This is a genomic window from Streptomyces antnestii, from assembly GCF_004005495.1.
GTDB lineage: Bacteria > Actinomycetota > Actinomycetes > Streptomycetales > Streptomycetaceae > Streptomyces > Streptomyces antnestii.
Map to the genome: position 1 here is coordinate 1 of NZ_RZYA01000021.1, position 114,282 is coordinate 114,282.

General features: G+C 70.1%; 105 protein-coding genes, 2 pseudogenes and 1 riboswitch (1 of these 108 only partly in view). Of the genes and pseudogenes, 48 read left to right on the forward strand and 59 right to left on the reverse strand.

Translation table 11 applies throughout. The features are described 5' to 3' along the window. Positions 1-123: 123 nt before the first annotated feature. Positions 124-750 carry a PH domain-containing protein gene (locus tag EOT10_RS32020; RefSeq protein WP_127831890.1) on the reverse strand — a complete coding sequence of 209 codons (627 nt, stop codon included), beginning with the start codon at positions 748-750 and terminating at the stop codon, positions 124-126. Positions 751-1,091: 341 nt separating this feature from the next. On the opposite strand from EOT10_RS32020, the gene deoC reads away from it, so the two are divergent. The 4 genes from deoC (at position 1,092) to EOT10_RS32040 (ending at position 5,262) form a co-directional block, all read left to right on the forward strand. Further along, positions 1,092-2,042 (forward strand): deoxyribose-phosphate aldolase, encoded by a 951-nt coding sequence (deoC, locus tag EOT10_RS32025; protein ID WP_127832006.1) that lies wholly within the window; start codon positions 1,092-1,094, stop codon positions 2,040-2,042. Positions 2,043-2,048: 6 nt separating this feature from the next. Beyond that, positions 2,049-3,500, forward strand: a complete 1,452-nt coding sequence (locus EOT10_RS32030; RefSeq protein WP_127831891.1) for an aldehyde dehydrogenase family protein — start codon at positions 2,049-2,051, stop codon at positions 3,498-3,500. After that, positions 3,497-4,423 (forward strand): aldehyde dehydrogenase family protein, encoded by a 927-nt coding sequence (locus tag EOT10_RS32035; RefSeq protein ID WP_127831892.1) that lies wholly within the window; start codon positions 3,497-3,499, stop codon positions 4,421-4,423. Before EOT10_RS32030 ends, EOT10_RS32035 begins: the two co-directional genes overlap by 4 nt. A 203-nt stretch (positions 4,424-4,626) precedes the next feature. Further along, complete coding sequence (locus tag EOT10_RS32040; RefSeq protein WP_127831893.1) at positions 4,627-5,262, forward strand: uridine kinase family protein; 636 nt, start codon at positions 4,627-4,629, stop codon at positions 5,260-5,262. Positions 5,263-5,487: 225 nt separating this feature from the next. Here EOT10_RS32040 and EOT10_RS32045 read toward each other — a convergent pair whose 3' ends face one another. Next, positions 5,488-6,267, reverse strand: coding sequence for a SigE family RNA polymerase sigma factor (locus EOT10_RS32045; protein WP_127831894.1), 780 nt, complete (start codon positions 6,265-6,267; stop codon positions 5,488-5,490). Positions 6,268-6,473: 206 nt separating this feature from the next. Here EOT10_RS32045 and afsQ1 point away from each other — a divergent pair, with 206 nt between their 5' ends. The 5 genes from afsQ1 to EOT10_RS32070 all read left to right on the forward strand — a co-directional run bounded on the left by afsQ1 (position 6,474) and on the right by EOT10_RS32070 (position 10,285). Beyond that, the gene (afsQ1, locus tag EOT10_RS32050) at positions 6,474-7,151 is read left to right on the forward strand and encodes a two-component system response regulator AfsQ1 (RefSeq protein ID WP_030682803.1); all 678 of its coding nucleotides are present in this window, start codon (positions 6,474-6,476) and stop codon (positions 7,149-7,151) included. Then, a complete protein-coding gene (locus EOT10_RS32055) occupies positions 7,148-8,740 on the forward strand; it encodes a sensor histidine kinase (RefSeq protein WP_127831895.1) in 1,593 nt (530 codons plus the stop codon). Before afsQ1 ends, EOT10_RS32055 begins: the two co-directional genes overlap by 4 nt. Continuing rightward, positions 8,740-9,387: a hypothetical protein gene (locus tag EOT10_RS32060; RefSeq protein ID WP_127831896.1), complete on the forward strand. Its 648-nt coding sequence runs from the start codon at positions 8,740-8,742 to the stop codon at positions 9,385-9,387. The genes EOT10_RS32055 and EOT10_RS32060 overlap by 1 nt, the downstream gene beginning before the upstream one ends. A 55-nt stretch (positions 9,388-9,442) precedes the next feature. Then, positions 9,443-9,985 carry a VanZ family protein gene (locus EOT10_RS32065; RefSeq protein ID WP_127831897.1) on the forward strand — a complete coding sequence of 181 codons (543 nt, stop codon included), beginning with the start codon at positions 9,443-9,445 and terminating at the stop codon, positions 9,983-9,985. Positions 9,986-10,084: 99 nt separating this feature from the next. After that, the gene (locus EOT10_RS32070) at positions 10,085-10,285 is read left to right on the forward strand and encodes a PspC domain-containing protein (protein WP_127831898.1); all 201 of its coding nucleotides are present in this window, start codon (positions 10,085-10,087) and stop codon (positions 10,283-10,285) included. A gap of 74 nt (positions 10,286-10,359) precedes the next feature. On the opposite strand, the gene EOT10_RS32075 is transcribed toward EOT10_RS32070, so the two are convergent. Further along, complete coding sequence (locus tag EOT10_RS32075; RefSeq protein WP_127831899.1) at positions 10,360-10,698, reverse strand: ATP-binding protein; 339 nt, start codon at positions 10,696-10,698, stop codon at positions 10,360-10,362. Between the two features lie 142 nt (positions 10,699-10,840). After that, positions 10,841-11,998 carry an adenosine deaminase gene (locus EOT10_RS32080; protein WP_127831900.1) on the reverse strand — a complete coding sequence of 386 codons (1,158 nt, stop codon included), beginning with the start codon at positions 11,996-11,998 and terminating at the stop codon, positions 10,841-10,843. Positions 11,999-12,111: 113 nt separating this feature from the next. Between EOT10_RS32080 and EOT10_RS32085 the strand changes: the two genes are divergently transcribed. Beyond that, positions 12,112-12,870, forward strand: coding sequence for a prolyl oligopeptidase family serine peptidase (locus EOT10_RS32085; RefSeq protein WP_127831901.1), 759 nt, complete (start codon positions 12,112-12,114; stop codon positions 12,868-12,870). Between the two features lie 203 nt (positions 12,871-13,073). Here the strand turns inward: EOT10_RS32085 and EOT10_RS32090 are convergent, their stop codons facing one another. Next, positions 13,074-14,027, reverse strand: a complete 954-nt coding sequence (locus EOT10_RS32090) for a LysR family transcriptional regulator (protein ID WP_127831902.1) — start codon at positions 14,025-14,027, stop codon at positions 13,074-13,076. 62 nt (positions 14,028-14,089) lie between these two features. Here EOT10_RS32090 and EOT10_RS32095 point away from each other — a divergent pair, with 62 nt between their 5' ends. Then, positions 14,090-15,376, forward strand: coding sequence for an MFS transporter (locus tag EOT10_RS32095; protein ID WP_127831903.1), 1,287 nt, complete (start codon positions 14,090-14,092; stop codon positions 15,374-15,376). A 161-nt stretch (positions 15,377-15,537) separates the two neighbouring features. Then, positions 15,538-16,530: a sigma-70 family RNA polymerase sigma factor gene (locus EOT10_RS32100; RefSeq protein WP_127831904.1), complete on the forward strand. Its 993-nt coding sequence runs from the start codon at positions 15,538-15,540 to the stop codon at positions 16,528-16,530. On the opposite strand, the gene EOT10_RS32105 is transcribed toward EOT10_RS32100, so the two are convergent. Continuing rightward, entirely contained in the window at positions 16,432-16,803 is a 372-nt protein-coding gene (locus EOT10_RS32105; RefSeq protein WP_223281328.1) for an STAS domain-containing protein, read from the reverse strand. The two genes, EOT10_RS32100 and EOT10_RS32105, sit on opposite strands and share 99 nt — an antisense overlap. Before the next feature lie 368 nt (positions 16,804-17,171). Between EOT10_RS32105 and EOT10_RS32110 the strand changes: the two genes are divergently transcribed. After that, a complete protein-coding gene (locus EOT10_RS32110) occupies positions 17,172-18,095 on the forward strand; it encodes an AEC family transporter (RefSeq protein ID WP_127831906.1) in 924 nt (307 codons plus the stop codon). A gap of 59 nt (positions 18,096-18,154) precedes the next feature. Here EOT10_RS32110 and EOT10_RS32115 read toward each other — a convergent pair whose 3' ends face one another. The 16 genes and pseudogenes from EOT10_RS32115 to EOT10_RS43255 all read right to left on the reverse strand — a co-directional run bounded on the left by EOT10_RS32115 (position 18,155) and on the right by EOT10_RS43255 (position 30,732). Continuing rightward, complete coding sequence (locus EOT10_RS32115) at positions 18,155-19,432, reverse strand: thymidine phosphorylase (RefSeq protein WP_127831907.1); 1,278 nt, start codon at positions 19,430-19,432, stop codon at positions 18,155-18,157. Between the two features lie 41 nt (positions 19,433-19,473). Further along, entirely contained in the window at positions 19,474-19,863 is a 390-nt protein-coding gene (locus EOT10_RS32120; protein WP_127831908.1) for a cytidine deaminase, read from the reverse strand. Then, the gene (locus EOT10_RS32125) at positions 19,860-21,152 is read right to left on the reverse strand and encodes an ABC transporter permease (protein ID WP_127831909.1); all 1,293 of its coding nucleotides are present in this window, start codon (positions 21,150-21,152) and stop codon (positions 19,860-19,862) included. The genes EOT10_RS32120 and EOT10_RS32125 overlap by 4 nt, the downstream gene beginning before the upstream one ends. Further along, on the reverse strand, positions 21,149-22,294 hold the full coding sequence (locus EOT10_RS32130) for an ABC transporter permease (protein ID WP_431313344.1): 1,146 nt from the start codon (positions 22,292-22,294) through the stop codon (positions 21,149-21,151). The genes EOT10_RS32125 and EOT10_RS32130 overlap by 4 nt, the downstream gene beginning before the upstream one ends. Then, positions 22,291-23,829, reverse strand: coding sequence for an ABC transporter ATP-binding protein (locus EOT10_RS32135; RefSeq protein ID WP_189492352.1), 1,539 nt, complete (start codon positions 23,827-23,829; stop codon positions 22,291-22,293). The genes EOT10_RS32130 and EOT10_RS32135 overlap by 4 nt, the downstream gene beginning before the upstream one ends. Positions 23,830-24,060: 231 nt before the next feature. Beyond that, on the reverse strand, positions 24,061-25,119 hold the full coding sequence (locus tag EOT10_RS32140; RefSeq protein WP_127831911.1) for a BMP family lipoprotein: 1,059 nt from the start codon (positions 25,117-25,119) through the stop codon (positions 24,061-24,063). Positions 25,120-25,341: 222 nt separating this feature from the next. After that, complete coding sequence (locus EOT10_RS32145; protein WP_127832008.1) at positions 25,342-26,580, reverse strand: amidohydrolase; 1,239 nt, start codon at positions 26,578-26,580, stop codon at positions 25,342-25,344. A gap of 172 nt (positions 26,581-26,752) precedes the next feature. Then, complete coding sequence (locus EOT10_RS32150; RefSeq protein ID WP_223281329.1) at positions 26,753-27,532, reverse strand: Uma2 family endonuclease; 780 nt, start codon at positions 27,530-27,532, stop codon at positions 26,753-26,755. Further along, positions 27,529-27,927 carry an ATP-binding protein gene (locus EOT10_RS32155; RefSeq protein ID WP_127831912.1) on the reverse strand — a complete coding sequence of 133 codons (399 nt, stop codon included), beginning with the start codon at positions 27,925-27,927 and terminating at the stop codon, positions 27,529-27,531. Before EOT10_RS32155 ends, EOT10_RS32150 begins: the two co-directional genes overlap by 4 nt. Further along, positions 27,887-28,081: a hypothetical protein gene (locus EOT10_RS43245; RefSeq protein WP_431313346.1), complete on the reverse strand. Its 195-nt coding sequence runs from the start codon at positions 28,079-28,081 to the stop codon at positions 27,887-27,889. Before EOT10_RS43245 ends, EOT10_RS32155 begins: the two co-directional genes overlap by 41 nt. Next, entirely contained in the window at positions 28,057-28,392 is a 336-nt protein-coding gene (locus tag EOT10_RS42675) for a hypothetical protein (RefSeq protein ID WP_262985457.1), read from the reverse strand. The genes EOT10_RS43245 and EOT10_RS42675 overlap by 25 nt, the downstream gene beginning before the upstream one ends. 239 nt (positions 28,393-28,631) lie before the next feature. Then, complete coding sequence (locus EOT10_RS43250) at positions 28,632-29,015, reverse strand: DDE-type integrase/transposase/recombinase (protein WP_431313347.1); 384 nt, start codon at positions 29,013-29,015, stop codon at positions 28,632-28,634. Beyond that, a pseudogene (locus EOT10_RS32170) lies at positions 28,930-29,103 on the reverse strand (transposase); the annotation flags it as partial. The gene EOT10_RS43250 and the pseudogene EOT10_RS32170, both read right to left, overlap by 86 nt. 9 nt (positions 29,104-29,112) lie before the next feature. Beyond that, a complete protein-coding gene (locus EOT10_RS32175; RefSeq protein WP_189492337.1) occupies positions 29,113-29,607 on the reverse strand; it encodes a DUF4232 domain-containing protein in 495 nt (164 codons plus the stop codon). Between the two features lie 250 nt (positions 29,608-29,857). Further along, positions 29,858-30,166 carry a hypothetical protein gene (locus tag EOT10_RS41455; protein ID WP_189492340.1) on the reverse strand — a complete coding sequence of 103 codons (309 nt, stop codon included), beginning with the start codon at positions 30,164-30,166 and terminating at the stop codon, positions 29,858-29,860. Between the two features lie 350 nt (positions 30,167-30,516). Next, positions 30,517-30,732 carry a hypothetical protein gene (locus EOT10_RS43255; RefSeq protein ID WP_431313345.1) on the reverse strand — a complete coding sequence of 72 codons (216 nt, stop codon included), beginning with the start codon at positions 30,730-30,732 and terminating at the stop codon, positions 30,517-30,519. 111 nt (positions 30,733-30,843) lie between these two features. Here EOT10_RS43255 and EOT10_RS32195 point away from each other — a divergent pair, with 111 nt between their 5' ends. After that, entirely contained in the window at positions 30,844-31,575 is a 732-nt protein-coding gene (locus EOT10_RS32195; protein ID WP_127831917.1) for an SDR family oxidoreductase, read from the forward strand. Positions 31,576-31,611: 36 nt separating this feature from the next. Here the strand turns inward: EOT10_RS32195 and EOT10_RS32200 are convergent, their stop codons facing one another. The 5 genes from EOT10_RS32200 to EOT10_RS32220 all read right to left on the reverse strand — a co-directional run bounded on the left by EOT10_RS32200 (position 31,612) and on the right by EOT10_RS32220 (position 37,380). Then, positions 31,612-32,442, reverse strand: a complete 831-nt coding sequence (locus EOT10_RS32200; RefSeq protein WP_127831918.1) for a glycoside hydrolase domain-containing protein — start codon at positions 32,440-32,442, stop codon at positions 31,612-31,614. Between the two features lie 142 nt (positions 32,443-32,584). Beyond that, positions 32,585-33,670, reverse strand: coding sequence for a hypothetical protein (locus tag EOT10_RS32205; RefSeq protein WP_127831919.1), 1,086 nt, complete (start codon positions 33,668-33,670; stop codon positions 32,585-32,587). Positions 33,671-33,756: 86 nt separating this feature from the next. Continuing rightward, positions 33,757-34,695, reverse strand: coding sequence for an N-acetylneuraminate synthase family protein (locus tag EOT10_RS32210; RefSeq protein WP_127831920.1), 939 nt, complete (start codon positions 34,693-34,695; stop codon positions 33,757-33,759). Positions 34,696-34,708: 13 nt separating this feature from the next. Next, a complete protein-coding gene (locus tag EOT10_RS32215; RefSeq protein WP_127831921.1) occupies positions 34,709-36,010 on the reverse strand; it encodes an N-acylneuraminate cytidylyltransferase in 1,302 nt (433 codons plus the stop codon). A 53-nt stretch (positions 36,011-36,063) separates the two neighbouring features. Next, the gene (locus EOT10_RS32220) at positions 36,064-37,380 is read right to left on the reverse strand and encodes a DUF6716 putative glycosyltransferase (RefSeq protein ID WP_127831922.1); all 1,317 of its coding nucleotides are present in this window, start codon (positions 37,378-37,380) and stop codon (positions 36,064-36,066) included. Between the two features lie 198 nt (positions 37,381-37,578). On the opposite strand from EOT10_RS32220, the gene EOT10_RS32225 reads away from it, so the two are divergent. The 4 genes from EOT10_RS32225 (at position 37,579) to EOT10_RS32240 (ending at position 42,023) form a co-directional block, all read left to right on the forward strand. Further along, positions 37,579-38,559, forward strand: a complete 981-nt coding sequence (locus EOT10_RS32225) for a glycosyltransferase family 2 protein (RefSeq protein ID WP_127831923.1) — start codon at positions 37,579-37,581, stop codon at positions 38,557-38,559. Beyond that, positions 38,556-39,893, forward strand: coding sequence for a polysialyltransferase family glycosyltransferase (locus EOT10_RS32230; protein WP_127831924.1), 1,338 nt, complete (start codon positions 38,556-38,558; stop codon positions 39,891-39,893). Before EOT10_RS32225 ends, EOT10_RS32230 begins: the two co-directional genes overlap by 4 nt. Positions 39,894-39,976: 83 nt before the next feature. After that, a complete protein-coding gene (locus EOT10_RS32235; protein ID WP_431313348.1) occupies positions 39,977-41,032 on the forward strand; it encodes an acyltransferase family protein in 1,056 nt (351 codons plus the stop codon). 94 nt (positions 41,033-41,126) lie between these two features. Further along, complete coding sequence (locus EOT10_RS32240; protein ID WP_127831926.1) at positions 41,127-42,023, forward strand: class I SAM-dependent methyltransferase; 897 nt, start codon at positions 41,127-41,129, stop codon at positions 42,021-42,023. 7 nt (positions 42,024-42,030) lie between these two features. Here the strand turns inward: EOT10_RS32240 and leuE are convergent, their stop codons facing one another. Beyond that, positions 42,031-42,678, reverse strand: a complete 648-nt coding sequence (gene leuE / locus EOT10_RS32245) for a leucine efflux protein LeuE (protein WP_127831927.1) — start codon at positions 42,676-42,678, stop codon at positions 42,031-42,033. A 76-nt stretch (positions 42,679-42,754) separates the two neighbouring features. Beyond that, positions 42,755-44,335 (reverse strand): acyl-CoA mutase large subunit family protein, encoded by a 1,581-nt coding sequence (locus EOT10_RS32250; RefSeq protein ID WP_127831928.1) that lies wholly within the window; start codon positions 44,333-44,335, stop codon positions 42,755-42,757. Between the two features lie 245 nt (positions 44,336-44,580). On the opposite strand from EOT10_RS32250, the gene EOT10_RS32255 reads away from it, so the two are divergent. Next, on the forward strand, positions 44,581-45,420 hold the full coding sequence (locus EOT10_RS32255) for a L,D-transpeptidase family protein (RefSeq protein WP_127831929.1): 840 nt from the start codon (positions 44,581-44,583) through the stop codon (positions 45,418-45,420). A 549-nt stretch (positions 45,421-45,969) separates the two neighbouring features. On the opposite strand, the gene EOT10_RS32260 is transcribed toward EOT10_RS32255, so the two are convergent. The 11 genes from EOT10_RS32260 to EOT10_RS32310 form a co-directional block, all read right to left on the reverse strand. Then, entirely contained in the window at positions 45,970-47,163 is a 1,194-nt protein-coding gene (locus EOT10_RS32260; protein ID WP_127831930.1) for a hypothetical protein, read from the reverse strand. Further along, positions 47,163-47,858 carry an RNA polymerase sigma factor gene (locus EOT10_RS32265; RefSeq protein WP_127831931.1) on the reverse strand — a complete coding sequence of 232 codons (696 nt, stop codon included), beginning with the start codon at positions 47,856-47,858 and terminating at the stop codon, positions 47,163-47,165. The genes EOT10_RS32260 and EOT10_RS32265 overlap by 1 nt, the downstream gene beginning before the upstream one ends. A 387-nt stretch (positions 47,859-48,245) precedes the next feature. Further along, the gene (locus EOT10_RS32270) at positions 48,246-49,067 is read right to left on the reverse strand and encodes a hypothetical protein (RefSeq protein ID WP_127831932.1); all 822 of its coding nucleotides are present in this window, start codon (positions 49,065-49,067) and stop codon (positions 48,246-48,248) included. Then, positions 49,064-49,681 (reverse strand): RNA polymerase sigma factor, encoded by a 618-nt coding sequence (locus EOT10_RS32275; RefSeq protein ID WP_189492354.1) that lies wholly within the window; start codon positions 49,679-49,681, stop codon positions 49,064-49,066. Before EOT10_RS32275 ends, EOT10_RS32270 begins: the two co-directional genes overlap by 4 nt. A 97-nt stretch (positions 49,682-49,778) precedes the next feature. Continuing rightward, on the reverse strand, positions 49,779-50,228 hold the full coding sequence (locus EOT10_RS32280) for a hypothetical protein (RefSeq protein WP_223281330.1): 450 nt from the start codon (positions 50,226-50,228) through the stop codon (positions 49,779-49,781). 196 nt (positions 50,229-50,424) lie between these two features. Beyond that, positions 50,425-51,342, reverse strand: coding sequence for a L,D-transpeptidase family protein (locus EOT10_RS32285; RefSeq protein WP_127831934.1), 918 nt, complete (start codon positions 51,340-51,342; stop codon positions 50,425-50,427). A gap of 121 nt (positions 51,343-51,463) precedes the next feature. Further along, complete coding sequence (locus tag EOT10_RS32290) at positions 51,464-51,823, reverse strand: hypothetical protein (RefSeq protein ID WP_127831935.1); 360 nt, start codon at positions 51,821-51,823, stop codon at positions 51,464-51,466. A 14-nt stretch (positions 51,824-51,837) separates the two neighbouring features. After that, a complete protein-coding gene (locus EOT10_RS32295; RefSeq protein WP_127831936.1) occupies positions 51,838-52,281 on the reverse strand; it encodes a hypothetical protein in 444 nt (147 codons plus the stop codon). 120 nt (positions 52,282-52,401) lie between these two features. Beyond that, positions 52,402-60,081, reverse strand: a complete 7,680-nt coding sequence (locus EOT10_RS32300) for a DNRLRE domain-containing protein (protein WP_223281342.1) — start codon at positions 60,079-60,081, stop codon at positions 52,402-52,404. Positions 60,082-61,269: 1,188 nt separating this feature from the next. Continuing rightward, the gene (locus EOT10_RS32305) at positions 61,270-62,391 is read right to left on the reverse strand and encodes an SMI1/KNR4 family protein (RefSeq protein ID WP_431313349.1); all 1,122 of its coding nucleotides are present in this window, start codon (positions 62,389-62,391) and stop codon (positions 61,270-61,272) included. 232 nt (positions 62,392-62,623) lie between these two features. Further along, positions 62,624-63,253, reverse strand: a complete 630-nt coding sequence (locus EOT10_RS32310; protein ID WP_223281331.1) for a TetR/AcrR family transcriptional regulator — start codon at positions 63,251-63,253, stop codon at positions 62,624-62,626. Between the two features lie 110 nt (positions 63,254-63,363). Here EOT10_RS32310 and EOT10_RS32315 point away from each other — a divergent pair, with 110 nt between their 5' ends. Together EOT10_RS32315 and EOT10_RS32320 are read left to right on the forward strand one after the other, a co-directional pair. Beyond that, positions 63,364-64,608: a cytochrome P450 family protein gene (locus EOT10_RS32315; protein WP_127831940.1), complete on the forward strand. Its 1,245-nt coding sequence runs from the start codon at positions 63,364-63,366 to the stop codon at positions 64,606-64,608. Between the two features lie 24 nt (positions 64,609-64,632). Next, complete coding sequence (locus tag EOT10_RS32320; RefSeq protein WP_127831941.1) at positions 64,633-65,094, forward strand: pyridoxamine 5'-phosphate oxidase family protein; 462 nt, start codon at positions 64,633-64,635, stop codon at positions 65,092-65,094. Positions 65,095-65,227: 133 nt separating this feature from the next. Here the strand turns inward: EOT10_RS32320 and EOT10_RS32325 are convergent, their stop codons facing one another. Then, on the reverse strand, positions 65,228-65,734 hold the full coding sequence (locus EOT10_RS32325) for a DinB family protein (RefSeq protein ID WP_127831942.1): 507 nt from the start codon (positions 65,732-65,734) through the stop codon (positions 65,228-65,230). A gap of 41 nt (positions 65,735-65,775) precedes the next feature. Continuing rightward, the gene (locus EOT10_RS32330; protein WP_127831943.1) at positions 65,776-66,054 is read right to left on the reverse strand and encodes a hypothetical protein; all 279 of its coding nucleotides are present in this window, start codon (positions 66,052-66,054) and stop codon (positions 65,776-65,778) included. 119 nt (positions 66,055-66,173) lie between these two features. Between EOT10_RS32330 and EOT10_RS32335 the strand changes: the two genes are divergently transcribed. The 5 genes from EOT10_RS32335 to EOT10_RS32355 all read left to right on the forward strand — a co-directional run bounded on the left by EOT10_RS32335 (position 66,174) and on the right by EOT10_RS32355 (position 69,094). Beyond that, complete coding sequence (locus tag EOT10_RS32335) at positions 66,174-66,989, forward strand: helix-turn-helix domain-containing protein (RefSeq protein ID WP_127831944.1); 816 nt, start codon at positions 66,174-66,176, stop codon at positions 66,987-66,989. Continuing rightward, positions 66,986-67,186 carry a DUF397 domain-containing protein gene (locus EOT10_RS32340; protein ID WP_127831945.1) on the forward strand — a complete coding sequence of 67 codons (201 nt, stop codon included), beginning with the start codon at positions 66,986-66,988 and terminating at the stop codon, positions 67,184-67,186. The genes EOT10_RS32335 and EOT10_RS32340 overlap by 4 nt, the downstream gene beginning before the upstream one ends. 269 nt (positions 67,187-67,455) lie before the next feature. Then, entirely contained in the window at positions 67,456-68,211 is a 756-nt protein-coding gene (locus EOT10_RS32345; RefSeq protein WP_127831946.1) for a GntR family transcriptional regulator, read from the forward strand. 40 nt (positions 68,212-68,251) lie between these two features. Next, on the forward strand, positions 68,252-68,632 hold the full coding sequence (locus EOT10_RS32350) for a hypothetical protein (RefSeq protein ID WP_127831947.1): 381 nt from the start codon (positions 68,252-68,254) through the stop codon (positions 68,630-68,632). Between the two features lie 15 nt (positions 68,633-68,647). After that, a complete protein-coding gene (locus tag EOT10_RS32355) occupies positions 68,648-69,094 on the forward strand; it encodes a hypothetical protein (protein WP_127831948.1) in 447 nt (148 codons plus the stop codon). 144 nt (positions 69,095-69,238) lie between these two features. Here EOT10_RS32355 and EOT10_RS32360 read toward each other — a convergent pair whose 3' ends face one another. Continuing rightward, positions 69,239-69,592: a hypothetical protein gene (locus EOT10_RS32360; protein WP_127831949.1), complete on the reverse strand. Its 354-nt coding sequence runs from the start codon at positions 69,590-69,592 to the stop codon at positions 69,239-69,241. 65 nt (positions 69,593-69,657) lie between these two features. Then, positions 69,658-77,592, reverse strand: coding sequence for a DNRLRE domain-containing protein (locus tag EOT10_RS32365; protein WP_431313350.1), 7,935 nt, complete (start codon positions 77,590-77,592; stop codon positions 69,658-69,660). Positions 77,593-78,134: 542 nt separating this feature from the next. Here EOT10_RS32365 and EOT10_RS32370 point away from each other — a divergent pair. The 3 genes from EOT10_RS32370 (at position 78,135) to EOT10_RS32380 (ending at position 83,943) form a co-directional block, all read left to right on the forward strand. Then, positions 78,135-78,647, forward strand: coding sequence for a hypothetical protein (locus tag EOT10_RS32370; protein ID WP_223281332.1), 513 nt, complete (start codon positions 78,135-78,137; stop codon positions 78,645-78,647). Beyond that, the gene (locus EOT10_RS32375) at positions 78,647-81,037 is read left to right on the forward strand and encodes an N-acetylmuramoyl-L-alanine amidase (protein WP_127831951.1); all 2,391 of its coding nucleotides are present in this window, start codon (positions 78,647-78,649) and stop codon (positions 81,035-81,037) included. Before EOT10_RS32370 ends, EOT10_RS32375 begins: the two co-directional genes overlap by 1 nt. A 215-nt stretch (positions 81,038-81,252) precedes the next feature. Continuing rightward, complete coding sequence (locus EOT10_RS32380) at positions 81,253-83,943, forward strand: FG-GAP-like repeat-containing protein (protein WP_127831952.1); 2,691 nt, start codon at positions 81,253-81,255, stop codon at positions 83,941-83,943. A gap of 240 nt (positions 83,944-84,183) precedes the next feature. Here EOT10_RS32380 and EOT10_RS32385 read toward each other — a convergent pair whose 3' ends face one another. From EOT10_RS32385 to EOT10_RS32400, 4 genes are all read right to left on the reverse strand, one after another. Further along, positions 84,184-84,951, reverse strand: coding sequence for a hypothetical protein (locus tag EOT10_RS32385; RefSeq protein ID WP_127831953.1), 768 nt, complete (start codon positions 84,949-84,951; stop codon positions 84,184-84,186). Further along, positions 84,951-85,508, reverse strand: coding sequence for a hypothetical protein (locus EOT10_RS32390; protein WP_127831954.1), 558 nt, complete (start codon positions 85,506-85,508; stop codon positions 84,951-84,953). Before EOT10_RS32390 ends, EOT10_RS32385 begins: the two co-directional genes overlap by 1 nt. A gap of 74 nt (positions 85,509-85,582) precedes the next feature. Next, the gene (locus EOT10_RS32395) at positions 85,583-86,092 is read right to left on the reverse strand and encodes a hypothetical protein (protein ID WP_127831955.1); all 510 of its coding nucleotides are present in this window, start codon (positions 86,090-86,092) and stop codon (positions 85,583-85,585) included. A 125-nt stretch (positions 86,093-86,217) separates the two neighbouring features. After that, positions 86,218-87,816 carry a beta-N-acetylhexosaminidase gene (locus EOT10_RS32400; RefSeq protein WP_127831956.1) on the reverse strand — a complete coding sequence of 533 codons (1,599 nt, stop codon included), beginning with the start codon at positions 87,814-87,816 and terminating at the stop codon, positions 86,218-86,220. Positions 87,817-88,189: 373 nt separating this feature from the next. Here EOT10_RS32400 and EOT10_RS32405 point away from each other — a divergent pair, with 373 nt between their 5' ends. From EOT10_RS32405 to EOT10_RS32460, 12 genes and pseudogenes are all read left to right on the forward strand, one after another. Next, positions 88,190-88,759 carry a 2-oxo-4-hydroxy-4-carboxy-5-ureidoimidazoline decarboxylase gene (locus EOT10_RS32405; RefSeq protein ID WP_223281333.1) on the forward strand — a complete coding sequence of 190 codons (570 nt, stop codon included), beginning with the start codon at positions 88,190-88,192 and terminating at the stop codon, positions 88,757-88,759. A 149-nt stretch (positions 88,760-88,908) separates the two neighbouring features. Next, complete coding sequence (gene sdhC, locus EOT10_RS32410; RefSeq protein ID WP_127831957.1) at positions 88,909-89,289, forward strand: succinate dehydrogenase, cytochrome b556 subunit; 381 nt, start codon at positions 88,909-88,911, stop codon at positions 89,287-89,289. Positions 89,290-89,297: 8 nt separating this feature from the next. Continuing rightward, positions 89,298-89,786, forward strand: coding sequence for a succinate dehydrogenase hydrophobic membrane anchor subunit (locus EOT10_RS32415; protein WP_127831958.1), 489 nt, complete (start codon positions 89,298-89,300; stop codon positions 89,784-89,786). A 23-nt stretch (positions 89,787-89,809) separates the two neighbouring features. Then, positions 89,810-91,564, forward strand: a complete 1,755-nt coding sequence (gene sdhA / locus EOT10_RS32420) for a succinate dehydrogenase flavoprotein subunit (RefSeq protein ID WP_127831959.1) — start codon at positions 89,810-89,812, stop codon at positions 91,562-91,564. Next, positions 91,564-92,328, forward strand: coding sequence for a succinate dehydrogenase iron-sulfur subunit (locus tag EOT10_RS32425; protein ID WP_127831960.1), 765 nt, complete (start codon positions 91,564-91,566; stop codon positions 92,326-92,328). Before sdhA ends, EOT10_RS32425 begins: the two co-directional genes overlap by 1 nt. A gap of 156 nt (positions 92,329-92,484) precedes the next feature. Further along, positions 92,485-93,099 (forward strand): Uma2 family endonuclease, encoded by a 615-nt coding sequence (locus EOT10_RS32430; RefSeq protein WP_127831961.1) that lies wholly within the window; start codon positions 92,485-92,487, stop codon positions 93,097-93,099. A gap of 8 nt (positions 93,100-93,107) precedes the next feature. Further along, a pseudogene (locus EOT10_RS32435) lies at positions 93,108-93,795 on the forward strand (SMP-30/gluconolactonase/LRE family protein); the annotation flags it as partial. A 44-nt stretch (positions 93,796-93,839) separates the two neighbouring features. Next, positions 93,840-94,250, forward strand: coding sequence for a VOC family protein (locus EOT10_RS32440; RefSeq protein WP_127831962.1), 411 nt, complete (start codon positions 93,840-93,842; stop codon positions 94,248-94,250). 98 nt (positions 94,251-94,348) lie between these two features. Then, on the forward strand, positions 94,349-94,759 hold the full coding sequence (locus EOT10_RS32445) for a hypothetical protein (RefSeq protein ID WP_127831963.1): 411 nt from the start codon (positions 94,349-94,351) through the stop codon (positions 94,757-94,759). Positions 94,760-94,764: 5 nt separating this feature from the next. Then, positions 94,765-95,274, forward strand: coding sequence for a thiol-disulfide oxidoreductase DCC family protein (locus tag EOT10_RS32450; RefSeq protein WP_127831964.1), 510 nt, complete (start codon positions 94,765-94,767; stop codon positions 95,272-95,274). Positions 95,275-95,419: 145 nt separating this feature from the next. Next, positions 95,420-96,070: a TetR/AcrR family transcriptional regulator gene (locus EOT10_RS32455; RefSeq protein WP_223281344.1), complete on the forward strand. Its 651-nt coding sequence runs from the start codon at positions 95,420-95,422 to the stop codon at positions 96,068-96,070. Positions 96,071-96,185: 115 nt separating this feature from the next. Beyond that, positions 96,186-97,364: a D-alanyl-D-alanine carboxypeptidase family protein gene (locus EOT10_RS32460; protein WP_127831966.1), complete on the forward strand. Its 1,179-nt coding sequence runs from the start codon at positions 96,186-96,188 to the stop codon at positions 97,362-97,364. Between the two features lie 47 nt (positions 97,365-97,411). On the opposite strand, the gene EOT10_RS32465 is transcribed toward EOT10_RS32460, so the two are convergent. Next, entirely contained in the window at positions 97,412-97,918 is a 507-nt protein-coding gene (locus tag EOT10_RS32465; RefSeq protein WP_127831967.1) for a MarR family winged helix-turn-helix transcriptional regulator, read from the reverse strand. Between the two features lie 125 nt (positions 97,919-98,043). On the opposite strand from EOT10_RS32465, the gene EOT10_RS32470 reads away from it, so the two are divergent. After that, on the forward strand, positions 98,044-99,339 hold the full coding sequence (locus EOT10_RS32470; protein WP_127831968.1) for an MFS transporter: 1,296 nt from the start codon (positions 98,044-98,046) through the stop codon (positions 99,337-99,339). On the opposite strand, the gene EOT10_RS32475 is transcribed toward EOT10_RS32470, so the two are convergent. Together EOT10_RS32475 and EOT10_RS32480 are read right to left on the reverse strand one after the other, a co-directional pair. Next, positions 99,305-100,570 carry a metallophosphoesterase gene (locus EOT10_RS32475; RefSeq protein ID WP_127831969.1) on the reverse strand — a complete coding sequence of 422 codons (1,266 nt, stop codon included), beginning with the start codon at positions 100,568-100,570 and terminating at the stop codon, positions 99,305-99,307. The two genes, EOT10_RS32470 and EOT10_RS32475, sit on opposite strands and share 35 nt — an antisense overlap. 42 nt (positions 100,571-100,612) lie before the next feature. Then, on the reverse strand, positions 100,613-100,852 hold the full coding sequence (locus EOT10_RS32480; RefSeq protein ID WP_127831970.1) for an SCO4848 family membrane protein: 240 nt from the start codon (positions 100,850-100,852) through the stop codon (positions 100,613-100,615). Between EOT10_RS32480 and EOT10_RS32485 the strand changes: the two genes are divergently transcribed. Then, positions 100,791-102,290, forward strand: coding sequence for a D-alanyl-D-alanine carboxypeptidase (locus tag EOT10_RS32485; protein WP_127831971.1), 1,500 nt, complete (start codon positions 100,791-100,793; stop codon positions 102,288-102,290). The two genes, EOT10_RS32480 and EOT10_RS32485, sit on opposite strands and share 62 nt — an antisense overlap. Before the next feature lie 46 nt (positions 102,291-102,336). On the opposite strand, the gene EOT10_RS32490 is transcribed toward EOT10_RS32485, so the two are convergent. The 3 genes from EOT10_RS32490 to EOT10_RS32500 are packed head-to-tail and all read right to left on the reverse strand — an operon-like array spanning position 102,337 to position 104,635. After that, a complete protein-coding gene (locus tag EOT10_RS32490) occupies positions 102,337-103,278 on the reverse strand; it encodes a YihY/virulence factor BrkB family protein (protein WP_127831972.1) in 942 nt (313 codons plus the stop codon). Further along, the gene (locus EOT10_RS32495) at positions 103,266-103,718 is read right to left on the reverse strand and encodes a GtrA family protein (RefSeq protein ID WP_223281335.1); all 453 of its coding nucleotides are present in this window, start codon (positions 103,716-103,718) and stop codon (positions 103,266-103,268) included. The genes EOT10_RS32490 and EOT10_RS32495 overlap by 13 nt, the downstream gene beginning before the upstream one ends. A gap of 41 nt (positions 103,719-103,759) precedes the next feature. Further along, positions 103,760-104,635, reverse strand: coding sequence for a decaprenyl-phosphate phosphoribosyltransferase (locus EOT10_RS32500; RefSeq protein ID WP_223281345.1), 876 nt, complete (start codon positions 104,633-104,635; stop codon positions 103,760-103,762). Between EOT10_RS32500 and EOT10_RS42225 the strand changes: the two genes are divergently transcribed. Then, positions 104,541-104,735 (forward strand): hypothetical protein, encoded by a 195-nt coding sequence (locus EOT10_RS42225; protein ID WP_223281347.1) that lies wholly within the window; start codon positions 104,541-104,543, stop codon positions 104,733-104,735. The two genes, EOT10_RS32500 and EOT10_RS42225, sit on opposite strands and share 95 nt — an antisense overlap. Before the next feature lie 34 nt (positions 104,736-104,769). Here the strand turns inward: EOT10_RS42225 and EOT10_RS32505 are convergent, their stop codons facing one another. Further along, the gene (locus EOT10_RS32505) at positions 104,770-105,288 is read right to left on the reverse strand and encodes a phosphatase PAP2 family protein (RefSeq protein ID WP_189492343.1); all 519 of its coding nucleotides are present in this window, start codon (positions 105,286-105,288) and stop codon (positions 104,770-104,772) included. Positions 105,289-105,420: 132 nt separating this feature from the next. On the opposite strand from EOT10_RS32505, the gene dprE1 reads away from it, so the two are divergent. Continuing rightward, positions 105,421-106,821 (forward strand): decaprenylphosphoryl-beta-D-ribose oxidase, encoded by a 1,401-nt coding sequence (dprE1, locus tag EOT10_RS32510; RefSeq protein WP_127831975.1) that lies wholly within the window; start codon positions 105,421-105,423, stop codon positions 106,819-106,821. A gap of 54 nt (positions 106,822-106,875) precedes the next feature. Beyond that, positions 106,876-107,631, forward strand: a complete 756-nt coding sequence (gene dprE2 / locus EOT10_RS32515; RefSeq protein ID WP_127831976.1) for a decaprenylphospho-beta-D-erythro-pentofuranosid-2-ulose 2-reductase — start codon at positions 106,876-106,878, stop codon at positions 107,629-107,631. Positions 107,632-107,683: 52 nt separating this feature from the next. Here dprE2 and EOT10_RS32520 read toward each other — a convergent pair whose 3' ends face one another. The 3 genes from EOT10_RS32520 to EOT10_RS32530 form a co-directional block, all read right to left on the reverse strand. After that, positions 107,684-108,265 carry a 2'-5' RNA ligase family protein gene (locus EOT10_RS32520; protein WP_127831977.1) on the reverse strand — a complete coding sequence of 194 codons (582 nt, stop codon included), beginning with the start codon at positions 108,263-108,265 and terminating at the stop codon, positions 107,684-107,686. A 64-nt stretch (positions 108,266-108,329) separates the two neighbouring features. After that, entirely contained in the window at positions 108,330-109,343 is a 1,014-nt protein-coding gene (gene trpS / locus EOT10_RS32525; RefSeq protein ID WP_127831978.1) for a tryptophan--tRNA ligase, read from the reverse strand. A 191-nt stretch (positions 109,344-109,534) separates the two neighbouring features. Continuing rightward, on the reverse strand, positions 109,535-110,983 hold the full coding sequence (locus EOT10_RS32530) for a glycine hydroxymethyltransferase (RefSeq protein ID WP_127831979.1): 1,449 nt from the start codon (positions 110,981-110,983) through the stop codon (positions 109,535-109,537). A 64-nt stretch (positions 110,984-111,047) separates the two neighbouring features. Further along, a riboswitch (ZMP/ZTP riboswitch) is annotated at positions 111,048-111,134 on the reverse strand. A 56-nt stretch (positions 111,135-111,190) separates the two neighbouring features. Here EOT10_RS32530 and rocD point away from each other — a divergent pair. Together rocD and EOT10_RS32540 are read left to right on the forward strand one after the other, a co-directional pair. Beyond that, positions 111,191-112,477 (forward strand): ornithine--oxo-acid transaminase, encoded by a 1,287-nt coding sequence (gene rocD / locus EOT10_RS32535; RefSeq protein ID WP_431313351.1) that lies wholly within the window; start codon positions 111,191-111,193, stop codon positions 112,475-112,477. A 58-nt stretch (positions 112,478-112,535) separates the two neighbouring features. Then, positions 112,536-113,381 carry a DMT family protein gene (locus tag EOT10_RS32540; RefSeq protein WP_127832014.1) on the forward strand — a complete coding sequence of 282 codons (846 nt, stop codon included), beginning with the start codon at positions 112,536-112,538 and terminating at the stop codon, positions 113,379-113,381. Between the two features lie 13 nt (positions 113,382-113,394). Here the strand turns inward: EOT10_RS32540 and pdxR are convergent, their stop codons facing one another. Further along, positions 113,395-114,282 carry the 3' portion of a MocR-like pyridoxine biosynthesis transcription factor PdxR gene (pdxR, locus tag EOT10_RS32545; RefSeq protein WP_127831981.1) on the reverse strand. 537 nt of this gene lie beyond the right edge of the window, so the window shows 888 of its 1,425 coding nt (coding positions 538-1,425); the start codon falls outside the window, past its right edge — the gene reads right to left on this strand; the stop codon is at positions 113,395-113,397.

Genomic DNA, 114,282 nt, shown 5'->3' on the forward strand with positions numbered 1-114,282 from the left:
TGCGGCGTTGCCGAAACGTCCGAGTGGCTCCGCCACTAGGACGCTCCGGCGCCTTGCGATCGCACGCACCAGACGCCGCGGGGCCCGCCCTCCGGGCGGACGACGCTACTTTCGAAACACGCCCTAGCCGACAACCAGCACGACACCCACCAAAACGGCCCCCACCACCACGGGCACAACGATCTCCCACGCCCAGCGAACCGAAGGCGCACCCTGAGAAGCGGGCTTGTCGGCCCGCTCCTCGGCCAACGCCCGGATCTCGTCCAGCGACTGATCCCCAGGAGCCTTCCGCACACCGGGCTCCTCCGCCACCGGCCCGAAGACCCCGATCGACTTACGCCCCGAGGGCCGCCGGCTGGCCTTCTTACGGGCCCGGATGGACACGGGGATGGCCCAGAGCTGGTACTTGTCCCCGCCCTCGGTGAAGACCTCGCTGGAGTAGTGGGCCCGCACCCCGGAGACCGAAGCCCAGGGCAGGGTGATCACGCGAAACGGGTTACGCACGCGCAGCCGGTTCTCATCGGCGTACACGGCGGGCCGCAACGTAAAAGCCACCACGAGCGGCACCAGGAACAACAACGCACCGACGGCCAGCCAGCGCGTACGAGCGTCGCCGTTGATCACGGCGTCGGAACCGAGCCAGACGGCCATCACGAGCAGCAGAACGCCGCCCGCGATACCGGCGGGCGAACGGTATGCCCGCTCCGTCACGGGTTCCGCGACAGAGGGCTGAGAGTCCGGGTTCTTCATACCCCGATTCTGCCTGACGCCGAGACAGCAGGGCAGAGAGGCACTGAGAAGCCCCACCGGCGGGGAGCCGCCTACGAGACGGGAGGGGCCGTGGGGGCATGTGCGCGCGGAGCCACCAGCACCACGCGCACGGGACGCGAACCCCACGTAAACCCGTAGAACAGCGAGCACGTACATGCCCCCGCGGCCCCGCACCCAAAAGAACACCGTCCCCCACGCCGCAACAGCAGCCCACAAACCCGAGGCCCCACTCGGCTCCCCAGACCGGCACCCCCAAAACCACCCCCGACCCCCTCCCCCTGTACAGCAGCTACGCGCGTAGATATGCTCCCCTCGTGACCATGCCCACTGCACCCGCACCCGCATTCGCCGACGCGGTCGCCTCGGACCGTTCGCTGCGTCGCTTCCTTCACGGGCTGCCCGGCGTCGACACGGTCGGCCTGGAGGCTCGCGCCGCATCCCTAGGCACGAGGTCGATCAAGACCACGGCCAAGGCGTACGCCATCGACCTGGCGATCTCAATGATCGACCTGACGACGCTAGAAGGCGCAGACACTGCCGGCAAGGTCCGAGCGCTAGGCGCGAAGGCCGTGCACCCGGACCCCACTGACCGTACGACTCCCCGCACGGCCGCCGTCTGCGTCTATCCGGACATGGTGGCGACCGCCAAGGAGGCCGTGGCCGGAAGCGACGTGAAGGTCGCCTCCGTGGCCACCGCGTTCCCGGCGGGCCGCGCCGCCCTGGAGGTGAAGCTGGGGGACGTCCGCGAGGCGGTGGCCGCCGGCGCCGACGAGATCGACATGGTCATCGACCGAGGCGCGTTCCTCGCGGGCCACTACCTGAAGGTGTACGAGGAGATCGTCGCCGTGAAGGAGGCCTCGGGCGCCGCACGCCTCAAGGTCATCTTCGAGACGGGCGAGCTGTCCACGTACGACAACATCCGGCGGGCGAGCTGGCTGGGCATGATGGCGGGGGCGGACTTCATCAAGACGTCCACCGGCAAGGTCGGGGTGAACGCCACACCGGCGAACACGCTGCTCATGCTGGAGGCGGTGCGAGACTTCCGCACCCAGACGGGCATCCAGATCGGCGTGAAGCCGGCCGGAGGCATCCGCTCCACGAAGGACGCGCTCAAGTTCCTCGTGCTGGTCAACGAGACGGCCGGCAGCGACTGGCTGGACAACCACTGGTTCCGCTTCGGCGCGTCGAGCCTGCTCAACGACCTGCTGATGCAGCGTCAGAAGCTGAGCACCGGCCGCTACTCCGGCCCCGACTACGTGACGGTGGACTGATCGATCATGACTTTTGAGTACGCACCCGCGCCCGAGTCGCGGTCGGTCGTCGACATCGCCCCGAGCTACGGCCTGTTCATCGACGGCGAGTTCGCCGAGGCGGCCGACGGCAAGGTGTTCAAAACGATCAGCCCGGCCACGGAGGAGGTCCTCTCCGAGGTCGCCCAGGCGGGCGAGGCGGACGTGGACCGCGCGGTGAAGGCCGCGCGCAAGGCGTTCGAGAAGTGGTCGGCGCTGCCGGGCTCCGAACGCGCGAAGTACCTCTTCCGCATCGCCCGGATCATCCAGGAACGATCCCGCGAACTGGCCGTCCTGGAGACGCTGGACAACGGCAAGCCGATCAGGGAGACGCGGGACGCGGACCTCCCCCTGGTCGCCGCGCACTTCTTCTACTACGCGGGCTGGGCGGACAAACTCGACCACGCGGGCTACGGCCCGAACCCCGAACCCCTGGGCGTGGCCGGCCAGGTCATCCCCTGGAACTTCCCGCTCCTGATGCTGGCGTGGAAGATCGCCCCGGCGCTCGCGACGGGCAACACGGTGGTGCTGAAGCCCGCCGAGACGACCCCGCTCTCGGCGCTGTTCTTCGCGGACATCTGCCGCCAGGCGGGTCTCCCCAAGGGCGTGGTGAACATCCTCCCGGGCTACGGCGACACGGGCGCGGCGCTCACGGCGCACCCGGACGTGAACAAGGTGGCGTTCACGGGCTCGACGGCGGTGGGCAAGGCGATCGCACGCCAGGTGGCCGGCACGGACAAGAAGGTCACCCTGGAGCTGGGCGGCAAGGGCGCGAACATCGTGTTCGACGACGCCCCCATCGACCAGGCGGTCGAGGGCATCGTGACGGGCATCTTCTTCAACCAGGGCCAGGTCTGTTGCGCGGGCTCCCGACTCCTGGTCCAGGAGTCGATCCAGGACGAACTGCTCGACAGCCTGAAGCGCAGGCTTTCCACCCTGCGCCTGGGCGACCCGCTGGACAAGAACACGGACATCGGCGCGATCAACTCGGCCGAGCAGCTGGCCCGCATCACGGCGCTGGCCGAGACGGGCGAGGCGGAGGGCGCGGAGCGCTGGTCGCCGCAGTGCGAACTGCCCTCCACCGGCTACTGGTTCGCCCCGACCCTGTTCACGAACGTCACGCAGGCGCACACCATCGCGCGCGACGAGATCTTCGGCCCGGTGCTGTCGGTCCTGAGCTTCCGTACCCCGGAAGAGGCCGTGGCCAAGGCGAACAACACGCAGTACGGCCTGTCGGCCGGCATCTGGACGGAGAAGGGCTCGCGCATCCTCGCGGTGGCGAACAAGCTCCGGGCGGGCGTCGTCTGGGCCAATACGTTCAACAAGTTCGACCCGACCTCGCCGTTCGGCGGCTACAAGGAGTCGGGCTTCGGCCGCGAAGGCGGCCGCCACGGCCTGGAGGCGTACCTCGCCCCGTCGAGCGAAGCGAGCGTCAAATGAGCACAGTTGAGCGACTCACGGTCTTCAAGACCTACAAGCTTTACGTCGGGGGCAAGTTCCCCCGCTCCGAGAGCGGCCGGGTGTACGAGGTGAAGAAGGCGACATCAGCCGCTGGCGCGGCGGGCAAGGCCAACTGGCTCGCGAACGCCCCCCTGTCCTCCCGCAAGGACGCGCGGGACGCGGTGGTGGCGGCCCGTAAGGCGCAGGCCGGCTGGGCGGGCGCGACGGCGTACAACCGCGGTCAGGTGCTCTACCGCGTGGCGGAGATGCTGGAGGGCCGCAGGGACCAGTTCGTCCGCGAGGTGGCGGACGCGGAGGGCATCTCCAAGTCGAAGGCCGCCGCCCAGGTGGACGCGGCGATCGACCGCTGGGTCTGGTACGCGGGCTGGACGGACAAGATCGCCCAGGTCGTGGGCGGGGCGAACCCGGTCGCGGGCCCGTACTTCAACCTGTCGACGCCCGAGCCGACGGGAGTGGTCGCCGTACTGGCCCCGCAGAAGTCGTCGTTCCTGGGTCTGGTCTCGGTGATCGCGCCGGTGATCGCGACGGGCAACACGGCGGTGGTGATCGCGAGCGAGGAGCGCCCGCTCCCGGCACTGTCGCTGGGCGAGGTGCTGGCCACGTCCGACGTGCCCGGCGGAGTGGTGAACATCCTGTCCGGCAGGACGTCGGAGATCGCGACGCCGCTGGCCGCACACCAGGACGTGAACGCGATCGATCTGACGGGCGCGGACGGGGACGCGGACCTGGCGCGTGACCTGGAGATCGCGGCGGCGGACAACCTGAAGCGCGTGCGCCGTCCACAGGCTGTGGACACGGACTGGACGACGGACCCGGGCACGGACAGGCTCACGTCGTTCCTGGAGACGAAGACTGTGTGGCACCCCACGGGTTCCCTGGGAGCGACGGGCTCGGCCTACTAAAAGACGGCACCGACCCAAAACTCCTCCCCCAAACCCGAAGCCCCGGGCCTCCTCCGTCCAGGAGGCCCGGGGCTTCGTCATACCTGGGCGAAATACATGCGCGAAATACATGGGCAAAACGGCGCCTTCACGGCGTTGGCTGTGCCACAAAGGCCGACCCGCGGGGTCCACCGGGGCACGGGGATGCCCCACACTGGACTCTCGTGAGTTCCCATCCCCCCATACCGACCCGGGTCGTCCTGCTGGCAGGACCGTCCGGCTCAGGCAAGTCGTCGTTCGCCACCCGCTCCGGGCTCCCCGTGCTGAGCCTGGACGACTTCTACAAGGAGGCCGGCGACCCGACGCTGCCGCAGGTGCCGGGCAGCTCGGACATCGACTGGGACTCGCCGCTGTCCTGGGACACGGAGACGGCGGTGGCGGCGATCGTGGAGCTGTGCCGCACGGGCCGGACCCGCGTTCCCGTGTACGACATCGCGACGAGCGCGCGTACGGGCGAGGAGTCGCTCGACATCGGGCGGACGCCGCTGTTCATCGCGGAGGGCATCTTCGCCGCGGACATCGTGGAGCGCTGCCGTGAGCTCGGGGTGCTGGCCGACGCGCTGTGTCTGCGCGGCCGCCCGTCGACGACGTTCCGCCGCCGACTGCTGCGGGATCTCAGGGAGGGCCGCAAGTCGGTGCCGTTCCTGCTGCGGCGCGGCTGGCGTCTGATGCGCGCGGAACGGTCCATCGTGGCGCGCCAGACGGCGCTCGGCGCGCACGCGTGCGGCAAGGAAGAGGCGCTGGGCCGCGTGGCGGCAGCCGCCGCGGGCCGCCGGGTGAAGGCCCGAGCCGAAGCCTGACCCCCCGGTCGCCCCCCGTAAACAACGCAGCCACCGTAACAACGCACCCACCAAAAACCAGGCACACAAAAAGCGGGACCGGAAGGACCCCCCGGCCCTCCGGTCCCGCTTCATTCCCCCACGAGGATCCCCGTGATCCCCCGTGATCCCCCGTCTTCCCCCGTCTTCCCCCGTAATGCGACCGCCGCGTCCCCCGGAGCGACGGCCCGCCCCCTCCCCTTCGCCTCAGGCCACCAGCTCGCCGAAGGACTCTTCCAGGTCACGGCCGAAGCTGAGGACCTCGTCCTCGCGCAGCCGGCGCAGGGAGCGCCAGATGCTGGACTTCACCGTGCCGACACTGATGTCGAGGATGTCCGCGATCTCGGGGTCCGTACGGCCCTCGTAGTAGCGGAGCACCAGCATCGTGCGCTGCAGTTCGGGAAGGCGGGCGAGCGCCTGCCAGAGAACCGCGCGCAGCTCCGTGCCGCGCATCGCGTCCGTGTCGCCCGCCGTCTCCGGCAGCTCCTCGGTCGGGTACTCGTTCAGCTTGCGGCGGCGCCACGCGCTGATGTGCAGATTGGTCATGGTGCGGCGGAGGTAGCCCCCGACCGCCGCCTTGTCGCTGATCCTGTCCCAGGCCCGGTACGTCGAGAAGAGGGCGCTCTGGAGCAGGTCCTCGGCCTCGAACCGGTCACCGGTCAGGTGGTAGGCGGTCGCGTACAGGGAGGCGCGGCGCTCCTGGACGTAGGCCGTGAACGCCGCTTCGGCCTCCGCGGTCTCCGCCAGGGACTTCTGCCGCTCCCCCGATTCCTCCCCGTACGCGGTTCCCCCGTCGGACACCGCCTGGTTCGCGTCAACCACCGTCATGTACGTGGTGTGCTGACGCCCGGCGCCGCGAGCGCACCCCCGCCCGCTCACGGCACCGGACAACTCGTGCTTCCCGGAACCGGAACCGGAACCCCGCACGACTGCGTCATGAAGACGTGTGACAACTGCGCCAGTGGTGGTGCTGTGCAGCGTGTTCATCTCGCGCCCCCCGTCGTGGAGTCTCGGTTTCCCGTGGCCGTCAAGGACTTGCGTCCTTGCGATGTCCAAAAGCTTGCCCGGGTCACTTCTCGACGGTGTCCCCCGACTGTCACAGACCTGTCACAGCCGCCCGGCCCCGTGCGAGTCGCGGACGGGAGCGCTTCAACAGTCGAACTCGGGCCGCGCCATGGGACAGAATGGCTCCCGTGCCTTCCCTGTTGCTGATCGAGGACGACGACGCCATCCGAACGGCCCTGGAGCTGTCCCTGACGCGCCAGGGCCACCGGGTCGCCACTGCTGCCACCGGCGAGGACGGTCTGAAGCTGTTGCGCGAGCAGCGGCCCGATCTGATCGTTCTCGATGTGATGCTGCCCGGCATCGACGGGTTCGAGGTGTGCCGGCGCATCCGGCGCACGGACCAGTTGCCGATCATCCTGCTGACCGCGCGCAGCGACGACATCGACGTGGTGGTCGGCCTGGAGTCCGGCGCCGACGACTACGTGGTGAAGCCGGTGCAGGGGCGGGTGCTCGACGCCCGGATCCGTGCCGTGCTGCGCCGGGGCGAGCGGGAGGCCAACGACGCGGCGTCGTTCGGCAGCCTGGTCATCGACCGGGCCGCGATGACGGTGACGAAGAACGGCGAGGACCTTCAACTGACGCCCACGGAGCTGCGGTTGCTGCTCGAACTGAGCCGCAGGCCGGGGCAGGCGCTGTCCCGGCAGCAGCTGTTGCGCCTGGTGTGGGAGCACGACTACCTCGGTGACTCGCGGCTCGTCGACGCGTGTGTGCAGCGGCTGCGGGCGAAGGTCGAGGACGTGCCGTCGTCGCCGACGCTGATCCGCACGGTGCGCGGGGTGGGCTACCGGCTGGACACGCCTCAGTGAGCGACGCGCACGACCGGCTGCGGGGGTGGGCCGCGGCGAGGAAGGCGATACTCGCGGGGCTCCGTTTCACGAGCCTGCGGCTGCGGCTCGTCGTCGTGTTCGCGCTGGTGGCGCTGACGGCGGCGGTGTCGGCGTCAGGGATCGCGTACTGGCTGAACCGTGAGGCGGTGCTTACGCGGGCGCAGGACGCGGCGCTCAGCGACTTCCAGCAGGAGATGCAGAACCGGGCGGCGGCGCTGCCCCAGCATCCGACGCAGGGTGAGCTGCAGCACGCCGCGAACCTGATGGCGAGCAGCAGCCAGCACTTCAGCGTGCTGTTGATCAGTGACACCAAGGACGGCCGGCGGATCGCGGGGAACTCCGACCTGGACGCGATCACGCTGGCCGAGGTGCCGCGGTCGCTGCGGGACGCGGTGAACCGGGAGCAGCCCCTCACGGACGGCAACAAGCACCCGTACCACCTGTACTGGCAGCGGATCGTCAGTCATGACACCCCGTATCTGGTCGGTGGTGCGCGGGTGATCGGCGGGGGGCCGACGGGCTACATGCTCAAGTCGCTCGAGCCGGAGGCGAAGGATCTCAACTCGCTCGCCTGGTCGCTCGGGATCGCGACGGGTCTGGCGCTGATCGGTTCGGCGCTGCTCGCGCAGGCCGCCGCGACGACGGTGCTGAAGCCGGTGCACCGGCTGGGGATCGCGGCGCGGCGCCTCGGGGAGGGGAAGCTGGACACGCGTCTGCGGGTGTCGGGTACGGACGAACTCGCCGATCTCTCCCGGACGTTCAACAAGACGGCGGAGAACCTGGAGAAGAAGGTCGCGGACATGAGTGCGCGCGAGGAGGCGTCGCGGCGCTTCGTCGCCGACATGTCGCACGAGCTGCGGACGCCGCTGACCGCGATCACCGCGGTGACCGAGGTCCTGGAGGAGGAGCTGGACGCGGAGACCGGTTCCGTCGATCCCATGATCGAGCCGGCGGTTCGGCTCGTGGTGAGCGAGACGCGGCGCCTGAACGACCTGGTGGAGAACCTGATGGAGGTCACCCGCTTCGACGCGGGCACCGCCCGGCTCGTCCTCGACCACGTCGACATCGCCGACCAGATCACGGCCTGCATCGACGCGCGCGCCTGGCTCGACGCGGTGGAGCTCGACGCGGAGCGCGGCATCATGGCCCGCATCGACCCGCGCCGCCTCGACGTCATCATGGCGAACCTGATCGGGAACGCGCTCAAGCACGGCGGCTCGCCGGTGCGGGTGTCCGTGCGGCTCGCGGACGCGGCCCTGGTGATCGAGGTGCGCGACCACGGTCCCGGCATCCCCGAGGACGTGCTGCCGCACGTGTTCGACCGGTTCTACAAGGCGAGCGCGTCGCGGCCTCGTTCGGAGGGCAGCGGGCTCGGTCTGTCCATCGCCCTGGAGAACGCGCACATCCACGGCGGCGAGATCACGGCCGCCAACTCCCCTGAGGGCGGTGCCGTGTTCACGTTCCGGCTGCCGCTCGACGCGTCGCCGCTGACGCTGCCGCCGGACGAAGAGGGCTCGGGCTCCGGCGGGACCGAGGGTGACCGTTCCGGTGAGGAGGGCGGCGCGTGATGACCGTACGCAGGACACGACGCACGACACGAAGCACGACACGACGCAGCACACGACTCCGGTACGCGGCGCTGGGCGCGGCGGTGCTGGCCGCGCTGCTCGCCGGGTGCGGGATCCGGCCGACGGAGGTGCCGACGGACTTCGGGGCGGCCCCGTCGCGGGTGCCGTGCGCCCTGTCGGGGCCGGATCTGGGGTCGCGGTCGAGCGGGGAGTTCTCCGTGCAGGTGTATCTGGTCTGTACGTCGCAGCTGGTGAGCGTCGACCGGTCGCTGTCCCTGCCGAAGGGGCCCGCCGCGTCCGACCGGGTGCGGCTCGCGCAGGCGCTCCTCGACGAGCTGGAGCAGTCTCCCGCCGGCGACGAGCGGCAGGCGGGCTACACGACGGACGTGCGGCGCGGGACCACCGTCTCGGGGCCCGCCGACGGTGACCCCGACAACGCCCTGCGGCTGAGCGTCCCGCCGGACGACCTCTCCCCGTACGCGCTGGCGCAGATCGTGTGTACGTATGCGAACAGCGGGGCCTCCGCGAAGCACGAGAAGGTCGTCCTGGGCGGGCCGGCGGGAGACGCTCTGCGCGCCTACGAGTGCTCCCCGGAGATGCGGACGCGGCCGGGACTCGTGCCGGCGCCGGCGGAGACGGTGGGCTGACACCCCCTGGTGGCGGGGCGGAACCGATCGTCCCGCACTCCGCGTCTTGGGGGGCGTGCAGCGCCATCGCCCGGGCGGTTACAAGGCCGCCATCCGTTTCCGTACGGCAGGGGTACTCCTCCTAGCCGCGCATCTCCTTCTCGTCTGCTGGATCACGCTGCGACCACTGGACGTGCCGTGGGTCAGCGCCGCGAACCTCCATCCGTTCGCCGGGATCAGAGCGGATCTGGCCCTCGGCACCCGGGAGGCGGTGCGGCGCATCGGCAAGGAGCTGCTGCTGCTCGCCCCGCTGGGGGTGCTGCTGCCGCTGGCCGGGGGGCGGCTCGCCGTCTCGCCGCTGGGTTCGCTGGTGCGTACGGTCGCCGCGGGGGCGCTGCTCTCACTCGGCATCGAGCTGCTGCAGACGGGCGTGCCGGGGCAGGTCGTGGACATCGACTCGCTGTTCCTGAACACGCTGGGTGTGGCGCTCGCGCACGTGGCCGTGGTGCCGGCTCTCAGGGGCAGGCTCCGCCGCAGGGCCGAGGGGACGGCCCTCCCCCGGGATGAGCAGTCTCAGGGACGGACCCCGACGATTTCCAGGGTCGGCATCGCCCCGTGAGCTGACGCTTCGCCCGTTTCGCGACCGTAGCTTTGAAGGCATGGAGGACGCCCCGACAAGAGGGGCGCCTCACCGCTACGGTTCGCGAAGGAGCCCACCATGACCGCCCTTGCCCGCCCCACGAACGGACGGATGATCGGCGGAGTGTGCGCAGCGCTGGCACGGCGCTTCGGCACCTCCGTGACCACGATGCGCGTGATCTTCGTGCTCTCGTGCCTGCTGCCGGGGCCGCAGTTCCTGCTGTACATCGCGCTGTGGATCCTGCTGCCCGGCGAGGACAAGGTCCGCCAGGCGTGGTGACGCGCTGAGGTACGACAACGCAGGGGCGCACCCCGCGAGCGGGTGCGCCCCTGCGTGGGTGCCGGTCGGGTGGGTCAGCCGCCGAGGGGGAGGGACTTGGCCACCGGCAGCTGGCCGACGGGCAGGCCGCCGATGAGGCCGTTGACCGGGCTTCCGCCGTCGGTCGGGAGGACCCTCTCGGCGGCGGTGTTCAGGCCACCGGTGAGGGCGTGCTGCCCCGCGGCGACGGACTCGGTGCTGCCTCCGGGCAGTACCTTCCCGACCTGCTCGGCCGGGAGGGTGCTGGTCACGGTGTTCAGGGCGGAACCCGCGTCGGGGAGGGCGGGGGCGGCGGAGGCGGCACCGGCGCCCGCGGCGGCGAAGGCGGCACCGAGGGCGGCGACACCGAGGGTCTTGACAGCAGACTGCTTCATTATGAAATGAGTCCTCGTGAACGGGGGCTTGAGCGGTCCACGACCGTAAACATGTGTCAGCACTCGTTGCAAACAGCGAAATACGCGAAAGCGTGGCCGGGAGTTCATACTCCCGACCACGCCGAATTCGCACAAAGTGGCGCTACTTCGCGACAGAACCCCTGGTGGAGACGGTCTGACGGAACAGCCATTCGGATTTCAGCTCGGCATATCCCGGCTTGATGACGTCATTGATCATGGCCAGTCGTTCATCGAAAGGAATGAATGCTGATTTCATCGCATTGACGGTGAACCACTGCATGTCGTCGAGCGTGTAGCCGAAAGCGTCGACCAGGTGCTCGAATTCGCGGCTCATGCTGGTGCCGGACATGAGGCGGTTGTCGGTGTTCACCGTGGCACGGAAGTGCAGCTTACGGAGCAGGCCGATGGGGTGGGCCGCGTAGGAGTCGGCGGCGCCGGTCTGCAGGTTGGAGCTGGGGCACATCTCCAGGGGGATGCGCTTGTCGCGGACGTAGGAGGCGAGGCGGCCGAGCGTGACGGTGCCGTCCTCCGCGACCTCGATGTCGTCGATGATCCGTACGCCGTGGCCGAGCCGGTCGGCGCCGCACCACTGGAGGGCCTGCCAGATGGAGGGCAGGCCGAAGGCCTCGCCCGCGTGGATCGTGAAGTGGTTGTTCTCGCGCTTGAGGTACTCGAAGGCGTCGAGGTGGCGGGTGGGCGGGAAGCCGGCCTCGGCGCCCGCGATGTCGAAGCCGACGACCCCCGAGTCGCGGTAGCGGTTGGCGAGTTCGGCGATCTCCAGGGCGCGGGCCGCGTGCCGCATGGCGGTGAGCAGGGCGCCGACGCGGATGCGGTGACCGCTCGCCTTGGCGCGGCGCTCGCCCTCGCGGAAGCCCTCGTTGACCGCCTCGACGACCTCTTCGAGGGTGAGGCCGTTCTCCAGGTGCTGTTCGGGGGCGTAGCGGATCTCGGCGTACACGACGCCGTCCTCGGCGAGGTCCTCGGCGCACTCGGCGGCGACCCGGACCAGTGCTTCGCGGGTCTGCATGACGGCGCAGGTGTGGGCGAAGGTCTCCAGGTAGCGCTCCAGGGAGCCGGAGTCGGCGGCCTCGCGGAACCAGATGCCGAGCTTGTCGGGATCGGTCTCGGGGAGGTGGTCGTAGCCCTGTTCCCGGGCGAGTTCGACGATGGTTCCGGGGCGGAGCCCGCCGTCGAGGTGGTCGTGCAGCAGCACCTTGGGGGCGCGAACGATCTGTTCTGAGGTCGGAATCTGGGAGTTTCCGCTGGTCTGGCTCGTCATTTCCGCACTCTACTGCCTACGCGCGTAGATGCCAGGGGGCGTCCACCCGTCGATACGTAACAGTGACCCCGCGGACGGGTGGAGTACACCGGGCCTTCTGACACTGTTCTGTCATGGCAGAGCAAGCGACTACGGCCCGCGAGGCCCGGCTCGGGAAGACGGTCGGCCCCGCCGCGCCGGCGGTGAGCGGCGTGGTCCTGCTGCTTCCCCCGGGCGAGGAGTCCTCCGTCCGCAGGCCCTCCCCCCTGGCCCCCGCGGCCGTGCGCGCCCTCGGCCGCGCCCTCGCGCGCGACGGGCGGGGCGAGGGGCTCGCGACGCATGTCGTGCACTACCGCTGCCGCGGCTGGAACGGCGCGCAGGCGCAGCTCGCGCGCGACGCCGGCTGGGCCGCCGACGAGGCCGTACGGCGCTACGGCGACGTCCCCGTCTGTCTCGTCGGCGTCGACATGGGCGCCCGCGCGGCGCTGCACGCGGGCGGGCACAGCGCCGTCAACTCGGTGCTCGCGCTGGCCCCCTGGCTGCCGGAGGAGGACGTCGCCGCCCCCCTCGAACCGGTGAAACAGCTCGCGGGCCGCCGGGTCCTCATCGTGCACGGCACGAACGACCGGCGTACGGATCCCGAGCTGTCGTTCCGCCTGGCCTCCCGGGCGAAGAAGTCGAACCGCGACATCTGCCGGTTCGAGGTGCACTCCGACGGTCACGGACTGCACCAGCACCGGGCCGAAGTCCTGGCGCTCGCCCGCGACTTCGTCCTCGGTTCGCTCTTCGGGCGGGCGTTCTCGCGCCCGGTGCAGGACGCGCTGGCCGCGCCGCCCCCGCTGGGGCTGCGGATGCCGCTGGCGTCGGGGTTCGGGCGGCCGCCGGGGCGCTGACGCCAGGTCCGGGCCACTGACGGCAAGTCCGGACCACTGACGGCACCTCCGGGCCGGTGACGCCAAGTCCGGGGTGCTGACGCCGCGTCCGGGCCGGTGACACCACGTCCGGGCCGGTGACACCAAGTCCAGGCCGGTGACACCAAGTCCAGGCCGGTGACGCCAAGTCCCGCCCGCTGACGCCAAGTCCCGCCCGTACAGGCTCACTCGGAGAGCAGCTTGCCCCGGCGTGACAGCAGGAACTGCTTGAACGCGGCGACCGGCGGGGTGTCCGGGTGCCCGTCGAGCCAGGCCACCCCGATCTCGCGCACAGCCCGCTGCCCGGTGACCGTGAGTTCCACGACTCCCGGGCGCGGTACGGCGGGTGGCGGCAGGAGTGCCACGCCGAGGCCCGCGGCGACCAGGCCGCGCAGGGTCTCCGCCTCCTCGCCCTCGAACGCCACGCGGGGCCGGAAGCCGGCCTCCTGGCAGAGGTCGTCCGTGATGCGGCGCAGGCCGTACCCCGGCTCCAGGGTCACGAACGCCTCGTCGGCCGCCTCCGCGAGGCGTACGCGCTTGCGGCCCGCGAGGCGGTGGTCGTCGGGCACGACGAGGCGCAGGCGCTGCTCGTCGAGGCGGCGGGCGACGAGGTCGGGTGCGTCGGGGACGGGCGAGGTGAGGCAGAGGTCGAGCTCGCCGGCGCGCAGGCGTTCCAGCATCGCCTCGCCGTAGTTCTGGACGAGGCTGAAGCGGATCCGGGGGTGGTCGGCGCGGAAGGCGCGGATCAGGCCGGGGACGGTCTCGGAGCCCATCGTGTGCAGGAAGCCGAAGGCGACCTTGCCCGACGCCGGGTCGGCGTCGGCCCGTACCGAGTCGGCGGCACGGCCGACCTCGCCGAGCGCCTTGTCGACGGAGGCGAGGAACGTGCGGCCCGCCGGGGTGAGGGAGACGGTGCGGCCGTGGCGCGCGAACAGGTCCACGCCGAGGTCCGCTTCGAGGCGGACCAGGGCGCGCGACAGCGTCGACTGCGGGACCTGGAGCTCCTGCGCGGCCCGCGTGACGTGCTCGGTGCGGGCGACCGCGGCGAAGTACGACAGGCGGGGCGCGAGCGTCGTCACGATGTCTTCTGTGTCACTGGACGGTGACAGACGAGGCCCTGAACTCTGCTTATGCACCATGGGATCGATTATGGCGTTTTCATGCATTGGACGCATGAAACCCTGACCTTTACGTTCGTGGCATGCCTCCTGCCAGTAGCGGGGCGGCCGCCACCCACGCGGTCGCCGCCCGTACGCCGTCGTCCCCCGAAGCCTCCGACACCCGCCTGAACCCGGGCGGTCCCGGTTACCGCCGGATGAGCTTCGCCCTCTTCCTGGCAGGGGTCGCGACCTTCGCCCTGCTGTACTCCACGCAGGCCCTGCTCCCCCTCGTCTCCGCGGACTTCGGCGTCAGCGCGAGCGCCGCGAGCTGGACGGTGTCCGGCGCGACGGGCGCGCTCGCCCTGTGTGTGCTGCCGCTGAGCGCCCTGTCGGAGCGGTTCGGGCGGCGCACGGTGATGACGGCGTCCCTGTCGGTGGCGGTCGTGGTCGGGCTGCTCGTGCCCTTCGCCCCCTCGCTCGGCGTGCTGATCGTGCTGCGGGCGCTCCAGGGCGCGGCCCTCGCCGGGCTTCCGGCGTCCGCGATGGCGTATCTCGCGGAGGAGGTGCGGCCCAAGGCGCTGGTCGCGGCGATCGGTCTGTTCGTGGCGGGCAACTCCATCGGCGGCATGAGCGGCCGGGTCATCACCGGCTGGGTCGCGCAGGAGTGGGGCTGGCGCGCGGCGGTCGGCACGATCGGCGTGATCGCCGTGGCGTGCGCGGTCGCGTTCCGCCTGCTGCTGCCCGCGCCCCGGCACTTCTCCCCGGGCTCGCTGCGGCCCAGGGTCCTGGCCCGCACGGTCCGCGGCCACCTCGCGAACCCGCTCCTGTGCCGTCTGTACGTGATCGGCGCCCTGTTCATGACGGTCTTCGGCGCCGTCTACACGGTGATCGGCTACCGGCTCACGGCCGCGCCGTTCTCGCTCCCGCAGGGCCTCATCGGTTCGATCTTCCTGGTGTACCTGGTGGGTACGGTCTCCTCGGCCGCCGCCGGCAAGCTCGTCGCGCGGCTCGGGCGGCGCGGCGCGCTGTACCTGGCGGTCGGCACGACGGCGTCCGGTCTGCTGCTCTCGCTCGGTGACTCGATCCCCATGGTGCTGCTCGGCCTGGTCCTGATCACGGCCGGTTTCTTCGCGGGGCACGCGGTGGCGTCGTCCTCGGTCAGCCACACGGCGACGCACGGGCGGGCGCAGGCGTCCGCGCTCTACCAGTCCGTGTACTACCTCGGCTCCAGCGTGGGCGGCACGCTCGGCGCGGTCGCCTTCCACTCGGGCGGCTGGGCCGGGACCGTGACGCTCGGCCTGGTGGCGGTGCTCGGCGTCGTGTCGGTGACCCTGTGGGGTACGCACGCGGCGCGGGTGCAGCGGCAGACCTTCGCGGCTGCCCACTGACGGGCGCTGCGCTCCTACCGCAGGCGGCCCCCGGACCGGCGTATTTCGCCGGTCCGGGGGCCGTTGTCAGTGCGCTGCGGTAGCTTCCGGTGTGCTGGAACTTGCCAGGACGTGCTGGGACTTGCTGCGGCTTCGAAGGAGCCGCAGGGCGGGGTGTGGACATGAGTGACATCGCAGGGACGACCACGGAGCTGGACGTCCGTCTCGAGAAGCACCGGGTCGAGCTGACCGGGTACTGCTACCGGATGCTGGGATCGGCCTTCGAGGCCGAGGACGCGGTGCAGGACACGATGGTCCGCGCCTGGCGCAGCTTCGACAAGTTCGAGGGCCGCTCCAGTCTGCGTTCGTGGCTGTACCGCATCGCGACGAACGTGTGCCTGGACATGCTGAACGCGGGGAACAAGCGGGCCCGTCCGATGGACCTGACGGCGGCGGCGCCGCTGGCGCAGGCCGCCCTCACGCCCCGCCCGGACAACGTGTGGCTGGAGCCGATGCCGGACGCGCGCGTCCTGCCTACGGTGCACGACCCGGCAGAGGCCGCGGTGGCGCGCGAGTCGGTGCGCCTCGCGTTCGTGGCGGCCCTGCAGAACCTGCCGGCCAAGCAGCGGGCCGTGCTCATCCTGCGCGAGGTCCTCGCCTGGAAGGCGAGCGAGGTCGCGGAGCTCCTCGACACGTCGGTCGCGTCGGTGAACAGTGCGCTCCAGCGGGCCCGCGCCACGCTCGCCGAGGCGCCCGCCGGGAAGAGCGCGGACGGCGGTGAGCTGGACGAGGAGCACCAGGCGCTCCTGGAGCGCTACGTCGCCGCGTTCGAGGGGTACGACATGAAGGCCCTCACGGCGCTGCTCGCCGAGGACGCCATCATGACGATGCCGCCGTTCGACCTGTGGCTGACCGGCACGCCGGACATCACGGGCTTCATGACGACGATCGGCGCCTCGTGTGCCGACAGCCGCCTGGTGCCCGTCGAGGCGAACGGCTCACCCGCGTTCGCCCACTACAAGCCCGACCCGGACAACGGCGGGTTCACGCCGTGGGCCGTTCAGGTCCTGGAGATCTCAGAGGGCCGGATCACCGGACTCCACTGCTTCCTGGACACCGCCCGCTATTTCCCGCTGTTCGGGCTGGCGCCCCATCTCGATGACAAGCCCGCCTAGGCCGGGGAGGCCGACCAGCTGAAGCAGGGCCGACAGGGCCGGGGACGGATCGCGCAGCCGCAGTCCCGACCCGGCCCTGCGGGCGGCGAGCTGCATCCGGGCGAGGGCGTCCACGGTGGCGAGGTCGGCGCTGCTCACCGCGCTGACGTCGCAGACGACGTGGCGCCCGGGTGCGCGGGCGCATGCCGCGCGCACCTGGTCGCACAGCTGGGGCACGTCATGCCGGCGCGGGGCGCCGGTGACGGCGAGATCGGGAAGTCGGTAAGCAGCCACGCCAGTGAGACCGGCGGGACGGCCCGAACTCATCGGCGACGCCGCGGACGGGCCTGGCCGGACGCCGGGTGCGGCTGAGTGGGGGCTGGTCGCGCAGTTCCCCGCGCCCCTGAAATGCAGGCACTGCGTGCCGCATTTCCCCGATGAAGGCGCGGCGGAGCCGCAAGCCTTCAGGGGCGCGGGGAACTGCGCGACCAGCCCCCACCGCACCCGAACCCGCACCCGCACCCGCACCCAGCGACGCTGCCCCGTGTCACACGGATCACGTTGACCCCGCGCCGGGTGCCCTCCGAGGCTAGGAGGATGCCCCGAGATCATCGCGTGCCTGATCCCTCGTCCGTACGGCGACGACACAGGCAGGGGGCACCGTGGCCGGCGTGCTGAACGGGTTCGCCGTCATCGCCGTGGTCATCGCCGTCGGCTATGTGATCGGGCGGCGCGGCTACCTCGGGGAGAACGGGCGCGAGGTCCTCACCAAGCTCGCCTTCCATGTGGCCACCCCCGCGCTTCTGTTCACCACGCTCGCCAAGGCCGACCTCTCGGTGATCCTGTCGCCGCGGCTGCTCGTCACGGCGCTCAGCACGGCGGCCGCGGCCGGGGTGTTCATCGCGGTGGGCGTCGCACGCCGGTGGGGCGTGGGCCGTACGACGATCGGGGCGCTGTGCTCCAGCTACGTCAACTCGGGGAACCTCGGCATCCCGATCGCCGTGTATGTGCTCGGCGACGCCTCGCTGGTCGCGCCCGTGCTGCTGTTCCAGCAGATCGTGGTGACGCCGATCGCGATGACGGTCCTCGACCTGTCGGAGACCGGCGAGAAGCAGTCCCTGTGGCGGCGGCTCGTCACGCCGCTGCGCAACCCGATCGCGGTCGGGGCGCTCGCCGGGGTGACGGTGGCGGCCACGGGGTGGACGGTGCCGGGCCCGGTCTTCAACCCTGTCGATCTGATCGGCAAGATGTCCGTGCCGGTGGTGCTGCTCGCGTACGGGATCTCGCTGTGCGGGAGTTCGCTGCCGGGCGGGCGCGGCAGCGACCGGGTGCCGGTGCTGCTGTCGGTGGCCCTGAAGTCGGCGGGCCAGCCGGCCGTGGCGTGGGCGCTGGCGGCGGGCGTCTTCGGCCTGCACGGCGCGTCACTCCTGGACGTGGTGGTGACGTCGGCGCTCCCGGCGGCGCAGAACCTCTTCACGTACGCCTCGCGCTACGGCGTCGCGGAGAAGATGGCGAGAGAGTCGATCCTGCTGTCGACGCTGGCGTCGGTGCCGGCGCTCGTGGTGGTGGCGGCGCTGCTGGGGTGAGCCGAACGGGACCGGCGGAGTCCTGCCAGTCCCGTTCGCCCGCACGAGGAAACCCCAGGTCAGCCGATACGTTCCCGCACCACCGGCGTGGCCGTGTACGCCGTGCCCGGGGCCGAGATGTCGTACGAGCCCTCGACCGACTCAAGGGCGTACGCGAAGCGTTCCGGTGTGTCCGTGTGCAGGGTCAGCAGGGGCTGGCCCGCGGTGACGGAGTCGCCCGGCTTGGCGTGGAGTTCGATGCCGGCGGCGGCCTGGACCGGGTCCTCCTTGCGGGCTCGGCCCGCGCCGAGGCGCCAGGCGGCGACGCCGATGTCGTACGCGTCGAGGCGGGTGAGGACGCCGGACTTCCCGGCGGTCACGACGTGCTGTTCGCGGGACGTGGGCAGCGCCGCGTCCGGGTCGCCGCCCTGCGCGGCGATCATGCGGCGCCACACGTCCATCGCGGAGCCGTCGGCGAGGGCCTTCGCCGGGTCGGCGTCCTTGATACCGGCCGCGTCGAGCATCTCGCGGGCCAGGGCGAGGGTGAGGTCGACGACGTCGGAGGGGCCGCCGCCCGCAAGCACCTCGACGGATTCGCGGACTTCGAGGGCGTTGCCCGCGGTGAGGCCGAGCGGCGTCGACATGTCGGTGAGCAGGGCGACCGTGCGCACACCGCTGTCGGTGCCCAACTCGACCATGGTGGAGGCCAGTTCGCGGGCGTCCTCGATCGTCTTCATGAACGCGCCGGTGCCGACCTTCACGTCGAGGACGAGCGAGCCGGTGCCCTCGGCGATCTTCTTCGACATGATCGAGGAGGCGATGAGCGGGATGGCCTCGACGGTGCCGGTGACGTCGCGCAGGGCGTAGAGCTTCTTGTCGGCGGGGGCGAGTCCGTCACCGGCGGCGCAGATCACGGAGCCGACGGTGTCGAGGACGTTCAGCATCTCGTCGTTCGACAGGAGCGCGCGCCAGCCGGGGATGGACTCCAGCTTGTCGAGGGTGCCGCCGGTGTGGCCGAGGCCGCGGCCGGAGAGCTGCGGCACGGCGGCACCGCACGCGGCGACCAGGGGCGCCAGGGGAAGGGTGATCTTGTCGCCGACGCCGCCCGTGGAGTGCTTGTCGGCCGTCGGGCGCGAGAGGGACGAGAAGTCCATGCGCTCGCCGGACGCGATCATCGCGGCGGTCCAGCGGGCGATCTCCGTGCGGTTCATGCCGTTGAGCAGGATGGCCATGGCGAGCGCCGACATCTGCTCGTCGGCGACGATGCCGCGGGTGTACGCGTCGATGACCCAGTCGATCTGCTCGTCGCTGAGCTCGCCCCGGTCCCGCTTGGTCCGGATGACGGAGATGACGTCCATGGGTGTTCCTTCCAGCAGATGAAGCGGGGCCGCGCAGCGGCTCAGTTGAGGTTCTCGGGGCCGAACGCGTCCGGCAGGAGCTCGCCGAGCGGACGGATCCCCGACACCGTCTCCAGGAGCAGCTCGCGCCCCCCGAACTCGTACAGGAGCTGGCGGCAGCGGCCGCACGGCATCAGGGTCTCGCCCTTGCCGTCCACGCACGTGAAGTGGGTGAGGCGGCCGCCGCCGGTGAGCTGGAGCTGGGAGACGAGCCCGCACTCGGCGCACAGGGCGAGCCCGTACGACGCGTTCTCGACGTTGCAGCCCGAGACGGTGCGGCCGTCGTCCACGCGGGCGGCGGCGCCGACCGGGAAACCGGAGTACGGCACGTACGCGCGGGACATGGCCTCGCGGGCCGCCTCCCTGAGTGCTTCCCAGTCGGCTTCTGTCACTTGCCCTGACCCTTCCGGTAGCGCATGCCGTTCGCCTTCGGCATCCGCAGCCGCTGCGCGGACAGGGAGAGCACCAGGAGGGTGACGACATACGGGGTGGCGCCGACGAAGTCGCCGGGCACCTCATCCGTCAGGAGGTACCAGACCAGGACGATCGCGGCAATCACCGCACTGATCGTGGCCTGGAGGAATGCCTTGCGGTACGCCTTCCACCCGGCGAGGAGCGCGAGCAGGACGACAAGGAGGAGCAGCAGCGCGTGGACGGTCTCGCCACCGTTGCGCAGCTGGAGCGCGTCGGAGAAGCCGAACAGGCCCGCGCCCATGGCGAGTCCGCCCGGCCGCCAGTTGCCGAAGATCATGGCGGCGAGGCCGATGTAGCCGCGCCCGCCGGTCTGGCCCTCCAGGTAGCTGTGCGAGGTGACGAGCGCGAGGAACGCGCCGCCGAGGCCCGCGAGTCCGCCGGAGATGGCGACGGCCGCGTACTTGTGCGCGTACACGTTGACGCCGAGGGACTCGGCCGCGACCGGGTTCTCGCCGCAGGAGCGCAGGCGCAGGCCGAACGAGGTGCGCCACAGCACCCACCAGCTGCCCACGAAGAGCAGCACGGCGAGGATCGTGATCACGGAGACGTTGGTGACCAGGCCGCCGAGGATGCCGGCGAGGTCGGAGACCAGGAACCAGTGGTGCTGCTCGATCGAGTGCAGTCCGCCGGACAGGCCCGGCACGGTGATGTCGCCCAGGGACTCGGCGGGCGGCGACTGCTTGGGGTTGCCGCCCTTGGACGCGGGCACACCCTCGGCGAAGAACAGCTTGGCGAGGTACTGGGTGGCGCCGAGCGCGAGGAGGTTGACCGCGACACCGGAGACGATGTGGTCGACGCCGAAGGTGACGGTGGCGACGGCGTGGATCAGACCGCCGAGGACACCGAAGCCGATGCCGCAGAGGAGGCCGAGCCAGGGGCTGGTCTGCCAGCCGAGCCAGCCGGCGCCGAACGTGCCGAGGATCATCATGCCTTCGAGGCCGATGTTGACCACGCCGGCCCGCTCCGACCACAGGCCCGCGAGGGCGGCGAGGCCGATGGGCACGGCGAGTCCGAGCGCGGCGCTGATCTGGCCGCCGGAGGTCAGCTGGTCGGCGCCCGTGACGACACGGACGGCGGAGACCAGGAACAGCGCGCCGACGACGATCATCAGGGTCTGGCCGGCGGAGAGCCGGCCGCGGGCCTTCTTGGCCTCGCCGCTCACCGCGGGCGCCGCCGGCGGCGGGGTGTCGGTCGTCGTGGCGGTCATCCGGCCACCTCCTGCTTCTCGGTGCGGACGGCGGAGGCCTGCGCGGCGAGTTCGGCGCCGACCCGCTGCTGCTGGCGCTTGAGTCCGTAGCGGCGTACGACCTCGTAGGCGATGACGACGCACAGGACGATGACGCCCTGGATCACGCCGAGGATCTCCTTGTCGTAGCCCTGGAACTCCAGGTGGTTGGTGGTGCGCTCCAGGAAGCCCCACAGCAGGGCGCCGAGCGCGATGCCGACCGGGTGGTTGCGGCCGAGCAGCGCGATGGCGATGCCCGTGAAGCCGAGCCCGACCGGGAAGCTGTTGTCGTACTGGTGGCTGTCGTTGAGCAGCGTCGGCATGCCGACCAGACCGGCCACGGCACCCGAGATGATCATGCTGGTGGCGACCATCTTCTTGACGCTGACACCGCTCGCGGCGGCGGCCGACTCGGACTGGCCGACGGTGCGCAGGTCGAAGCCGAAGCGGGTGCGCCCGAGGACGAACCAGTAGGCGATGCCGACGAGTACGGCGACGACGATGAAGCCCCAGACCTGGCCGGCCGGTCCCGCGTCCATCGTGAAGAAGTACGAGGACGTGGGCAGCGGCTTGGTGGAGACCAGGGTGCCGGCGTTGTCGAGCTGGCCGAGCTGCTCGGGCTGGAGCAGGTAGGCGATGATCGCGGTGGCGATCGCGTTCAGCATGATCGTCGCGATGACCTCGCTGACCCCGCGGGTCACCTTGAGGATGCCGGCGATGGCGGCCCACAGGGCGCCGGTCGCCATGGCGGCGAGGATGATCAGCGGGATGGAGAGCCAGCCGGGCAGCGTGAGCGCGCCGCCGAGCACGGCGGCGACGAACGCGGCGAGGCGGTACTGGCCGTCGACGCCGATGTTGAAGAGGTTCATGCGGAAGCCGACGGCCACCGCGACGCCCGCGAGGTAGTACGTCGTCGCCTTGTTGAGGATGTAGACCTGGCTGTCGCTGGCGGAGCCGTAGGTCACCATGTCGCTGAACGCGGCGAACGGGTCCTTGCCGGTGGCGGCGATGATCAGCGCCGTGACGACGAGCGCGGTGACGACCGCGAGGAGCGGGGCGGCGACCGCGAGGATCAGCCGCTCCTTGTCGAACCGGGCGGTGCCCCGGGATATCAGTGTCTTCATCGGGCGTCCCCGCCTTCGGCGTCTTCCGTGTGCTCCAGGTGGCCGGAGGCGGCACCTGTCATGGCGGAGCCGAGCTCCTCCGGGGTGATGGTCGCGGGGTCGGCGTCGGCGACCAGGCGGCCCCGGTACATCACCCGCAGGGTGTCGGACAGGCCGATCAGCTCGTCCAGGTCCGCCGAGATGAGCAGGACGGCGAGGCCCTCGCGGCGGGCGCGGCGGATCTGGTCCCAGATCTGGGCCTGCGCGCCGACGTCCACGCCGCGCGTGGGGTGGGCGGCGATCAGCAGCTTGGGCGCGTGGCTCATCTCGCGGCCGACGATCAGCTTCTGCTGGTTGCCGCCGGACAGGGAGGCCGCGGTGACCTCGATGCCGGGGGTGCGGACGTCGTAGTCGCGCACGATGCGCTCGGTGTCGGCGCGGGCGGCCTTGAGGTCGAGCAACGCGCCCTTGGAGTTGGGGCGTTCGCTGACGTGGCCTAGGACGCGGTTCTCCCACAGCGGCGCTTCGAGGAGCAGTCCGTGGCGGTGCCGGTCCTCGGGGATGTAGCCGACGCCGGCTTCGCGGCGCTTGCGGGTGGGGGTCTGGGTGACGTCGGTGCCGTCGAGGGAGACGGTGCCGCGGTCGGCGGCCCGCATCCCCATGATCGCTTCGACGAGTTCGGACTGGCCGTTGCCCTCCACGCCCGCGACACCGAGGACTTCGCCGCGGTGGATGGTGAAGGTGACGTCGTCGAGGATGACGCGCTCGACGCCGTCCAGGTCGGTCTGCGTGAGCCGCAGCCCGTCCAGGCGGAGCATCGGGGTGTCGGTGACCGTCGACTCCTCGGTCTCCGGCGAGGGCAGTTCGCTGCCGACCATCAGCTCGGCGAGCTGCTTGGTGGTCGTGGTGCGCGGGTCGGCCGTACCGACCGTCGTGCCGCGCCGGATGACAGTGATCTCGTCCGCGACCGACAGCACCTCGCCCAGCTTGTGGGAGATGAAGATGACGGTGAGACCCTCGGACTTGAGCTCGCGCAGGTTGTCGAACAGCGCGTCGACCTCCTGCGGGACGAGGACCGCGGTGGGCTCGTCGAGGATGAGCGTCCGGGCGCCCCGGTAGAGGACCTTGAGGATCTCGACGCGCTGCCGGTCGGCGACCCCGAGCTCCTCGACGAGGACGTCGGGCCGCACCCCGAGGCCGTACGCCTCGGATATCTCGCGGATCTTCGTACGCGCCTTGCCGCCGATGCCGTGCAGCTTCTCGGCGCCCAGGACGACGTTCTCCAGGACCGTGAGGTTGTCGGCCAGCATGAAGTGCTGGTGGACCATGCCGATGCCGCGCGCGATCGCGTCGGCGGGCGTGGCGAAGGTGACCTGGGTGCCGTCGACCGCGATGGTGCCCTCGTCCGGCTTCTGCATGCCGTAGAGGATCTTCATCAGGGTCGACTTACCGGCGCCGTTCTCACCGCACAGGGCGTGGACGGTGCCCCGCCGTACGGTGATGTCGATGTCGCGGTTGGCGACGACGCCGGGAAAGCGCTTGGTGATGCCGCGCAGTTCGACGGCGGGAGGGCTGGACGCGTTGATGGCGCACTCTCCTCGGGGGACAGGACGTACGTACGGAAGGGAACGGGCAGGCGAGGCCGTGCGGGGGCGCGTCGGCGACGCTAGTACGCCAACTCATGGCTACGCGCGTAGAGTTGACACATTGTTATGGCTCGGCGAGGGGGGCTTTCGCCGCTCCCCCGCCGAGCCCGGGCCGTGCGGCCGAAGCCGCACGGCCTCACATCACGGGGTCGTCTTGACCTTGACCTTGCCGCTCGCGATCTCCTGCTTGGCGGCGTCCAGCTTGGCCTTGATGTCGTCGATGTAGCCGCCGGACGTGGCGAGCGAGACACCGCCGTCCTTCAGGGCGTAGGTGTTGGTGCCGGTCTTCGGCGAACCGTCCTTGACCGACTGGATCAGGTCGTACACGCCGATGTCGACGTTCTTGACGACCGAGGTCAGGATCGAGGACTTGTACTTGGCGAGACCCGGGATGTTGTACTGGTCCGAGTCGACGCCGATGGCCCAGGCGCCCTTCGTGCCGGAGACGGCCTCGATGGCGCCGTTGCCGGAGGAGCCGGCCGCCGAGTAGACGACGTCCGCGCCCTTGTCGAGCATGCCCTGGGCCGCTTCCTTGCCCTTGTCGGGCGAGGCGAAGCCGGAGGTGTCCGAACCGTGGCTCAGGTACTGGACGTCGACCTTGATCTTCGGGTTGGTGGCCTTGACGCCCTGGACGTAACCCGCCTCGAACTTCTTGATCAGCGGGACGTCGACACCGCCGATGAAGCCGACGTGGTCCTTCTTCGTCTTCAGCGCGGCGGCGACGCCGGCCAGGTAGGAGCCCTGCTCCTCGGTGAAGACGATGGAGTCGGTGTTCTTGGCGTTCACCACGGAGTCGACGATGCCGAAGGTGGTCTTCGGGTACTTCGCGGAGACCTTGGTCATCGAGGTGGCGTACGCGTAGCCGACGCCGATGATGGGGTTGTAGCCGGCGTCGGCCAGGTCGGACAGGCGCTGCTCGCGGTCGGCCTCGGTGTCGGAGGTCTTGGCGGTCAGCTCCTTGAGGTCACCGCCGAACTCCTTCTTCGCCTTGTCGGCGCCGCGCGCGGCGGAGTCGTTGAAGGAGTGGTCGCCCCGGCCGCCGACGTCGAAGGCGAGGCCGATCTTGACCCCGCCCTTCTTGCCGGAGTCCGACGAGCCCGAGGACTTGTTGTCCGAGGAAGTGCCGCCACATGCGGTGGCGGTGAGAGCGAGTGCCGCGGTGGCTATGCACGCGGCGGAGATTTTGGCTACCCGGCGCAAGGGAGGCTCCTTCGACCTGACCTGACCCGACGCCGGGCTTCCGGCGCTGGTTTTCGGACGGATCGTAACGCGCGTAGATGTCAGATAAAGAGCCGTTCCGCAGCTGTTATCGGATTGACGCGAACGGGACCCGGCGGCGCGGTCTACGCGGCGTTACGGGGGTGGGTCGAGTGGGTTACATGGCGCCCACACCGACCCTGTCCCCGCACCGGTTCAGCCGTTCTACGCCCGTCCGGCGCCGTCCATCAGGGCCGCGGCGGTGAAGAGTTCGACGCCGACCGTGATCGCCGACTCGTCGGCGTCGAAGTCGCCCTGGTGCAGATCGCGTCCGCCGCGCTCGCCCGGGGTGCGCACGCCGAGGCGCGCCATGGTGCCCGGGACGTGCTCCAGGTACCAGGAGAAGTCCTCGCCGCCGAGGCTCTGCTGGGTGTCCTCGACGGAGTGGGGGCCGCGGCGGGCGGTCATCGCGGCGTGCACCAGGTCGGTGACGTCCGGGTCGTTGACGACGGGCGGGACTCCGCGGATGTAGTTGATCTCCGACTTGGCGCGGTAGAGGTCGGCGATCTCCTGGATCGCGCCGTGCACCAGGTCGGGCGCCTGCCGCCAGGCGTCGAGGTCGAGGCAGCGCACCGTGCCGGACAGCTCCGCATGCTGCGGGATCACGTTGCACGCGTGCCCCGACTCGATACGGCCCCAGGTCACGGCGAGACCCGAGCGGGCGTCGATGCGGCGGGCGACGAGCGCGGGGACCTCGGTGGCCACCTTCGCGGCGGCCGTCACGAGGTCGGTGGTGAGGTGGGGGCGCGCGGTGTGCCCGCCGGGCCCGTCGAGCGCGACCTCCAGGCGGTCGCAGGCCGAGGTGATCGCGCCGTGCCGAAGGCCGATCCGGCCCGCGTCGACCTTCGGGTCGCAGTGCACACCGATGATCCGGCCGACGCCTTCCAGCACACCGGACTCGATGGCGTCGGGCGCACCGCCGGGCAGCACCTCCTCGGCCGGCTGGAAGATCAGGCGTACGGGGTGCGGGAGCCGGCCCTGCCGGTGCAGCTCGGCGAGGACCAGGCCCGCGCCGAGCACGACCGTCGTGTGCACGTCGTGCCCGCAGGCGTGGGCCCGGTCCGGGACGGTGGAGCGGTAGGCGCAGCTCGTCTTGGTGTCCGGGATGGGCAGCGCGTCGATGTCGGCGCGCAGGGCGAGCATGGGACGCGTACCGTCCCGGTCCCCGATGTCACAGATGAGACCCGTGCCGATGTCGAGCACGCGGGGCGCGAGTCCGGCCTGCTCCAGGCGGGCGCGGATCGCGGCCGTCGTACGGAACTCCTGGTTGCCGAGCTCGGGGTGCATGTGCAAGTCACGCCGGAAGGCGACCAGTTCGGCACGCAGCTCCTCGGAGAGCGTGCCGGGCAGCGCCGCGGTGGGGGCCGCTTCCCCGGCCCTGTCGGCCTCGGACTCTCGGGACATCAGTCGGTTCACCCTTTGAAGGGTAGGCCGGGGCAGGGGGCAACGGCCTCACGATCAACAAAAGTTCAACCGGATTGGGGTAAGAAACCCGGCCGGAGTGCGCATGTATTTCACGCGGAGTGGGTACGAAGGCTCTTTCGCGCCGACTTGTGCTCGAGGCCCGGAATGGGCCTCATACACCACCCCCGGCCTCGCCTTCCCCTTCAACCGCACCCTCGTCCTTCACAGGCACGATGAACTCCGACGTGTCCAGTTCGAAGTCGAATGGTGTGGGTACGTGCAGGGGGCGACCGAATGGGAGTGTCGTACGGGACCTGTAGCCCTTGGGGGACGGGTCCCAGAAGGCGGTGGCCTCCGCGGCCTGCATATCGAGCACGAGGTAGACGGGAACGATCCGCCCGTACGTATCCAGCTTGTCGAGCCAGTCGACGTCCTTGGTGGACAGGGACGTCAGCTCGGCCACGAGGGAGAGCGCGGCTCCGTCGGCGTGACGGCCTTCGGCGTCGAAGGCGGCTTCGTCGGCGACGAAGAGATCGGGGCCGAAGCCGCGCCCACCGGCGGGGAAGGTGAAGAGAAAGGGGGAGGTCTCCGTGACCGTCCCTTCGGGCGCGCGGGCTTCCACCTGCTTGCGCAGGCTCCGCATCGGGCGTAGATAGCGCAACTTCGACCACGGCGACACGACGATCTTCCCCCGGATGAGCTCGGCCTTGTAGCCGTCAGGCGTGTCCAGTTCCTCGACGATCCGGAGCATCTCCTCGAAGGCTCCGGTGGACGGGGAGCCATCTATGACTTTCGGCCGCTCGATCATGGCGGTCACCGCGGTCCTCCGCTGCTTGCAGGGTGCATCGCTGCCTCCAAGGTAGCCCCGGGAGGGGGGCGCGGCCCGGTGCGTGCGCTCGACCACCCGGACGAGGTAACTCACGGTGACGGCGGTGCGGCGCCGGGGCGTCACGCCATGGTCCTTCGATCGACCCCCGGACCGACCTCGAACCACAGCAGCTTTCCGCCCCGCCCGGGTAGGCCGTCTCCCAGCGGGAAGCCACCCCACGCCTGCGCGCAATGCCGTACGAGCATCAGTCCGCGCCCGCCGTCGGCTCCGCCCGGGACGGGCCGCGATGGCCCGCGTTGCCCGGGCGGCCTGTCGAACGGGGCGGGGATGTGCGGGCTGGTGTCCCACACGCCGACGCGCACGCCGGGGGCACCCTCGGTGCCGAGTGCGCGCAGGCGCAGGGCGGCAGGCCCCTTGGTGTGCCGGTAGGCGTTGGTGACCAGCTCGGACGTCAACAGCTCGGCGGGATCGAGCAGTTCACAAAGCCCGTAGGCCGGGAGCACGGCCCGCAAGGTCATGCGGGCGATGCGCGCAGTGCGGGGGTCGTGGGGGAGGTGAAGGGCGGAACCAGTACTGGACGTAGAGTCCCAGGGCGTTGAGCTCGGCCGCGCTGGTGGCGAGGAGGAAGACGAACGCGTTCCATCCGTTCAGGAAGCCGGCGACGCGGTGGATGTACCGGTTCGAGTAGAGATGTAGGCGCCCGAGACGGGCTCATCGACCGCCATCTCACCCAGCGCCCGCATGACGAAGTAAATCGCCACGGCCGCGACGGCGTATGTCAGGATGTTCGCCGCACCAGCGGTTCTGACAGCCCAACCCGAGCCGTAGAAGAGGCCCGTTCCGATCGCCCCGCCGATGGCGATCATCTGGATGTGCCGGATCTTGAGATCCCGTTTGAGGTTTTCCTTCTCGGACGCCGCTGACCCGCCCCGACACTTCATCCGGCTCCCCGGCGTCCGTGGCTTCAACTCGACCATCGTCATGAAGAACGTGGTCAGCCCTCGCCCGCTCCCGGGCCGGCCGCCGCGCGAGCGCTCGCGCAAGGGCTCCGCAGTGTGACGGTGACTTCTGGAATACAACGGGGACCTGCGCATGGTGACCGTGACCGTCCTCGACCGCGGCCGTCCTCGGCCGGGGCGCGAGTATGCCGGTGGCACGCCTCGGCGTCCCGGAAACCCTCCGCGGCGGCGTTGCCGAAACAGCTCCCGGTCCTTCCCATGCTCTACCTGCCTCCCAACTCAGCTATTTTCGCGCGGAGTTGACTGGAGGTGTATTCCGGTCCGCGATCGCTGTGGATCGCACAGCCGGGTTCCAGCCGTCCCGTTCGGGCGGCCATGTCGAGTGCGTCGACGACGAGGTCGGCGCGGTGGTGGTCGGCCATCGAGCAGCCGATTACCACGCGGGTGCGATCCGGCGAGGGCGCCGCGGTGGTGTCGGCCCGGGTCAGGCTGCGGCGGCCGGTGCGTCGGCTGATCCCGGCGATGTGTCCACGATCAAGGGGAAGCTTCAATGAGCCGTTGCCCCGACGGCCCGAACGAAACGGTGGGCGACTGTTGCCACGTACAGCCTGACGTGGCAACAAACACGATCGCGGCCAGCACCTCACGATCACCATGCCGGAGCCGTCCACTGCACTGAGACTGCGAAGACGGCTCCGGGATCACCCGCTGAAACAACTCCCACAGCGGAAGCAATTGCGGGCGCTACCGCGTGCTCTGCACCGGGTTGACCTGGAAGACTCCGCATGCCTTCAGGTGGAAGGGGATCAGCACGGACTGGAAGCTGGCCGGCGGAAAGACGCGGATGAACGTCGAGGTCGGCCGACAGGTCGGCACCACGCTCGGGTTGTTGGTGCGGATGGTGGCGAATGCCGAGTGGTGCGGGTGGACGAACACGGTGGACACCGGGTGGGGGTTGCGGGTCGCCGGCGCGCCGATCTGGTGATGGTGCCTGTTCAGAAGGCTGACGCCCGGGTAGCCGCGCAGGACGCAGGTGTGCTGGGAGATGTTGGTGAACCGGATCGTGTGGAAGACCGATCCGGCGCCGCCAGTCGCCTGGCCGATGGACAGGTGCAGCTGGGCGACGTGGCAGGTGGGAGTCCTCGGCCGGGCCTGGGCGGTGGTGCCGACCGAGACGCCGGTGGCGGCGAGCAGAGCGGCGGATACCAGCGCCGTTGCGCGTCCGGAGATGGTGATCATGATGTACACCTTTGCGGCGGTGAAGGACGTCGGTCCCGTATCCGGCGGGACACGACCGGGGGGAGCCGGTGTACGGCTCGCCGTATGCCGTTGACGGGGCACAGATCCCCACCCGCTCGGGGGCGCGGACCGGCCGGACGGCGCGGGTACCGCTATGGCTCTGAGGCCTTCAAGGCCAAGCAATACTTTACTACCTGGCGCCCTCACCAGCATCTATGGCCGCAGGTGACCCGACCGGATCGGACCATGATCATGTCAGTGGCTGGTGACAGGATCCAGGGGCGCTGATCAAGGGATACGACGACGGCCCGCTGGTGGCGAGCGAATCACCGCTGACCCGCCCAGGCTTCTGGTCGAACTGCCTTCCCGCAATGTGCAACGACGGGGCATGTACCGAGCGGTGACGAGTATGTTCACCCTGATACGGATCCTGCTGATGGGCGACCGCGACAAGAACGCCGAAATCTTGGCGCTGCGCCACCAACTGGCCGTTCTGCAGCGGCAGATCGACAAGCCGAAGCTCACCTGGCCCGACCGCGACCTGCTGTGCCGCCGCCACGCCAAGGCCTCACCCAGGGCCATGTACGGCAGTTGCAGCAGCACTGGACCAACTGGCGTTGGCCGGAGCCGGCCGGCAGTCACCGGGCAGGCCCCTGCCGTCACCCCGACTGGCAGGGACTCACGACAGTGCTCACACACAGCATGACCAGCACGGACAAGGTTGCGGGCACTTTAGAGGCGGGCGCAGGTGGGGCAGGGTTCGCCCGTACCGCCGTACCCCGACCCCAACCCCCGCCACCCCGAACGCCCCAGCCACCAGCACGGCGCTCACCCACACGGGAGCCCGGTAGCCCAGGTTCGTGGTCAGTGCGCGGCCGCCGAGCCATGGGCCCAGCGCCGCGCCCACGTTCAGTGCGGCGCCGTGGCGAACGCGCCCGCGAGGGTGGGGCTGTGGGAGACGCGTACAGGGACTGGGCGAGCCCAGATCCTCCGGAGTTCGGGGAACACCCCCGCCACCACCGTCGGGCCGCGGCGTTCCAGGCGGGCGACGAGGCCGGTGATGTTCGTCCTGTCGCAGCCGAGGAGGCGGGCCAGCTCACCGAAGGCAGGGGTCTCCTTCTTCAACTGGCGGAGAAGTTCGGCCTGTTGGAGGGTCAGGCCATTTAGTTGACACCCTCGACTTTATGGCCGAGGGTGTCGGTCACTGCCTCAGTGGATCTTCCTTAGAAGCATTCCATGACCGACCGCGTCGCCCTCGTGACCGGAGCCTCCCGCGGCATCGGCCGCGGCATAGCCGAGCGGCTCGGCGCGGACGGCGCGGCCGTCGTCGTCAACTACCGCTCGGACGCGGACGCAGCCGCCAAAGCCGTCGCCACGATCGAGGTGTCGGGCGGCCGGGCCACCGCCTTGCAGGGCGACGCCACCGAACTGGCCGAACTGCGCACCCTGTTCGACATCGCGGAGCGGGAGTACGGCGGCGTGGACGTCGTCGTCTGCAACGTCGGCATCGCCCGCTTCACGCCTATCGCCGAGACCAGCGACGACGACTTCGACGCGATCTTCCGTACGAACACCCGGGCCACGTTCCTCGCGCTGCGCGAGGCGGCGCGCCGGGTGCGCGACGGCGGCCGGATCGTCGTCATCTCCAGCGGCACCACCGTGCACCGGCGGCCCGGCGCCGGTGTCTACGGGGCGTCGAAGGCGGCGGGCGACGCGCTGATGCGCACCCTTGCCCACGAGCTCGGCCCGCGCCGCGTCACGGTCAACAGCGTGCTGCCCGGCGCCACCGACACCGATGCCCTTGCCTCCCAGCTCCCCAAGCAGGCTCGCGCCGAGATCGCGGCCCGCACCCCGCTGGGGCGCCTGGGCCGGACCGACGACATCGCGGAGGTGGTCGGATTCCTCGCCTCCGACGCGGGCCGGTGGATCACGGGGCAGACGATCCACGCCTCTGGCGGGCTGTTCTGACCCCGGCTCCGTACCTCAGCTGGGAGGCAGCGGCGGTCAGCCGACGATCGCGACCGGTGCGTCCCACGCGTCGCGGTCCACGGTGATCGCGTAACCGCCGCGCGACTCCTTGCTGTTCACCATGTACTGGTGGGCGCGGCGGTGGCCGGTCCACTGGGTGGAGGCGAAGGGCCAGTCGGTCGTGGTGGTGTTGACCTTGTCCCAGAGCGCGTACCAGAGGATGTCCGGCAGGTCGGTGCGGTTCGTGGCGGTGGCGACGGCCTTGGCGCTGGAGCTGCGGAAGCCGTAGAAGCCGGCCCAGTAGCCCTTGGCGTGCACGGCCTTGTCCCAGGCGCGGACGTAGCTGAGGACCGCGTTGTTGCAGGACGTGTTCGTGGTGTCGTACGACTCCATGTCCAGGTAGAGCGCGGTGCCGGGCTTCATGCCGAGGGCGGTGGCCTTGGTGACGGCGTCGGTGCCGTCCGTGGTGCCGAGGGACGCGGCCGTGGTGGCGGTCATCTTCTCGGGGTTCGCGCCGGACTGGCAGGGCGGCTGGGCGCCCACGTAGAGCGGGACCAGTTTCCAGCCGGAGGCGCTGACCGACTTCACCCAGGACGCGGTGAGGTTGGGCTGGGCGCAGCCTCGGTTCTTGCCGCCCACGTAGACGGCGGCGGCTCCGTAGAAGCCGGTCTTCCATGCCTTCATGGCGGACAGGGAGGGGGCCGTACAGGTGTCGAAGGCGCGGCCGGTGTACGTCTGGGGTGTGGGGAGGGTGGTGGCCGTCGCGGTCTGGGCGACGATCGCTCCGGTGGCGGCGAGGGCCACGCCCGCGGCGGACCAGGTGAGGTAGCGGCGTCTCTTGGACTGGCGGTGTCGGGGGTGGGTCACGGGGATTCGGGTTCCTCTGGCGCTGGATACGGGAGTGGGGGGTGCGGTGGGTTGGACCGCCCCCGGCCCCGTCGCGTTGCCCCGCACATGGCTATGTGATCACCAAGGTCTCACCAAGACGCACCCGGGCCGTGCCCGTACGTCAGACCGCCGGGGCGACCGACGCGAGGCGGTGCACGTCGCGCGCCGTTCCGGTGACGCCCGAGAGGAAGCCCTGGGCGCGCGGTGAGGCGTTCTCCGTGAGCCAGGCCGGGTCGATGTCGCAGACGGCGACGCGGACCTCGGTGCCGGCGAGGGCCAGGGGCAGGGTGTGGACGACCGTCGAGGGGAAGCTGAGGATCGTCCGGCCGATGGGGCCGCGGCGGGCGATCAGTTCGAGGGGCAGGTCGGGGCGGACCACTTCGAGGCCGGTCTCGATGGCGAGGCGGTGCAGTTTGTCGCTGCTCTCGCGGCGGTGGGCGAAGTAGCGGGTCGCGCCGTGGGCGCGGGCGAGGGCCCGGACGGCCTCCAGGTAGCGGTCCGGGTCGACGACGCCGGTCTCGACGAGGGACGTGCCGACGAGGTCGGCGCCCTTCGTCATGCGGGGCGGGCCGAAGCGGGCGCGGGTCCAGGTGAAGTCGTTGCGGGTGACGCGGACGCCGTCGGGGACGGAGTCGATGGGCATGGCCGAGAAGACCTCGACGGTGCGGCGCTCCCCGTCGGGGGTGAGGCGGCGGCGGGCGACGGCGGAGACGGGCGCGAACACGAGGTCGCGCGGGCCGGGGCGGCCGCCGCGGCGGTGCCAGCGCACGAGGCGTTCGCCGCGGGCGAGCTGGGAGACGAACTCCATGGTCGCGGTGCCGTCGTCGACGACGACGAGTTCGGCGGCGCGGGTGATCGTCAGGAGGAGCTGGACGTAACGGGAGAACGGGTCGCCTATGACGATCCGGGCGGCTCTGCGCAGCGGCCCTGCGAGTCCGCCGATGGTGTGGAAGGGGGCGGTGGCGCCGCCGCGGGCCTCCTCCCAGCGGACGGTGTGGCCCTCGTCGCGGGCGAGTTCGGCCATGCGGCGCAGCTGGCCACGGGTCATGGGGTCCGTGGGCGACAGGACGACGAGGGTGACCCGGTGGTCCGGGCCTATGTCGCCGGAGGCGCCGGCGAGATGCGCCCACTCCAGGACGTTGAGGAGCTGGACGGGGCTCTCCACGAAACACAGGGTTCCGGAGCGTGCTGTTGACATGGACGGCATGGGCCCTCCGTGGGACCTGTGGGGGTTGGGGGCCCGTGGGCCGGCGCCCGGCTGGGCGCCGGCCCACACGGGCTGGCGTCGGACGGTCAGACGCCGACCGGCTCGCCCGCGGCGACGGCGATCTCCGACTCGGCGACGACGCCCGCGACGCGGCGGAGCTTCTTCATCGGGCCGAGCTCGGACTCGTAGACCTTCTTGACGCCGTCACCGAGGGACGCCTCGATGGTGCGGATGTCGCGCACGAGGCGGGTGAGGCCCTGCGGCTCGACGGAGGCGGCCTGGTCGGAGCCCCACATGGCGCGGTCGAGGGTGATGTGGCGCTCGACGAAGGCGGCGCCGAGGGCGACGGCGGCGAGCGTGGTCTGCAGGCCGGTCTCGTGGCCGGAGTAGCCGATCGGGACGTTCGGGTACTCGGCCTGGAGGGTGTTGATCACGCGGAGGTTGAGCTCCTCGGCGACCGACGGGTACGTCGACGTGGCGTGGCACATGAGGATGTTGTCCGAGCCGAGGACCTCGACCGCGTGGCGGATCTGCTTCGGGGTGGACATGCCGGTGGAGAGGATCACCGTGCGGCCGGTGGCGCGCAGGGCGCGCAGCAGCTCGTCGTCGGTGAGCGAGGCGGAGGCGACCTTGTGGGCCGGGACGTCGAACTTCTCCAGGAAGGCGACGGCCTCGGTGTCCCACGGGGAGGCGAACCAGTCGATGCCGCGCTTCTTGCAGTGCTCGTCGATCTGGCGGTACTCGTCCTCGCCGAACTCGACGCGGTGACGGTAGTCGATGTACGTCATCCGGCCCCAGGGGGTGTCGCGCTCGATGTCCCACTGGTCGCGCGGGGTGCAGATCTCCGGGGTGCGCTTCTGGAACTTGACGGCGTCACAGCCGGCCTCGGCGGCCACGTCGATCAGCTTGAAGGCGTTCTCGAGGTCGCCGTTGTGGTTGATGCCGATCTCGCCGGTGATGTAGACGGGCTGACCGGGGCCGGCCGTCTTCGAACCGAACGTGCGCAGGCGGGAGTTGGTGCTCATGAGGGGAGGTTCCTTACTTGTTGAGGGAGTCGAGAGAAGGGCCGAGGATCCAGGTGGCGATCTCTCGGATCGCGCCGTCACCGCCGGGCAGGCTGGTGACCGCGCGTGCGGCGCCGCGTACGACGTCGTGGGCGCTCGCGACCGCCACGGGCCAGCCGACGAGGCCGAAGCACGGGAGGTCGTTGACGTCGTTGCCGACGTAGAGCACGCGCTCGGGCGCGATGCCCTGCTCCTCGCACCACTGCTTCAGTGCGAGGTCCTTGCGGTCGATGCCGTGCAGGACCGGGATCTTGAGCTTCCTGGCCCGGGCGGCGACCACCGGGTTCTGTTCCGTGGACAGGATCAGCAGCGGCAGGCCCGCGTTGCGCAGGGCCGCGATGCCGAGGCCGTCACCGCGGTGCACGGTGACGAACTCCCGTCCGTCGGAGTCGATCAGCACCTTGTCGTCCGTCTGGGTGCCGTCGAAGTCGAGGACGACCGCGTCGATGTCCCGCGCGGTCGGGAGGGCGCCGGGCCGGTTCGCGTCGAACAGCGGCGCGAGGACGCGGGCCCGGGAGAGGTCGTGCGGGTCGTCGATCTCCAGGACGCGCGCGGGGTCGGTGCGGACGAGTTCCGTGCGGCCGAAGAAGCGGTGCCTGGCCTCGCGGAAGCCGCTCGCGTCCATGCCGTAGACCGCGCCGGTCTCCAGGAGGTCCTGGGGGCGGTCCTGGCGCATCTGGCGGAAGGACTTGTCGTGGTTGACGCCGTAGCCGCCGCTGGTGGCGGCGGAGGCAACGAGGGTGTCGGTGCCGCCGCCCTCGACGGCGGCACGCTCGACGGCGGCGGGCGCGGGCTCGTCCGCGGCGTCGCGCCACACGAAGCCGTGGAAGGGGGCGACGGTGAGGGCCGAGTCGGCGCCCTTCCCGACGATCGCCTCGACGACGCCGTCGATGTCCTCGCGGACGATGAAGGGGCTGGTGCACTGCACGAGCAGGACCACGTCGACCGCGGCGCCCTGCAGCGCCTCGTGGGCGTCCATGGCGTGCAGCACGGCCGCCTCGGAGCTCGACTTGTCGCCGGCGATGGCGGCGGGCCGCAGCACGACCTCGGCGCCGGCCTCACGGGCGGCGGCGGCGATCGCGGCGTCGTCCGTGGAGACCACGACGTCCGTGACGAGGCGGGTGGCGCGGCACTCGCGGACGGCGCGGGCCACGAGGGGCACGCCGCCGACGGGGGCGAGGTTCTTGGCGGGCACTCCCTTGGAGCCGCCGCGGGCGGGGATCACGGCGAGGACGCGGCGGACCGGTGCCGCTGTGCCCGCTTCCGGGTTGGTCATCAGATCTCCTTGAGGGGTACGGGCGTTCACGGCGCTCCGCGGGGCGTCGGCGTTCACAGCTCGCCCATCCGCCGGATGACGGGCGCCACGCGCTGCACTCCGTGGCGGTAGGCGCCGCGGGCGGCGCGGCGCACGATCTGCCGTACGGGCCCGGCCTCCTTGCCGGCGGCGGGGGCGCCGGGCAGCGGCGTCCCGTCGGGGGCGAGGTGGTGGCGGGCGAGGATGCGCGGCAGGTAGCCGGGGGCGGTGGTGAGGCTGTAGTAGGGGGCGAGCGGCGGGAGCCGGTCGGCGGCGAGGAGGCCGGTGACGCGGGCACGTGCCGTGTCGAAGGCCGTGTCGTACGTGCCGTCGGCGGCGACGCCCTGGCGGGACACCCACCGCGCGTCCGCCTCGGGCAGGTGCCCGGCGTCGAGCTGGTCCCAGGAGGCGAGGCAGCCGGAACCGGTGAAGTGGTGGTTGCCGAGCGCCTCGCGCACCCCGAGATCGGTGAGCAGAACCGTGGGGATGCGGCGATGCATCGCTTCGAGCGCGGCCGTCGAACTGACGGTGACCAGCAGGTCGGTGCGGTCGAGTACCTCGCCCATGTGCCCGTAGACGAGGCGGCAGTTGGCGGGCAGGCCGCCCTCGATGCGCTGCGCGAGTTTCTGGTAGGGCGCCTCTTCGATGTGGGTGGTGTGCTCGCCCGGCTTGCTGCGGAGCTTGAGCAGGACCTCGCGGTCGGGGTGCAGCCGTGCGTGCTGGACGAGCCGGCCGAGCAGGTAGGCGCGGTCGGCGGGGGTGTCCGGTACGGAGGGCTGCGCGGCGAAGACGACCGTGTACGGGTCGTGCTTCTCCTCGTAGGGCGCGCCTCCGAGGAACGGCAGCGCGCACTCCGTCACGGCCGACGCGTCGGCGTCCACCCCCTCGTACACGGCGCGGAAACGGTCCGCGTCGTGGCGGGAGTTGGCGAGGACGAGGTCGGCGCCGTGCCGCAGGAGGAGTCCGTCGGCGAGCTTCTCGTAGACGACACCCACATAGCCGGTGACGACGACGGGCCGCTTCGTCCGGCCCTGCCAGGCCCGCGCGAGGCCGTGCAGCATGGCCTGGACGGCGCCGCCGACGAGGGCGAGGACGACGACGTCGTACCGGTCGGCGTCCCGCTCCATGGCGCGCAGGAATTCGACGGCGGTGACTTCGTCGAGGCTGTCGGCGCGGACGCCGACCTCGTCGAGCTGGCGGGGTGTGGGGGTGGCCCGGCCGCGCAGGAGGAATCCGCCGAGCGGGCTCTCGTCGGTGGTGATGCGGCGCGCGGTGAGCGCGCCCCACTTCCACCGGGTGTCGGAGTCCGCGAGCACGGCGACCCGTGGGGTCTCAGAGGTACTTGCTGGCACACGGAAGAAGCTAGGAAGGCATGGAGATCCGCGGCCCAACCGGACCTCAACAAACGGTTAACAGCGCACCGACGAATGGCGAATCGGGCCGGGAAGTCGCCGGGAATCAGGCTGGTTCACGGTTCCGCCACGCGTCGTTCACCTGGCATCTTTCCAACGGTCAAGACGAATGCCGGGCCGCCGCCTAGCGTCCTTCACGTGGTCAAGCTCTCCGTCATCGTGCCGTTCTACAACGTGCAGCAATACGCGCCCGACACTCTCAGAAGTCTTCGTGCGAACGCGCGCGACGACTTCGAATTCATTCTCGTCGACGACTGTTCGAAGGACGAGACCCCGGACATTCTCGCGCGCGCCGAGCGCGAGCTGCCCGGCGCCGTTCTGGTCAGACACGAAAAGAACGGAGGCCTGGCGACAGCCCGCAACACGGGACTCGACGCGTCGCGCGGCGAGTACGTCACCTTCCTGGACGGCGACGACTGGCTCGCCCCCGGGTACTACGAGCAACTCGTCGCCTCTATCGAGGGGTTGGGCTGCGACTTCGTCCGCACGGACCATGTCCAGTGCACCGCGCGGGCGCGCAGCGTCCACCGTGTTCCGCACGGCCGGCGCGGCGTCGTCATGGACCCGCGCGAGGCGATCCTGCCGGCCGACCGGTCGACGTCGGTGGACTACGCGTACGCGTGGGCCGGCATCTACCACCGGCGGCTCGCCGACGCGGGCCTGCTGCACTTCACCGACGGCCTGCGCACGGCCGAGGACAGGCCGTGGATCTGGCGGCTGCACCGGGAGGCGAAATCCTTCGCCGCGGTGGGACTTCTCGGTGTGTTCTACCGGCGCGGCGTCGCGTCCTCGCTGACGCAGATCGGCGACGTGCGGCAACTCGATTTCATCAAGGCGTTCGACCAGGTCGTCGCGGAAACCGCTCAGGACAAGGACGCGGAAATCCTTCTTCCGAAGGCCGTCCGTACGTACTGCGCGATTATTTCCCACCACCTGGGATCCATCGAAAGGTTCGAACCCGCAGTGGCGCGCAAATTGAAAACAATGAGTTCGGCGGCACTGAAGCGGATGCCGCAGGACGTGCTCGACGACGCGCTCGACTCGATGGACGTGCAGCGGGCGACGCGCCTGCGCCGCCTCCGGCGCCGGCCCGCCGCCACGGGGGTGGCTGCCGCGTGACCACGCAGATCTTCCTCGCCTCCACGCTGTACGGGACGGCGACGCTCGCCGCGGCCCTCGACGCGGACTGTTTCGGCCCCGCGGACCGGCGCATCCTGCTGGTCGCCAACAACGCGGCGACCCCGGAGACGACGCCCGCCGTCGACACGATGCCGGGCTTCGACCGCCTTCGCGGCCGCTTCGACGACGTCGTGTCGTGGAACGAGACCATCGAGCCGTTCCACCCGGGCGGCTGGGCCCCGCGCCCCGACGACGTACCCCTGTGGGAGCGCCATCTGCGGCTCGCCTGGGACCTGGGCGACGACGACGTCGAGCTGGCCGTGGAGTCGATCCAGGTCAACCCCGCGATGGCGGTCGCCCAGATCTTCACCGGGGCGCCCGTCGACGTGTACGCGGACGGCCTGATGAGCTACGGCCCGACCCGCAGCAAGATCGACCCTCTGGTCGGCACGCGCGTACGGCGGCTGCTGCACCTGGACCTCGTGCCGGACCTGAAGCCGCTGCTCCTCACCGAGTTCGGCGTCGGCCCCGAGATCGTGCCGACGGACGTCTTCGTGAAGGTGCTCGCCGAACTGGGCGACGTCAGCGGCGAGTTGCCGCCCGTCGGGCCCGAACCGGCCGTGCTCCTCGGCCAGTACCTCTCCGCGCTCGACATCCTCACCGCGCAGGAGGAGGAGGACCTGCACGTGCGGATGATGCGCGGCGCGGTCGCCCTCGGCCACACGCGGATCGTCTTCAAGCCGCACCCGACGGCGCCGGCCACCTGGTCGCGCACCCTCGAGGCGGAGGCGGAGAAGCTCGGCGCCGAGCTCACCGTCCTCGACACGCCCGTGCTCGCCGAGGTCCTCTTCCAGCGGATGCGTCCGGCCCTGGTGGTCGGCTGCTTCTCCACGGCGCTCCTGACCGCGTCCGCGCTCTACGGCATCCCGGTCGCCCGCATCGGCACCGGCACCCTCCTCGACCGCCTCGCGCCGTACCAGAACAGCAACCGCGTGCCGGTCACGATCGTGGACGCGCTGCTGCCGGACCTGTCGGACCCGGCGGCGGTCACCGCGCAGGAACACGGCACGGCGACCGCCGAACTGAACCAGCTGGTGCGGGCCGTCGGCTTCGCGATGCAGCCGAAGATCTACCCGGAGCTGCGGGCGGCGGCCGAGCGGTACCTCTCGACGCACCTGGACGACCACACCTGGCGCTACTTCAAGCGGCGTCGGCTCACGTCACTCGCGCTCCCCGGCGCCGTCCCCGCCCAGCTCGCGTTCATCCCGCGCAACGCGACGGTGCGCCGGGTCGCCCGCCGCGCGCGGTCCTTCAAGAGGGCGGCCCTCGGGTGAGCACCGGGCAGAGCACGCTCCCGAAGCTCTCACCGGGAGCGGACACCGCGGCGGGGCGGCCGGCGCGCGCCCACGCGCCTCGGCTGCGGGCCCTCGACGGCCTGCGCCTGATCGCGGCCCTGATGGTCGCCGCGTACCACTACGGCGGCCGTGACGGTGAGGTGTCCCAGGCGTGGGGCGCCTCACCGAAGACCCAATTCCCGTCGCTGCACCAGTGGTTCGCCTACGGCTGTCTGGGCGTGCAGGTCTTCTTCGTCATCAGCGGGTTCGTGATCTGCATGAGCGGCTGGGGCAAGCCCCTGCGGTCGTTCTTCGCCTCACGCGCGTCGCGCCTGCTGCCCTCGTACTGGGCGGCGGTGATCCTCGTGACGGCGGTCTTCGCGCTGCCCGCGGTCGCGTACAAGGCGGTCTCGCCCAGCGACGCGCTGCTCAACCTGACGATGCTTCAGCAGCCGCTCGGCGTGGACCGGGTGCTCGGCGTCTGCTGGACGCTGTGGGCCGAGGTCCGCTTCTACGCGCTGTTCGCCCTGTGCGTCGTCCTGCCGGGCGCGAACCGGCGCCGCATCGTGCTGTTCTGCGCGGTGTGGACGCTCGCGGCGGCGATCGCGCAGGCGTCCGGCGAGGCGACCCTGAACATCGTGCTGATGCCGGAGTACGCGCCGTTCTTCATCGGCGGGGTGGGCCTCTATCTCCTCCACATCGACCGCCGCGACATGACGGCCTGGGGCATCGTCCTCGTGAGCTGGCTGATCGGCCAGCACTACGCGGTGGCCCGCCTGTGGCACGCGCCGGATCCGCACTTCTTCTCGTATCGCTCGTCGGGCACGATCATGCTGGTCGTGACGCTCGGTTTCGTGGCGGTGGGGGCGATCGCGCTCGGGTTCCTGAACCGGGTGAACTGGAAGTGGCTGACGGTCGCGGGCGCGCTGACGTACCCGTTCTACCTGGTGCACGAGCATCTGGGCTGGGTGGCGATCGAGGTGCTGCACCGCCGTCTCGGGCTCCCGTCAGCGGCGACGTTCGCCCTCACGGTGGCCTCGATGCTCCTCCTCGCCTGGCTCCTCAACCGCTTCGTCGAGAAGCCGCTCACACCTTTCCTGCGCAAACACCTGAACCCGATTTCCGCCAGACTTCACTGAGGATTCATACCCGTTGGAGTTTGCTGCACGATTGGCAGATGCGATCCACGAGCGCCTTGACCCTGCCGTTCGGGAGCTCGTAGGTTCGCGTCCCATGACTGCTGCGCACGACACCGCCCGGCGCCCCATCGACCTCGACGATGTCCCGGGCTGGTTCCCCCCGCTCGACCAACTCCTGTTCACCTGGTTCCTGGAACGACAGGCACGGCAGGAGGTCCACGGCGACCTCCTGGAACTCGGTGTCTACCTCGGCAAGAGCGCGGTGCTTCTCGGCCACCACCTCCAGGACTCCGAGAAGTTCACCGTGTGCGACCTGTTCGAGGGCGACGCCCCGGACCAGGCGAACCGGGCCGAGGCCACCAAGTCGTACGGCTCGCTGACCCGGCGGGCCTTCGAGGAGAACTACCTCTCGTTCCACGACGACCTGCCGAAGGTCGTCCAGGCCCCCAGCTCCGTGATCTCCACCGAGGTCGCCCCGCGCACCTGCCGCTTCGTCCACATCGACGCCTCGCACCTGTACGAGCATGTGTACGGCGACATCACCGCGGCCCGTGACGCGCTCCTGCCGGGCGGCGTCGTGGTCCTCGACGACTTCCGCTCCGAGCACACCCCGGGCGTCTCCGTCGCCGCGTGGGAAGCCGTCCTCAACCGCGGCCTGCGCCCGCTGTGCCTGAGCACCCAGAAGCTGTACGCCACCTGGGAGGACCCGGAGCCCGTACAGGACGAGCTCCTCGCCATGCTGAGGGAGCGCGACGACATCGCGTTGAGCGTGCAGGAGGCGGCCGGTCACCGCCTGGTCCGGGCGAAGTCGAAGGGGGTCAAGGCGCCCGCATCCCCGCGTTCGCGCCACGTCGCGCAGGAGCCGGCACCAGCCCCCGCAGTGCCGCGCCCCGCCCCCCGAAGCGCCGCCTCCCGCAGCCGCGCCCGCCGCCTCGCGGTCGACCTGCTGCCGCCCCTGGTGACCCGGGCGGTACGCCGGGCCCGGAGCTAGCTGGGATTTACGCCAGAGAGAGCTTGACCGCGAAGCCCAGGAACAGGAGCCCCGCTGCCGTGGTGGCGCCCGCCGAGAGGCGCTTGCGGCGGCGGAAGGCGTCGGCGAGACGCGTGCCGCTGAAGATCAGGGTGGAGAGGTAGAGGAAGCTCGCGGTCTGGAGCAGGCCGCCGAGGACCAGGAAGGACAGCGCCGGGTAGGCGTAGTGCGGGTCCACGAACTGCACGAAGAAGGAGATCAGGAAGAGGATCGCCTTCGGGTTGAAGAGGCTGACGATCAGGGCCCGGCGGTACGGGTGCTCCTCGGCGCCGACAGGCTGGGTCTCCACCGGAGCCTCGGCCTGCTCACCCCGCTGCTTCCACATCGCGTACGCGGAGCGGATCATGCCGAACGCCATGTAGCTCAGGTAGCCCGCGCCCGCGTACTTGACGATCAGGAAGAGCAGCGGTGTCGTCTGGAGCACGGAGGCGGCGCCGAGCGCGGCCAGTGTCATCAGGATCGTGTCCCCGGTGAAGACGCCCGCCGCGGCCGCGTATCCGGTGCGTATGCCCTTGCGGGCGGCGACGGAGAGCACGTACAGCGAGTTGGGTCCGGGGAGCAGGACGATCAGGACGAGTCCCGCGAGATAAGTGGGCAGATTGATGACACCGAGCATGAAAGGGAGTGTCGCACGCCTATATGGCCATACGACACTCCCGGTCAGAAGGTGATACGCGGCCCCGGAACAGGCCTCAGAACGCGTCCGTCGGGATGTACGTGCCCCACACGTCGCGCAGCGCGTTGCAGACCTCGCCGACGGTGGCGCGGGCGCGCAGCGCGTCCTTCATCGGGTAGAGGACGTTGTCCTCGCCCTCGGCCGCCTTCTTGAGCGCCGCGAGCGCCGCGTCCACGGCCGCCTGGTCGCGTTCGGCGCGCAGCCGCGCGAGCCGCTCGGCCTGCTGGGCCTCGATCGCCGGGTCGACGCGCAGCGGCTCGTAGGGCTCCTCGGCGTCGAGCTGGTAGCGGTTGACGCCGACCACGACGCGCTCGCCGGAGTCGGTCTCCTGCGCGATGCGGTACGCGGAGCGCTCGATCTCGTTCTTCTGGAAGCCGTGCTCGATGGCGTTGACCGCGCCGCCCAGGTCCTCGACCTTGCCCATGAGTTCGAGAGCGGCGGCCTCCACGTCGTCCGTCATCTTCTCGACGACGTACGACCCGGCGAACGGGTCGACGGTGGCGGTCACGTCGGTCTCGTAGGCGAGGACCTGCTGGGTGCGCAGGGCGAGGCGGGCGGACTTGTCGGTCGGCAGCGCGATGGCCTCGTCGAAGGAGTTCGTGTGCAGGGACTGCGTGCCGCCGAGCACGGCGCCGAGGCCCTGGACGGCGACGCGGACGAGGTTGACCTCGGGCTGCTGGGCGGTGAGCTGCACGCCCGCGGTCTGCGTGTGGAAGCGGAGCATCAGCGACTTGGGGTTCTCGGCGCCGAACTCGTCCCGCATGACCTTGGCCCAAATACGCCTGGCCGCACGGAACTTGGCGACCTCTTCGAGGATCGTCGTACGGGCCACGAAGAAGAAGGAGAGGCGCGGCGCGAAGTCGTCGACGTCCATGCCGGCCGCGACCGCCGTGCGCACGTACTCGATGCCGTCCGCGAGCGTGAAGGCGATCTCCTGCGCGGGCGAGGCACCGGCCTCGGCCATGTGGTAGCCGGAGATCGAGATGGTGTTCCACTTCGGGATCTCGGCCTTGCAGTACTTGAAGATGTCGGCGATCAGCCGCAGCGACGGCTTCGGCGGGAAGATGTACGTGCCGCGCGCGATGTACTCCTTCAGCACGTCGTTCTGGATCGTGCCGGTCAGCTGGTCCGCGGGGACGCCCTGTTCCTCGCCGACGAGCTGGTACATGAGCAGGAGCAGCGCGGCCGGGGCGTTGATCGTCATCGACGTGGACACCTTGTCCAGCGGGATGCCGCCGAACAGGACCCGCATGTCGTCGATCGAGTCGATGGCGACGCCGACCTTGCCGACCTCGCCGGACGCGATCGGGGCGTCCGAGTCGTGGCCCATCTGCGTGGGCAGGTCGAAGGCGACGGACAGGCCCATGGTGCCGTTGGCGATGAGCTGCTTGTACCGGGCGTTGGACTCGACGGCGGTGCCGAAGCCCGCGTACTGGCGCATCGTCCACGGGCGGCCCGTGTACATCGACGGGTAGACACCCCGCGTGAAGGGGTACTTGCCGGGCTCGCCCAGCTTCTCGGCCGCGTCCCAGCCCGCCAGCGAATCAGGGCCGTAGACCGGCTCGATGGGCAGTCCTGACTCAGACTCGCGCGCCATGGTTGTGCCTCCAGCTCGGGTGTTACTTGCCAGTTGGGTCCGACCCTCGCGACGGACTGTAGCGGCGGCCCTGCTCGCGGTGGAGAGCCGCAGGCTGGGACCTTGCTCACAGCCTGTCCCGCACGTCTCCCCTGTCTCCTCGTTCCCACAATGCGCGTCGATCCGCCCGAGTTCGCAACCGGACGCGCGCGGGAAACATCTCTGTTGGCACATCGGGTGAGTGGTGTGAGACAGCGGGGGTCCGGATGCGTGCGACGTTCCTACGTGGATCACTGGCCGTCGTCGGGGTGATCGCCCTGGTCGGCGGCTGCAAGGCACAGGTCACCGGCGAGGGGGGCAAGCATCCGCCGGGTGCGGGCGTGAGCGGACCGGCGGCGCCGGCCCCGTCCGCCTCCCCCTCGGACGACGCGAAGGGGCCCGCCCCCACCCGTTCCGCCAAGCCTGCGCCGCCGCCCAAGGTCCTGATGGCCCGCGGCGCCAGCGGCAAGCGGGTGCGGGAACTCCAGGCCCGGCTGCGGCAGGTCGCCTGGCTCTTCGAGGGGCCGACCGGCACGTACGGACCGGCGACCGCGAAGGCCGTCGAGGGGTTCCAGGGCAAGCGGGGCCTGCCGCGGACGGGGTCCACGGACACGGTGACCTGGTCGCGTCTGGTGGGGATGACGCACACCCCGACGCGCGACGAGCTGTACGCGTCGGGCGGGCAGCCCGCGGCGAAGCCGGACCCGCGCTGTATGACGGGCCGCGCCATCTGCATCAGCAAGACGAGCCGCACGCTGACGTGGCTGGTCGACGGCAAGGCGCTGCTGACGACGGACGTGCGGTTCGGCTCGCAGTTCACGCCGACCCGTGAGGGCACGTTCCGCGTGTACTGGAAGTCCCGTCACCACGTGTCGACGATCTACCACACGCCCATGCCCTACGCGATGTTCTTCAGCGGCGGCCAGGCCGTGCACTACTCCTCGGACTTCGCGGCCCGTGGCTACAGCGGGGCGTCGCACGGCTGTGTGAACGTCCGGGACGAGGGGAAGATCGCGTCCCTCTTCGCGCAGGTCCGCAACGGCGACAAGGTCGTCGTCTATTGGTGAGCGCGGTTCAGAGGGGGCGGGGGAGGAATGGGCGCGGGCGGGACCGGGGGAACGTGTCCCGCCCGCGCCAGTGGCACTGAGCCGTAGGTACGGGGGGAACCCCGGCTCGTGCACGGCCGATGACCAGTCGGCTCACTTGGTACTGCGCCCCGCCCTCCAAAAACGTCACACCCACCGCGGAATTTCTTTGTCACCGCAGGTCAGGGACATTTGCGAGGTTCAGGGCGCGCGGTGGACTCAGGGCGCGCGGTGGGTTCCGGGCGCGGTGCCCTCAGGGCGCGGTGCCCTCAGGGCGCAGTGAGTTCCGGGCGCGGTGAGCTCATAGCGCGGTGGGCTCAAGGCGCGGTGGGTTCAGGGCGCGGTGGGTTCAGGACGCGGTGGGTTCAGGACGCGGTGGGTTCAGGACGCGCGGTGGGCTCAGAGCGCGGTGGGCTCAGGGCGCGCAGTGGGTTCCGGGCGCGGTGAGCTCAGGGCGCGGCGGGTTCAGGGCGCGGTGGGCTCAGGGCGCGCAGTGGGTTCCGGGCGCGGTGAGCTCAGGGCGCGGCGGGTTCAGGGCGCGGTGGGCTCGGCGCTGTACGTGGCCGGGGCCGACGCCGTGGCGGGGGCCGACGCCGACGGGGTCCGCGTCGTCGGCAGGGTCCTCGCCGGGGCACCGGGCGACGCGGGGACCCAGTTGGCGGTCGGCAGGGCGGCCGACATGCCTGAGCCGCCGCCCTCGCCCTCCCCGTTCTGGCCGTCCTTGCCGCTGTTGCCCTCGCCGTTGCCGGAGTTGTCGCCTCCGCTCGTGTCGCCCCCGGCCTCGCCCAGGACGCGCGCGCAGAACCGGTCGACGCCACGGTCCCGCTTCTTGTCCGCGGCGCGCTTCGCCGTGTCCTTGAGGCGCTCCGTCTGGGCGTCGCTGAGGGTGCCGTCGCGGTACTTGCGGCAGGTTTCGTCGAGGTGCTGCTGCCATGCCTGCGCGTCGGCGGCGTCCGAGGCACCGGTGCCGGGCCGTGTCGCCGTCGGGTCCGGGCGGCCCGCCGCATCGTCATGGGACGGAGTGCCGGTGCCGGGCTCGCCGGACCGGCCGCCCGGCACCGGGCCGCCGGACCGTCCGCCGTCGGCCTCCGACGCGTCGGACGACGGGGAGGCGACGGGCTGCTCGGGCGACGCGGCGGCCGAGACGCTGGCGGCGGGAGCCGGCTCGTGGCGGCCGCCGAACGGCGAGGGGAGCACTCCGGTTCCGGCCGCGACGGCGACGCCGCCGATCATGCAGCCGGCGAGCGCGGCGGCCATGCCGAAGCGCACCGGGCGGCCCCAGCGGACGGGCTGCGCGGGGGCCTGCGCGGCGGGCCGGCCGAGCCGGACGCTGCCGACGTCGGCGACACCGGCGTGCGCGTCCGGGTCCGTGCCCGTTGCGGTGTTCGCGTTCGCGTCGTTCCCGCGGCCCGTGGCGCCGTGCAGCGGCGTGACGGAGGCGAGACTGAGCGGCGCCGCCGCTGCCCGGCCACGCGCGTAGCGTTCGCGGCTTTCACCGCGCCGGGCGTCGGCGGCGGGTTCGCGGGCCGCGCGGAACGCGGCGAGCGCGGCGGCCTCGCCCGGCAGTTCACCGCCGTCGGTCCGGGTCGCGGCGAGTGCGTCGAGGGTCCGGGCCAGGCGGACGGCGCGCGCGTGGGTGGCTGCGTCGGCGGCTTCCAGCGGCTCACCGCGCAGCAGACGCTCGGCCGCGTCCCGGTCCAGCCACTTGTTGTGCTCGTCCGCCATCACATGTCCTTCTGCGTCCGCGTCCGCGAATGCGTCACACCCGCGGACGACACCACGTGCCCGCGCGGTTCCCTCGGGGGCGGCACCGCGCCCAGCGTGTCGTCCCGCTCCGCCTCCGCCGTCCGCACCGTGTGCGATTGCGAACCCTCCGCGCCGATCAGCTCCGCGAGGCGCTTGAGGCCACGGTGCGCGGCGGTCCTGACGGCGCCCGGCCGCTTGCCGAGTGTCTGAGCGGCGCTCTTCGCGTCGAGCCCGACGACGACGCGCAGGACGACGGCCTCGGCCTGGTCCTGCGGAAGCTGCGAGATGAGCGCGAGCGTGTCACCGGTGGCGAGGGCTTCCATCGCCTCGTCGGCGGTGTCGGAGGTCGCGGGTCGGCCGGTGAGTTCGGTCTCGTCGCCGCCTATGGCGGGCCGGCGTCCCCGCATGCGTATGTGGTCGAGGGCGCGGTTGCGGGCGATACGGGCGGCCCAGCCGCGGAAGCGGTCGGCGTCGCCGCTGAACCGGTCGAGGTCGCGGGCGATCTGCAGCCAGGCCTCGGACGCGACGTCCTCCGCGTCCGGCTCACCGACGAGCGTCCGTACGTACCCGAGCAGGCGTGGGTGCACGGCGCGGTACACAGTCCGGAACGCGGTCTCGTCCCCGGCCTGCGCCGCATGCACCGCGGCCGTCAGCTCCGCGTCGTCCCCCAGCACTGCGCCACCCTTGCGCTTAAACCCTGCGCCGCTCACCGACGCGAATCAGCACGCTACGGCCTGATACCGCCCCCCGTCCACGTTTGTACAAGTCGCAACTAGCACGTGACACAACGCGGTGTGACAGAAAAGGCACGCGCGGCGCTGAAGAGAGTACGGGCCGCCGCGCGGCCCGTACCGCGCGACGGCCGGGGCCTCTCCTGTGGGGGGTGGCGGCCTCGGCCGTCCCGGCGGTGCCCTCTCGGGGGCGAGGGCGGCGCCCCGTCCTCCGTGGGTACGCACCCCTCAAGGCGCACGTGAGATGAGGCACGCGCCGTCGGTTCAGGACTGCTCCCCGGCCGCGATCCGCCGGACACGCCCTGCGCCTCGCCTACTACTTCTCGTCTACTACTTCTCGTCCGGCTTCGCCTGGCCCGGCTTCGCGGTCGCCTGTGCGTTGCGGTGGATTTCGGACTGTCCGCCGCCCCGGTCCCCGCCGCCCCGGTCCCCGCTGACGCCGCCACGAGCACCGGAGCCGCTTCCGTTGCCACCGCCGCTCCCGCTCCCGCTCCCGCCCCCGTTCCCGGCCCCGGCCCCGGTCCCCCGGCGGGCCTCCTCGCGCGCGCAGTACGCGTCGACGCCGGCCTCGCCGCCCGCCTGCGCGAGGAAGCGCTGCCAGGCGCGGGATTCGAGCGCCTTGCCCCGGGCGCGTACGGAGTCGTACGCGTGGCACTTGGCGAGGGTGTCGGCGGCGTTGTCCGGGTGGCCCGCGGAGCGGCCGTGCGCGCCGGTCCCGGACGCGGGCGGCGCGGTGATGGTTGGCCGGATCGCGTCGGGCCTGGACCGCTCGGGGGCGCCGGTGGAGCTGCGCCGGGGCGACGGCCGTTGTTCGGTGTCGGCGCCCGGGTCGTCGTTGACGGCGCCGATCCCGGCCATCGCGACGCCGCCGAGGGCGAGGCCCGCGACCAGGGTGCCGACGCTCGTGCGGAGGGACCAGCGGGCCAGGCCGCGCGGGCGCGGGCGCCAGTCGTCGCGGCGCCGCGTCCTGGCCGAGTGCGCGCCGAGGTCGCGCGCCTCGCGGAACGCGGCGACGGCCTTCTCCTCGGCCTGCGCGGCGGTGCCGCCGCTCGAGGCCGCGGAGCGCACGGCGGCGGCGAGCAGGGTCTCGAAGCCTCCGGCGCCGGGCGGCCCGGCGGGTCCGTCCTCGCGCACTGGTGGGTTTTCAGTCATCTCGACTCCCCCAGCGTCGTGGGGCCGTCTTCCGTCACACCTCGCGCGCCCAACTGCGTCGCGAGCCGCTTGAGGCCGCGGTAGGCGGCGGTGCGGACGGCGCCGGGGCGCTTGCCGAGGACGCGCGCGGCGGACGGCCCGTCGAGCCCGACGACGACGCGAAGGAGGACGGCCTCGGCCTGGTCGCGGGGAAGTCCGCCGATCAGAGTGAGGGCCTGCTCGGTGGAGATGGTCTCGAGGGCCTGGTCGTACGTGCTGTGGGTGCCGGGGAGTTCGAGCATGTCCTGTTCGAGGCCCGAGGGGCGGGGACGGGACTTCTGGCGGCGCAGCAGGTCGTAGGCGCGGTGCCGGGCGATCGTCGCGGTCCAGCCGCGGAAGCCCGCGCCGTCCCCGCGGAAGCGCCCGAGGTCGCGGGCGATCTCCAGCCAGGCGTCGCCCGCGACGTCCTCGGCCTCGTCGCCGACGAGGCCGCGCAGATAGCCGACGAGCCCCGGCTGGACGAGCCGGTACGCCACCGCGAAGGCGGCCTCGTCCCCGTCCTGCGCCAGCGCCACGGCCGTGCCCAGCTCCTCGTCACGCGCGTTCACGCGACGGGGTTCCCCACCCTGGCCCAACCGATGTCCTCTTCGTACGTCCGCGTACTGATCCGGGGCGACACAGGTCATCGTGTACATGCCCCCACAGTCATCTGCGTCCGGGTCCACGGAAATGTCACAGGGCCGCGCAGGTCTTTCCCCTTCCGCGGTCGCCGCCCCGGCCGTGCAGGGTCAGATAGAAGGTCTGGAGGGATTCCTCGCGGCCGAGTTCGAAGCGGTTGACGACCTTGCCGAGGGGGTTCCACACGCGCCCGTCGGGCATGCGGACGCCGACGGGCTGGCCGAAGTAGGCGCGCTGGGCCTCGTCGAAGTCGACCCACTCGGCGCCGGCCCGCCGCACGAGGACCTCCCCCACGTACGCGCCGATGCCGAACAGGGCTCCCGCGACCGAGGTGCGGTCCGAGGTCCCCTTGCGCAGGCCGTCGACGAGGAAGTCGGCGACGCGGAGGCTGGCGACGGTGTAGTCGAGCGGGAGCCGGTTGCGTGCGGTGGCGTGCGCGACGAATCCGGCGGCGTGGCGCCGCATGTCCGCCGCGCCCGGCTCAGGTTTGTGGCCCACGCCCATGATGTCCGCCCCTCGTCCAGGTCCGGGGAACCGGAATCATGGCTCCCCCTTGGCCCAGCGGATGGCGTCACCGAACCATCACGGGTCAGGCACATGCCGCTTCTCACATGACCAATTCGTGGAGGCCGTACAACCTTTGAGGCAGCTGTGCGTCTACGGGACCGGGGGACCTGCGCCACGGGCGACGACGCCCGCCTCATCCGATCGCGATGCGCGGATGCGCTCCCGGCTGGACCCAGGCCATGATGCGGTCCATCGTGGCGCGGGGCACCGAGACACAGCCGGCCGTCGCTCCGGAGCCGTTGACGTGAAGGAAGATTCCGGCGCCGCGGCCGGGTACGGCGGGCCAGCGGTTGAAGTTGATGACGAGCGCTTTGGCGTACTGCGTCGGGTAGTTGACCAGGTGCTCGCTGCCCCGGTCGCCGCTCTCGGTGAGCGGGAAGTCCGCTCCGGCGGCGCTGTGCATCTGGTTGTAGAACTTCGACTCCGGGTCCTCGACCCACCAGTGCGTGGAGTTGACCCGCGTGTACGGCATGTTCGTACCGCCGGACTCGACACCGAACCCTTCGGTGAGCGTGTACGTACCCGAGGGCGTCGTGTACGTGCTCTGGCGCCGGCTGGACCCGGCGACGACGCCGTTCGAACCGACGCGCCCCGCGGTCGTGGAAAGGACGGACTTCCAGCCGGCCGACCCCTTGGCCCAGGCGGTGACGGTCGCGTACGAGCCGCTGGACTTGACGGTGATGACCTGGCTGGCGTTGCCGACCTCGACGGGCACGGGGAAGTCCGGCGCGGCGCCGGGCGCGGGCGCCTCGGCCGGGGCGGCGGCCCCCTTCGAGGAGGGCGCGGCGGAGGCCGGGCGTGAGGCGGAGGGGGAAGCGCTGCCGCTCGCCTTCGCGGAGGCGGAAGCGGAAGCGGACGCGGACGCGGAGGACGACGGCGATGCCGATGCCGATGCCGATTCCGCGGCGCCGGCCACGTCACCGGCCCGCACGCTCTCCGCCCCGGCCGCCTCCCGCGGCCCGTCCTTCTGCTGCCCGCACGCGGCGGTCAGCAGCACCGCCCCGCCGACAAGACCGAGGGAAATGACACGTATCCGGGAAACGGGCAGCACGAAGTAACCCTTCGAGTGGGGTGGTTGGGGGAGGCGGCCCGGTTATATAGCAGCAAGACCGCCGCCCGCGACCCGGAAGACCTTCCGGACGTACCCCCACAGCCCCACACAGGGCCGGAATTCAGGGCAGGCGGACGTTGTCCACGTCCTCGTTGAGACCGGCCAGATAGCCGATCGAACGCATCAAGGCGACCGCCGCCTCGGGGGACTGATCCCGGAGGTCGTCGCGCAGGGAGAGCGGGTAGTAACTGGCCATGCTCGCACCGACCTTCAGGATGAGAAGATCCGGCTCACCGCCCTCGATCGTGCCGGCCTTGAGCTCCTTGACGATCGCGGGCCAGTCGATCCCGACCCAGCGCTGTCCAGCCATCTCGCCGGTCGCGACAAAGCGGTAGAACTCCGGGTCGTTCAGCCAGGTCCGGTGCTCGGCGACGAGCCGGACCGCGGCCACGACCAGCCCTGCCCTCTTCCGGCCCGCCACGGGGCCCTGTCGCCTCAGAGTTCCGAGCGCAGCCGACGAAATGTCTCCGGGTACTCCTCCAGCATGGCGACGATTTTCGCGCGGGTCACGGGGAGACTGTGGCGATAGGCCCGCAGGAGAATCTCCTCGCTCTCCAGGAACTGTTCCAGAATTCCGAAGTGCACCGAACTGTCCACATACGGGTTCTCGCTGACGGCAAGGCTCTCGACATACTCGAAGCACGCTCGGATCTCGGCGCCGCCCGCCCCGTCCTCTTCGCGCAGGAGCGGCAGCAGGACCGGCCTGGAGAACGCGGCCAGGAGGAACTCCAGCAGGTCGTCCGCTGTACCGCGAGCCCAGTCGGCGTGGCGCTCGGGAGCCGAGGCGATCAGTTCGTCGAGCACGGCGCGGGCTCCGGGAACGACACGTAGAAACTCTTCGATCGCACGGTCGGCGCCAGTCTGGGTCACTCTCTTCATGCCTCTCTCCGGATACGGAAACCAGTCTAGTGACGGGAAACTGAACGGGGCCTGCCGCACGGTGTGCGCGACAGGCCCCGAATTACTCGAAATTACTCGAAACAGCTACTGGACCTGTTGTCAGGCACAGTTTCCGCCCGACGGGTCGCAGATGTTCGATCCGCCGCCGTTGTCGACGAAGGGATCAGGACCCATGCTGTCGGCGACACCGAAGGGGTCGACGGTGTCCTTGAACATCTCCCACGCCCCTCGGCCCCAGCCGTACGTCCTGATGTAGCTCGGCGCCTGGGCTGCCGAGACCACACCTCCGACGATGCCGAACGCCTTGTAGGCGCCCCGCATCTTCACGGGCTCACCCACCGGCGTCTGCTTGGCCAGCGGATGAGCGGGGGCGAACTCCTGCCCCGTCATGTCCTTCATGGCGAGGGTCCCCGCGACGGTTGCCCGGTTGGTGTTGATCGCCGCGAGCATCTCGGGGTTGGCCTTCACATCCTTGGTCAGCGCACCGGCGACGTCCTTGGAGTTGAGGGCGTTCCACAGCTCGCCGGCCTCGGCCTGGGCGACCTTCAGGTCGGCGTCGTTGAGGAGTCCGTTGCCCCTGACCCGGGCGCGGCGGTCGTCCTCCAGAAGTTTCGCGAGGGAGACCATCGCGTTGGACGCCTTCTGCATGTGCCAGAGCTTTCCGGTCTTCTGACCGGAGTTGAACTCCTGGAGGAGCGCCGTGGTGGTCTTGCCGTCACCGAAGACGTCCCCGTCCTGGACGAAGTCACGCGCGTACAGCTGGTTCAGCGTGTTGTCCAGGTCCGCGTTCGCGACGGCCGGCTTGCGCGCGATCGGCTTGGACGCGCCCGGGTTCGGCGTGGCCACACAGATCAGGCAGACACCGCTGACGTCCGTCGTGCCGCCGCACACGTCCATGATGCCCTCGGCACACGGAAGGTGACCGTCCATCTCCACGAAGCTCGTGGGGTTGCCGCCGGTGAAGGCGTACCGGTTGCCCGTCATGGGGTCGGTGCCGAGGCCGCTGTCGGCGAGGGCGCCGTTGTACATGTCCCGCGTGGTGAAGCGGTTCAGACCCGGGTTGTACTCACGGAAGCCCATGTCGTACGTGCCCGAATTGGCGTCCCAGCGCTTGGCGTTGTAGCGGTAGGGGTTGTACGCCTCCTTCGTCGGATCGGCCGCGTCGGGCTTGTCGATCCCGGTGAACTCGGAATCGTCGTTCTTGCCGTAGGCGGTGTAGCCGTAGGTGGCCTTGGTGTCGCCGTCCTTCGTCGTCAGGGTCTCGACGTCGGAGTGGCCGTTGTAGCCGTAGTACCCGTCCTCTGTGGTGCCGTCGCTGTTGTGCGTGATCTGCGACAGACGCTCGCCCCAGGGGCTGTACTGATACGACTTCGTCAGCTTCCCGGCGACCTCCTCGCCCATGACCTCCGTGGACATACCGAGGTAGTCGTAGTCGGTGGTCTTGCCGTCCGCCGTCTTCGACGTGGTGCGGTCGAGCGGGTCGAAGGTGTACTTCGTCGACTTCAGGGCGCCGGAGTCGTCGAGCTTCTGCGCGTCGACGACGTGGTCGAACCCGTCGTAGACGCTCCGCTCGATGGTCTTGCCGCCCCCGGTGACCGACTCCTGCCGGCCGAACGGGTCGTAGTTGTACGAGAACGTCGTGCCCGACGTCGTCGCCGACAGAAGCCGGTTGCGGTCGTAGGCGTACGTCGAGGTGGTGCCGCCGACCGTCTGCGAGACGACGTTGGCGTTGGCGTCGTGGACATACGTGTCGGTACCCGCGCCCGTTCCCGTCTTCACGGACTTCGCCAGGCGGTCGGCCGGGTCGTACGTGTAGTCGGTGGTCGAGGAGAGGAGCGCCGCGTGATCGTCGGCGTTCATCTTCTTCGCGATGTCCTGCGCCCTGTTCCCGTTCGGGTCATAGGCGTAGGTGTGGTCGCTGACGAGGGTGCCGTTGGACTTCTTCTCGGTCTGGGTGTTGAGGGACCCGTCGAGGTAGTAGCCGTAGTCGACGGTATTGCTGTTGGCCTTGGTCTCCTTCAGCTTCAGGCCACGGTCGGTGTACGTGTACGAGGACACCTTCGGCGAGGCGTCGCTCGCCGACGTGCCGACCGACACCGTCTTGACGAGCTCACGCAGGTCGTAGGTGTACTTGGAGAACTGGTCGGGGTGTGTGACCGTGTCCGGCTGGCTGTTGGCGTCGTACGTGTACGACGTTGCCTTCTTCTCCTGCCCGGCGAGCGCCTCGGTGACCTTGGCGATCTGGTTCAGGCCCGTGTAGGCCAGCGTGTACGCGTCGATCTTGGCACCGGACGAGGTGTCGTCGATCGACGTCATGTTGCCATTGGCGTCGTAGGCGTAGGCGAAGGACTTCTTCTCGTTGTCCGTCTCCCCTGCCGTGTCGCGCACCAGCTTGACGCCGTCGGCGACGGCGATGCCGCCGCTGTTCTGGTCCAGCTTCAGCTTGGCGTCCTCGCCCTGCTTCAGGCTGAACGAGCCAAGGGACACCCACGTACCGGTGTTCGCGTTCTGGTCCTTCGTCACCGAGGGCTCAGTCGTCGCGCCGTGCGTGAGCGTGTACTTCGCCGTGGTCGCGGCGCCGGTCACCTTGGGGAAGTTCACGTACGCGGTGTACGTGCCGTCCTTCGGGATGTTCAGCGTCCACGTGAACGCGTCGGTGCCACTGCCCGCCGCGTGCGTGCGGTGGTCGTAGCCCTGCTGGCCGGTGACATCACCCTTCGCCCAGGTACCCGTCGACGACGTGTTCTGGGTGTCGGAGTTGTCGACCAGGACCACGGACTTGCCCACCGGCACACCGTCGTCCGACTTCGACTTCAGCTTGCCGTCGGGGTAGTACGACCACGACATGGTGCGGTCGGACGAGCCGCCGGCCGAGGTGAGCGTGCGGGCGGTCTGCTTCCCCAGCTCGTTGTAGTCGTATGTGGTCCTGATGTCCCACGGGTCGGTGGACGACCTGGTCCAGCCGTTGTCGAAGTAGCTGAACGTGGTGTCGTTACGGACCGTCTGGCCCTCTGACGGCGGCATCGAGGTCGCGGAGACCCGGCCCACCGCGTCGTAGTCGGTCCGCGTGTAGACGTCCGCCTTGTTGTAGCGGGCGTCCGCCGGGTCGTACGGCTGGTACTGCTTGACCGGTCGGTTCAGCGCGTCGTACTCGGTACGTGCGGTGAAGTCGTCCGCGGTCGCGGTGGCGGCGCCTCGCGGCGTGATCACCTTGGTCGTGTTGCCGACCTGGTCGTATTCGAACTTCGTCGACCGGGTGGTGGTGCCCGAGTACGGGACCTTGACCTCGGTCTGCTTGCCGCGCTCGTCGTAGGTGGTCGTCACGGTGTTGTTCTCGGCGTCCGTGGTCGCGACCGCCAGGGAGTCCTTGTCGTAGGACTTCTTGGTGGTCTTGCCCGCGGCGTCGGTCAGCGTGACGACCCGGTGGTTCAGGTCGTAGTCGGTCTTGGTGGTGTAGTCGTCCGGGTCGGCGGTCGCGTTCTTCTTGGGGTCGACGACCTTGGTGACGTTGCCGACGTTGTCGTATCCGTACGAGACCTTGTCACCCTTGGCGTTGACCACGGAGGTGAGTTCGTAGATCTCGTCGTAGTTGTTGGTCGTGACGTAGTCGGTGGTGTCCGTCGACGTCAGCGAGCCCTTCGGCTCCGTCGTCGTCCTCAGATTGCCGACCTTGTCGTACGTGTACGTCGTCTTCCGCTCGTCGGACGTGGTCGTGTCCTTGGGGGCCGTGGCCTCGCTGACCTGGTCTGACTTGTCGTAGACGGCCGTGGAGACGGCGCCGCCCGGTGAGGTCGACTTCGTGGTGTTGTCGTTGGCGTCGTACACCGGGGCCGGCGTCGTGATGAGCACACCCGCGGACTGGTCCTTCGGCACCGTCCGGTCCAGCGGACGTCCGTACGTGTCGTAGGCCTGGGTGGTCTTCTTGCCGAGCGCGTCGGTGACGTCGGTGACCTGGCCGCGCTCGTCGTACGCGAACGAGGTGGACTTGCCGAGCGCGTCGGTGATCGTCGACGGGTAGCCGGTGGGACCGAAGTCGCTGTTCGTGCTCGGGTTGCCGTTGGCGTCCGTCGCCTTGGTCAGCTCACCGTAGGAGTCGTACTCGTACGACGTCGTGTAGTCCCCGGCGGTGCCGGTGGTGGCGACGCCCTTCGGGTCGGTGACCGTCTTCAGGTTGCCGAATGTGTCATATCCGAACTGCCACTTGCGCCCCTCCGGAGACGTCTTCGTGTACAGGTCGGCCGAGTAGCCGTCGATCCTCGTCTGGTACGTGTACTGCGACGAGTTCGCCGGGTACGTGCCCGGTGCGCAGTCCGACTGGGGCGGCACCCCGGCCTTGTTGCTCTCCGGGTCGCGCTGCCAGAGCGGATAGCCCGTCTTCTGGTCGTAGCAGTACGCGGTCTTGGCGCCGTTGTCCTCTTCGAGGTACGTGACGTTGTTGTCGGCGTCCCAGCTCATCTTCGCGATCTGGGACTTGGCGTTGGTGTTCTGCACCGGACGGCCGAAGTCGTCCGCGACATGCGTGGTGACGTGCGACTCGGCGTCGGTGACCACGGCATCGGTGAACTTCGTGTTCGTGGCGTCCGCCGCGTACGTGAAGCCCGTGTCACCGCCCGCACGGTCGGTGATCGTCTTGGTCCACCAGTGGTACTTAGGGTCGTCACCGGCCTTGGGCTCGTTGAACGCCAAGGCGGTGGCGTTACCACGCGGGTCGGTGACGTTGACCAGCTTGACGTTCTTGTTGCCCTGCGTGGCGTCGTACGTGAACCCGAACACCTTCGGCTGCGCCGACCCCGCGCCGTCCGTCAGCTTCGTCAGGAGGGCCTTGTCCGAGTACTCGAACGTCAGCTTGCGGCCCGAGATGTCCGTCATCGACTGGACGTGGTCGGCCACCTTCGGGAAGGGCGCCGTCGACTTGTCGAAGTACGTGACGGTCAGCGACTGCCGGCCCGCCGGGTCGGTGATGTACGCGAGGTACTTGGTCGGCTTACCGCCCGCCTTGTGCGTCTCGTACGTGTACGTCTGCGTGTTGCCGTTCCGGTCGACGATCGAGGTCAGGTAGCCGTCGCAGCCGAACAGGAAACGGGTTCCGTCGGGGCGCGTGAGCGTCCAGGCGTCGGGGATCGGGTCCTTGTTCGGCGTGCAGTCCAGGCCCGACTTCATCGTGACCTTGTAGTGGACGCCCGCGGGCGCCTTCCACGTGCCGTCCGGCTGCTTGGCGAAGACGTGCGTCGTGCCGTCACCGTCCGGGAGACGGATCTCCGTCGGGTTCGGGTTCGGGTGGAAGTCCAGCTGCGCCCCGAGCCGGATGGGACCGGCGGTCTGGCCGGACCATCCGGCGCCCAACACGGTGTCGCTGGTGTCGAGCGAGTTGTACGAGAACCGGGCGAAGGTGTTGAGACCGCGTCCCGGGTTGTTGAACGCGTTGTACGACCAGACCGCGTTGCCGGACGACAGGTTGTTCATGACCGTCGACCCGGCGCCGGTGTTCTTGCCCGCGTACGAGTAGAACTTCTCCAGGCCTAGCGAGTTCGACGTCGGGTCCTCGACGGCGACGTTCTGCTTCAGGGACGGGATGCCACCCGTGCCCGCCGACAGCCAGCTGCCGTCCGAGACCTTCTTGATGTCCCAGCCGAGGACGTAGTCCGTGCGCTTGTTGCCCTCGTCCGAGTTGATCGGCGTCTTGACCTGCGCCTGAATCGTCGCGGACTGTCCCGGCTTCAGGTTCGGGACGGCCGTGGACAACTGGTTGCCGCCGTTGGTGACGTCCGTGCCGTCGGGCAGCTTCCAGGTGTACGAGAGCTGCCGCTCACCGGCCAGCCACTCGCTGTTGGTGGTGTTGGTGAGCGTCGTCTCGACGGTGTACGTGGAGTTCGGCGTCATACGCTGCGGCGTCTGCGGCGCGTAGTACGTGTTCTCCGTCGTCGCGTCCACGTAGATCACGCGGAGCAGCGGGCCGAGCTGCTGGTCGGCGGCCTCCGAGGCCAGGAACAGCGTGCGCTCCTGCGGCCCCGTGGTCGTCTCGTCCTTCAGCTTGACCATGGCGCCGTGGTTGCTGGTCGGGGTCTTCACCCAGCCCTGCGTGAGCGACGTGGCGTCCCACCAGTGACGGCCGACCTCGGAAACCTGCGCGACGGTGTCCGAGACGGTCGCCCCGAAGTCACCGCCCGGCGCGGTCCACGGGGTGGTCGCGTTGGCGTTGTTCCAGGTGGCGGTGGTCTCCGTGAAGTCCTTGTTCAGACCGTGGAGTTCATAGATCGCACCGTCCGTACCGGTCGTCGTCTCCGCGCCCCACATGTAGAGCTTGGAGTCGAGGACGGTCGCCGTGGCCGGGATGTCGGCGGTCGGGAACTTCATCAGCGCACGCGTCTTGCCGTACGTGCCCGAGTTGTTGCCCGCGCTCAGCCACTTCTGCGGCACATAGGACAGGATCGTGTCCTCGTTGGTGGTCGGCTGCTGCGAGGACAGCGTGGTGTCGGTGACACCGCCGGCCGTGCCCTGGACGAGCTTCATCGTGCGGCCGGCCTTGGGCACGCCCACGATGCGGGTCGGAGACCCGATGACCTGCCCGTTCTTCGTCTTCACCGCGATCTGGTAGTAGTACGAACGCCCGATCTCGTCCGTGGACGAATCGGGCGTCGGGGTCGCGGTGGTGTCGGTGTAGGCGGTCGCGCCCTTGTCGACCGGGGCGACCAGGGTCGCGGCGTTCGGCGTGAACACCTGCTGCGTGGAGCGGTGCAGCTGATACTCGGCGATGTCCAGACCGGAGTCACCGGTGGTGTTGCTGTACGGGGCCCAGGAGAGCTCCGGGCCGGTGTCGTGGACGACGGTCGGCGAGTCCAGGGAGGTCCCGACCTGGCCGTACGTCACGGTGAGGCGCGGATAGGTCGCGGTCTCGCCGCCGTACGACGTGCCGTCACCGGCCTCGTAGCGCGGGCCGCCGGTGAGCGTGCCGGCCAGGGTGTCGTCCTTGGCCTGGAGCACGAAACCGTTGTTGGCGGAGCTGCCGCTGACCCACTTCTGCACGGTGTCGGTCACGGCGAACTTGTGCCACTGGTTGTACTCGCCGGTGTCCTTGACGATCTGCGCCGGGTTCACGAGCCGCACCGAGTCCGCGATGTTGCGGGTCGTGGAGCTTCCGGTGTCCCCCAGAACGATCTTCCCCGCGTTGCCCTTGGCGAAGTAGAACTGGCTGCTGTTCACCGCCTTCCACGCGGCCGTGGTACCGGACTGGTTGACCGTCCCGGTGGCCGTGCCGTCGCGGTGGTTCAGCGTGTACGGGGCGGCCGTGGCGCCGTCGGTCGCGGGCGGGAAGTGAGCCTCCACCCGGTACGAGGCGGTCTCGGCTATCCGGGGCTGCCAGGTGTACGACTCGCCGGTCGCGGTGTTCTTGTTGTAGGCGAAGTCGTCGTTGGTGGCGGCGCCACCGGTGGTCGTGGCCTTCGGCCATTCGCCCACGGCGGCGGTCCCGGCGTCCCCGTCGTCTATCTGGACGGTCGTGCCGGACAGTTCACCCGACAGCGCGCTGGTGTTGGACCAGTTCGCCGTCGACTCGTCCCACGCGCCGGTGGCGCGGTGCGCCTCGATCGTGACGTCGTTGGCGTTGGTGGTGTGCGCCTGGTCGAAGTACATCTCCAGACGCGCGGAGTCGATCGTCGTGCCGGCCGGGATCTCGTTCAGCGGGAACTTGATCAGCGACCTGGCGATACCCGTGTCGGTCTTGCCGACCGACATCTTCCAGGTGTTGTTGAAGTTCACCGCCGGCTGGTCCGAGAGCACCATCGTGTCCTGGGACTGCGACGGGGTCGGCGCGATGGTGATGGTCGGGTCGATCGTGACGGGGTACTGACGGCCCTTCGCGGACAGCCACTTGGCGTCCGGAGTGACCTCGATCAGCCAGTTCTTCCCGTCCTTGACCAGCTTCTGGCTGACCTTGGGGCTGTAGGAGAGCCCGTACGGCGAGCCCGCGTCCTTGCGGGTGTCCGTCATGTAGGCGGCCGGGATCACCATCACCGGCGTGTGCGGCAGCTCGCCGTACAGACCGATCGACCCGTCCTTGCGCGCCTTCGGCGTCAGCCCGCCCGTGTCGAGCGTGAACGTGTAGGACACCGCCTTGCCCGGCGCCTTCGCCAGGACGATGTTCTCCTTCACGCGCCCGGGGCCGACCTGGTACTCCAGATCGGCGCCACCGGCGGCGGCGTCCTTGTACGTGACGGTGGAGCCCTTGGCGACCGGGTCGAGCGCCTTGGCGTCCGCGCCCTTGAGCCCGAGGCTGACGGCGGGACCGTCGGTCCCGGCCTGGAACTTCAGCAGCCGGCCGGAATCCCCGCCGAACCAACTACGGCCGGAATTGGTGGTATTGGCGAATTCGAAACCCTTGGCGTCGGTAGCCCCGACACCGGTCTCGATGGACTTCCAGGAAGCCCTTTTGCCCTTCCCCGCGGCCTTTCCGGAGCGGTATCCGGTCGGAACAGCCGACACCTCGGCCTGAATTCGACCGTCGGACAGCTGCCAGAACCGGGCGTGCTCGGTACGGCGGGACGTCAGTTCCCGCACGCGCTTCGCGGCGGGCTGCTTCTTGCCCTTGGGCAGTTTCTCGCGGCTCGACATCTCCAGCTTGTTGCTGGAGGGCGGCTGCTCGTTCTTGTCGTCGTCATCCCCGGAGAACCAGCCTGCGATGGTGTCGACGACTCCCTTGTCGTCGTCCCCCTTCGCAGAAGCGGGCGCGGCGTACGCGACCTGCGGCAGGGCGGCACCTGCCACCGCCGACACGACAAGGCAGGAGATCAATCTCCCGTAACGGACTTTCACGTCCTGTGACCCTTCATCTTCTGTGGCACGCGCCGGAATCCGGGCATGCCGAAGTGTCGGCCGGGGTGTCCCGGCCGACCGTTTCTCACTTTGTGGCGTGCGATTTCTAATCAGTCACGGAGTCAGGAGTCAACCGAACTCCCAATTGGGGACGGATGCCTACGCTTCCGCCCCGTAACTCTGGAACCAGTGCGTTTCGTAGTATCGCGCGATGGAGTAGGGGTGCGAGCGCTCCGTCAGCATCCGGAAGACGAACTCGGCGGCTGTGCCCGGGAATTGGGTCCACGCGCGGAGGTCGTCGGTGACGACGACGGGCCAGCGGTCGGGGTCGTCGCCTTCGGTGACCCAGTAGAACTCGCCTTCCTGCTCGGACGCCCCCCACTGCAACAGGCCGCCGGGCGCGGGGTGGATGCCGTACGGCTCCCAGAGGCTCGTGCCGGATCGCGCGGCGAACCGGGCCAGGTATTCGGCCTGCCCGACGAAGTCCATGGAGCGGTTGCCGGACTCGGGCACGTAGAGGCTGAGGTACGCGTCGAAGGCGCCGTCCCGGAAGATCTCGGCGAGCTGCTTATAGTCGCCGGGCAGCCGGGTGCCGAGCCGTTCCTCCACCGCCGCCCAGTCGACCGTACGGGGCTCACCGGCCCACCCGGTCACGGCGACGACCCGCTCCACCCACGTCGCGTCGGCGGGCAGCCCCGCCACGTCGGGCACGGCCCGCTCGGCGACGAGGACCACGCGCCGCACGTCGTCCCCGGCGCGCACGGTCCCGGCACCGATCCAGCGACTCCCGTGCGCCCAGGCCCGCATGTCGACGACGTCGGCGCCGAAGGGCACGAGCAGGGGCCGACCGGTCGTCGCGTCCACCGTAGGGTCGGCGTACCCGCCCATGGCGAGATTGCGCGAGGACTCGTAGCGGCTGTTGATCGCGTCGACGAGATCGGCGAGGGGCAGCTCTTGGGACACGGCGAGACAGATGTGCCCGGCCCCGTGGCCGCGCTCGCCGCACTCCGGTGGCCGCGTGTCACGACCGACCAGCATGGTGACCGCGTCGAGCAGCTCGCCCCGGTCCATCAGCTTCCCCCACCTCCTGCGCTCGCGCGCGAGCCTGCCGTCTTCCCTGATCGCCCGGATCTCCCGCCGCACCCAGAACCCGATGTAGCCCCACGCGGGGAGCGCCGCGACGAGGGCGGCCAGCCGATCGCTCAGGTCCTCGCCGGCGCCGAGCGTGATCACCCCCATGACCGCGACCCAGCACATGGCGTAACCGAGCAGGCGATTCACGCGCAACCCCCACCGCGCTCCCTCTCGGGGAAACGGGCTGGTTGTACCGCACGCCGCCCCCGGAACGCGAGCCACGGGAGTTTTCGGACATCATCAGTTCAGCCATGGCCCAGATCTGCCAATCCCCCGGCGATCAGGCGGACCCCAGGGGATGGGCTCCCTGATGGGGCGGGAATTCGCGGCCGGTGCGTCGTGGGTGTCGTCTCGATTGGCACATCTCGGACACTGTCAGTCAGGACCGGGGATGGTTCATCTCACCGAGTACCGACGCGAGTTGGTCGGCGGTGAGGGGCTCCGTGGGCAGCGGATGAGCCCCCTCCGCGCGCAGGCCGTCGATCAGGAGTGCGAGCGGGCGGCGCCACGAGCCGGGGACGGCGGCCTCAAGGGCGGGCGCCGCGCGACCGAGCGCCGCGAGGCCGAGCAGCAGATCCTCGGTGACCACGTCGCCGCGCACGAGGCCCTGGCGGCGGCAGCGCTCCAGCAGGGTGCTGAACGTCTCAGCGTTGTGGACGTGCAGCTTCTCCAGGGTGGGCACGCCTTCGATGCCGGTCGTCATCAGGTCGTTCGCACCCCGGTCGGCGGCGAGCACCGCGAACACCCGGTCGATGTACCCGTTCAGGCCCGCCCAGGGGTCCTCGGCCTGCCGCGCCTCCTCGCCGGCGTCGATCACGGCGGCCAGCGTCGCGCGGAAGACGGCCTCGATGAGGGCGGCCCGGTCGGGGAAGCGGCGATAGAGGGTGGCGTTGCCGACTCCGGCCCGGCGGGCGATCACGTCGAGCGGGGCCTCGACGCCCTGCTCGGCGTACACGTCCCGGGCGGCGGCGAGCACCAGCTCACGGTTGCGCTGCGCGTCCTTTCTCACGTGTCGCACGCTACAGGATCCGTGGAGCACTCCCCGGTTCCCGTCGAGCCCTGTTAGGGTCACCCCGAACCTGAAACGGGGAACACTCCCCACTTCACCGGGAGCTCGCCATGCCCACCCCGCACACCGAGGAACTGGCCGCCTGGACGGGCGACTTCGCCACCGACCCCTACGCGGCCTTCCAGGCCCTGCGCGCCCGGGGCCCCGTCCACCACGTCCGCTTCCCCACCGGGGACACCGCGTGGATGATCCTCGGCCACGCCGAGGCCCGCGCCGCCCTCACGGACGCGCGGATGCGCCACGACGTCCGGCACTCCGCCGAGTACGACAGCGACGGCCTCTACTCCATCGGCCGCAACATGCTGCAGACCGACCCGCCCGACCACACCCGGCTGCGCTCCCTGGTCGCCCGCGAGTTCACCGCGCGCCGCATCAAGGCGCTGCGGGCGCGCGTCCAGGAGGCGGCGGACGAACTCCTCGACGCGATGGGCCCGTTGGGCCACGCCGACCTCATCGACGCCTTCGCCTTCCCCCTCCCCCTGACCGTCATCTGCGAACTCCTCGGCGTCCCCGGCGTCGACCACGACACGTTCCGGGCCTGGACCGCGAAGATCCTCACCATCGGCGAACCGGAGGCCTCGGGCCGGGCCGCCCAGGAGATGACGGTCTACCTGGCCGGCCTGATCGAAGAAAAGCGCCACGTCGAGGAGACGGACGCCGCCGAGGGCGATCTGCTGCACGCCCTCGTCCGGGCCCACGACGAGGACGGCGACCACCTCGCCGACGAGGAACTCCTCGGCATGGCCTTCCTGTTGCTGGTCGCCGGTCACGAGACAACGGTCAACCTGATCGCCAACGCCGTCCACCTCCTCCTCACCCACCCCGACCAGCTCGCCGCGCTGCGCGCCGACGGGGGCCTCCTGGAGAACGCGGTGGAGGAAGCGCTGCGCTTCGAACCGCCCACCCCGGCCGGCACCTACCGCTACACCGCCGATCCCGTCGTCATCGCCGGTACGCACATCCCGCAGGGCGCACGCGTGGTCATCTCCCTCGCCTCCGCCAACCGCGACCCCGCCCGCTTCCCCGACCCGGACCGCTTCGACATCCACCGTGACCCGACCCTGACCCGCTCCCACCTGGCCTTCGGCCACGGCATCCACCACTGCCTGGGCGCACCGCTGGCCCGCCTGGAAGCAAACCTCGCGCTCCGCGCCCTCCTGGACCGCTTCCCCACCCTGGCCATCGACGGCGACCCCACCCCCGACTGGCGCCCCAGCCTCCTCCGAGGCCTGAGCCGCCTGCCGGTGCGGTGGTCCGCCTCCGGGCTTAGGACCTGCGCCCCATGCGCACGGTGAACCTGCTGGCTAAGGTCGGCACCCATGCAAGCTACGGAGATCATTCGCCGCACCACGGCGGAGCGCAGGCGGGACACCCTGGAGCGGCTCAGCTCGGAGCGCGACATATGGGTGTCGACGTCCCACCCCGACCACGGCCCGCATCAGGTGCCCCTGTGGTTTCTGTGGGACGGGCAGGCAGTGTGGATGTGTACCGGCGCGGACTCCGCGACCGCGCGCAATGCGCATAAGGAACCGCGCGTACGGCTGGCTCTGCCGGATGCCTTCGACGTGGTGCTGCTGCAAGGTGAGGCGAAGTGCTATCCCGCGCGGGAAGTGCCAAATGATGCCGCAGATGGGTTCGCGGGTAAGTTCGGCTGGGATCCGCGTACGGAAGAGACCCCTTTCCTGTACCTGTGCGTGGCGCCGCAGATAGTGCGTGCCTGGCGCGGAGTACCGGAACTTCGCGGCAGAGTCGTCATGCGCGATGGGGTGTGGCTGGGGTAGCACGGCCGCAGTGTGAATCCGCTGGTCACAGCCACCCAGCGCGGCACACCGTGGAGTCGACGCTCAGGTCCCGAGTGATCGCACCCTTGGCGTCGGCCAGGGACTGGACACCGGGACCAGACGGACGGCCGCCCTAGTCGCCGGTGGCGCCGTCGAGCATCTCGCGCAGGATGTCCAGATGGCCGTTGTGGCGGGCCGTCTCCTCGGTGAGGTGGAGCAGGATCCAGCGCAGGTCGACGTGGAGGCCGTCGCGGACGGCCCGCTGGGCCCGCTCGTCCAGACCGTGCCCGGCGACCAGCTCGCGGTACCGGGCGCTCTGTGCGGCGTATTCGTCGAGCAGCTGCGCGAGCGGGAAGTCGACGGCGATACGCATCTCGCGGTCGGGGTCCTCGTCGGTCCAGGGGCCCCGGTCCTCCTCGCCGAGGAAGACCACTTGGAACCAGTAGTACTCGACCCAGCGGAGGTGGTTGATCAATCCGCTCATGGTCATCAGGGGTGAGCCGGGCAGGAGCGCCTTGCGCGCGTTCTCCGCGGAGACGCCGTCGCACTTGGCGCGGGCGGTGTCACGTGCGTAGTCGAGAAACGTGGTGAGCTGGGTGCGCTCGTCCCACGCGGGCGGCGTGTCATCGATTCTGGTCATCCCGTGAAGAGTCCCCGCTGACCGCGGCCGGTGTCGAGGGCTTATCCGTGGCCTTCCGACAGCACCACCCTCCCCGCCACCCGCAGCGCGTCGTCCAGGGCCTCGGCCAGGCGCGCGCTGAGAAAACGGAACTCCTCCGGCGGCACGTCCAGCTCCGCCAGCATCTTGCGGGCGTGGCCCAGTAGTTCCTCGCCCAGGTCCAGCTGCATCGCCTCCGCCTCGTCGGCGAGCCGGGCGAGGGGGCCGTCACCGTCGGTGGACAGGTAGCACGGCTTGCCTTCGGGCGTCTTCCACGGGAGCAGCCGCATGTTCTTGGTCATACGCACCACGCTCCCGCGCTGGCCGGTGCGGGTCCCCAGGATTGACCCAACGGTGCGATGGGGTAGGCGTGTTGTGCGATCCGTGCGATCGCGCTCCGCGCTGTGCACCTGGAGGCTGGATGCCCCACGACGACAATCCCCCGCCCGCGCTCCTGATCTTCGGCGAGCAGTCGCGCTTCCTGAGGGAGCAGCGGGGGATATCGCGTGGCGAGCTCGCGGCACGCATCCCGTACTCGGAGTCGATGATCGCGATGGTCGAACGCGGGGAGCGGCCACCGCAGCCGGCGTACATCGTGGCCGTCGACGACGTGCTGGGCGCGCAGGGTCTGCTGAAGCAGCTGGCGAGGCATGTGGCGGAGCGGGACCATCCGGCGTGGGCGCAGGATTACGTGGATCTGCAGGCCAAGGCGTTGGCGTTGCACGTGTACGTGACGCATTTCCTGCATGGCCTGCTCCAGACGGAGGAGTACGCGCGGACCGTGTTCCGCTCACGGCGCCCCAGCCTTGAGGACGACGCGATCGAGCGGAACGTACGAGCGCGCCTGGCGACCCAGAGCCTGCACACGCGCAAGCCGTACTGCCGACTCACCTTCGTGCTGGAGGAGTCCGTCCTGCGCCGGACGCTCGGCGGCCGTGAGGTGCAAAACGCCCAGCTCAAACACCTGGCCGAACTGGGACAGCTGCACAACGTACAGCTCCAGATCATGCCGGGGACACGCGAGTCCCATGCGGGCATCGACGGCCCCATGACACTGCTGGAGACCCCGGATCACCGAACCGTCGGATATGTGGAGGGCCAGCAGGGTGGCTACTTCCTCACCTCACCCGAGGACGTCAGCGTCATGAGCCATCGGTACGGTGCCTTGCGGGCTCAAGCCCTCGACACCGAGGCATCGTTGGATCTGATCCAACGGCTACTGGCAGGAGAGGCATGAACACCGAACTGGCGTGGTTCAAAAGCAGTTACAGCGGAGGCGATGGCGAAGCCTGCCTGGAGATGGCCGCAACCCCCGCCACCACCATCCACGTACGCGACTCCAAGGACGTAAAAGCACACCCCGCCCTCACTTTTACGGCGGCCCCCTGGTCGATCTTCATCAGGCACATCGCCGCAGGTGGCGCCGGAGCCTGACCGAGCGGGGACCGGTGAGACAGGACCAGAACCGGGTCCGCCGGTCCCCGCCCCGCCCGGCACTCTCCAAAGAACTGAACCAAAAGAACTCTCTCCCCTCCCCCGTCTTGAACGCCTGAACTCCTCACCCGATGGGGTGAGTTGATGGACACGGACCCCCGGGGTGTGGTTACGCTCAGCCACCACAACCGCACAAAGCAACGGCCCCCGGCCGGGACGGCAATCCCGATCGAGGGCCTGACCACAACAGGAAGTAGCACCCTTCCCTCATGGCTACCGCCAACCCTAACGCCGTGCCCTCATCCGGCGTCATCCACATCCGCGTTCGCCTCACGAAGGACTTCTGCGTCCTCGCCAACCGCCTGCTCCAGCGCCGCGGTTCCGCGGTGACGGTCGGCGTCGCGGCGTACATCTTCTCGCTCCCCGAAGGCGCCCCGATCACGATCAAGAGCCTGCGCGAGCACTTCGACGAGGGCGAGATCCTGATCGCGAGGGCACTGCGCGAACTGGAGGCGGAGGGCTGGCTGGAGCGCAGGGTGCAGCGCATGCCGGACGGGAGGGTGGTGACGCGGACGTACGTTTATGACGCGCCCGGCACCACACCGGCGACGCCGCCGCCCCCGCCGCAGCGACCGGCTCCGACCCCACCCCCGCCCCCGGCCTCACGCCCGGCCACCCCGAACCCCGAGGCCAGCTCGATCCTGCGGGCGCTCCCGCTGGCTGACGGGCGCCTGACGCTGTCGCCCAGGGAGGTCACGTCACTGGCCCCGGCGGTAGCCGCCTGGCTGGAGTCGGGTGCGAACCTGACGACGATCACCGAGGCGCTGTCGGCGTCACTTCCGGAGGGCAAGCTCCACAGCCCGGCGGGCCTGCTTTCGCACCGCCTGAAGACAACCCCGACGCCGACGGCGCCGAAGCCCCGCCCCAAACCGCACCCGTTCCAGGACTGCCCCAAGTGCGACCGCCCGTTCCGCGCACCGGAACCAGGCAAATGCCGGGACTGCCGCGAGCGGGCGGCGGCGTAACTGACGGGCGACGCCCGCGTTCAGTCTCTACAGTCACCGCATGGCCACCGAAGACGAGCACCCGCGTCAGCCCGACATCGTCGCGATGCTCACCGACCAGACGAGCGCGTGCAAGCCGGCACGCGAGGCCATCGCCGCAGGCGCCAGGGTGAGAATCTTTGACGGGACGGCGCCTCATTGGATGGTGGCCGGCATCGCCGCGACGAGGCTGAGACGGACGTTGGCCCGCGGCCTGCAAGAGATCACCGGCCTCGACGAGACCGTCGAGATCCTCGCCCGGCACCGCGGCGAGCAACTGCGTACCGGGACCATCGACCCGGCAGACCGGGTCTGGCACTACGAGCTGTACTTCGACGCCACCGGCACCGAGCTCTTGGCCTGCAGCGGCGTCAAACGCCCTTCAAGGCACAACAAGCATTAGAAGGTGAGGACGTCGTTGTTTTCGATACCCGAGCGCGGCTGGTGGCTGATCGCCGTGATGGCGACGGCTTTCTTCATGATCGCCGTACCGGCGCTGGCGACCGGAATGAAGTACGCGGACGATCCACGGCGCACGACGGAGCAGCAGGCCAGACAGCGGAAGTGGTTGTTCTACCTCGGTGGACCCGTGCTCTTCGCCGCCCTCCTGGGGGCGAAGCTGCTCCGCTCCGGTTCGGCATCACCGATCCTGTTCATGTACAGCGCCGTGGTGGCCTCGCTCCCGATCGCCATCGCTCCGGTCCGCGGCAGACTGATCAAGCAGTCCATCGCCCAGCAGCAGAACCCTGACACAAAGATCAAACTCGACCGTGTCACGGCGGTCTGGATCTACGGCTTCCTGTCCGTGGTGATGCTGGTGGTCGTGGCCGCGGTGATGGCAACGACGTACGGCAAGCAGAACTAGACAAGCTGTTCCAGCATGTCCCTCAACTTTCGGTGCGTGGGGTGCTCCTGGAAGGCCGGGTACCTGTGCGCGCGAACCGGAGTCCGGTCCACGGAAAGGCGGTGGGCCGAATAACCCGGCCCACCGCCTCGCTTCAGAACACCATCAGGCCTGGTTTGGCCCGCAGCTTTGAACTTCGATTCCGGATACGCCGAGAGTTTCCGCGATCAGCAGAGTCTCCACACGAGTCCCCTTTCGGCCAGTGGCCTTGAGGGCTTTTGCTGAGATCAGCGCTTCCCGCATCGTCTCCCCGAAGATTTCACGAATGGCTTTCATGATCTTCCCGTCGGACGCACCCGAGTCGATGACCTTGATGCAACTGCTTCCGTGCTCGGCCAGCAAGAGGTCGCGAATGAAACCAGGGGCCTGCCCCCAGTCGCCGTCATCCGACTCGATCCCACAGTTGCCGCAGGACCAACTGAACTCCCAGCGCAGCTTGCCCTGATCGGCGATCTGCACGCCCCACGCCTCGCAAGCATGGTGACAGTTCGTGCATTCAGTCGGAATCCGAACCGCTTCCCGCTTCATTGCCAGCCTCGCATCCTCATGTACCGATCGACCGTTCCGTAGAACCGATCGGAATTGCCCGATCCGTCGCGCGGATGGTGCGCACCAGGGACCCCCCTCGCAAACCATCGGTGGTGCAGTTCTTCGTGGACCAGCGTGTTGCGAAGCTCGTTGCGGCTCACGAACGGCTTCCAGCCTACCTGGGTGCCGAGACCCTTCTTCGCTATTCCGGTGCTCACCCAGGGACTGTACTGCGGGTGATGCGTGAACTGCATATCCGGAAAGTCTTCCCCGATGATTGCGTCTATGGCGCGATTCCGGGAGCTGGCGGTCTTTCCTGTCACGTGACTCAGGTCAGATGTCCAGGTGTTGCCGAGATGTGACCCCTGGTGCTCAACGGCGCTGCCTACCGAGGAGGTGACTTCCCCGGCACGCCCGACGTCAGCGGCATCGTCAAGAAGCTTGGCGCCCTTCAGCACCTTGCTTCCGACGGGGATCACCGATGCCGCAGCCATCGTGCACTGCCACACCGACGGGTCGTTCCAGCACCCCTCGACGTCAGCGACACCGGACAGTTCCTTGACGAAGTCCCAAGGATCGACCCAGTTCTCGAGGCCCGTGGAGCCGTCGTGGTACTGGACGTTGAACTCGAGCTTCTCCGGGTCGGGGATGATCGGGTCCCCGCCCCCCTGGTACTGCTGGCGTGCCTGGCAGCCGGCGTCGCAGGACTCGTGCCCGTCCCGGTCGACGTTGTTGACCGGGTTGCCGCCGGCGAAGCCGTAGCGGTTGCTGTTGGCGGGCCCGGCCCCCAGGCTCATGTCGGCCGCGGCGCCGACGTACGAGTCCGGGCTGATGAACCGGTTGACCTCCGGACTGTAGTCCCGGAAGCCCATGTCGTAGGTCTGCGACTGGGCGTTCCAGCGCTTGCCGTTGAAGCGGTAGGGGTTCTCCCCATCGCTGCCCGGCTCCGCGATGCTGTCCAGGCCGGTCCACTCGTCCTTGGCGTCCTGGCCGTAGGCGGTGTAGCCGTATGTGGAACTGGGCTTACCGTCGTACGCGTTGGTGAACGTCTCGACGTCGCCGTGGCTGTTGTAGCCGTAGTAGCCGCTGTCGCCGTTCAAGTGGTCGAGCTGGGAGAGGCGTTCGCCTCCCAGGCCGAACTGCCAGGTCTTGACGAGGGTTCCGTCGAGCTCGTCGCTGAAGACCTCAGTGTCGAGACCCAGGTAGCTGTACTCGTCGGTGTAGGCGTTGTTGACACTCTTTTCGACCGTGCGGTCGAGAGGGTCGTAGCGGTAGTTGGTCGTGTCTGTCTTGGTGCCCGCCTTGCGCACCGTGCCGATGAGCCGGTCGAAGCCGTCGAAGGTGTTCGTCTCTACGGCGGCGCCACCGTTTTCGGTGACGGACTTCATCCGGCCGAAGGTGTCGTAGTCGTAGATGGCCGAGGAGTCGACCAGGTTCGAGGAGGAGCTCAGCCGGTTCTTCCTGTAGTAGAACTCGGTGATGTCCGACTTCTGGAGGAAGAACTGCTTGGTGACGTTGGAGTTGTCGTCGTGCCAGTACTGCTCCGTCCGCGGCTTGTTGCCGGTCTTGTCCAACTCCTTGATCCGGTCGACCGGGTCGTAGGTGTAGTTGGTCACGGAGTTCCGGAGCCCGTCGCCGTCAGCGCTCAGCAGCGACGCCGTGTCCTTGCTCTTGTTGCCGTTGGCGTCGTACTCGTAGCCGTGCGACGAGACCAGGTCGCCGGCTCTTGTCTTCTCCGCGCTGGTCTTGACGGCGCTGTTCGCGTAGTAGGTGTAATCGACGGTGTTGCCGTTGCCCTTGGTGAGCGTGGCGCGCTGACCGCGATCCGTGTACGTGAACTGCGTGATGTCCGGCTGAGGGTCGGTCGGCGTCTGGCCCGACGTGACCTTCTTGAGCAGGTTGCGCAGGTCGTACTCGTACTTCGAGTTCTGCTGGGGGTGGTCGACGGTGTCGAGCTGGCCGTTGGCGTCGTAGGTGTAGGAGGTGGTCTTCGCCACCTGACCGGTGAGCGCCTCCGTGACCTTGTCCACCTGGTTCAGACCGGTGTAGGTCATCGTGTACGGCACGCTCGTGGTGCTGCCGACCGTTTCACCGATCGTGAGCATGTTGCCGTTGAGGTCGTAGTCGTAGGCGTACGACCTGTCCGCGGACGGGTCTCCGGCGGCGTCCGTGCGGCCCTTCAGGGAGCCGTCGGGGTAGTGCGACCAGCCCATGGTCCGCGTGGACGTGCCGTTGTCACCGGTCAGCGTCCGCTTCTCCTGCTGACCGACGTTGTTGTAGTCGTAGGCCGTCTTGATGTTCCACGCGTCGGTGGAGGTCTTGATCCAGCCGTTGTCGAAGTAGGTGTAGTCGGTGTCGATGCGCGCCGGGTCACCCGCCGGCGGCAGCGACGTCTTCTTCACCCGGCCCACCTCGTCGTACACCGTTTCGGTGTAGACGTCCGCCTTGTTGTACGTCCCGTCCGCCGGGTCGTACGGCTGGAACTGCTTGACCGGCCGGTTGAGCTTGTCGTACTCGGTGCGGGCCGCGAAGTCCTCGGCCGTCCCGGTGGTGGCGGTGCCCCGCGGCGTCTCGACCTTGGTGGTGTTGCCCACCTGGTCGTACTGGTAGCGGGTGGTGCGCACCGTGGTGCCGTCGTACGGCACCTTGACCTCGAAGGTCATGCCCCGCTCGTCGGGGACGATCTGGGTCTTGTTCTGCTCCTGGTCGGTCGTCGCGACGACGATCGAGTCCTTGTCGTACTGCGTGGTGGTGTACTTGCCCGCCGCGTCGATCTGCTTGACCGGCCGGTGGTCGAAGTCGTACTCCGTCTTGCTGGAGTAGTCGGTGGTGTCGGCCGACGCGTTCTTCTTCGGGTCGATCACCGTGACGGTGTTGCCGACGTTGTCGTACGCGTAGGACGTCTTGTCGTCCTTGGCGTCCACCACCGACGTGAGCCGGTAGATCGCGTCGTAGTTGTTGGTGGTGACGTAGTCCGTGGCGTCCGCGGTGGTCGCCACGCCCTTCGGCTCGGTCGTCGTGCTGAGGTTGCCGACCTTGTCGTAGGTGTAGGCCGTCTTGCGCTCCGCGGTCAGGTTGTTCGCCGGCGCGGTCGCCGACGTCACCTGGTCCATCGGGTCGTACGCCGCCTTCGACACCGCGTTCGTCGGTGACGTCGACTCGGTGATGTTGTCGTTGGCGTCGTACACCGGAGCCGGGGTGGTGATGTAGTCCCCCGCCGCCTGGTCCTTCGGCACCTTGCTCACCAGCGGACGGCCGAACGTGTCGTACGTCTGCGTGCTGGTCTTGTCCAGCGCGTCGGTGGTCGAGGTGATCTGGCCGCGCTCGTCGTAGACGACCTTGGTGGCCTTGGCGTAGGGGTCGGTGAGCGTCTTCGGAGCGCCGACCGGGTCGAAGTCCGACGCCTGCGTCGCGTTGCCGTTGGCGTCGGTGACCTTGGTCTGCTGACCGTAGGTGTCGTACTCGTACGACGTGGTGTAGTCACCCGCCGTGGCCGTCGACACGCCCTTCGGGTCGGTGGCCGTCTTCAGGTTGCCGAACGCGTCATAACCGAACTGCCACTTGCGGCCCTCCGGGGAGGTCTGCGTGTACAGATCGGCCGAGAAGCCGTCGAGCCGCGTCTGATACGTGTAGACGGTGGCGGCCGTGCCGTTCTTGTTGGCCTCCGCGTCCTTCATCGTCAGCGGATAGCCGGTCTTCTGGTCGTACGTGTATGTCGTCTGGGCGCCGTTCGCCTCCTTGACCAGGGTGACGTTGTTGTCGGCGTCCCAGGCCATGTCGGTCGACTGACCCTTGGCGTCGGTGGTCTTCACACCGCGGCCGAAGTCGTCCAGGACGTAGTCCGTGGCGTGCGCCTCGGGGTCCGTGACCTTGGTGTCGGTGAACTTGCTGTTCGTGGCGTCCGCCGCGTAGGCGAAGCCCGTCGAGTTGTTCAGCCGGTCACCGATGGTCTTGGTCCACCAGTGGTACTTCGGGTCGTCACCGGTCTGCGGAGCGAGGTACGTCAGATCGGTGTCGTTGCCGCGCGGGTCCGTCGCCGTGACCAGCTTGACGTTCTTGTTGCCCTGCGTGGCGTCGTAGGTGAAGCCGAACACCTTGGGCTGCGAGGAGCCCGCGCCGTCCGTCAGCTTCGTCATGAGCGCCTTGTCCGAGTACTCGAACGTCAGCTTGCGGCCGGAGATGTCCGTCATCGACTGGACGTGGTCGGCCACCTTCGGGAAGGGCGCCGTCGACTTGTCGAAGTACTCGACGGTCAGCGTCTGCCGGCCCGCCGGGTCGGTGATGTACTTCAGGAACTTGGTCGGCTTGCCACCCGACTTGCGCTCCTCGTACGTGTAAGTCTGCGCGTTGCCGTTCTTGTCGACCGTCGACGTCAGGTAGCCGTCGCAGCCGAACAGGAAGCGTGTTCCGTCCGGACTCGTGAGCGTCCAGGCGTCCGGCACCGGGTCCTTGTCCTTGGTGCAGGACAGGCCCGACTTCATCGTGACCTTGTAGTGGACGCCCGCCGGGGCCTTCCAGGTGCTGTCCGGCTGCTTGGAGAAGATGTGCGTGGTGCCGTCACCGTCCGGGAGACGGATCTCCGTCGGGTTCGGGTTGGGACGGAAGTCGAGCGGCGCGCCAAGACGGAGAGGTCCGGCCACCTGCCCGGACCAGCCGGCGCCGAGCACCGTGTCGGAGGTGTCGAGCGAGTTGTAGGAGAACCGGGCGAACGTGTTGAGTCCGCGGCCCGGGTTGCTGAACGCGTCGTACGTCCAGACGCTGTTGCCGGAGGCCAGGTTGTTCAGGACCGACGAGCCGGCACCCGTGCTCTTGCCGGTGTAGGAGTAGAACTTCTCCAGGCCCAGCGAGTTCGACGTCGGGTCCTCGACCGCCACGTTCTGCTTCAGCGACGGGATGCCGCCGGTGCCGGCCGACAGCCAGCTGCTGTCCGAGACCTTCTGCACGTCCCAGCCCAGGACGTAGTCCGAACGCTTGTTGCCCGCGTCCGAGTTGATCGGCGTGGACACCTTCGCGTGGACGGTGGCCGACTCCGCCGGGGCGAGGGCCGGGATGGCCGTCTTGAGCTGGTTGCCGCCGGTCGTGACATCCGTGCCGTCGGGCAGCTTCCAGGTGTAGGAGAGCTGACGCTCACCCGCGGCCCATGCGCTGCTCGTGGTGTTGGTGACCGTGACGTCCACCGTGTAGGTGGTGTTCGGCGTCATGCGCTGCGGGGTCTGCGGCGCGTAGTACGTGTTGTCCGTCGTCGCGTCCACGTAGATCACGCGGAGCAGCGGGCCGAGCTGCTGGTCGGCGCCCTCGGAGGCCAGGAACAGCGTGCGCTCCTGCGGTCCCGTTGCCGTCTCGTCCTTCAGCTTGACCATCGCGCCCTTGTTGCTGGACGGGGTCTTGACCCAGCCCTGCGTCATGGACGTGGCGTCCCACCAGTGTCGGCCGACCTCCGAGACCTGTGCCACGGTGTCGGAGACCGTGGCCCCGAAGTCACCGCCGGGCGCGGTCCAGGGGGTGGTCGACGTGGCGTTGTTCCAGGTGGTGGTGGTCTCGTCGAAGTCCTTGTTCAGGGAGTGGAGTTCGTAGATCGCGCCGTTGGTGCCGGTCGTCGTCTCCGCACCCCACATGTAGAACGTGGAGTTCAGCACGGTCGCGGTGGCCGGGATCGAGCTGGTCGGGAACTTCAGCACCGCACGGGTCTTGCCGTACGTGCCCGAGTTGTTGCCGACGCTCAGCCACTTCTGCGGCACATAGGACAGGATCGTGTCCTCGTTGGTCGTCGGCTGCTGCGAGGACAGCGTCGAGTCGGTGACGCCGCCCGCCGTGCCCTGGATCAGCTTCATCGTCCGGCCGGCCTTCGGCACACCCACGATGCGCGTCGGGGAGCCGAGCAGCGAGCCGTCCTTCGTCTTCACCGCGATCTGGTAGTAGTACGAGCGGCCGATCTCGTCCGTGGACGTGTCCGGCGTCGGGGTCGCGGTGGTGTCCGTGTAGGCCGTGGTCGCCTTGTCGACCGGGGCCACCAGGGTGGCCGCGGACGGCGTGAAGACCTGCTGCGTGGAGCGGTGCAGCTGGTACTCGACGATGTCCTGGCCCGTGTCGCCGGTGGTGTTGCTGTACTTCGACCAGGACAGCTCCGGGCCCGTGTCGTGCACGATCGTCGGCGAGTTGAGAGCCGAGCCGACCTTGCCGTACGTCACGGTCAGGCGCGGGTACGAGGACGTCTCGCCGCCGTAGTCGCCGTCACCGGACTCGTAGCGCGGGCCGCCGGTGAGCGTGCCGGCCAGCGTGTCGTCCTTGGCCTGCAGCACGAAACCGTTGTTCGCGGACGTGCCCGAGACCCACTTCTGCACGGTGTCCGTCACCGCGAAGTCGTGCCACTGGTTGTACTCGCCGGTGTTCTTGACGATCTGGGCCGGGTTCACCAGACGGATCGAGTCCGCGATGTTGCGGGTCGTGGAGCTTCCGGTGTCCCCCAGGACGATCTTCCCCGCGTTGCCCTTGGAGAAGTAGAACTGGGTGCCGTTCACCGTCTTCCACGCGGCCGCGGTACCGGACTGGTTGACCGTCCCGGTGGCCGTGCCGTCCCGGTGCGTGATCGTGTACGGCGCTGCCGTCGCCCCGTCGGTCGCGGGCGGGAAGTGCGCCTCCACCCGGTAGGACGCGGTCTCCTTCACCTGCGGCTGCCAGGTGTAGGTCTCGCCGGTCAGGCTGTTCTTGTTGTACGCGAAGTCGTCATTGGTCGCCGCGCCGCCGGTCGTCGTGGCCCGGGGCCACTCGCCGACCGCCGCGGTACCGGTTTCGCCGTCGTCGATCTGCACCGTGGTGCCCGACAACTCACCTGACAGCGCACTGGTGTTGGACCAGGTGGCGCCCGACTCGGTCCACGGGCCGGTCGCCCGGTGGACCTCCATGGTGACGTCGTTGGCGTTGGTGGTGTGCGCCTGGTCGAAGTACATGCTCAGACGCGCCGAGTCGACCGTCGTCCCGGCCGGGATCTCGTCCAGCGGGAACTGGATCAGCGACCGCGCGATACCCGTATCGGTCTTGCCGACCGACATCTTCCAGGTGTTGTTGAAGTTCGCCGCCGGCTGATCCGACAGGACCATCGTGTCCTGCGACTGCCCCGGCGTCGGCGTGATCGTGATCGTCGGATCGATCGACACCGGGTACTGCCGCTTCGGGGCCGCCAGCCACTTGGCGTCCGGCGTGACGACGATGGTCCAGTTCTTGCCGTCCCGGACCAGCTTCTGCTTCACCTTGGGGCTGTAGGCCACCCCGTACGGCGAGTCCGCGTCCTTGCGGGTGTCCGACATGTACGCGGCCGGAATCGTCATCACCGGTGTGTGCGGCAGCTCGCCGTACAGACCGATCGACCCGTCCTTGCGCGCCCGCGGCGTCAGCCCGCCCGTGTCGAGGGTGAAGGTGTAGGAGACCGGCCCGTCCGGCGCCTTCGCCAGGACGATGTTCTCCTTCACCCGGCCCGGACCCACCCGGTACTCCAGGTCCGCACCGCCCGCCGCCACATCCTTGTACGTGACGGTCGAACCCTTGGCGGTCGGATCGAGAGCCTTGGACGAGGCGCCCTTGAGGCCCAGCGTGACGGCCGAACCGCCCGTACCCGCCTGGAACTTCAGCAGCTTTCCGGGATCCGAGCCGAACCAGCTCCGCCCGGAATTGGACGTGTTGGCGAAGTCGAAGCCCTTGGCCTTCGTCGCCTCGACACCCGTGTCGATCGACTTCCACGACTTCTTCTTGCCGGAACCCGTGGGGTATGACATCGCGACTTGCGAGATCTCCGCCTGGATCTGCCCATTGGACAGCTGCCAGAAACGCGCGTGCTCCGTACGCCGGGACGTGAGCTCCTTGACCCGCTTGGGCTCAGCGGCCTTCTTGCCCTTCGGGAGCTTCTCGCGACTGGCTATCTCCAGCTTCCCGCCCATCGGCGGCTTGGCCTGATTTTCGCCGTCGTCGTCCGAGAACCACCCCTTGACGGTGTCGAAAACACCCTTGTCGTCACCCCCCTTGCCGGCGGTCGGCGCGGAAGCGTAGGCGATCTGCGGTAGCGCGGTACTCGCCACCGCCGACACCACAAGGCAGGAGATCAATCTCCCATAGCGGACTTTCACGTCCTGTGCCCTTTCCTTTACGGACGCCCGCGTTCCGTGCCGGATTTCCTGCGCACGCAATGCGGGCATGCCGGATCTCCGGACGGCGATCGCCGTCCGGACGTCTGTCATGTGCTGGTGAGGAGGTCGGTTTCTTTTTTCCTCCCTCGTGAGCGGACGATTTCTAATCAGCCGCACACAGCCATGTCAACAGATGGAATTAATCGGGCAGTTGGCACCCTGAGTGGACACCGCCCCATTCGCCCGCTTCTTCCTGTCACTGGAACAGCCCGGCCGTCGTGGGGTATAACCGCCCGGTTCTCCGCCGAGCGCGACGCATTCGCGCGAGGAATGCTCGCCTCACGAAAGCCAGGCCCATGCCAACGTCGCCCGAACCGTCAGAGCCGACCGCCGAAACCGCCGTATCGACGCCCGAGGACGCCGAAGACTTCAAGGAATCCAAGGGAGTTGACCGGCGCGGCATAGCCGTCGGGGGTGTGCTCATCGCCGCCTGTGCCGGACTCGTGCTCTACGGCGTGCTCGACTCCGACGAGACGCCCGAGCGGCACGTGCCCACCGCCTCCGTCACGTACGAGGTCCAGGGCGAGGGCACCGCCGATCTCACCTGGCAGGCCCGCAGCGAGTCCGGGAAGGCTGTCGAGGCGCGTGACGTCACGCTGCCCTGGAAGAAGACCGTGCGCGTGCCGCTCGGCAAGCCGCCCATCGTGACCATCACCCTCGGTGAGAAGGGCGGGCGGGCCAGTTGCCAGCTCGCCATCCGCGGCAAGCACGTCCAGACCGCCACCGCGTTCGGCAAGTTCGGGCGCGCCACGTGCCAGGGCGAGCTGCCCGCGCCCGAGTCGCCCGCCGACGCCCAGGGAGAACAGTGATGTACACGAACATCGGCCGTCAGGCCGCCCGTACCGCGCTCGCCACCGCCGTCGTGCTGAGCGTCGTGTCCCTGTCGGGGCAGACCCAGACGGTCGCGGCGAAGGCCACCGTGCACAAGGGCGCCGTCCGTACGGTCGCCGTGCCCGAGGGCAGTGATCCCGGCAAGCGCGTCCTCGCCGCCCGTTCGGCCGAGCCGTTCAGCATGCTCGGCGTCACGTGGGCCGACCCCGACGCCACGCTCGGCGACGGCGCCGCCGAGGTCCGTACCCGTAGCGCGGAGACCGGGCGCTGGTCGGCCTGGCGGGCGCTCGAACTCGACGTGCACGCACCGGAGTCGGGGCCCGACCACACCCGTAAGGGCGTGCGCGGCGGAACCCAACCGCTGTGGGTCGGCGCGTCCGACGGCGTACAGGCCCGCGTCACCGGCAAGAAGCTTCCCGCCGGGCTCCGCGTCGACCTGGTCGACCCTGACGCCGGGACCCGTACCGGTGGCAGCGGCCTCGAGAAGACCGCTTCGGCCGGTCAGCCCGCCATCACCTCGCGCGCCGGCTGGGGCGCCGACGAGTCGATCGTCGCCGACCCGCCCACGTACACGACCGACACGAAGGCCATGTTCGTGCACCACACGGCCGGGACGAACGACTACACGTGCGCCGAGTCCGCGTCGATCATCCGGGGCATCCTCACGTACCACGTGAAGAGCAACGGCTGGAACGACATCGGCTACAACTTCCTCGTCGACAAGTGCGGGACCGTGTTCGAGGGGCGCGCGGGCGGCGTCGACAAGCCCGTCTACGGCGCTCACACCTACGGCTTCAACACCGACACCAGCGGTGTCGCCGTCCTCGGTGACTACAACACCGCGACGTCCACGCCAGAGGTGCGCGACTCGATCGCCCAACTCGCCGCCTGGAAGCTCGGGTTGTACGGGATCAACCCGGCGGGCACGGTCGTGATGGCGGCCGGAGCGGCCAACGGGAAGTTCACGCAGGGGCAGTTGGTGACGATGAACCGGATCTCCGGGCATCGCGACGGCTACCCGACCGAGTGCCCCGGCAACAACCTCTACGGCGACCTGCCCGCCATCCGCACCCTCGCCGCGTCGAAGAACACGCCGTCCACCGGCGCCGATGTGAACGGGGACGGTCACGCCGACCTCGCCGCCGGCATCCCGAAGGCGACCGCGAACAACGCCGCCGGAGCCGGTCAGGTCAGCGTCGTACCCGGCGCCCGCTCCGCGCCCTACGCGGCCAACAAGGCTGTCGTCACGCAGGAGTTCGAGGGCGTGCCCGGTGGCTCGGAGGCCGGTGACGGCTTCGGCTCCGCGACCGCGTACGGCGACCTCGACCACGACGGGTACACGGACCTCGTGGTCGCGTCGCCCGGCGAGGAGGTCACCGCGGGCGCTAGCGACGAGGGCGGCGTGAGCGTGCTGCGCGGCACCGCCAACGGGCTCACCGGCCAGGCTGGAATGATCAACGAGCCGGTGGCGGTGCGCGCGAGCGGCGCGAAGTTCGGGTCGGCGCTCGCCACCGGCGACTTCGACGGGGAAGGCGGCGACGACATCCTCGCCGTGGCGCCCGGCGCCGGGCGCGCCTGGACCGTCGACGGCGCCGACCGGGCGTTCTCCCCCGCGATCACGCTCTCGGACGGGCCCGTGACGGACTCCTCCGTGGCCACCGGGGACTTCGACCACGACGGGTTCGACGACGCGGCGATCACGTTCCGTACGGCGGCGGGCGACCGGCCGCTGATCGTGCTGCGCGGCTCGTCGACCGGTCTGCGAACCACCGAACCGACCGTCCTCGCGGGCGCCGGCGGACGCTCCCTCGGCTCCGGCGACCTGAACGGCGACGGCTTCGCCGACCTGGCCGTGGGCAGGCCCGACGCGGCGGCCGGCGGCGAGATCGCCACGTACCACGGCTCGGCGGACGGCCTCACGACGACCGGCGCGCCCGTCGTCGCCCGGGGCGACCTCGAAGGCGCGGCGTCCGGCGGCGAGCTGGGGGCGTCCGTGGCCGTGCGGGACACCGACGGCGACGGGTACGCCGAGGTCCTGACCGGCGCGCCCGGCGACGACTCCGGCGCGGGCCGCGCGTTCCTGCTGCACGGCGGCGCGGGCGGACTCGGCGCGACCGGTGCGGTCGCGTACGTGGAGGGGGCGGGCGGCGTGCCTGGCGCGGCGCAGGCCGGTGACCGGTTCGGGTCCGCCGTCACGATCGGCGACCTCACCGGCGACGGCGTCCTCGACCTCGCGGTCGGCGCCGAGGGCGAGAACGCGGGCGACGGCACCGTTATGACCATGAGCGGCGGGGCGGGCGTCTCGTACGAGCCGACCGCGCTCGGAGCCGGCGGCGGTACCGGTATCGGGGGCGAGCTCACGAGGTGACCTTCAGCACATCCGCACAACCAGTGATGTTTGACAGGGGTCAACCGCTGAATAGAACAGCTACCCGTGTGACGGGTGTGAATCTTGTGACCAAATCCGTGTGACCAGTCAGTGAACTTTTCCAAGGGGTGGGGCATTTGAGCCCGCGTATTTCTCGCGCGCGCAGATCACATGCGTACAAACCGCTGAGTCTCAAGCGCAGAGCCTGGGTGACGATGGGTGCCGTCGTCCTCGGCGGCGCCGGCGTCGTCACGTACGCCATGGCCGACCCGGGGAACGGGGCAGACCCCCAGGACGGGCCGCGCGCCTCGGCGATCCACACCCTGGGGCTCACGAACAAGGGCGCCGACCGCAAGGTCGTACCCCAGAAGTCGACGGACCGCTTCAGCGCCGCCGTCGTCACCTGGAAGAACCCGCACGCGACGCTCGACGGGACCGCCCAGGTCCGCGCGCGCAACGTCGCGACCGGCGCCTGGACCGACTGGCTGTCGATGCCGGTCGAGCAGCTCGGCACCGACGGCAAGGAGACCAAGGCCGGCGGCGGCGTGCGCGGCGGCACCGAGTCCGTGTGGACCGGTGACTCCGACGCCGTCGAGGTGCGGGTCGTGGCCAAGGACGGCACCGCGTCCGACCTGCCGTCCGGCATCGATGTCAAGCTGCTCGACCCCGGCACGCTCGCGCCCGCGAAGGGCGCGGGCGCCGCGAAGCCCGCCGCGTTCTCGGTGGACACGACGCCGCCCGCGACGAGCCCGGACCCGGCCACGGACCCCGTGAGCAGCGCTCCGGCCGCCGCCCCGTCGGACACGGCTGCCGCTTCCGAGACGCCCGGCGCGACCGCCACCGAGTCCGCCTCGCCCGCCGCCGACGCCTCGACGAGCGCGTCCGCGTCCGCTTCTCCGGAGCCGACGGTCCCCGCCGCCCGCCCGTCGACGGTCGTGAAGCCGCCGGTCATCACGCAGGCCGAGTGGGGCGCCGACACGGACTACAACGGCACGCCCGAGTACGACGACTCGATCAAGGCCGCCGTCATCCACCACACCGGTGTCGACCCCGACAACACGGTGCCCTGCTCGCAGTCGCGCCAGCGAGTGCACACCATCCAGCAGGAGCACATGGCCAAGGGCTGGTACGACATCGGCTACAACTTCCTCGTCGACCGGTGCGGCCAGATCTTCGAGGGCCGCAGCGGCGGGATGGACCTGCCGGTGCACGGCGCCCACGACTACGGCTTCAACACCGACACCGTCGGCATCTCGTACATCGGCAACTTCATGTCGGCGACGCCCACGCAGGCCGCGCTCAACTCGATCGCCCGCGTCGTCGCCTGGAAGTTCGGCCAGTACGGCATCACCGCGAACAGCAAGGTGACGCTGCAGTCCAACGGCGACCAGGGCGTGTCCGACAACAAGATCCCCATGGGTCAGTCGATCACCCTCGACCGCGTCTTCGGCCACCGCGACACCGGCACCACGCTGTGCCCCGGCGACAACCTCTACAAGAAGCTCGCCACCATCCGGACCCTGGCCTCGGCCCCGGGCGTCTCGCACGCCCTGAAGACGTCGGACATCTACTCGTCCGCCGCGCCCACGGCCAAGACCCGCGACGGCCTGCCCGACCTCGTCGCCGGCACGCCCAAGGCGTCCACCGGCGGCTCGGTCACCGTCGTACCGGGCGGCGCGAACGGCCCGGCGTACGCGGCGAAGAAGACCCTCACGCAGTCCAGCACGGGCGTGCCCGGCACGAACGAGAAGGGCGACCTGTGGGGCGCTTCCGTCGCCGAGGGTGACATCAACGGCGACGGCTACGCGGACCTCGCGATCGGCCAGCCCGGCGAGGACGACACCTCCGGCCACACCGACCGCGGCGCCGTCACCCTCCTGTACGGCCCGGCCCTGAACACCGGCGCCCAGATGAACCTCGACGAGGGCTTCTACGCCAACAGCGCCAAGTACGGCTCCGCCGTGGCGGTCGGCGACTTCAACGCCGACGGCAAGGCCGACGTCTTCGCGGCCTCCACCGGCACCGGCGGCACCTGGACCGCGCGCTATTCCGAGGGCCAGGAGTCCAGCTCCAACATCACGAGCGGTGACGCCGCCCTCGCCTACGAGGCCGCCACCTCCGGCGACTTCAACCAGGACGGCTACGCCGACGTCGCGCTCAACTACCGCGACGCGACGTCCGTCGGCCGCGTGGTCTGGTTCAAGGGCGGCCGCAACGGCCTCACCAAGGCCGGCACGCTGTCGGTCAAGGGCGGCCGCTCCATCGCCTCCGGCGACCTGAACGGCGACGGCGTCGACGACATCGTCATCGGCCAGCCCTACACCGCCGAGTCCGGCGCCTACGCGGGCGGCCAGGTCACGGCCGTGTACGGCTCGAAGATCACGTCCACGACACCCGGCGGCCTCACCGCGACCGGCGCCAAGACGATCCACCAGGCCACCACGGGCGTCCCCGGCGCCGCCGAGTCCGGTGACGCGCTCGGCAGTTCCGTCGCGGTCGGCGACTACAACGCCGACGGCTACGCGGACGTCCTGTCCGGCGCCCCGGGCGAGGACATCACCCGCACCAGCAACCGTTCCAACGCGGGTACGTCCCTGCTGTTCAAGGGCTCGTCGGCCGGCCTCACCGGCACCGGCGCCGTCGCCGTCTCGGAGGACGAGCCGGGTGTCCCCGGCTCCAGCGAGACCGACGACAAGCTGGGCTCCGCCGTCTCCCTCGCCGACCTGTCCGGCTACGGCCGCGCGGACCTGGTGATCGGTGCGGCGGGCGAGGACACGGGCAACGGCACGCTCCTGTACGTCCCGAGCAACAGCACGGGGCTCGGCCTGTCCACGTCCAAGTACATCGGCCAGACGCAGCTCGGCACGCCGGCCGCCGCCGGACTCGGCACCACGCTGGCCCCGTAGGCACGACGAGTACGACCCCGCAGACCTCTCGCCGCGCGATTCCCGACACCCCCGGGGAACCGCGCGGCGAGAGCCTTTCCGGGCTGTCCGCTTTGCGACCGCACTTGCGCCGCCGCGCCCGAATGGGTTACTCACTACCTTCCACGGGAGCAGACCCGGCCGCAGGAGGGGGCGGCCGGGCCTGGTTCCGTGTGCGCGGTGTGCCGCGCGTTCTGGGTGCGCCGGTGGGCGCAGATGGGCTCAGACGCCGGTCACGTTCGGTTCGAACGACACCGCCACGAGCCGGTCGCTGAACCGCTTCGGGCTCCCGGAGCCCGCGACCACGGCACGCTGCCTGCGGACCGCCTCGTCGGTGAGGGTGACCGTGACGACGGGACAGTCCTCGATCTGGTTGGTGTTCGCGGGCGCGCACCGGCCGATGTCGGCCCGGGTGTGCCCCGGGCACACGGCCCGCTCGGGCAGCTCGATCTCCAGGTCCACGTCCTCGGCCCCCGTGAAGCGGTACGCACCCGCCTTGGGCCGGACCTCGTGCCGCTCCTCGACGCCCTTCATGACCTTCGCCCCGAGCCCGCGGGCCGACGCGATACGGCCCTCGCCGTGCGGCCCGAACACGTCGACCGTGATCCCTTGCCCGGCGGCCGGCGCGGTGAGCGTCATCGGCAGCGGCCCCGGGTCGACGAAGGCCCGGATCGTGAAGGCCGCCGGCCCGTCGAACTGCGGCCCCGAACTGGAATACCCGTAGGAGGAGAGGACCAGCGCCGGCTCGTCGGCCCGCTCGCCCTCACCCCGGGGTGCGGGCCGGACGGACTCCGGGGCGCCGCACCGCGACAGTGCCGCCGTGCCGCCGCCGGGAAGCGCCGCGTCCTTCAGGGAGCCCGGCGACACGTGCAGCCGGCCGGCCGGGTCGTCGAGGACATGGCTCTGGGCGGCGAGGGCCACGAGGACGGCGGCGACGGGCAGCGCGACAAGCAGTGACGCCCGCCGCGAAGGGCCGGAGACACCGTGCATCAGACGCGGCCCCGCGCCCGCCGCGACACGACGGCCCGCAGGACGCGGCGGCCTTCGGTGGACACGTCGAGTGCCTGGCGCAGTCCGCCGGCGCCCCGGTTGGCGAGCAGCTCCAGGATCCGGACCTGGCGCCGCAGTTCGGCCGCGACGAGCGGGGACATGCCCTCCGTGCGGCCCTCGCGCCGGGACCGCACCGACCCGGTGCCGTCCTCGAGGGCGTCCAGCATGCGGTGGATCTGCAGCGCGCCGACCGAGCAGGCGTCGGCCCACTCGCGCAGCGCGGGCGCCGAAGGGGTGCTCGGCACGGCCGCCAGCATGCGGTGGGCGAGCCCGGCCGGTTCGTCGCCGCCGTCACCCGGCCCCGACGGGAACGCGGCCCGCGCCCGGGCGAGACTGTCGCCCCACTGCGGACCGCCCTCGGCGAGGCTCCCCCACAGGGGGCGCAGCACCTCGTCGTCCTCGGCACCCAGCAGCGGCACGCAGCGGTCGAGGCAGGCGAGACCGCTCGCCGCGAGGCCCCGCTCATCGGCCTGCGCGATCAGCTCCACCAGGCTCATCAAGTACGCCCTTTCCCGCCCCACCGGTCACTTCGTCCCTACTGGGGTCTACTGCGTGCCGGGGCGCAGGAACGTCACAGCGGTGCGACGCCGAGCCGGTCGAGGAAGCGGAAGAAGAGCGGTTCGGCGAACGGGTCGGGGTTCTCGGCGAGGACGGCGGCGAGCGGGCCCGGCTCGACGGTGCGGCCGCACTCCCCGGCCCAGGCGACCGCCTTGCGCGCCGCGTCCCCGGGCTCCAGGAAGTAGTCGTCGAGGGCCAGTTCGCTCTCGGAGAGGTAGCCGGCCATGGCGTCGCGCGCCAGACAGGTGGTCCACGCGCCGCTCCGCGGGGCCGCCGCCTCGATGACGACGCAGTCGCTGTCCATGACGTAGCCGAAGAGGGCGGGTGCGCCGGTCTCGGCGGCGAGGGCGTTCATGCTGCCGACGTCGTACCGCTGTCCGCCGCCGTCCGGGCACTCCCAGACCTGCCAGCCGTCGGCCCGCCGGTCGAGGAGTGCGAGCCCGTCGCGCGCCCCGCCGAGCGTGTTCAGCTCGACGAGCGGCCGCTCGCTTCTGGCCACGACGTAATAGCCCCAGTAACCCATTGCCGCTGTCTCCCCGGTGCCGTCAAAAGCGCCTGATCCCAGTCGGCGCCGAATAGACCACAGCCGCACGAGACTCCGCCACCGAAAAGGCGATTCCGGCGGTCGCCCACCCCTGGCCGTGCTCCCTACGACCCGAGCCGCCCAGCGAGCGCCACGAACTGGGTCCACGTCAGCGGCGGCTTGTCCGGGTCCCACAGCTTCTGGATCGTCGCCCGCAGCGGCATACGGATGCCGGCCGCGACCTGTGCCGGGGTCTGGGAGTTCGCGAGGTCGCACCACACGGCGAACGTGCCGCCGAGGATCTGGCTGTCGTACTTCGCGGGGACCGGTGTCGTGCCGCGTACGACGAGCGGGGTCCAGCTCTCGTAGATCCGCCGCCCGGTCGGGTAGAAGAAGGCGTTGGGCTGGCCGAGGACGTAATAGAGGTACTCGTCGTTGTAGTTGGTGAGCCTGCGGCCGGCGCTCAGGTACTCCTCCGGCGGGCGTGCGCCGATCTCCTTGCCGGTCCAGTACGCGACCTCCAGGCTCTTGTCTGCCTGGACGGAACCGCCGCGGAAGAACCCGTCGTTCCACGCCTTGAGGGAACGGTTGAACGGCTTCATCGTGGCCGCCCGGTCGTTCAGCCAGCCCGTCGCGAGGTCCTCGACCGTCGCGCTCGCCCCGTACTTCTTCCGGGCGGCGGCCGCGAGCTGCGGGAAGGACGCCTCGGGGTTCTTCACCGTCAGGGCCTGGTACTCGTCACCGCCGAGGTGCCAGAACGCGCCGGGGAAGAGCGGGGCGTACTCGCGGAGCAGATCGTCGACGATCTTCGCGGACTGGGGGTTGGAGATGTCGACGGCGCCGCGCGTCGGCACGCCCGACGCGTTGCGCAGCTGCAGCGAGGGGTGCGCCGCGATGACCGCGCCGAGGTGTCCGGGCGAGTCGATCTCGGGGACGACCGCGATGTGCCGCTGGGCGGCGAGCGAGACGATCTCGCGGACCTGCGCCTTCGTCAGGTGCTCGGGCGAGACGATCTCGGGGTGCGAGTCGGACTGGATGCGGAAGGCCTGGTCGTCGGAGAAGTGCAGACCGAGCTGGTTGAACTTCAGGTCGCCGATCTCACGGATCCGGTCCTCGATCCAGCCGGCCGTGAAGTGCTTGCGCGCAATGTCGATCATGAACCCGCGCTGCGGCTTCGCCGGCGCGTCCCGCACCACGCCCTCGGGCGCCAACGCGCCGCCGTGCACCTCCTGCTTGAGCGTGCGCGTGCCGTAGAAGACGCCGGCGTCACCGGGTCCGACGATCCGCACCCGGCCGCCCCGCACGGTCATCGTGTAGGACTCGGGGCCGCCGCTCCCGCCGAGCGCCAGCTCCACGTCACCCGCGCCCGCCTTGACCTTGCCCGCGTACTTCAGCTTCAGCTCGCCGGCGATGAGCCTGCCCTCGTCGGCGAGCCTCGCGTCCCCGATGACGACGCGGCCGCCGGCGGGCCGCCATCCGGGGCCGCGCGCCGGGGTGAAGGCGCGCACGGAGGGAATGGTCTGCGGGGCCTTCGACAGGGCGTACGACTTCGTGGGCGAGGGCGTCACGGCCTGGGCGGCGGAGGTGGCGGTCTTCCGCCCGGAACCGCTGGGGTTACTGCTCCCACCCCCGTTGCCGCCGCAGCCGGCGAGGACCGCGGTCAGCGCGACCGTCCCCGCCGTGACGGCTCCCGCACCGGCGCTCCATCGGCTCCGCGTACCCATCAGTGACCGCCTTCCGGCTCCGCCAGCAACCTCGAGATCGATATCCGCGTCCTAGTAGGCGACCGTACGGTCCGTTGCCCAGGCGCCCCGTCCACCACACGCCCCCAAACTCTCCCGTCCGGGTGAATTTGGTGCATCCGACAGACAGCTCCTGACACGGATCGCTAGCGTGAACGGAAATCCGCCACACCCGCATCACCTGTCCCGTTGTCCCGTGACACAGCCGACATAGCGCACACAGTCGACATATCCGGCTCGCGTCTGGTCCCAGTGTCGGCCCCGTCACGTCCCACGTCTCGCCGAGGAGCGCACGCTGCCTTCGCATCGTTTCTCCCGCCTCCCCGGATCTGCCGCCGGATCTGCCGCGATACCGGTGCAGTCCTCCCTGCACGGCCTCGCGCGGCTGAACACGATGCCCGCCGCCGAGGCCGAGCGCGCGCTCCTGACCTGCTGCGGATCGCTCCACTGGGCCCGCCGCCTCGTCGCGCACCGCCCCTACCCCGACCTCGGCGCGCTGCTCGCCGCCGCCGACGAGGCGGTCTACGACTTCGTGCCGGCCGACCTCGACGACGCCCTGTCCCGCGAAACGCTCCCCCTGCCGCCCCGCGGCGCGTACTCCGTCGCGCACACCGCGCTCGGCGCCGCGCACTCCGCGTACGAGAGCCGCTTCGGACACGCGTTCGTGATCTGCCTCGACGGTTACGGGCCCGAGGAGGCCCTGGACCAGCTGCTCGCCGGAATCCGGTCACGCCTTGGCAACGATCCCGAGGAGGAACGCGTCCTCTCCTGGGAGGAACTGCGCCGACTCGCCCGGGGACGACTCGCCCGACTCGTGCGGACCTTTGAGGCCCGACCGGAGTCCGCGAAAGCGATAGAACCGCAGGAAACAGCGGATTCCGGGCGCCCGGACAGCGCCCCGAATAGCCCGTACGTGGCTGTTTGATTGCCTGTTTGATCACACCGGCGGCCCCCGGGCGAGCGAGCCGACAACTCGTCGATACGATGACGAGCGGCCGGTGGACCGTACCCGGCCGGGCCCGACCGACAGAGAAGCCGGCGCGGCCCCAATCCCCGCTCCCGGAGGGTTCTTCCGTGCCGGCTGGAACGCTGTACCGCGGCCGGGAAGGCATGTGGTCGTGGGTGGCTCATCGAGTCACCGGTGTCCTCATCTTCTTCTTCCTGTTCGTACACGTCCTGGACACCGCTCTCGTACGCGTCTCCCCCGAGTCGTACGACACCGTCGTTTCCACCTACAAGACGCCGATCGTCGCGCTCCTTGAGTACGGCCTCGTCGCCGCCATCCTCTTCCACGCGCTCAACGGCCTGCGTGTCATCGCCGTCGACTTCTGGTCGAAGGGCCCGCGCTACCAGAAGCAGATGCTCTGGACCGTCGTCGGCATCTGGGTCGTGCTGATGGTGGGCGCGCTGTACCCCGTCCTCGGCCACGCCGTCCGTGCACTCTTCGGGAGCTGACGCCAGACATGTCTGCTGACACCACCCCTGCGAAGACGCCCGGCGTCGGCCCCGTCGAGGGCGTGACGCTCTACGACGTCGACCACCCGGCCCCCGTCATCGAGGCCCCCCGCAAGCGCACCTCGAAGACCCCGCGCGCGACGCGCGGCAACTTCGAGATGGCCGCATGGCTCTTCATGCGCCTGTCCGGCGTCGTCCTCGTCGTCCTGGTCCTCGGGCACCTGCTCATCCAGCTCGTCCTCGACGGCGGCGTGAGCAAGATCGGCTTCGCGTTCGTCGCGGGCCGCTGGGCCTCGCCGTTCTGGCAGGGCTGGGACCTCCTGATGCTGTGGCTCGCCATGCTGCACGGCGCGAACGGCCTGCGTACGGTCATCAACGACTACGCCGAGCGTCCGAACACGCGCCTGTGGCTGAAGGGCCTCCTGTACACCGCCACGGTGTTCACGATCCTGCTGGGCACGCTGGTGATCTTCACCTTCGACCCGAACATCCGATAGGCACGGGGCTGAGGTAACCACTCATGAAGATCCACAAGTACGACACCGTCATCGTCGGCGCCGGCGGCGCGGGCATGCGCGCGGCCATCGAGTCGACGAAGCGCAGCCGCACCGCCGTGCTGACGAAGCTGTACCCCACCCGCTCCCACACGGGCGCCGCGCAGGGCGGCATGGCCGCCGCGCTCGCCAACGTGGAAGAGGACAACTGGGAGTGGCACACCTTCGACACGATCAAGGGCGGTGACTACCTGGTCGACCAGGACGCCGCCGAGATCCTCGCGAAGGAGGCCATCGACTCCGTCCTCGACCTGGAGAAGATGGGCCTGCCGTTCAACCGCACCCCGGACGGCACCATCGACCAGCGCCGCTTCGGCGGCCACTCGCGCAACCACGGCGAGGCCCCGGTCCGCCGGTCCTGCTACGCCGCGGACCGCACCGGCCACATGATCCTCCAGACGCTGTACCAGAACTGCGTCAAGGAGGGCGTGGAGTTCTTCAACGAGTTCTACGTCCTGGACCAGCTCATCGTCGAGGTCGACGGCGTGAAGCACTCCGCGGGCGTGGTCGCGTTCGAGCTGGCCACCGGCGAGATCCACATCTTCCAGGCCAAGGCGGTCATCTACGCCTCGGGCGGCACCGGCAAGTTCTTCAAGGTGACGTCGAACGCGCACACCCTGACCGGTGACGGCCAGGCCGCGTGCTACCGCCGGGGTCTGCCGCTGGAGGACATGGAGTTCTTCCAGTTCCACCCGACCGGCATCTGGCGCATGGGCATCCTTCTCACGGAGGGCGCCCGCGGTGAGGGCGGCATCCTCCGCAACAAGGACGGCGAGCGCTTCATGGAGAAGTACGCGCCCGTCATGAAGGACCTCGCGTCCCGTGACGTCGTGTCCCGCTCCATCTACACGGAGATCCGTGAGGGCCGCGGCTGCGGTCCCGAGGGCGACCACGTCTACCTCGACCTCACGCACCTCCCGCCGGAGCAGCTCGACGCCAAGCTCCCGGACATCACGGAGTTCGCGCGTACCTACCTCGGCATCGAGCCCTACACGGACCCGATCCCGATCCAGCCGACCGCGCACTACGCCATGGGCGGCATCCCGACCAACGTCGAGGGTGAGGTCCTCTCGGACAACACCACCGTCGTCCCGGGCCTGTACGCCGCCGGCGAGGTCGCCTGTGTCTCCGTGCACGGCGCCAACCGCCTGGGCACCAACTCGCTGCTCGACATCAACGTCTTCGGGCGTCGTGCGGGCATCGCGGCCGCCGAGTACTCCCACAAGGCCGACTTCGTCGAGCTTCCGGAGAACCCGGCGTCGCTGGTCGAGGAGACCGTCGAGCGCCTGCGCAACTCCACGGGCACCGAGCGCGTCGCGGTCATCCGCAACGAGCTCCAGGAGTGCATGGACGCCAACGTGATGGTGTTCCGCACCGAGCAGACGATCAAGACGGCGGTCGAGAAGATCGCCGAGCTGCGCGAGCGGTACAAGAACGTCTCGATCCAGGACAAGGGCAAGCGGTTCAACACCGACCTCCTGGAGGCCATCGAGCTGGGCAACCTGCTCGACCTGGCCGAGGTCATGGCGACTTCCGCCCTGGCGCGCAAGGAGTCCCGCGGCGGTCACTACCGCGAGGACTTCCCGAACCGCGACGACGTCAACTTCATGCGCCACACCATGGCGTACCGCGAGGTCGGCGACGACGGCTCCGAGTCCATCCGTCTGGACTACAAGCCGGTCGTCCAGACCCGCTACCAGCCGATGGAGCGTAAGTACTGATGGCTACCCCGACCATGGACAAGCTCGAGGCGCTCGAGGCGGACAACGGCTCGCACCTCATCACGGTCACGTTCCGCGTCCGCCGGTTCAACCCGGAGGTCTCCGCGGACGCGGTCTGGGAGGACTTCCAGCTCGCCATCGATCCCAAGGAGCGTGTCCTCGACGCCCTCCACAAGATCAAGTGGGAGCTCGACGGTTCGCTGACCTTCCGGCGCTCCTGCGCGCACGGCATCTGCGGCTCGGACGCGATGCGGATCAACGGCAAGAACAGGCTCGCCTGCAAGACGCTGATCAAGGACATCAACCCCGAGAAGCCGATCACGGTCGAGGCCATCAAGGGCCTCACGGTCCTCAAGGACCTCGTGGTCGACATGGAGCCGTTCTTCCAGGCGTACCGGGACGTCATGCCGTTCCTGGTCACGACGGGCAACGAGCCGACGCGCGAGCGTCTGCAGTCCGCCGAGGACCGCGAGCGCTTCGACGACACCACCAAGTGCATCCTGTGCGCCGCGTGCACGTCCTCGTGCCCGGTGTTCTGGAACGACGGCCAGTACTTCGGTCCGGCCGCCATCGTGAACGCCCACCGCTTCATCTTCGACTCGCGTGACGAGGCGGGCGAGCAGCGCCTGGAGATCCTCAACGACAAGGACGGCGTGTGGCGTTGCCGCACCACGTTCAACTGCACGGACGCCTGCCCGCGCGGTATCGAGGTCACCAAGGCCATCCAGGAAGTGAAGCGCGCACTGATCACGCGCCGCTTCTGATCCTGGTTTCCGCAGGGCTGTGAGGGCCCCGTTCCCCCGGTGTTCGCCGGTGGGGACGGGGCCCTCACCCGTATCGGTGAACGGTTCAGATCGGGCCGTTCGGGTCCTGACCGGCATACGATGATGCCCTCGACACCAGTCACTGGGAGGCACGTGATGTCCGCAGCATCCGTCGAGCGGCCCGCCGGCGACCGTCCGCTGACCGCGGAGGCCAACCGGCTCATGGACCGCAACCCGGGCTACCGCGTCGAGATCATCGGAGGCCAGATCCTCGTGACCCCGCCTGCTGATGGCGCGCATGCCCGCGCCCTGACCAAGCTCATGCGCCCATTCATCACCGCGGGGCTCGACGACGGCGAGACCAGCGTCGTCCAGGCCATCGGCCTCTGGCTCCCCACCGGCGCCGAGGACTACGCCATCCCCGATCTGGCGCTCGTCGAAGCGGACTTCGAGAGCCACCTCATCGAGAACAACTGCTACGACCCGATCGTCTTCCGCCTGGCCCTGGAGGTCACCTCCAGCAACTACCGCGCGGACCTGCGCACCAAGGTCGCCGCCTACGCCGACGCCAAGATCCCCGTCTACGTCATCGTCGACCGCAAGCACCAGCGTCTGCATGTCCTGACCGAGCCGGAGAGCTCCGCCTACGACAACCACCAGGTGCACGCCCCCGGCGAGACAGTCGCCCTCCCCAAGTCCATCGGCGCCGAGGTCATCCTCGACGTCGATGCGCTACTGAAGGCCTCGGCCTCCCAGGCCCAGCCCGAGTAGCCGCCCCGCTCGCAGCTGAGGGCCGGCTGATCCACTGTGAGCAGGGCGGGCCGCCGCGTCACCCGCACCGAGCCCGACGGCCGGATCACCGTCCTCGCCGACCGCTTCGAGGGCAAGCGGCTCAACAGCCCGAACGACGCGGTGGTCCGCTCGGACGGCTCGATCTGGTTCTCCGACCCGGACTTCGGCATCACCAGCGACTACGAGGGCTTCCGCGCCGAGTCCGAGATCGGCGCCAACAACGTCTACCGGATCGACCCCGCCACGGGCGGGGTGCGCCAGGTCGCCGACGGTTTCGGGGCACCGAACGGGCTCGTCTTCTCCCCCGACGAGCGGCAGTTGTACGTGTCCGACACCCGGGCCGGGCACATCCGCGTCTTCGACGTGCTCGACGCGCCCGACGGGGAGGCCGGGGCGCTCTCCGACGGCAAGGTCTTCGCCGAGATCACGGCCGGCGACGGCCGCTTCGACAACACACGCTTCGACGACGCCGGGCATCTGTGGGCCGCCGCCATGCACGGCGGCGTGCACTGCTACCAACCGGACGGCACCCGCATCGGCCGCATCGACGTCCCGGAACCGGTCTCGAACATCGCCTTCGGCGGCCCCAAGAACAACATCCTGTTCATCACCGCGACGACGTCCCTGTACTCCCTGATGACGTCCGTGACCGGCGCGCCACGTATTCACCGGTGACGATGTGCTGTCCGGTTCACCCGGAACACGGCTAATCTGACGGTATGTCACTTGAGCGACCTGCGCTGGAGCTGCTCGGCTTCGACAACGTGCTGTTCCCCGTCGGTGATCTCGACGAGGCGGTCTCCTTCTACGAGCGGGCCGGGTTTCCCGTGAAGTTCCGCCTCGACGAGGCCGGGATCGCCCTCCTTGAGGCCGGCAAGGAGACGCCCGGCGTACTGCTGCGCGTCGAGGAGGACTTCGGCCACCGGCCGCCACCGTGGCCGGGCCCCCGCGTCTGGCTGGAGGTGCGCGACGCCAAGAAGGCGGCCCGCGCCCTCCTGGACGCCGGGATCGAACTCCTCGACCCACCGTTCTCGACCTCCACGGGGTACGTCGTCGAGATCGCGGACCCGTGGGGCAACGTCATCGGCCTCACGGACTACGTCAAGCGGCCGGAGCTGGCGCGGAGTTAGGGCGCGGGGGTTCGCAGGGGTTTTGGTTGAACATGTTCAAAAACAGGTCTACAGTCTCCCTCGACAGCGTTTTTGAACGCGTTCAAGGAGGGGTGGGAATGGACCTCACAGTCGTCGCATACGTCGTCTACCTCGTCGTCAGCATCAGCCTGACCGTCTGGGTGGCGCGCACCCTGAGCCGTAACGGAAGGGTCTTCCTCGCCGACGTGCTGCACGGGAACGAGAACCTCGCCGACGCGGTCAACCACCTGTTGGTGGTCGGCTTCTACCTCGTCAACCTCGGCTTCGTCGCGCTGTATCTGACCGGGGACGACGCGATCGCCGACACCCGGGGCATCTTCGAGGCCCTGTCGACGAAGCTCGGCGTCGTGCTTCTCGTGCTGGGCGTCATGCACCTGGGGAACGTCTGGGTGCTCAACAAGATCCGGCGGCGGGGCGTCATGGAGCGGGAGCAGCAGCCGCCCGTACCGCCCCAGGGCTACGCCGCCCCGCCGGCCACCGGGTGGTGACGGCGATGAGCGGGGTCGCGGACCGGGGCACCACGGGGGCCCCGGTCCGCCGGCTCGTCCTCCTCTACGACGCCCAGTGCCCGCTCTGCACATTCCTGCGGAACTGGCTCGCCCGGCAGCGGCAGCTCGTCCCGCTCGACCTGGTGCCGGCCGGCTCCGATGAGGCCCGGCGCCGCTGCCCCGGGATCGATCACATCGCCACGCTCTCGGAGATCACACTCGTCGGTGACGCCGGGCAGATCTACCGGGGGCCCGCCGCCTGGGTCGTGACCCTGTGGGCGCTCGCCGAGTACCGGCCCCTGGCCCACAAGCTCAGCACCCCGTCGGGCGCCCGGCTCGCGCGGGCCGCGGTGCTTGCCGCCGCCAAGTACCGCCAGGCTCACCGGAACCAGCAGGTCAGGAATGCCGGCGGCGGCGCCTACCGCAGGGTCGACGGCTGGACGTACGACCCCGTCGACGGGTGGACGTACTACGGCCCCGCGGCCTGCGACAGCGGCTGCCACGTGCCCGATTAGGCTCTGCAGCGTGCCAGCAGAGAAAGAGACCCCCGACAGTCCCGAGCCCGGTGCGGCGCCCGGTGCCGCGCCCGGTGCCGCCAAGATCCCCACCAAGAGCCCCGCCAAGAGTGAGCAGACGCGGGCGCTGATCCTGGAGACCGCGATGCGGTTGTTCCGGGAGCGGGGCTACGACAAGACGACGATGCGGGCGATCGCCAAGGAGGCGGGGGTCTCCGTCGGCAACGCGTACTACTACTTCGGCGGCAAGGAACACCTCATCCAGGGGTTCTACGACCAGATCGCCGCCGAGCACCGGACGGCCGTACGGTCCGTGCTCGACCGCGAGACGGACCTGGAGAAGCGGCTCGCGGGGGTGCTGCGCGCCTGGCTGGACATCGCGGAGCCGTACCACGAGTTCGCGGCCCAGTTCTTCAAGACCGCGGCGGATCCGACCAGCCCGCTCAGCCCCTTCTCGCCCGAGTCCGAGCACGCGCGCGAGACGGCGATCGACGTGCACCGCGAGGTCCTCGCGGGCTCGAAGGCCAAGGTCCCGGCCGAACTGGCCGCGATCCTGCCGGAGTTGATGTGGCTGTCCCAGATGGGGCTCGTCCTGTACTGGGTCTTCGACAGCTCCGAGGGCCGCGAGCGGAGCCGGCGGCTCGCCGAGCGGGGGGCACGGCTGACGACGCGGGGGGTCGCGCTCGCCCGGTTCCGGGTGCTCCGGCCGCTGGTGCTCGAGGTGCACGAACTGTTCACGGACTTCCTGCCGGGCATGACGGAGGCGTCGACGGCGGCGCGGACCGGGAAAGGGTGAGGGGGTAGGGGGTAGGGGGTATCGCGTAGGGCTGGGGAATCGGGGGAATCGGGGGATTCAAGGGGTGGCCGGGGGCTCTTACCTTTGGTTCATTCGGTCCTTGTACCGTCGTCTGATGCCCGGCACCTCTTCATCGCACCACGTCAGCCGCCGCGCCGCGCTCGCCATCGGCCTCGGCGCAGCGGCCTCCGTCACCCTGCCCGGCCCCCGTGCCGAGGCGGCCTCGCCCGGCGCCGTCGGCGGGGCGCGGCTCGGCCGGCCCGGTGTACAGGTGGCGCCCGGCGCGCCCCGGCTGCCCAAGCTCGCCGCCCAGTCGTGGCTCGTCGCCGACCGTGACACCGGCGACGTCCTCGCCTCGTACGAGGCGCACCGCGCGCTGCCGCCGGCGTCGACGCTCAAGATGCTGTTCGCCGACACGGTGCTGCCGAAGTTCGGCCGGACCCAGCTCCACAAGGTGACCGCCGCCGATCTCGCGGGCATCCCGTACGGCAGCAGCCTCGTCGGCGTCCAGGCCGGCACCACGTACACGGTCGAGCAGTTGTGGCAGGGCGTGTTCCTGCGGTCCGGGAACGACGCGGTGCACGTCCTCGCGAGCATGAACGGCGGCGTGGCCGAGACCGTCCGGCAGATGCAGGCGCGCGCGGCCGACCTCCAGGCCAACGACACGCACGTCGTCAGCCCCGACGGCTTCGACCACAGGGGGCAGGTGTCGTCGGCGTACGACCTGACGCTGTTCGCGCGGGCCGGCCTCAGGAACGACGACTTCCGCGGCTACTGCGCCACGAAGACGGCCGACTTCCCGGCCGGTGGAAAGAAGACGTTCCAGATACAGAACACGGACCGCCTCCTCACCGGCCAGGGCGTACAGCCGTACGAGGGGCTCATAGGCGTGAAGAACGGCTACACGTCGCACGCGGGCAACACGTTCACCGGCGCGGCGACCCGCGGCGGGCGGACCCTCCTCGTCACCGTCATGCACCCCAGGGCCGGGTACGAGGCGGTGTACGAGGAGACGGCGGCGCTGCTCGACTGGGGGTTCGCGGCGGCGGGCAAGGCGGACCCGGTGGGCACGCTGGTCGCACCGCTGAGCGAGCAGCCCGAGAGCGCGAGGGCGGCGGACTCAGGTGCGGGCGCGGCGGGCGCGGGGCCGGAGGCGGCGGGAGCTCCGGCCGTGTCCCGCACGGACGACTGGGCGTTCGGCGGTTCGGCGGCGGTCGCGGTGCTCGCGGGCGGCGGCCTGCTGGCACTGCGCCGACGCGCGCGCCCGAGCGGCCGACGGAGACGTCAGGCCTGACGGCAGGGCGGGCGTGACGGCGGGGCGGGCGTGACGGCGGGGCGGGGTCAGGACCTGCGTCCGGCCGGGCCCGACTCGGCGGCGATCATCACGCGTCGCAGCAGGTCAGAGAGCTGACGGCGCTCCTTCGCGTCCAGCACGCCGAGCACCCGGTGCTCTTCGCCGCCGAGTGTGTCAAGCGCCTTGCGCCAGATGGCCCGGCCCTCGTCGGTCAGTTCCACGTCGACCCGGCGCCGGTCAGTCCTGGACGGCGTACGGAGGACGAGGCCGCGGCGTTCGAGGGCGTCGAGGCGGCCGGTGACGGATGCCGGGGCGAGGCCCAGGTCCGAGGCGAGTTCCGAGGGTGCCGCACGTCCGGCGCGGCCCGCGAGCTTGTGCAGCGTGTCGAACTCGAAGCGCTCCAACTCGACGTCCGCCAGGGCCTGTTCACGGACCTTGCGCAGATGCCGGGTCAGCTCGCCCGCGCGCGTGATCGCACCCTCGATGTCCGGGTCGAGCTCCGGCATGACCGGCAGCCAGCGCTCCAGATGCCCATCGGTCCAGTCGCGTTCCATGAGGGCAGTCTACGGCCGGTTACTTCGGTGCCAGATATTTTCGCTTCCAGATATTTCGCTGCCGGATATTTTGATGCCCGATAATTCGTTGACGAATAGTTCGGTGACGAAATACATTCGCCGTCATGCCGCGCCGCCCCAGCCTCCGCCTCCGCCACCCGTTGTTAGGTAACACCTCCTTCCGCCGCTTCTTCCTCGGCCGTCTCCTCTCCCTGGTCGGCGACGCCGTCATCCCCTCCGCCCTCGCCCTCGCCGTACTGGCCGCCACCGGTGGATCCGCCTCGGCGCTCGCGCTGGTCCTGGGCTGCGCGATGGTGCCGCGGCTGGTACTCCTCCCACTGGGCGGCGTGATCGCCGACCGCTTCAACCCGCGCACCGTGGCCCTGACCACCGACCTCGTACGCTGCGCGGGACAGCTCTTCGTCGCCTTCGAACTCCTCTCCGGAAAGCCGGAGTTGTGGCACATCGCGGCCGCCGAGGCGATCGGCGGAGCCGCCTCCGCCTTCGCCATGCCGACACTGGCCCCACTCATCGTCGGCATCGTCGGCGAGCAGGACCGGCAGGCCGCCAACTCCACGCTCGGCGTCGTGCGCAGCGCCACGCTCGCGGGCGGCCCGGCGCTCGCCGGCCTGCTCGTCCTGACCGCGGGCCCCGGCTGGGCCTTCGTCCTCGACTCCGCCTCGTTCGCCGTCAGCGCCGCCCTGCTCGCCACTCTGAGGCTCCACCGGGTACCGGCCGCAGCTGAGGACCGCCGCTCCCTGCGGTCCGATCTGGTCGAGGGCTGGCACGAGGTGCGCTCGCGCGGCTGGTACTGGACGAGCCTGGTCGCCCACGCCACGTGGAACGGCGCGGCAGCCGTGTTCGCCACGCTCGGGCCGGCCATCGCCGTCAAGGAGCTGGGCGGCAACGGCGCCTGGATCGTGATCGCCCAGGCGGGCGCGGTCGGCCTGCTCCTCGGCTCACTCCTGTCCGGGCGGGCCCGCCCCCGCCGCCCGGTCCTCACCGGCAACCTGGCCCTCACCACGTACGTCCTGCCACTGGGGCTGCTCGCCCTGTACGCCCCCGCCCCGGCGGTCGCCGCCGCGTCCGGCGTCGCCCTGGCCGGGCTCGGCTTCTTCAATCCCCTCTGGGAGACAGCGGTCCAGGCCGCCGTTCCCAAGGCCGTCCTCGCCCGCGTCACCTCGTACGACTGGCTGCTCTCGCTGGCCGCGATGCCGCTGGGCTACGTCCTCGCGCCGCTCGCCGCCGACGCGTGGGGCGAGGCGACACCGCTGTGGATCGCGGCGGCGGCCGTGGCGGTGACCTGCGCGGGGACCGCGTTCGTGCCCGGTGTACGGGCGTTCACGCATCAGGCCGGTACCGGCGGAGGCGAAGACGCAGCCGGTGTCAGGCCCGCTTCGACGCCAGCTCGACGACCGTGATGTCCGAGGGCGCTCCGACCCGTACCGGCGGACCCCACGCGCCGGCGCCCCGGCTCACGTACAGCTGTGTGTCGCCGTACCGCTCCAGGCCCGCGAGTGTCGGGTTGGCCGCGGCGGCGATGAAGTTGCCCGGCCAGAGCTGGCCGCCGTGGGTGTGCCCGGACAGCTGGAGGTCGACGCCGTGCTTCACCGCCTCGTGGATCATCACGGGCTGGTGGGCGAGGAGGACGGCGGCGCGGCGGGGGTCGCGGTCACCGAGCGCCTTGTCGTAGTCGGGGCCGTCGCCGTAGTTCTCGCCGGACACGTCGTTCACCCCGGCGAGGTCGAACGCGCCCATCTCCACGCGCGCGTTCTCCAGAGGCCGCAGGCCGATCTCGCGCACATGCTCGACCCACGGCTCGGCGCCCGAGAAGTACTCGTGGTTGCCCGTCACGAAGTACGTGCCGTGGCGGGCCCGCAGCCCCGCGAGCGGCGCGACGGCCGGCGCCAGATCCTCGACGCTCCCGTCGACCAGGTCTCCGACGACGGCGATCAGGTCGGGCTGCGTGGAGTTGATCGTGTCGACCACCTTCTGGGCGAAGCCCCGACCCAGAACGGGCCCCAGGTGGATGTCGCTCACGACCGCGATCCGGAACCCGTGCGCGGCGCGCGGCAGCCGGGCCAGTGGAACGGTGACCCGCTTCACCCTGGGCCCGCGCAGCACTCCGTACGCGCCGTTCCCGACGATGCCGGTGGCGGCGACGGCTGCGGCTCCGCCGACGACCCGGGAGACGAAGAGCCGCCGGGAGGGGCCGGACGCGGAGACGGGGGCGGGAGTCGGGGGCGGGGTGGGCGTCTGCGGCTCGGCCGTCGGAACCAGTACGGGCTCGGGCTCCCGCACCGGCCCCGCCTCCGGGGCCTGCGCCGCGGACCTGCGGTCGAGGTGGCGCCGCAGCAGGGGCCGTACGAGTTCACCCGCGAGGACCGCGAGGACCAGGTAGATCGAGAAGGCCATCCACAGGAACCCTGGCCAGGCCAGGACCTGCTGCAACCAGAACGGCGCACCCGCCCGCTCGCTCGCCACCGCCGCGAACATCAGCAGCGGCCCCAGCACGAACACGGCCGTCCCCGCGCGCCGCGCGAGCCCGGCGCGGACCGTCGTGTCGCGCACGAGGCGGCGCCACGCGTACCAGTGCAGACCGGCGAAGGCCGCGAGCGAGGCGACCCCGACGACCACTAAGACGGCGATCAACGCGCCGCGCTCCTTCCCCGTTGTGGCGTGCCGTTCCCCGTGTCACGCACGTCGCAACGCGCGCAGTCCACGGAACCCGATGACCCCCACCACCGTCCCCAAGACAAAGGAGACGACGGCAAGCGTCAGGTGCACCCAGAAGTAGGCGGTCGGGTGGCCGGCGTCGTCGAACGCGAGCCCGCTCCCGTCCTTCCACAGGTTCTTAATGAAAGTGACCCAGATGACCCAGCTCCAGACACCGAAGGCGAGCAGGAACCAGGAGACGGGGCGGCTGAGCTTCATACCCTCAGTATCGCGAGTGTTCCTTCCGCACCGCCGCCGGGGTGGGGAGACGGGGACACAGGACACCTCGGCGAAGACTTACCGGCACGGGCCATGTACGTTCACGACCGTGCCTGCGAATGAGTCGTATTTCACTACTGTCTCCGACGTCACCGCCGCTACCGGGGGTCCGAAGCCCGCCGGGCGGCGCGTCGCCCTGGTAGCCGCGTCCGTGGCCGCCTCCGCCGCGCTGCTCGCGGTGAGCTGCGTGACGCCCGCGCTGGCCGACGGGAAGCCCGGGTCCAAGGACAAGGCGAAGCCGCCGGCCTCGATGTCGACGGTGGGCGGCGCCCAACTGGGCAGGCCGGGCACACAGGTGAACCTGCAGAACGGCGCCCCCGTCCTGCCCAAGGACCTGACCGCACGCTCCTGGATCGTCACGGACGCCGAGTCGGGCCAGGTCCTCGCCTCGCACAACGCCCACTGGCGACTGCCCCCGGCGAGCACCCTCAAGATGCTCTTCGCGGACACTGTCCTCCCGAAGTTCCCGAAGACGCAGACCCACAAGGTCGTCGCCTCCGACCTGGCCGGCATCGGCGCGGGCTCCAGCATGGTCGGCGTCAAGGAGAACTACACCTACACCGTCCACGACCTGTGGCTCGGCGTGTTCCTGCGCTCCGGCAACGACGCGGTCCACGTCCTGTCCGCCCTCAACGGCGGCGTCCCGCAGACCGTCAAGGACATGCAGTCCCACGCCGACGAGCTCCAGGCCCTCGACACCCACGTGATCAGCCCCGACGGCTACGACGCCCCCGGCCAGGTCTCCTCCGCATACGACCTCACCCTCTTCGCCCGCTCCGGTCTGCAGAAGAAGGACTTCCGCGAGTACTGCGCGACGGCGACCGCGAAGTTCCCCAAGTCGCAGAAGAAGGGGAAGACCACCGGCACCTTCGCGATCCAGAACACCAACCGGCTCATCACCGGCGACTACGGCCTCAACCCCTACAAGGGCATCGCCGGCGTCAAGAACGGCAACACCACCAACGCCGGCGCCACCTTCACCGGCGTCGCCGAACGCGACGGCAGGGTCCTCCTCGTCACCGTCATGAACCCCGACTCCACCGAGAGCCACGCCGTCTACCAGGAGACCGCCCGCCTCCTCGACTGGGGCTTCCAGGCCGACGGCAAGGTCACCCCGGTGGGACAGCTCGTCCCGCCGAAGAGCGCCGACACGGGTGGCTCCGGCACCGCTTCCCCGACCGGCCCGAAGGGCGACGCGGGAGCGGCCGCCCCCGGCCAGGCCTCGGCGGCCCACGCCTCCGTCCGCAACGGCTCCAGCGGCATCGGTATCGCCCTGGCCGTCACGGGCGGCGCCCTGGTCCTCCTGGCCGCGGCCGCCTTCCTCGTCAACCGCCGCTGGCCCCTGCCCGAACTGGTACGCCGCCTGCCCCGCCGCTGAGTCCGCCACGGGGGACGGGGAGGGAAGGAGCGGAGGAGCGTCCGCCTCAGGCGGCGCCGGCCGGTGCCGCCCCCGCTCCCTCCCCCGGCGGCTCCCCCGGCTCCCCCTCGGGCTCGCCCTCGTCCAGCACCACCACGACGGGCCGCCCCCGCGTGGCGGTCCAGGCCGCGCAGAACAGCAGCAGCTTGGCCGTGAAGTTGATCCACAGCAGCAATGCCACCGGCGTACCGAACGCCCCGTACATGCTCTTCGCCGCCACCCCCTTCATATAGCCGCCCAGCAGCACCTTCAGCAGCTCGAACCCGGCCGCCCCGATCAGCGCCGCCGTCACGAGCGGCCGCCGGTGCGGGTGAACCCCCGGCAGCAGCGTCAGCACATAGAGCAGCAGCAGGAAGTCCGCGAGGACGGCGACCGCGAACGCCGCCGCTCTGAGCAGCACACCGCCCCATCCGCCCTGGGCGATCCCGAGCCGGTCCGCGGTCCATCCCACCGCGCTCGAGGCGAGCATCGACGCCAGCAGCGAGGCGAGACCGGCGCCGCCCAGGCCCGCCAGGACCCCGGCGTCCGCGATCTTGCGCAGTACCGGGTTCCCCTCTTTGTCCCCCAGCTCCCACACGGCGCGCAGGCACTCTCGCATCGAACCGACCCAGCCGATGCCGGTGAAGAGCAGCAGGGCTCCCGCCACCACACCCACCGTGGCCGCGTTGGAGACGAGGGCGCCGAGGTCCAACTGGTCGGAGATGCCGGGCACCTGCTCCGCGAGCTTGTCCTGAAGTGTCTTCTGCCGCTCCGGGCTCAGCGTGCCGGCCGCGATCGCCGCGGCCACGGTGAGCAGCGGAAACAGCGCCAGGAAGCTGATGAACGTCATCGCCGCCGCAAGCCGGCTCCAGTGCACCCGGTCGAGCCGCTCGTAGGCGCACCAGGCGTGCGTACGCATGAGCCGCTCGACGATCGGCCCCACGCCAGGGAGTTTTTTCAGCCAGTCCATGAACCCAGCCTTCCCTCCCTGACCGTTCTCGCACGTCTCACCGGACTCATCCGGAAGACAAGGGTCCGGGTGCCCCAGAACCGCAGCACCGTCGCAAGGACCATGCCCACCCCCGCCCCGGACACCGTGTCCGCGCGCTGCGACGTGAGTCCGAGCCCGTAGTGCGACACGGCGAGGCACGACAACTGCACCAGCGCCCCCGCCACATTGACCGCGAAGAACACCCCGTACTGCCGCAGCCGCGACACCCCCGCCGACGCGTGCCGATAGGTACCGAGCGCGTTCCCCACGTACGCGACCGTGCAACCGGCCAGGAACGAGAGCGACTTGGCGGTGATCGGATCCCACCCCATCGGCCCCCGAAGCCACACGAAGAGCCCCAGATCGGCGGCGTACGCGCAACCCCCCACCGCCGCGAACGCCACAAGCTCGGGCCCCACCCCCTTCACCCGCGACCACCCCCGCGCCTTCCTCGGCACACTCACCAGCCCACGACGGCGAGCCCGTACATCGCCACCCACACCAGGCCGGTCACGGCCAGTGCCTTGTCCTTCAGCACGACGTCCTCCGGCTCACCGGCCGTGCCACGGTCCGCGAAGACCGCGTAGCGCAGGACCCCGAGGATGAAGGGCACCATCGACAACTGCCTCCACGGCAAGAGGCTGCCCTTCGCCACCCCGCCCTCCTCCATGGCCCACAGGCAGTAGGCGAGAACGGCCACCCCGGCGGCGAGCTGCCACACGAACCGCAGATAGCCGGTCGTGTACTCGGTCAGCAACGCCCTCGTCGCCCCTTCCTTCCCGGCCATCTGCACGGCCTCGGAGTACCGCTTGGCCGAGACCATGAACAGCGCCCCGAACCCCGTCGTGATCAAGAACCACCGCGAGAGCGGAATCCCCAGAGCGAGCCCGCCGATCATGGCCCTCATCAGAAACCCCGTGGCCACGACGACCAGGTCGACGACGAGCACATGCTTGAGGCTGACGCAGTACGCCAGTTGCATCCCGACATAAGCGGCCAGTAGCACCGCTGCCATCGGGGTGCAGAGGACCGCTGCCGCCGACGGCGCGAGCACCGCGAGCAGGCCTCCGACCGCATAGGCCACCGCCACCGGCACCTGCCCCGCGGCCACGGGCCTGCTCCGCTTGACCGGATGGGCCCGGTCCGCCTCGGCATCGCGTGCGTCGTTGATCAGATACACGGCGGAGGCCGCCGCCGTGAACAGCGTGAACACCAGGGCCAGTTGAACCGCGGCGTGCCTGGTGAACAATTCACCCGCAGCGGCGGGCGCGGCCACCACCAGCACGTTCTTCACCCATTGCCGGGGCCTCGCCGTCCTCAGCAGCCCTGCCCACAACCCGGCCGGCAACCCGAGCGTCGTCAGCCCGCGCGCCTCGGGCACCTGCGGTTCCCGCGGCGGGTCCAACAGAGCCGTGGACGCCACCCGCCGCACCTGAGCGGCCACCCCTTCCCTTCGCTCGGTCCGTTCCGTCACCACCGGGCACCCCCGGCCATCCAGTGGGCTCCGAGCCGCGCGGTGACCGCTCCGAGCGCCGCCCCCGCGGCCACGTCCGAGGGGTAGTGCACCCCGACGACCAGGCGCGAGACGCACATCGCCGCCGCCAGCGGCGGGACGAGCCGGGCCCCCGCCGGCCGCAGCGCCCCGTACGCCACCGCGGCAGCGGCCGCCGAAGCGGCGTGCGAACTGGGGAAGGAGTGCCGCCCGGCGGTGCGGACCAGCGGCTCCCCGCCGAGCTCCGCGCCGGGCCGCGGGCGCCGCACGACCCGCTTGACCCCCATGCTGGCCAGGTGGGCCGCGGCGGTCAGCGCCGTCCCGCGAAGCCACGCCCCCCGCCGCTGCCGGTCGACCGCGGCCCCGAGGAGTCCGGCGCCCAGCCAGAGCGCACCGTGCTCCCCGCTCCAGGACAGTGCGCGCGCGGCCGCGGCCACCCGCCGGTCCGTACCGCAGTCGCGCAATGCCGACAGCAATCGGCGGTCCATGTCGTCCATGTGGCTCACTCTGCGGGTCAAGACCCGTATAACTCAGACAATTTATCGTGACACCCCCTCAATCACCCATTTCAGTGAGGGCTTGGTCTGTTTGGGACGAAGGCCTTATCCATGGGCGATACGGTCGCGTTCATGGCTGCCGATCCCGCTCGCACCACTGCTCCCGCACCCTCAGTTGTCCTGGACACCGTCCCGGTGACCGGCTGGGGCCGCACGGCCCCCACCGCCGCCCGCATCGTGCGCCCCCGCTCCTACGCCGAGGCGGCGGCCCTGGTCCGTGCGGGCGGAACTCCGGGCCACCGGGGCCACATCGCCCGCGGCCTTGGCCGGGCTTACGGAGACGCGGCGCAGAACGCCGGCGGCAGCGTTCTCGACATGACGGGCCTGGACCGTGTCCACGCGATCGACGCGTCCGGCGGGACCGTACTGTGCGACGCGGGCGTCTCACTGCACCACCTGATGGAAGTCCTCCTCCCTCTGGGCTGGTTCGTCCCCGTGACCCCCGGCACCCGGTACGTCACGGTCGGCGGAGCGATCGGCGCCGACATCCACGGCAAGAACCACCACGTCTCCGGGTCGTTCTCCCGCCACGTCCTCGCACTGGAACTGCTCACCGCCGACGGAGAAGTCCGGATCGTGGAGCGCGGCAGCGAGCTGTTCGACGCGACGGCCGGCGGTATGGGTCTCACCGGGATCATCCTCACGGCCACCGTCCAACTCCTCCCTGTCGAGACCTCGTTCATGTCGGTCGACACCGAACGCGCCTCCGACCTCGACGATTTGATGGCCCGGCTCACCGCGACCGACGACCGCTACCGCTACTCGGTCGCCTGGATCGATCTGCTGGCCCGCGGAACGTCGATGGGCCGCTCGGTGCTCACCCGTGGCGATCACGCTCCACTGGACGCCGTCCCCCCGAGGGCGCGCAGGGCACCGCTGACGTTCCGCCCCGGGCAGCTGCCGGCGGCGCCCGCGTTCGTACCCGAAGGGCTCCTCGGCCGGACGACCGTGGGCCTCTTCAACGAGCTCTGGTACCGCAAGGCCCCCGCGTCACGCGTCGGCCAGATCCAGAAGCTGTCCACGTTCTTCCACCCCCTCGACGGCGTACCGCACTGGAATCGCGTCTATGGGCGCGGTGGATTCGTCCAGTACCAATTCGTCGTCGGACACGGCAAGGAGGAAGCTCTTCGCCATATCGTGCAGCGCATCTCCGAGCGCCGGTGCCCCTCCTTCCTGGCGGTCCTCAAGCGCTTCGGCGACGGAGATCCGGGATGGCTCTCCTTCCCTGTGCCGGGCTGGACGCTCGCACTCGACATTCCCGCGAACCTGCCGGGACTCGGATCGTTCCTCGACGAACTCGACGAGGAGGTGGCCGCGGCCGGCGGGCGCATCTACCTCGCCAAGGACTCACGGCTCCGGCCCGAACTGCTCTCGGCCATGTATCCGCGGCTCGATGAATTCCGGGCCCTGCGCGAGCGGTTGGACCCGCACGGAGTGTTCCGCTCCGACCTGTCCCGCCGCCTCGGACTCTGAGGGCCCGCCCCCTCGCACCGATCCCCTGACCCGCCCCTCTGGAGTTTGGTTCTCATGAAGGACGCCTTCGGCACCCCGCAGTCCCTGCTCGTCCTCGGCGGCACCTCCGAGATCGCGCTCGCCACCGCCCGCCGCCTCGTGGCGCGCAGGACCCGGACGGTGTGGCTGGCCGGCCGCCCGTCCCCCGCTCTCGACCGCGCCGCCGCCGAACTCCGCGACATGGGCGCCGACGCCCGCACCGTCGCCTTCGACGCGCTCGACTCCGAGGCCCACGAGGTGACACTGGGCAAGGTGTTCGCCGAGGGCGACATCGACATGGTGCTGATGGCGTTCGGGATTCTCGGCGACCAGGCCCGCGACGAGGACGAGCCCCTGTCCGCGGTGCGTGTGGCGCAGACCAACTACACCGGCGCGGTGTCGGCGGGACTCATCTGTGCCCGCGCGCTGCAGTCCCAGGGCCACGGCTCGCTCGTGGTGCTCTCGTCGGTCGCGGGAGAGCGGGCCCGCCGCTCCAACTTCATCTACGGGTCGAGCAAAGCCGGCCTCGACGCCTTCGCGCAGGGCCTCGGAGACGCGCTGCACGGCACGGGCGTGCATGTGATGGTCGTGCGCCCCGGCTTCGTACGGTCCAAGATGACCAAGGGGATGGCGGAGGCTCCGATGGCGACCACACCGGAGGCGGTGGCGCTGGCCATCGAGACGGGGCTGCGGCGGCGGTCGGAAACCGTCTGGGTGCCCGGGGCGCTGCGCCTGGTCATGTCGGCGCTGCGGCATGTGCCGCGCCCGGTGTTCCGGCGCCTGCCGGTGTGACGGCCCGAGCCGCACGCCGTTCTGCCCGGGCGCGAAGACCGGCCGGCCTGGGTCAGCGCGCGGGCTGCCTGCCCCGCTTCGAACGGCCGGGGCCCTGCGCGGGAACGGCGGGGCCCCCGAACGGGAACTCGCGCAGCTTGCGCCAGATTCCGTCGGCGCCCTGCTCGTACAGGGCGAACCCGGTGCACGGCCAGGCGGCCTCGTACTCGGAGAGCTCCTCGTAGGCCCGGTCCATCGCCTCTTCGGCGATGCCGTGGGCCACGGTGACATGCGGGTGGTACGGGAACTGCAGCTCGCGCGCGACGGGACCCGACGCGTCACGGACCTGCTTCTGCAGCCAGGTGCAGGCCTCGGCGCCCTCGACGACCTGTACGAACACGACGGGTGACAGCGGACGGAAGGTTCCCGTCCCCGAGAGCCGCATCCCGAAGGGCCGCCCCGAACCCGCGACCTCCTCGAGATGGGCCTCGATCGAGGGCAGCGAGCCGTCCTCGACCTCGGTCGGCGGGAGCAGGGTGACGTGCGTGGGGATGCCGTGCGCCGCGGGATCACCGAAGCCCGCGCGCCGCTCCTGGAGCTGGCTGCCATGTGGCTCCGGGACCGCGATCGAAACGCCGATCGTTACGGTCCCCACGTCGTACTCCTGTCGTCGTGTGGTGGGCGGGTGGCGGTACAGGCGGTTCGGGCGGCGCCCGGACTCAGTGCTTCGCCGGCAGGAAACCGATCCTGTCGTACGCCTGGGCGAGGGTCTCGGCGGCGACGGCACGCGCCTTCTCCGCGCCCTTGGCCAGGACCGAGTCGAGCGTCTCCGGGTCGTCCAGGTACTCCTGGGTGCGGGTCCGGAAAGGTGTCACGAAATCGACCATGACCTCCGCCAGGTCCGTCTTGAGCGCACCGTACATCTTGCCCTCGTACTTCTGCTCCAGTTCCGGGATACCTGTGCCGGTGAGGGTGGAGTAGATGGCGAGGAGGTTGCTGACGCCCGGCTTGTTCTCCGGGTCGAAGCGGATCACCGTCTCGGTGTCGGTGACCGCGCTCTTGACCTTCTTGGCCGTGGCCTTCGGCTCGTCGAGCAGGTTGATGAGGCCCTTCGGCGTCGACGCCGACTTGCTCATCTTGATCGACGGGTCCTGCAGGTCGAAGATCTTCGCCGTCTCCTTGAGGATGTACGGCGCCGGGATCGTGAACGTCTCGCCGAAGCGGCCGTTGAAACGCTCGGCGAGGTCACGGGTCAGCTCGATGTGCTGGCGCTGGTCCTCGCCCACGGGAACCTGGTCGGCGTTGTACAGCAGGATGTCCGCGACCTGGAGGACCGGGTACGTGAAGAGGCCGACGGTCGCGCGGTCGGCGCCCTGCTTGGCGGACTTGTCCTTGAACTGGGTCATGCGGGAGGCCTCGCCGAAGCCCGTCAGACAGTTCATGAGCCAGCCGAGCTGCGCGTGCTCGGGGACATGGCTCTGGACGAACAGCGTGCAGCGGTCCGGGTCGAGTCCGGCGGCCAGGAGCTGGGCCGCCGCGAGCCGGGTGTTGGCGCGGAGTTCCTTCGGGTCCTGCGGCACGGTGATCGCATGCAGGTCCACGACCATGTAGAACGCGTCGTGGGACTCCTGCAGCGCCACCCACTGGCGGACCGCGCCGAGGTAGTTGCCGAGGTGGAACGAGCCTGCCGTGGGCTGGATTCCGGAGAGCACGCGGGGACGATCAGAGGCCATGCTCCTCATTCTCTCAGGTGTCTCTCCTTGCTAGGGAACAGGTGGGGAACGAGTGCACGACAAGTGCCGGATCCGTGTACGGAGCGTGCACCTTCACGGGCCTTGTGATGAGACGAGGAACACACCCTGACCCGCTCCCAGGGGAGCGGGTCAGGGTGTGTCAGGGCCTCAGGGGAAGGAGCGCCGGCGGCTCAGGTGAGGTCGACCTCGGGGTACAGCGGGAAGCCGCTCAGCAGGTCGGACGCGCGCGAGGAGACCTCGTCGGCGATCTTCGGGTCCAGGGTGTGCTGCGCCTTGGAGGGCGCGCCCTTGCTGGTTGTGCCCGGCTCCGCGGCGGCCAGGACCCGGTCCATCAGGCCGGCGACCTCGTCCATCTCCGTGGCGCCCAGACCTCGGGTGGTCAGGGCGGGGGTGCCGATGCGGATGCCGGAGGTGTACCAGGCACCGTTGGGGTCGGCGGGGATGGAGTTGCGGTTGGTGACGATGCCGGAGTCGAGGAGCGCGTTCTCGGCCTGGCGACCGGTGAGCCCGTAGGACGTGGCGACGTCGATCAGGTTGAGGTGGTTGTCCGTACCGCCCGTGACGAGCGTGGCGCCGCGGCGGGTCAGGCCTTCGGCGAGGGCGCGGGCGTTGTCGACGACGGCCTGGGCGTAGGTACGGAACTCGGGGCGGCGGGCCTCGGCGAGGGCGACGGCCTTGGCGGCCATGACGTGCGGCAGCGGGCCGCCGAGGACCATCGGGCAGCCGCGGTCGACCTGGTCCTTCAGGGAGTCGTCGCACAGGACCATGCCGCCGCGCGGGCCGCGCAGCGACTTGTGCGTCGTGGTGGTGACGATCTGGGCGTGCGGGATCGGGTCGAAGTCGCCGGTGAGGACCTTGCCGGCGACGAGGCCCGCGAAGTGCGCCATGTCGACCATGAGGGTCGCCCCGACCTCGTCGGCGATCTCGCGCATGATGCGGAAGTTCACGAGACGCGGGTACGCGGAGTAGCCGGCGACGATGATCAGCGGCTTGAAGTCGCGGGCGCTGGCGCGCAGGGCCTCGTAGTCGACGAGGCCGGTCTGCGGGTCGGTGCCGTAGCTGCGCTGGTCGAACATCTTGCCGGAGATGTTCGGGCGGAAGCCGTGGGTGAGGTGGCCGCCGGCGTCCAGGGACATGCCGAGCATGCGCTGGTTGCCGAAGGCCTGGCGGAGCTCGGCCCAGTCGGCGTCGGTGAGGTCGTTGACGTTGCGGACGCCCGCGCGCTCCAGGGCGGGAGCCTCGACGCGCTGGGCGAGGACGGCCCAGAAGGCGACGAGGTTGGCGTCGATGCCGGAGTGCGGCTGGACGTAGGCGTGGCGGGCGCCGAAGAGCTCGCGGGCGTGCTCGGCGGCGAGGGCCTCGACGGTGTCCACGTTGCGGCAGCCGGCGTAGAAACGGCGGCCGACGGTGCCCTCGGCGTACTTGTCGCTGAACCAGTTGCCCATCGCGAGGAGGGTCGCCGGGGAGGCGTAGTTCTCACTGGCGATGAGCTTGAGCATCTCGCGCTGGTCGGCGATCTCCTGGCCGATGGCGTCGGCCACGCGGGGCTCGACACCGCGGATCACGTCGAGCGCGCTGCGGAAGGCTACGGACTCGGTGGAGAGGGTGGGCTCTGGCATGACGGACCTCCGGACGGATGGGGCCTCCCCCTGCCCGAGCGAGGTCGGGAGCCGGGGAAGTTCACGGGTCGGCCCAGGCGCACGGCACACAGTTCTCGGGCCGCTCCCTGATGGTCGGTCCCATCCAAGCGCGCCAGTCACGGCCCTGTGGCCACACTACCGGGCGCGCCGGAGGGCGAGGTTTCCCGGTCCACGATGCGAGCGACGATAGGAAGGGGCCACAAGCCCGCGTCTGCGCGCCGCAAGAGCTGTAAGAACGGAGATCCCGTGACTGCTGTGACTCCTCCGAATGCCGCAACGGAAGCCTTCATCGCCGCGTCCGAAGCGCACAGTGCGCACAACTACCACCCGCTGCCCGTCGTGGTCGCCACGGCGGAGGGGGCGTGGATGACGGATGTCGAGGGGCGCCGCTACCTCGACATGCTCGCCGGTTACTCGGCGCTCAACTTCGGCCACGGGAACCGGCGGCTCATCGACGCCGCCAAGGCCCAGCTGGACCGGGTGACGCTGACGTCCCGCGCCTTCCATCACGACCGGTTCGCCGAGTTCTGCACCCAGCTCGCGGACCTGTGCGGCATGGACATGGTGCTGCCGATGAACACGGGGGCGGAGGCGGTGGAGACCGCCGTGAAGACGGCGAGGAAGTGGGGGTACCAGGTCAAGGAGGTGCCCGACGGGAGAGCGAAGATCGTCGTGGCGGGCAACAACTTCCACGGCCGGACCACGACGATCGTCAGCTTCTCCACGGACCTGGAGGCGCGCGCGGACTTCGGGCCCTACACGCCCGGGTTCGAGATCGTTCCGTACGGCGACCTGACGGCGCTGCGCGGCGCTGTCACCGAGAACACGGTCGCGGTGCTGCTCGAACCGATCCAGGGCGAGGCCGGCGTCCTCGTGCCACCGGCCGGATATCTGCCGGCGGTACGGGAGTTGACCCGCGAGCGGAACGTGCTGTTCATCGCGGACGAGATCCAGTCGGGGCTCGGGCGCACCGGGCGGACGTTCGCCTGTGAGCACGAGGGCGTGGTGCCCGACATGTATGTCCTGGGCAAGGCGCTCGGCGGCGGGGTCGTACCGGTGTCGGCGGTGGTGGCCGGCGAAGACGTGCTCGGGGTGTTCAAGCCGGGTGAGCACGGGTCGACGTTCGGCGGGAACCCGCTGGCCTGCGCCGTGGCCCTCGAGGTCATCGCGATGCTGCGGAGCGGGGAGTTCCAGAGGCGGGCGGCGGAGCTGGGCGAACACCTTCACGCGGAGCTGGCCCTGCTGGCGGGGACGGGCAGGGTGACGCAGGTGCGGGGACGCGGGCTGTGGGCGGGGGTCGACATCGATCCGTCGTGCGGCACGGGGAGGGAGATCTCGGAGAAGCTGCTGGACAAGGGGGTTCTCGTCAAGGACACCCACGGGAGCACGATCCGGATCGCTCCCCCACTGGTGATCAGCAAGGAGGACCTGGACTGGGGACTCGACCAGCTCCGGGCGGTCCTGGCCGACTGACCCCTGCAGTCGCTACCTCTGCAGTCGCTACCTCTACAGTCGCTTCGTGCTTCTTGGAATGGTGTGTGCGCTCGGGTCCGCGGTCTGTTTCGGTACGGCTTCCGTGTTGCAGGCGGTCGCCGCGCGGGCCGCGGAGCCGGGGTCGGGGTCGGGGGTCGACGCGGCGTTGTTGCTGCGGGCGCTGCGGCAGTGGCGTTACGTCGCGGGCCTCGGGCTCGACGGGCTCGGGTTCGTGCTGCAGGTCGTGGCACTGCGGTCGATTCCGATCTACGCCGTGGGGGCGGCCCTTGCCTCGAGTCTGGCGGTGACGGCGGTGGTCGCTTCCCGGCTGCTTGACGCGCGGTTGAGCGGTGTCGAGTGGGGCGCCGTCGGGGTGGTGGTCGCGGGCCTCGCGATGCTGGGCCTCGCGTCGGGGACGGAGGGAGGGGAGCCGGGTTCGGACGCGTTGCGGTACGCGATGCTGGCGACGGCGGCCGGTGTGCTGCTGATCGGGGCCGTGGCGGGGCGGCTGCCGGGGCGGGGCCGGGCGCTGGCTCTGGGCCTTGGCGCCGGGTGCGGGTTCGGGGTGGTGGAGGTGTCGGTGCGGCTCATCGACGATGTCTCTCCGGGGGCCCTGCTCAGCAATCCGGCGACGTACGCGCTGCTGCTCGGTGGAGGTGCGGCGTTTCTGCTGCTGACGTCGGCGTTGCAGAAGGGGTCGGTGACCACGGCCACCGCCGGGATGGTCGTGGGCGAGACGGTCGGGCCGGCGCTGATCGGCGTGGTCTGGCTCGGGGACCGCACGCGCGAGGGGCTGGCCTGGCTGGCCGTTCTCGGGTTCGTGGTGGCCGTGGCGGGGGCGCTGGCCCTTGCGCGTTTCGGGGAGGCGCCGGTGGAGGACGCCTCCGAGCCCGTCCGGGTCTGACGGCGCCGCCGCGCTACGGCAGTACCCGGCACAGGGCTTCCAGGGCTCCTGACCAGGCGTGGTCCGGTGGGGTTCCGTAGCCGACCACCAGGGCGTCCTGGGTCGCCGTGGCGGGGGCGTCGTCGTGGCGGAAGCTGGAGAGGCCGGATACGCCGAGGCGCTGCCAGGCGGCGGCGCGGACCACGGACTGTTCGGTGCCGGGCGGGAGTTGGAGGACGGCGTGCAGGCCGGCGGCGATGCCGGTGACGCGGACGTCGGGGGCGCGTTCGGCGAGGGCGGCCACGAGCTGGTCGCGGCGCCGGCGGTAGCGCAGGCGGGCGCCGCGGACGTGACGGTCGTAGGCGCCGGAGCCGATGAACTCCGCGAGGGTCAGCTGGTCGAGGACGCCGCAGGACCAGTCGGCGCTGCCCTTCGCCTCCGTGACCTCCGCGGCGACGGACGGCGGGAGTACCAGCCAGCCCAGGCGCAGGCCGGGGGCGAGGGACTTGCTGGCCGTGCCGAAGTAGACGACGCGGTCGGGGTCGAGGCCCTGGAGGGCGCCGACGGGCTGGCGGTCGTAGCGGAACTCGCCGTCGTAGTCGTCCTCCAGGATCAGTCCGCCGGTGCGGCGGGCCCAGTCGACGGCGGCGGTGCGCCGGTCGGGGTGGAGGGGCACGCCCATGGGGAACTGGTGGGCGGGGGTCAGCAGGGCGGCGCCCACGTCCGGTTCACCGGCGGCCAACTCACCGGTGCGGGTGCCCAGTTGATCGAGAGGAAGGGGGTGGGTCCGCAGGCCGGACCGGGTCAGGATGTTCCAGTGGATGTCGAGCCCGTACGTCTCCACGGCCACGTCGCGCACGCCCCTGCTCCGCAGTACCTCGCCGAGCAGCATCAGGCCGTGGACGAAGCCGGAGCAGATCAC

Coding starts and splice junctions, on each gene's coding strand:
- EOT10_RS32035 (WP_127831892.1), top strand. CDS start 3,497: ATGAGCACAGTTGAGCGACTCACGGTCTTCAAGACCTACAAGCTTTAC.
- EOT10_RS32380 (WP_127831952.1), top strand. CDS start 81,253: ATGGGTGCCGTCGTCCTCGGCGGCGCCGGCGTCGTCACGTACGCCATG.
- EOT10_RS32125 (WP_127831909.1), bottom strand. CDS start 21,152: ATGACCGCCACGACGACCGACACCCCGCCGCCGGCGGCGCCCGCGGTG.
- EOT10_RS32090 (WP_127831902.1), bottom strand. CDS start 14,027: ATGGTGCATAAGCAGAGTTCAGGGCCTCGTCTGTCACCGTCCAGTGAC.
- EOT10_RS32385 (WP_127831953.1), bottom strand. CDS start 84,951: ATGCACGGTGTCTCCGGCCCTTCGCGGCGGGCGTCACTGCTTGTCGCG.
- EOT10_RS32375 (WP_127831951.1), top strand. CDS start 78,647: ATGTACACGAACATCGGCCGTCAGGCCGCCCGTACCGCGCTCGCCACC.
- EOT10_RS32045 (WP_127831894.1), bottom strand. CDS start 6,267: ATGAACACGCTGCACAGCACCACCACTGGCGCAGTTGTCACACGTCTT.
- EOT10_RS32215 (WP_127831921.1), bottom strand. CDS start 36,010: ATGACCAACCCGGAAGCGGGCACAGCGGCACCGGTCCGCCGCGTCCTC.
- EOT10_RS32080 (WP_127831900.1), bottom strand. CDS start 11,998: ATGACGAGCCAGACCAGCGGAAACTCCCAGATTCCGACCTCAGAACAG.
- EOT10_RS32395 (WP_127831955.1), bottom strand. CDS start 86,092: ATGGGTTACTGGGGCTATTACGTCGTGGCCAGAAGCGAGCGGCCGCTC.
- trpS (WP_127831978.1), bottom strand. CDS start 109,343: ATGGCCTCTGATCGTCCCCGCGTGCTCTCCGGAATCCAGCCCACGGCA.
- EOT10_RS32270 (WP_127831932.1), bottom strand. CDS start 49,067: ATGACTGAAAACCCACCAGTGCGCGAGGACGGACCCGCCGGGCCGCCC.
- EOT10_RS32370 (WP_223281332.1), top strand. CDS start 78,135: ATGCCAACGTCGCCCGAACCGTCAGAGCCGACCGCCGAAACCGCCGTA.
- EOT10_RS32425 (WP_127831960.1), top strand. CDS start 91,564: ATGGCTACCCCGACCATGGACAAGCTCGAGGCGCTCGAGGCGGACAAC.
- EOT10_RS32315 (WP_127831940.1), top strand. CDS start 63,364: ATGCCCACCCCGCACACCGAGGAACTGGCCGCCTGGACGGGCGACTTC.
- EOT10_RS32085 (WP_127831901.1), top strand. CDS start 12,112: ATGGCAGAGCAAGCGACTACGGCCCGCGAGGCCCGGCTCGGGAAGACG.
- EOT10_RS32205 (WP_127831919.1), bottom strand. CDS start 33,670: ATGCCGTCCATGTCAACAGCACGCTCCGGAACCCTGTGTTTCGTGGAG.
- EOT10_RS32430 (WP_127831961.1), top strand. CDS start 92,485: ATGTCCGCAGCATCCGTCGAGCGGCCCGCCGGCGACCGTCCGCTGACC.
- sdhA (WP_127831959.1), top strand. CDS start 89,810: ATGAAGATCCACAAGTACGACACCGTCATCGTCGGCGCCGGCGGCGCG.
- EOT10_RS32095 (WP_127831903.1), top strand. CDS start 14,090: ATGCCTCCTGCCAGTAGCGGGGCGGCCGCCACCCACGCGGTCGCCGCC.
- EOT10_RS32340 (WP_127831945.1), top strand. CDS start 66,986: ATGAACACCGAACTGGCGTGGTTCAAAAGCAGTTACAGCGGAGGCGAT.
- EOT10_RS32240 (WP_127831926.1), top strand. CDS start 41,127: ATGACTGCTGCGCACGACACCGCCCGGCGCCCCATCGACCTCGACGAT.
- EOT10_RS32320 (WP_127831941.1), top strand. CDS start 64,633: ATGCAAGCTACGGAGATCATTCGCCGCACCACGGCGGAGCGCAGGCGG.
- EOT10_RS32455 (WP_223281344.1), top strand. CDS start 95,420: ATGCGGTTGTTCCGGGAGCGGGGCTACGACAAGACGACGATGCGGGCG.
- EOT10_RS32070 (WP_127831898.1), top strand. CDS start 10,085: ATGACCGCCCTTGCCCGCCCCACGAACGGACGGATGATCGGCGGAGTG.
- EOT10_RS32465 (WP_127831967.1), bottom strand. CDS start 97,918: ATGGAACGCGACTGGACCGATGGGCATCTGGAGCGCTGGCTGCCGGTC.
- EOT10_RS32145 (WP_127832008.1), bottom strand. CDS start 26,580: ATGTCCCGAGAGTCCGAGGCCGACAGGGCCGGGGAAGCGGCCCCCACC.
- EOT10_RS32450 (WP_127831964.1), top strand. CDS start 94,765: ATGAGCGGGGTCGCGGACCGGGGCACCACGGGGGCCCCGGTCCGCCGG.
- EOT10_RS32330 (WP_127831943.1), bottom strand. CDS start 66,054: ATGACCAAGAACATGCGGCTGCTCCCGTGGAAGACGCCCGAAGGCAAG.
- EOT10_RS32460 (WP_127831966.1), top strand. CDS start 96,186: ATGCCCGGCACCTCTTCATCGCACCACGTCAGCCGCCGCGCCGCGCTC.
- EOT10_RS32540 (WP_127832014.1), top strand. CDS start 112,536: ATGGTGTGTGCGCTCGGGTCCGCGGTCTGTTTCGGTACGGCTTCCGTG.
- EOT10_RS32505 (WP_189492343.1), bottom strand. CDS start 105,288: ATGGACGACATGGACCGCCGATTGCTGTCGGCATTGCGCGACTGCGGT.
- EOT10_RS32195 (WP_127831917.1), top strand. CDS start 30,844: ATGACCGACCGCGTCGCCCTCGTGACCGGAGCCTCCCGCGGCATCGGC.
- EOT10_RS32210 (WP_127831920.1), bottom strand. CDS start 34,695: ATGAGCACCAACTCCCGCCTGCGCACGTTCGGTTCGAAGACGGCCGGC.
- EOT10_RS32400 (WP_127831956.1), bottom strand. CDS start 87,816: ATGGGTACGCGGAGCCGATGGAGCGCCGGTGCGGGAGCCGTCACGGCG.
- dprE2 (WP_127831976.1), top strand. CDS start 106,876: ATGAAGGACGCCTTCGGCACCCCGCAGTCCCTGCTCGTCCTCGGCGGC.
- EOT10_RS42675 (WP_262985457.1), bottom strand. CDS start 28,392: ATGACGATGGTCGAGTTGAAGCCACGGACGCCGGGGAGCCGGATGAAG.
- EOT10_RS32075 (WP_127831899.1), bottom strand. CDS start 10,698: ATGAAGCAGTCTGCTGTCAAGACCCTCGGTGTCGCCGCCCTCGGTGCC.
- EOT10_RS32350 (WP_127831947.1), top strand. CDS start 68,252: ATGGCCACCGAAGACGAGCACCCGCGTCAGCCCGACATCGTCGCGATG.
- EOT10_RS32415 (WP_127831958.1), top strand. CDS start 89,298: ATGTCTGCTGACACCACCCCTGCGAAGACGCCCGGCGTCGGCCCCGTC.
- EOT10_RS32490 (WP_127831972.1), bottom strand. CDS start 103,278: ATGGACTGGCTGAAAAAACTCCCTGGCGTGGGGCCGATCGTCGAGCGG.
- EOT10_RS32390 (WP_127831954.1), bottom strand. CDS start 85,508: ATGAGCCTGGTGGAGCTGATCGCGCAGGCCGATGAGCGGGGCCTCGCG.
- EOT10_RS32300 (WP_223281342.1), bottom strand. CDS start 60,081: ATGGTGCTCTCGGACCAGCCGGCGGTGAACTTCAACAACACCTGGAAG.
- EOT10_RS32365 (WP_431313350.1), bottom strand. CDS start 77,592: ATGGGCGGGAAGCTGGAGATAGCCAGTCGCGAGAAGCTCCCGAAGGGC.
- deoC (WP_127832006.1), top strand. CDS start 1,092: ATGCCCACTGCACCCGCACCCGCATTCGCCGACGCGGTCGCCTCGGAC.
- EOT10_RS32445 (WP_127831963.1), top strand. CDS start 94,349: ATGGACCTCACAGTCGTCGCATACGTCGTCTACCTCGTCGTCAGCATC.
- EOT10_RS32260 (WP_127831930.1), bottom strand. CDS start 47,163: ATGGCGGACGAGCACAACAAGTGGCTGGACCGGGACGCGGCCGAGCGT.
- EOT10_RS32335 (WP_127831944.1), top strand. CDS start 66,174: ATGCCCCACGACGACAATCCCCCGCCCGCGCTCCTGATCTTCGGCGAG.
- EOT10_RS32480 (WP_127831970.1), bottom strand. CDS start 100,852: ATGAAGCTCAGCCGCCCCGTCTCCTGGTTCCTGCTCGCCTTCGGTGTC.
- EOT10_RS32100 (WP_127831904.1), top strand. CDS start 15,538: ATGAGTGACATCGCAGGGACGACCACGGAGCTGGACGTCCGTCTCGAG.
- EOT10_RS32060 (WP_127831896.1), top strand. CDS start 8,740: ATGACCGTACGCAGGACACGACGCACGACACGAAGCACGACACGACGC.
- EOT10_RS32255 (WP_127831929.1), top strand. CDS start 44,581: ATGCGTGCGACGTTCCTACGTGGATCACTGGCCGTCGTCGGGGTGATC.
- EOT10_RS32115 (WP_127831907.1), bottom strand. CDS start 19,432: ATGGACGTCATCTCCGTCATCCGGACCAAGCGGGACCGGGGCGAGCTC.
- EOT10_RS32485 (WP_127831971.1), top strand. CDS start 100,791: ATGACCCAGCTCCAGACACCGAAGGCGAGCAGGAACCAGGAGACGGGG.
- EOT10_RS32130 (WP_431313344.1), bottom strand. CDS start 22,294: ATGAAGACACTGATATCCCGGGGCACCGCCCGGTTCGACAAGGAGCGG.
- EOT10_RS32345 (WP_127831946.1), top strand. CDS start 67,456: ATGGCTACCGCCAACCCTAACGCCGTGCCCTCATCCGGCGTCATCCAC.
- EOT10_RS32325 (WP_127831942.1), bottom strand. CDS start 65,734: ATGACCAGAATCGATGACACGCCGCCCGCGTGGGACGAGCGCACCCAG.
- EOT10_RS32470 (WP_127831968.1), top strand. CDS start 98,044: ATGCCGCGCCGCCCCAGCCTCCGCCTCCGCCACCCGTTGTTAGGTAAC.
- EOT10_RS32295 (WP_127831936.1), bottom strand. CDS start 52,281: ATGAAGAGAGTGACCCAGACTGGCGCCGACCGTGCGATCGAAGAGTTT.
- leuE (WP_127831927.1), bottom strand. CDS start 42,678: ATGCTCGGTGTCATCAATCTGCCCACTTATCTCGCGGGACTCGTCCTG.
- EOT10_RS32530 (WP_127831979.1), bottom strand. CDS start 110,983: ATGCCAGAGCCCACCCTCTCCACCGAGTCCGTAGCCTTCCGCAGCGCG.
- EOT10_RS32030 (WP_127831891.1), top strand. CDS start 2,049: ATGACTTTTGAGTACGCACCCGCGCCCGAGTCGCGGTCGGTCGTCGAC.
- EOT10_RS32280 (WP_223281330.1), bottom strand. CDS start 50,228: ATGGGCGTGGGCCACAAACCTGAGCCGGGCGCGGCGGACATGCGGCGC.
- EOT10_RS32020 (WP_127831890.1), bottom strand. CDS start 750: ATGAAGAACCCGGACTCTCAGCCCTCTGTCGCGGAACCCGTGACGGAG.
- EOT10_RS32155 (WP_127831912.1), bottom strand. CDS start 27,927: ATGACCTTGCGGGCCGTGCTCCCGGCCTACGGGCTTTGTGAACTGCTC.
- EOT10_RS32440 (WP_127831962.1), top strand. CDS start 93,840: ATGTCACTTGAGCGACCTGCGCTGGAGCTGCTCGGCTTCGACAACGTG.
- dprE1 (WP_127831975.1), top strand. CDS start 105,421: ATGGCTGCCGATCCCGCTCGCACCACTGCTCCCGCACCCTCAGTTGTC.
- EOT10_RS32175 (WP_189492337.1), bottom strand. CDS start 29,607: ATGATCACCATCTCCGGACGCGCAACGGCGCTGGTATCCGCCGCTCTG.
- EOT10_RS32250 (WP_127831928.1), bottom strand. CDS start 44,335: ATGGCGCGCGAGTCTGAGTCAGGACTGCCCATCGAGCCGGTCTACGGC.